The following is an 82,594-nucleotide window of genomic DNA, read 5'->3' on the forward strand; positions in this document are numbered from 1 at the left end:
CCGCCGAGCCCGCCCGGCCCGCACCCGGTCGAGGCAAAGGCGGCGGATGGTGGCGCACTCCACGCGCGCACGATCACGCTCACCACGCGCCGCGGCGACGTGACGCTGACCGCGGCCGCTCCGCGCGACGTGATCGCGCGCCCGATAGAAGGGGCGCTCGCGCCGCTACTGCTGGCGCTCGCGGGTGTCGCGGCGTTGCTCACCGGGGCGTTGCTCGTCCAGCTCCGCGTCGCGCTGCGGCCGCTGCACCGGCTGCGCGAACAGGTCGCGGCGATCCGTACCGGTGCGCGCGGCCGGGTCGATGAAGACCAGCCCGCGGAACTCGCGCCATTGGCGAGCGAACTCAACGCGCTGACGGCAGACACTGCCGCCGCGCTCGCGACCGCGCGCGCCTCGGCCGCGAACCTTGCCCATGCGCTCAAGACCCCGGTCGCCGCGCTGGCGATCGACCTCCGCGATCAGCCCCACCTCGCCGCGACCGTCGCGCGGATCGACCGCACGATCCGCCACCATCTCGCCCGCGCGCGCGCCGCCGCGGTCAACCGCCGCGTCGCCACCCCGCTTGCCCCGGCGGTCGCGGACATCGCGGTGGTGGTGGAGCGGCTCCACGACGGTCCGCCGCTCACGATCGTCCGCGAGATCGCGGACGACATCGCCGTCGCGGTCGACGCGCAGGACCTCGACGAACTGCTCGGCAACCTGCTCGACAATGCCGCGCGCCACGCTGCGTCGCGGATCGCCGTCGCCGCGCGCCGGGACGGGCGCAGCGTCGCGGTGACGATCGCCGACGACGGCCCCGGCATCCCCGCCGCCGCGCGCGCGCAGGTGCTGCAACCCGGAACGCGGCTCGACGAACGCGGCGACGGGCACGGCTTCGGCCTGCCGATCGTCGCGGAGCTGGCGAGTCTATATGGTGGGGCGGTGACGCTGGCGGAAAATGCTCCGCACGGCCTGCTGGTCACGCTGACGTTGCCGGCTGCGTAACCGTCATCCCGGACTTGATCCGGGATCCCGCTTCTTCTTGCCTCGACCGCGAGTAAGAAGCGGGGCCCCGGATCAAGTCCGGGGCGACGAAGCAGGGTAGGAACCGCTCACCAATCCGCAATCGCCTCGCCCGCGCGGATCGGCTGCCCCTCCTGCAATCCCTCGCGCAACCACGCTGCGGCCGGCAGGAACATCACGATTGTCGAGCCATGCTCGAACCACCCCATCTCCGCGCCCTTGGTCACCGCCACATCGCACGCCCGCCGCCCCGGTCCGTGCTCGCGCAGCGTCCGCTCGGTATCGAGGAAGGTCAGCCGGATGCTCGCCACCAGCACCGCCGCGACCGGCACCAGCAGCAGCTCACGCCCGCCCGCCGCGCGCGCCTCGATCACCGCCCGCTCGTTGCGGCAGAACAGGCGCTCGACCCGGCGCAGCGCGATCGGATTGACGTTCCAGCAATCGCCCGATTGATAGCTCACCGCCTCGACCGTCAGGTCGGCGGGCGCATGGAAGCGGTGATACATTCCCGCGGTCAGCCGCAACGTCACGAACCATCCATTCGCGAATCGGGCCGCCAGCGCCGTATCGGGCACCAGCTCGTCAAGCCGATAAGGAAACCCCTTCACCTGATAGAGTTGCCCGTTCTCGACCCGCCCATGAGCGCCGACGATCGCGTCGCACGGACTCGCCACCACATCGTCGCCGCCCGCGAACACCCGCGCGCCATCGCGCAACCGCCGGATGAATCCATCGCGCAGGGAGGCAAAGCGCGTCGTCTCGGCATCGCGCAGGTCGACGTCGCAAAACAACCGCCACGCCGCCAGCGCCGGCTTCGCCACCAGCGGATGCTCGATCGCGGCGATCCGCCCGACCAATTTCGTCGCCCAGCGCCGCGGCAGCCGGTTGGTCAGCAAGAAATTGAGATCCTCCTGCATCAGCACGCGCATCAGTCCGGTTCGCATTGTCACACCTGCGTCATCGCGGCGCGCGTAGTGGCGCCATGGAGAAAAAGACCCTCGCCGCCGTCGCCGGGCTCGTCGCCGGCACGTTGTTCGCCGCGACCAAGGGCCGCGAGCGGCTCGCGCTGTCGCGCGCCAAGCACCCCGGCCCCGGCGGGCACGTCCGCATGGCGAAGCGGATCGCCGGACAGATCCCTTATTACGCTCACGTCGAGGAACGCTTCTTCCGCGCCGATGCGTGCGACGCGGATGTCGCCGCCCGCCGCCGCGCCGGGTTCGAGCGGCTTACGGCGCTCTACGCCGAGCGTTTCCCGAAGACGCTCGCGCTGACCGCGGAGACGCGCCAGGGATTGTCCGACCTGCAATTCACCGGCCGCTACCGCGTGCCCTTCCCCTTCGCGGCGACGGTGCGCGCGCATCTCCCGGTCGGCGCGTTCATGGCGCGCTCGGACGGCGCGTGGCTGACCGACCTCGACGGCAACCGCTTCATCGACCTGACCGGCAGCTACGGCGTCAACGTGCTCGGCAACGATTTCTACAAGGCGACGATGCGCGAGGCGCTCGACACCGCCGAGCCGCTCGGTGGCGTGCTGGGCAGCTATCACCCGGTCGTCGCCGACAACGTCCGCCGCCTGCGCGCCTTGTCCGGGCTCGACGAGGTGTCGTTCCACATGTCCGGCACCGAGGCGGTGATGCAGGCGGTGCGGCTGGCGCGCTATCACACCGGCAAGCGCCGGCTGGTGCGGTTCGCGGGCGCGTACCACGGCTGGTGGGGCGACGTGCAGCCCGGCATCGGCAACCCCGTCCCCGCCGACCACACGCTGACGCTCGCCGACGAGTCCGAACAGACGCTGGCGGTGCTCGCCACTCGCAAGGACATCGCCTGCGTGCTGGTCAACCCGTTGCAGGCGCTTCACCCCAACGGCGGCGCGCCGGCCGACAGCCAGCTGGTCGACAGCGCACGCGCGGCGGGGGCGGACCTGCCCGCGTATATCGCGTGGCTCCGGCGCCTCGCCGAGACGTGCCGCGCGAACGGCATCGTGCTGATTTTCGACGAGGTGTTCATGGGCTTCCGCCTCGCACCGGGCAGCGTCGCGCGCGCGTGGGGGATCGCGCCGGACATGATCGTCTGGGGCAAGACGCTGGGCGGCGGGCTGCCGATCGGCGTGCTGACCGGGCGCGCGGCGTTGATGAAGCGCTGGCGCGACGATCGTCCGGTCGACATCTGCTTCGCGCGCGGGACGTTCAACGCGCACCCTTATGTGATGGCCGCGACCGACGCCTTCCTGCGCCGGCTCGACACACCCGAGGTTGCTGCGCTGTACGAGGGTATGACCGCGCGCTGGAACGCGCGAGCCGTACGGCTCAATGCGCTGATGGCGGCCGCGGGATTGCCGCTGTCGGTCGCGCATCTCGAAACGGTGTGGACGATCCTCTACACCCGCCCGTCGCGCTATAACTGGATGCTGCAATATTACCTCCGCGCCGAGGGGCTGGCGCTGTCGTGGGTCGGCACCGGGCGGTTGATCTTCAGCCTCGACATCAATGACGCGCTGTTCGGGCAGATCGCCGCGCGGATCGTCGCAGCCGGGCACGCGATGCTGGCGGACGGCTGGTGGGACGGGCCGGTGGCGAGCAACAAGCAGTTGAAGCGGCAGGCGTTGCGGGAGTCGCTAGCGGCCCGGGTCACGGGAGGGTGAAGCGTCGAAGGTGAGGAGGTCGAGGGGCGGGCAAGGAAACGCGCTCCCCCTAACCGCCGCCACCCGTCATTCCCGCGAAGGCGGGAATCCAGAAGCCATGTCGTTACGACTCTATCGAGACGATCGGAACCACCGTCTCGATCCTCACCGACCACCGCGCGTCTGGATCCCCGCCTTCGCGGGAATGACGATAAGGGCGCGAGACAGAAACTCCGCGCGCTGACCCCGCCCTCACGCCGCGGCGTGATGGTCGTCGCTACGCCCGTGCTTGATCAACCGCGCCGGTGCGGTGCGATACAGGCGGAAGTCGCTGAACGGATCGGTGACGATCTTCGTCGCCCAGACGATCCCGGTTTCCAGATCGCGTTCGATCCACAATTGCCCGACGCGGAACAGGATCGCCGCGACGCCGAAGAACAGCCACCCGAACCCGACATGCCGCAGGAAGTCCATCGCTCCCTCGGGCCGCTCCAGCACACCGAACAACGTCGGCGACAGCGCCAGCACCACCGGGATCGCCAGCCACAGCCCCATCAGCACATATTTGCGCATCAGGTTATAGCCGACCTTCACTTCTTCCTTATATTCATTGGTGACGCCATTCTCTTCGTCATAGTCTTTCGGCTCGAAGAAGAAATGCCCCGCCTGCCGGCTGGTCATCGCGACGCCCCACGCCAGCAGGCTCGCCAGAGCGGCGTCGACGAACAGCAACGCATAAGCGGTGATGAACGTGCAGGCGCTGACGAAATGCAGGCTCTGGTTGATCAAATCGTGGTGGTAATAACGATGATCGTCCCAGCGCTGCTCCTTCAGTTGCGCGCGGAACCCGGGATTGCCCTGCTCATCCTCGAAACGGAGCTTGCGAAGCGACGGCATCATGCCTTCTCCTTGGCGATACGGACCAGCGAGAAATGCCCGAACGGCGGGATCGCGCGCCGCTCGGTCAGCGACACGTCGCTGCGCGTCGCGATCCAGTCGGTATAGAGCGCGAACGGGAAGTCGGTGCGGAAGCCGAGCCGCTCGGTGATCGGCATCAGCGCGCGCTCGATCCCGCCGCGCAGCCCCTGCTCGGCGCCGACGCGGGTCGTGATGATGATCTCGCCGCCCGGCCGGCAGACGCGCGCGAATTCATCCAGCGCACGCCGCGGGTTGGCGACCGCGCTCACCACATATTGCGCGACCACGACATCGAAGGATTCGTCCGGATAATCCAGCGCCTCGGCATCACCGACGCGGATCGCGTCGATGTTCGGCAGGTTGAGCCGCCGGGTGCGGGCGCGCGCCTTGTCGAGCATGTCCTCCGAGATATCGATGCCGGTCACGCGGCTGGTGGTGGCATATTGCGGCAGCGAGATGCCGGTGCCGACCCCGACCTCCAGGATACGCCCGCCGATCCGGTCGGCGGCACGGATCGCCGCCGCGCGGCCCTGTCGAAACACCGGGCCGAACACCAGATCATACACCGGTGCCCACCGATCATAGGCCAGCGCCACGCCGGCCGTCGTCATCGTCGCTGTCATTCCCGCCGCTTACCTTCGCTGAGCAGCCCCGCCGGGGCCTTGGGACCGGGACCCTTGTGCGACGGCGAGGTGTCAGCGTGACGACGATTGAGTGACGGTCGGCGTCATCGAAGCGAAATGATAATGACACATCCGCCAGTTGAACCTTTATCTCTTAACTTGATCTGCATCACGGACCCAAGTGCAGCGGCCCGTCGTTCGCCGCCCGGGACTTTTCTCCCACAAAGGAAATCGCCGATGGCCGTGAAATTCGCCGGAACGATGAACGCGATCAATCGCGGACTCGACGAGACCAAGCCCGCCAAGGGCGTCGACATGATCGAGGACTGGGAGGCCGCGCTCGCCGACGTCGATACGCCCGGCGCGAAAGGCATCCTGCGCGACCTCGGCTCGCTGCGCAAGCAACTGGAGAAGGACGCGCCCGACGCCGACCGCGTGCACGCGCTGCTCCACCGGCTCGGCGCGGCGACCACCAGGATCGCCGACAAGGCCGAGAAGTCGCAGGACAAGCTGAAGTCGCTCGGCGAGGCACTGACCGAGGCGGGCGAAGAGGAACATGACGAGGAGGAGGACGCTGCAGCGGCCGCCGCCCCGAAGCGCGCACGCAAGACGAAGTGATCGGTTCGAGGGCAGCCGACACCCTGCCCTCCACCGTCGCCCCGGACTTGATCCGGGGCCGCGCTTCTTCTGCCAACGCCGGTGAGAAGCGCGGTCCGGATCAAGTCCGGGACGACGAAATTACTTACCCCGCGACGCCGAGCGCCTCGGCCACCACCTTGTTGACAATCTTGCCGCCACGCACGTTGACGCCCGCCATTAACCCGGCATCCGCCTCGGCCGCGGCATAGCCACGATCGGCCAGCGCCAGCCCGTACGGCAGCGTCGCATTGTTGAGCGCGTGGCTGCTGGTCAGCGGCACCGCACCCGGCATGTTCGCGACGCAATAATGGATCACGCCATCGACCTCATAGGTCGGCTCGGCATGGGTGGTGGCATGGCTGGTCTCGAAACACCCGCCCTGATCGATCGCGACATCGACCAGCACCGCACGCGGCTTCATCAGCTTTAGCATCGGGCGCATCACCAGCTTCGGCGCCGAAGCCCCGGGGATCAGCACCGCGCCGATCACCGCATCGGCCTCCGAAATCTCGTGCTCGATCGACTCCAGCGTCGACACGCGCGTCCGCACGCGGCCCTGGAACAGCTCGTCCAGCTCGCGCAGCCGCGGGATCGAGCGATCGATGATCGTCACCTCCGCGCCGAGCCCGACCGCCATTCGCGCCGCATGCGTGCCGACCACGCCGCCGCCCAGCACGACGATCCGCGCCGGCTGCACGCCGGGGACGCCGCCGATCAGCACGCCGCGGCCGCCGTTGACCGCCTTCAGCGCGGTGCCCGCCGCCTCGATCGACAGTCGCCCGGCGACCTCGCTCATCGGCGCAAGCAGCGGCAGGTGCCCGCGCGCATCGGCCACCGTCTCATACGCCACTGCGGTGACACCCGACGCCTGCAAGCCCTTGGCCTGCTCGGGATCGGGCGCGAGGTGGAGGTAGGTGAACAGGATCTGGTCCTCGCGCAGCTGCACCCACTCGCCCGGCTGCGGCTCCTTGACCTTCACCACCATCTGCGCGGTCGCGAACACTTCCTCGGCGGTGTCGACGATCCTGGCACGGGCGGCGCGATAGGCATCGTCATCGGCGGCGATCCCGGCACCCGCGCCGGTCTGCACGATCACCTCATGGCCATGTGCGACATACTCGCGCACCGCGCCCGGGGTGAGGCCGACACGATATTCGTGGTTCTTGATTTCCTTGGGCACGCCGATGCGCATGGGTCCATCTCCTCGTTTGGCGACAGCATAGCGCGATTGCGACGCCGAAACCGGGCGAACTGCGCACGGGCGGCGTGACAAGTCGGCGAAATCCTGCATGAACCCCTGGCATGACGCAGGAAAGCTACGTTCCCGACCGAATCGACCGCCGGTTGATTGCGCTGCTGCTCGACAATGCGCGCGCCACCGCTTTCACGCTCGCCGAGGCGATCGGTCGCTCCGCCACCGCGGTCGCGCGGCGGCAGCGGGCGCTGGAGGAGGCGGGGATCATCACCGGCTATACCGCGCGGCTCGATCTCGCCCGGCTGGGCCGCCAGATGACCGTTCACATCAAGGTGACGCTGGAGAGCCAGCGGATCGACGTCCTCGACGCATTCGAAACCGCGATCGCCGCCAGCCCCTCGGTGGCACGATGCGAGCTGATGTCGGGCAGCTACGACTATCTCGTCACGGTTCAGGCGCGCGACCTCACCGATTTTGCACATATTCATCGCGACGAACTGTCGCGGCTGCCGGGGGTCACCCAGATGGAGAGCGGGTTCGTGCTGCGCGAGGTGGTGGCGCCGCGCCTGCCACTTTCCTTGCTGGATTAAGCACATAGCCGCTCAGAACAATCCTGATTGAAATCGGACCATGCTTGCGCGCCTTTTTTGCCGACCTGAACGGAAATAGTTTGTCGCTATTTCGAGGGCCGGCAATCGCACTCATCTTAACCCGGCATTTAACAAGTCGGGCCAAATACCAGCATCACTGATCTCGGTTGGTCGAATTGCTTGGGACAAGGTGCGGAAGGAATAGAAATGCTCAAGTGGTTTCAACAACATGCGCCGATTCGCGTCAAATTTGCGATTCTCGCCCTGCTCTACGGCAGCCTCTCGACGCTTTCGCTGGCGGCGACGATCGGCGCGGCGCAGGAGCTGCTGTCCGGCACCGTCGCGATGACTGTCGCCACGCTCGCATGGGCGGCGGTGGTCGCCACCGCGGTCGTGTCACGCACGCTGATCTGCGACCCGTATGTCGCCACCGTCGTCCGCATGGAAGCGCTCGCCGCCGACGACCTCGACACCGCGATCGCCTTCACCGACCATCGCGACTGCGTCGGGCGGATGACCAAGGCGATGGAGGTGTTTCGTCGCAACGGCAAGGCGGTGCTGACGGCGGCGCAGACCCAGCGCGCGGTGGTCGAGGCGCTCGGCGCCGGGCTCGGCCATCTCGCCGACAACGACCTGACCTTCCAGATCGAGCGTCCCTTTCCGGCCGATTACGACACGCTCCGCATCAACTTCAACCGCGCGATGACGGCGGTATCGAACACGATCGAGGCGGTGGCGACCGCGAGCAACGGCATCAACAGCGGCGCGGCCGACATCCGCCAGGCGTCGGACGACCTGTCGCAGCGCACCGAGCAGCAGGCCGCCTCGCTCGAAGAGACCGCGGCCGCGATGGACGAGATCACCACCACCGTGCGCGAGACCGCTGCGGGCGCGCGCCGCGCCAATGACGCCGTCGTCGAGGCGCGCAGCGAGGCGGAAAGCTCGGGCGACGTCGTGCGGCGCGCGGTCGACGCGATGGGCGGGATCGAGCGCTCCTCGGCCGAGATCAGCGAGATCATCAGCGTCATCGACGGGATCGCATTTCAGACCAACCTTCTGGCGCTCAACGCCGGGGTCGAGGCGGCGCGGGCCGGCGATGCAGGCAAGGGCTTCGCGGTCGTCGCCAGCGAGGTGCGCGCGCTGGCGCAGCGCTCGGCAGACGCCGCCAAGGACGTCAAGACCAAGATCAACGCCTCGTCCGAGCAGGTCGAGGCCGGGGTGACGCTGGTCAGCGACACCGGCAAGGCGCTCGAACGCATCATCGCCCGGATCGGCGAGATCAGCACGCTCGTCTCCGCGATCGCGCAATCGGCCGAACAGCAGGCGACCGGCCTGCAGCAGGTCAACACCGCCGTTACCGAAATGGACGGCGTGACCCAGCAGAATGCCGCGATGGTCGAGGAAGCGACCGCGGCCGCACGCAGCCTCGCCGAAGAGGCCGATCGCCTGACGAGTGAGGTCGCGCGCTTCCGCACGGGGACGACCGTGACACGACCGGTGGTCGCGGTCGCCAGTCCACCCGCCTCGCCGGTTCACGACCTTCAGGCGCGCGCCGCGCAGGCCGGACGCGACCTTGCCCGCTCCGCCCGGCGCCCGGTTACCGGCACGCGCGGGACCGCGCTGGCGGTGGCGGACGAGGAATGGGCAGACTTCTAAGCCGTTAGGTAGCTCAGCCCCGTCGAGTCGCCGTCGTCCCGCGCCGGACCCGCGGCTCCGCCTCGTCGCAGCGCGCGGCAGTGACGCTGTACCCGGCATCAAGGCAACGGCCGCGATGTCGGGACGGGATGACCGTTAGTGCGTATCCTGCCCCGCCGCATAGATCGCGTCGAGCACCCGCGCGGTCGCGACATGGTCTTCCGCCGCCGCGTCGAACCGTGCGCCAGCCGCCAGCCGTTCCGCCCAGTCGACTGCGGCGCGCCCGCCCCAGTCGTCGGGCGGCACCGCCAGCGTCTCGCGCGCGGTGCCGCGGAAATGCTCGGCGGTGAAATCGTAGAACGAGCCCGCGACGTTGCGCAGCGCCGCGCCGCCCTCGGTGCCATAGAACGCCGCCTCGATCACCGCATCCTGCCCGGCGTGGAGCCGCCACGAACAGGCCAGTCGTACGACGACGCCGTTATCCAGCCGCACCGTCGCCGCCGCATAATCCTCGACCGCGTCCGCCGCGACCGGCGCCCCGCCAGCGTAGAGCGCAGCACCGACCCGCTCGGCCGTCGCCCCCGGATTGAGCCACAAGGCGAGGTCGGCAAGGTGGATGCCAAGATCCATGACGCACCCGCCGCCGGACTGCGCGCGGTCGTAGAACCACGGCTTGTCCGGGCCATAGGCATTGTGGAACGTCAGATCGATCGCGAACAGCTTTCCCAGCGCACCGCTCCGCACCAGCGGCGCGATCGCGCGCATTCCCGCGGTGTGGCGATAGGACAGATCGACCCCGAGCAACCGGTCGGCGCGCCGTGCCGCCGCAACCACCGCCGCATTCTCGGCGGCATCGCGCCCGAGCGGCTTCTGGCAGAACACCGCCACCCCGGCGTCCAGCGCCACGATCGACTGCGCGGCATGGAGCGCGCTCGGGCTGGCGATCACCACCCCGTCGAGCCCGAGCGCCAGCATCTCCTCCAGTGACGCGCAGACCTGCGCGCCGGGTGCGTCCTGCACCGCCGCCGCCGCCATCTCCACCGACGGATCGCTGATCGCGACCGCCTCGACCGCGCCGCTGCCGACCATTGCGCCCATTCGGTGCCGCCCGATCCAGCCGGTGCCGAGGAAGCCGATACGGGGTTTGGCGTGACTCATGAAAAGATCGTCCTTCATCTACTTTCCGTCATTCCCGCGCAGGCGGGAATCCAGACACGCCAACGTCGCGGGTCTTTCAATGCCGCAGAGGTTCCGGAGTCCCGCCTTCGCGAGGCCTCTGCGAAAGTGCGGGATCATGCCCTTTGTCGGCCGTTCCCCGGCAGAGGCCGGGGTCAAGTCGGGAAGGTATTTCCGTTAGTTACAAACATGCCCCAACTGGGCCCCGGCCTTCGCCGGGGTACAAGAAGGAGCCATTTGCAGCGGTCTCGCCTGCGCGGGAACGACGGTGGTCACCCGAACGTCACCACCGCCTTCACGAACCCGGCAGGCTTGTCGCGCGTCGCGGCAACCGCCTCGTTCAGTTCCGCCAACGTAAAGCGATGCGTCAGCAGCGCCGCCAGATCGACGCGCCCCCCGGCCACCGCTGCCACCGCCTCGTTGAGCCCGCGCAAATTCACCCGCGGATCGCGTTCATGCGCGTTGATCACGTCGATGCCCTTCCAGTTCCAGTCCTGCATGTTCACCTGCCGCGGCCCGTCCTGATGATAGCCCGCCACCATCAGCCGCCCGCCGAACCCGACGATCGCCGAGGCGAGGTCGAGCGGCCATTGCTTGCCGACCGCCTCGATCACGCGTTCGCACAACGCCTCACCGGTCAGCTGCTTGACCCGCTCGATGATCGCCCAGTGATCGTCCATCGCGATCGTCTCGGCCGCACCGTTCGCGCGCGCCAGCGCCAGCGACTCCTCACGCCGTGAGATCGCGATCACCCGCGCCCCGGCGTCGCTCGCCAGCTTCGTCAGTACGGCGCCGAGAAAGCCGATCCCGACGATCGCCACCGTCTGCCCAGGCAGCACGTCGGCGCGGCGGAAGATGTTCATCGCGCACGCCAGCGGCTCGCCCGGAAACGCCTGCCCGTCGAGCGCGGCTGGCAGCCGCACCAGTTGATCGACCGAAGCCACGTCATACGGCGCGAAGCTATGCCCCGACAGCATCGTCACCCGCTCGCCGATCGCAACGTCGTCGACGCCCGCGCCCAGCGCATCGACGACGCCCCAGCCCTCATGCCCCATCCCGCCGGTCTCACTGGGATAGGTCGACCACGGTTGTCCCTCCCACGGCTCGACGTTCGACGCGCAGACGCCGCAGCCCTCCAGCCGCACGCGCACCTCGCCCGCGCCCGGTTGCGGCACCGGCGCGTCGCGCACCTCGAACCGCCCGGGCGCCACCAGCACCGCCGCCGGCATCATGCTTCCATTATCGTGCGACAATCGTTGGACTTCCCATGAATGAACCGCGTGATCTGAACGGCGCGCTCGCCGACAACATCCACCGCCTTGCCGAGCGCCAGCGCCGCGTCGAGGCCGATGCTCCCTGGTCGGACCGGCTGGCCGCCCGGATCACCGGCTTCACCGGGTCGATGACCTTCGTCGCGCTCCACCTGACGTACTTTGGCGGCTGGATCGTATGGAACCTGTATTTGTCGCCCAAGTTCGACCCGACCTTCGTCGTGCTGGCGATGATCGCGTCGGTGGAGGCGATCTTCCTTTCCACCTTCGTCCTCATCAGCCAGAACCGCATGGCCGCGCAGGCACAGGCGCGCGCCGACCTCGACCTCCACATCAACCTGCTCGCCGAGCACGAACTGTCGCGGCTCACCGCGGTCGTCCGCCAGATCGCCGAGCGGGTCGGGGTCGAACCGCCCGACGACATCGCCGAGATCGAACGCGACGTCCGCGCCGAAGACGTGCTCGACACGCTCGACCGCGTTATGCCGTCGCCGTCCGGCTCGTGACCGCCGCAGGCGCGTAGCGGTCGATCATCCACGCGCAAAAATCCGCGAAGGCCTGCGGATCGCGCGCCGCGCTGGTGTGATGCGGCTGGATGCCGAGATGCTCGGGGGTGAAGCAGAACGTCACCGTCGTATCGAACTCGGCGAGCGCTTCCATCTGCCGGTCGAACCAGTCGGTCGCATTGGGACGGAAGCTGTCGGCCCAGCTCAACCCGGTGCGCAGCTTCTTCGTCCCCAGCCGCTTCATCCACGTGACCGCGTCGTCGAGCCGCGGGTCCTCGAAGTGGAACCATTGCATCAGCCCCATCTCCGACGCGACCCTGGCATAGCTGTCGAGCGACGGCTTGGGCGTGCCGTCCTCGCGGATCAGCCCCATGTAGAAGTGGCGGTAATAGCTCGATCCCTCCGCCTCGCGATGGCGGGTGGTCGCGCCCCATTCCTGCGGCAGGTCGAACAGCGAATACCAATAGACGCGCGGCACGCGCCCGATCAGCAGCTCGGCGGTCTTCTCGACCCCGAACACCTGCACCTCCTCCGCGCCGAACGAGCCGACGCCGACCTCGGTGACCCACACCGGCTTGTCGGTGACCGCCTCGATCTCGGCGATCTTCGCGGGCCAGTCGTGGATCGACCACAGGTTCCAGTCGAGCGGAAAGCCGTGCACCGCCAGCACGTCGACCGCGTCGAGGCAGCCGTGTGCCTCCAGCCGCTTCACCCACAACGGGTCGATTGGCGACATGCCCCCCAGCACGCGCGTCACCGCCGGATTGACCGCCGCGATCGAAGTCCCGGCGCGCTTGACGGTATCGGCGAACAGCGACCAGTCGGGGTCGACCTCCGGGTCCCAATGCGACTTGTTGTTCGGCTCGTTCCAGATCATCGCGGCTTCGATCACGCGCGCACTCCCCCCGTGGATGGATAGACCGCCGCCGGCCCGTGCTCGGCAAAGGGCACGTCGCTGATGCGGCAGAGATAGACATCGTCCTGCGGATGCGCCGTCACGGTAAAGCCCGCCGCGCGCAGCATCGCTTCCGAGCAGGCGCGGTTCGGCGCCCACCAATTGGTCCAGTCGCCCGCGAACTTGCGCTCGATGAAGTGCAGCTTCGGATAGTCGCGATCGTCGAAATATTCGGGCGGGGTCCAGGTGCCGGGCACGTAGAAGGGGTGATCCTCCGGTACCTGCGCGTCGTCCTTCGACCCCTGCTGCATCGTCTGGAACAGCATCAGGTCGCCGGCGACATGCTCGCGGATCAGGTCGAGCGCGAGCAGCGGATGCCGAAGGTGATACAGCACCCCCATGAAGATCACGAGATCGAACCGTTCGCCGAGCTGCGCGACGTCATAGACCGACAGGTTACGGAACTCGACGCTGCCGGCGAACCCCAAAGCCTCGCTCGCCAGCCGCGCCTGCGCCAGATAGCGGTCATCGGAATCGATCCCCACCACCCGCGCCGCGCCGCGACGCTTCATCTCGACCGAATAGAAGCCGGCGTTGCACCCGACATCCAGCACCGTCTTGCCGGTCAGATCCTCGGGCAGGCAGACGCCGAATTCGGCGAACTTGTTGCCGGGATAATCGAGCAGAAAATGATCGGGCGCGGTCTGCACACCGCCGGGCAGATGAATGTTGTGGAACCACGGGGCCAGCTCGGCGACCCGCGCACGCAAATCTTCGGTCATCAATCCCCCGTCACCCATCGACAGCATCAACTATCCTTGCGAGGCCCCGTTCCGCCTACTGATCTCGCTCAATATTATAATGCGGAACCGCCGCCGGGGTGCGCCGCGTTTGCGGCGGCATGAGCGATCACGGCTGGACCCGGGCGATGCGCGAGGAGCGCTACGAGGACGCCTGGGCGATCGAGCGCGCGGTGCTCGCCGCGCGCGATCCGGCGACATGCGACGATCCGACGCTCCCCTATCACCAGCGCTGGGTCTGGGACGGAAGCGCGGTCGACGATCGCGACGTGCTGGTGCGCTGCTATCACGGGCTCGGCGACACGCTGCAATTCGCGCGGTTTCTCCCAGTGCTGGCACGACGCGCGCGGTCGGTGGCGGTCGAGGCACCCGCGCGACTTCACCCGTTGCTGCGCTTCCCCGGCATCGCGCTGGCTGCGTTCGACGATGCACACCCGCTGCCGCCGTCCGGCTGCGACATCGAGATCACCGAACTGGCATTCGCGCTACGCTGTGCCCCTCGCGACGTACCCGTTCCCTATCTCCACACCACCCCCGCCCCGCTCCCCCACGACACGGTCGGGCTCTGCTGGCAGGCCGGCGACTGGGATGCCGACCGCTGGGTGCCCCCCGCGCTGCTCGAACCGATCGCGGCGCGGCACCGCTGCCTGTCGCTGGTGAGCGCGCCGACCACGCTACCGGTCATCAACCCCGAAGGCTGCCCGTTCGACCTCGCCGCGACCGCCGCGCTGGTCGCGGGCTGCGCGCTGGTCATCACCGTCGACACGATGATCGCGCATCTCGCTGGCGCGCTCGGGCGCCCGACGTGGCTGCTGCTCAAGGCCGCGCCCGACTGGCGCTGGGACCCCGCGCGCCGCGACAGCGCCTGGTACCCGCACACCCGCCTCTACGCACAGCCGACCGCGGGCGACTGGCAGACGCCGCTCGCCACGATCGCGCGCGATCTCGACATGATCCAAGGAGAAGACCATGGCCAGCCTCCCCAGCCCGTCCGTGCCCGTGTCCTGGGGTGAGTTGCTCGACAAGATCACGATCCTCGAAATCAAGCAGCACCGCATCGACCGTGCCGACGCCCGCGCCAATGTCGCGCGCGAACATTCGCTGTTGTCGCGGATCGGCGCAGGGGTGCTCGGGCAGGACGAAGTCGCGCCGCTCTACGCGCGACTGAAGTCCGTCAACGAGGATCTGTGGGAGATCGAGGACGCGATCCGCCGCGAGGAAGCCGCACGCAGCTTCGGCGGCGAGTTCATCCGGCTGGCGCGCGCAGTGTACGTCAAGAACGACGAACGCGCGGCACTGAAGCGCGCCATCAACGTCGCGCTGGAATCGGACCTGATCGAAGAGAAGAGTTATGCGGCGGTGAATTGAGTTTTTTTGACACAGCCGCGGCGTGTTCGGGGCGACAACACCGCTAGATTAGATAGACATGGGCCCCTGCCTGCGCAGGGGCGACAAGAAGAACCGTCGCCCCTGCGCAGGCAGGGGCCTATGTCTGTGAAGTCCATCCCGACGACGCGCCGGTCACAACGACAATGTGTCACATACAACGCTCATTCACCGCCACCACCATCGCCCCCTCGCCCTCCAGCGAAAGCGTCGTCACCGACCCCGGATCGCACCCCAGCGAGAAGATCCGCTCCAGCGGCAATCCGAGATAATGCGCCACCACCCCGCGGATCACATCGCAATGCGACACACATAACGTCACACCCTCCCCGCACGCGGCGACGAACGTGACCGCGCGCGCCACCGCCTCCGCCATCGTCTCACCGCCCGGACAACGCGCGGTCCCGCGCTCGGCATTCCAGCGCTGCCAGTCGGGATCGCCGTCGAGCGCCGCGAACGACCGTCCGGTAAAATCACCGAAGTCGATTTCATCCAGCGCCGCGTCCGCCATCACCGGCAGTTGCAACGCCGCCGCGACCACCGCTGCCGTTTCGCGGGTCCGTGCACGCGGGCTCGTTACGATCCGCCTCACCCCGCGCGCCGCCACCAGTCGTGCAAGCGCGGCAGCCTCCGCCTGTCCCTGCTGGTTCAGGGAGATATTGGAACGACCGCTCAGAACGCGGCCGACTTCTTGGTGATGCCCGTGCCGGGCAAGCAAAATACTTCTCGCCATTCCGGATTGATCTGCGTCAGTTCAGAAGCGCTGTCCATGAAAATTACGCTGGCGCAATAATTTCAGGAACCAAGCTAAGTAGAAGATGTTCTTACTGACGCAATCAACCAGCAATGAACGTGCGTGTCATTGATGGAGATCAAGTGCGGGGCGGAGGAACATTCGTGGAAACCATTCTCATCACCGGCGGGGCCGGCTTCATCGGTCGTTTCGTAGCCGATGAACTGCTGGCACGCGGCCATGAGGTGCGGGTACTGGACAGCCTGATCGAGCAAGTCCACGGCGATTGCGAGCGCCCGCCGCTCCTCAACGACGCGGTCGAGCTGATCCGCGGCGACATCCGCAACGGCGATGTCGTCAGCAAGGCGCTCGACGGCGTCGACAGCGTCATCCACCTCGCTGCCGAGGTCGGCGTCGGCCAGTCGATGTACGAGGTCGAACGCTACACCTCCACCAACGACGTCGGCACCGCCGTGCTCTTCGAGAAGCTGATCGACAAGCCGGTCCGCCGCGTCGTCACCGCCTCCTCGATGTCGATCTATGGCGAGGGGCTGTACCGCGATGCCGACGGCAATCTGGTGCAGGACGCCGAGCGCAAGGGGCTGCGCGACGGGCTGACCAACTGGGAGCCGGTCGATGCACAGGGTCGTCCGCTGACGCCCGTCGCGACGCCGGAGTGGAAGCAGCCCAACCTCGCCTCGATCTACGCGCTCAACAAATATGTGCAGGAGCGCACCACGCACATCATGGCCGCGCCCTATGGGATCGAAGGCGTGTGCCTGCGGCTGTTCAATGTCTACGGCCCGGGCCAGGCGCTCTCCAACCCCTATACCGGCGTGCTCGCAATCTTCGCGTCGCGTCTCCTCAACGGCCAGAAGCCGATGATCTTCGAGGACGGCGAGCAGCGCCGCGACTTCGTCCATGTCAGCGACGTGGCGCGTGGCTTCGCCGATGCCTTGTTCCTTCCGCAGGCGGTCGGCGGCACGTTCAACATCGGCTCGGGTCACGACCGTTCGGTCACCGAAGTCGCGACCGAACTCGCCAAGGCGATGGGCAAGAACGACCTGACGCCGGAGATCGTCGGCAAGGCGCGGATCGGCGACATCCGCCACTGCTTCTGCGACACCACGCTCGCGCAGGAACGGCTCGACTTCCGCGCGACGCAGGACTTCACCGCCGGCCTTGCCGAACTCGCCGAATGGGTCGCGGAACAGACCGCCGAGGACAAGGTCGCGACGATGCGCGCCGAGCTCGAGCGCCGCGGGCTGGTCGCATGAGCGGGCCGGTGCTGGTTACCGGCGGCGCCGGGTTCATCGGCTCCAACCTCGTCGACCGGCTTGCGAGTGAGGGGCATGACGTGGTGATCTACGACGCGCTCGCCCGCGCCGGGGTGGAGCGCAATCTCGCATGGCTGCGCCAGCGCCACGGCACGCGCATCCGCTTCGTCCACGCCGACATCCGCGACGCCGCGCGGCTCGCCGACGAGGTCGCGGGCGCATCGGCGGTGTTTCACTTCGCCGCACAGGTGGCGGTGACCACCAGCCTCGACGACCCCGCCGACGATTTCACCACCAACATCACCGCCACCTTCCAGTTGCTGGAGGCAATCCGCACCCGCGCACCCGAAGTGCCGCTGATCTTTGCCTCGACGAACAAAGTGTACGGCGATCTCGCAGACCTCGACTTCGTGCTGGAAAACGAGGCCTATCACCCCGTCGACCCGCACGTCCGCGCGCACGGCATCGGCGAGGCGCGCCCGCTCGACTTCCACACGCCTTACGGCGTGTCGAAGGGTGCCGCCGACCAGTACGTCCTCGATTACGCACGCAGCTTCGGGCTCAAGACCTGCGTCTTTCGAATGAGCTGCATCTACGGCCAGCGCCAGATGGGCACCGAGGATCAGGGCTGGGTCGCACATTTCCTGATCCGCGCGCTGAATGGCGAGCCGATCACCTTGTATGGCGACGGGCATCAGGTCCGCGACGTGCTCGACGTCCGCGATGCGGTGAACGCCTATCTCGCCGCGTGGCGGCGGATCGACGATGTCGCCGGGCGCGCCTTCAATCTCGGCGGCGGCCCCGACAATGCCGTCAGCCTGCGCCAGTTGCTCGCGCATATCGCGACGCTCACCGGCCGCCCGGTCGATGTCCGCTATTCCGGCTGGCGCGCCGGCGATCAGCGCTATTTCGTCGCCGATGCGCGCGCTGCCGCAGCGACGCTCGCGTTGCCCGAACGCCGCGACTGGCGCGAGGGCGTCGGCGCGCTCGCCGACTGGTTGCAGCGCGAACATGCCGCCGCCCTCACGACCGCTGACGCAACCCCGATCGAGGTCGCTGCGTGACAGGACGGCTGTTGATGACCGCCGATGCCGTCGGCGGGGTATGGCAATATGCGCTTCAACTCGCCGGCGATCTGGTCCGCACCGGCTGGTCGGTCGACCTTGCCACGCTCGGCCCCGCCCCCTCGCCCGCGCACCACGCGCAGGCCGGGGCGGCAGGCGTCACGCTGATCGACACGCGTCTCCCGCTCGACTGGCTCGCCAGGGATGCGCAGGCAGTCGCCGTCGCCGCCGATGCGATCGCCGCACTCGCCGCCGCGCGCGCGGTCGATGTCGTCCAGCTCAACCAGCCCGCGCTCGCCATCGCCGATTTCGCCATGCCCGTCGTCGCGGTCGTCCATAGCTGTGTCGCAAGCTGGTGGGAGGCGGTCGAGCAAGGCCCGCTCCCCGCCGATCTCGCCTGGCAGACCGAACTGGTCGCGCGCGGCCTCGCCCGGGCCGACGCGATCGTCTGCCCGACCCGCGCCTTCGCCGCGACGATCCAGCGGCTCTATGCGCTCCCGGTCGCGCCGCGCGCGATCCACAACGGTCGCACGCTCCCGGCCGCCACCGGCGCGCTCGACGCGCGCGCCTTCACCGCCGGGCGGCTGTGGGATCGCGGCAAGAACATCGCGACGCTCGACCGCGCCGCCGCCACGCTGCCGCTGACGTTCCGCGCCGCCGGCCCCGCACGCGGTCCGCACGGCGAACACCACAAGCTCCACCACCTCGAACCGCTCGGCCGGATCAGCGACGCCGCGATCGCCGCCGCGCTGTCGACCCGCCCGATCTTCGCCTCCGCCGCCTGGTACGAGCCGTTCGGGCTCGCGGTGCTGGAAGCGGCGCTGACCGGCTGCGCGCTGGTACTGTCCGACATCCCGACCTTTCGCGAATTGTGGGACGGCGTCGCGACCTTCGTCGCCGCCGACGACGCCGAGGGCTTCGCGCGCGCGATCGCCAACCTCGCCGCCGACACCGAGTTGCGGCTGGCACGCGGCGCGCTCGCCCGCACCCGCGCGCTCGATTACGCGCCCGAACGGACCGCGCGCGCGATGGCCGCGCTTTTCGATCGCGTCACCACCACCGGCGAGCGGGTCGCGGCATGAAGCTGGTTTATTTCACCCACAGCCTCGCCTCGTGCTGGAACCACGGCAACGCACACTTCCTGCGCGGCGTCCTCTCCGAACTGATCGCGCGCGGGCACGACGTGCGCGTCTACGAACCGGCCGGCGCATGGAGCCTCGAAAACCTGCTCGCCGACAACGGCGACGCCGGGCTTGACGCCTATCGCACCGCCTACCCTGAACTGTCCTCCCACACCTTCACCCCCGACGCCGATCTCACCGAACTGGTCGACGGTGCGGACGTGGTGATCGTCCACGAATGGAACGCGCACGATCTCGTCGCCGCGCTCGGCAAGCTGCGCCGCGACGGGGCAGGCTTCACGCTGCTGTTCCACGACACGCATCACCGCGCGGTCAGCGCGCCCGAGGAGATGCGCGCCTACGATCTCGACGGGTACGACGGCGTGCTCGCGTTCGGCGAGGCGCTGTCGCGCGTCTATCGCGACTGGGGCTGGGGCGACCGTGTCTGGACGTGGCACGAAGCTGCCGATACGCGCCGCTTCTTCCCGGTCGACAGCGCGGAGCGCGACGGCCTCGTCTGGATCGGCAATTGGGGCGATGGCGAGCGCACTGCCGAGATCGAGAACTATCTGCTCGCCCCCGCGCGCGACGCCGGGCTGCCGCTCGACATCTACGGCGTCCGCTACCCCGACGCGGGCAAGGCGATGCTCGCGGCGTATGGCGCGCGCTATCACGGCTGGGCACCCAACGCCGCCGCGCCCGCGCTTTTCGCGCGCGCACTGGCGACCGTCCATGTGCCCCGCCGCTATTACACGACGATTCTGCCCGGCATCCCGACGATCCGCATGTTCGAGGCGCTCGCCTGCGGCCTGCCGCTCGCCAGTGCGCCATGGGACGATGCCGAGCATCTGTTCCGCCCCGGCACCGACTTCCTGTTCGCGCAGACGCCCGACGACATGACGCGCATCCTCGGCGACCTGCGCCACGACGCCGGTCTGCGCGCGTCGCTGGCCAGTGCCGGGCTCGAAACCATCCACGCGCGCCACACCTGCGCGCACCGCGTCGACGAACTGCTGGCAATCCTCGCCGGCCTCGACGCCCCTTCCCATTTACGGAGCATCCCAGCGTGAAGATCGCCTTCTACGGGTCCAGTCTGCTGTCCTCCTACTGGAACGGCGCCGCGACCTATTATCGCGGCATCCTGCGCGCGCTCGGTGAGCGCGGCTACGACATCACCTTCTACGAACCCGATGCGTTCGAGCGGCAACAGCATCGCGACATCGACCCGCCCGCCTATGCCAAGGTCGTCGTCTATCCCGCGACGCACGATGCGCTGCGCGATGTATTGGCCGAGGCGGCAGACGCCGACATCGTCGTCAAGGCGAACGGCGTCGGCGTCTTCGATCGCGAACTGCTCGAAGGCATCATCGCGCACGCCCGTCCCGATGCGCTCAAGATCTTCTGGGACGTCGACGCCGCCGCGACGCTCGATGAGATGCGCGCCGACCCCGATCATCCGGTCACCGCCGCGCTGCCGCACCTCGACATGGTGCTCACCTACGGTGGCGGCGATCCGGTCGTGAACGCCTATCGCGCGTTCGGCGCGGTGAAGTGCGTGCCCGTTTACAACGCCTTGGACCCGCAGACCCACCACCCGGTCCCTGCCGACGACCGCTTCGCCTGCGACCTCGCCTTCCTCGGCAACCGCCTCCCCGACCGCGAGGCGCGCGTCGAAGAGTTCTTCCTCCGCCCCGCCGCCCTGCTCCCGCAGCAGAGCTTCCTGATCGGCGGCAACGGCTGGGATTCCAAACACATGCCCTGCAACGTCCGCCACCGCGGCCATGTCTTCACCGCCGAGCACAACGCCTTCAACTGCACGCCGCGCGCAGTCCTCAACGTCGCGCGTGACTCGATGGCGCATATCGGCTTCTCGCCCGCCACGCGCGTCTTCGAGGCCGCCGGCGCCGCCGCCTGCCTCATCACCGACGCTTGGGAAGGGATCGAGCTGTTCCTGATCCCCGATCAGGAAGTGCTGGTCGCGCGCGACGGACAGGACGTCGCCGACCATCTCGCCGCGCTCACCACCGAACGCGCGCAGCAGATCGGACAAGCCGCACTCAAGCGCGTCCTCGCCGAACACACCTATGATCTGCGCGGCGCGCAGGTCGACACTTTGTTCAAGGCGCACGCCGCCCGCCAGCGCGAGGCTGCGTGATGAAGCTCGTCGTCCTCGGCCTCTCGCTCAGCTCCAGCTGGGGCAACGGCCACGCCACCACCTTCCGCGCGCTGCTCCGCGCCTTTGCCGCGCGCGGGCACGACGTGCTGTTCCTCGAACGCGACATGCCCTGGTACGCCGCGCACCGCGACGAACCCGCGCCCGATTACTGCCGGCTCGAACTCTACGACAGCCTCGCGGCGCTGGCCGATTGGCGCACCGAGATCGAACAGGCCGATGCGGTGATGGTCGGCTCCTACGTCCCCGACGGAATCGACATCGGCAGACTGGTCCAGCAATGGCCGCGCGGCGTGACGACCTTCTACGACATCGACACGCCGGTCACGCTCGCAAAACTCGCGCGCGGCGCGTGCGACTATGTCTCGCCCGAGGTCATCCCCGGCTACGACGTCTATTGCTCGTTCACGGGCGGCCCGACGCTGCGGCTGATCGAGGCGCGCTACAAGAGTCCCGCCGCGCGCGCGCTCTATTGCTCGGTCGATGCTGACCGCTACCGCCCGACCGGCGTCGACAAGCGCTGGGACCTGTCGTATCTCGGCACTTATAGCGACGATCGCCAGCCGACGCTCGACCGCCTGCTGATCGAGCCCGCGCGACGTCACCCGGAAAAGCGCTTCGTCGTCGCCGGCCCGCAATACCCCGACACCATAGACTGGCCCGCCAACGTCGAGCGGATCGAGCATCTCGCCCCCGCCGACCACGCCGATTTCTATTCGGCGAGCCGCGCCACGCTCAACGTCACCCGCGCCGACATGATCGCCGCCGGCTGGTCGCCGTCGGTGCGGCTGTTCGAGGCGACCGCCTGCGGCACGCCGATCGTCTCGGATCGCTGGCCGGGAATCGACGAATTGCTGACGCCGGATGCCGAGATCCTGCTCGCCGATACCAGCGACGACGTCGAGGCGGCGCTCGCCCGCCCCGATCTCGATGCGATCGGCACCGCCGGCCGCGCCCGCGTGCTCGCCGAGCACACCGCGCACCACCGCGCCGCCGAACTGGAAGCGCACCTCCACGAAGCGGCGGCGGCGAAACTGGCCACCCCGTCGTCAGTGCCAGCGTAGCAAAGCAATCCAGCACATCCTGAGCCGACACTCGCTTCCTTCGCCTCGCGCGCAATGACGGGTCGGCGGAACGAACCGGGCCTGATCCCGGTTATGCCCCCCGAACCCGCGACGGACACTCCGGCGCGGTGGATCGCAACCAAGGAGATGTTCGATGAACAGCGATACGCTGACCGGCACGACCACCGATCTGGGCGGCAAGCTGAAGGAAGGCCTCGGCAAGGCGTTCGGCGACGACAAGCTGCGCGCCGAGGGTTCGGCCGATCGTGCCGAGGGCACCGTGCAGAAGACCTATGGTGAAGCCAAGGACAATGTCCGCCCGCTGATCGATCAGGCGCGTCGCTTCGTCAACGAGCGGCCGTTCGCTGCCGCCGCCGTTGGCGGCGTGATCGGTCTCGCGCTGCTCAACACGCTGCGCGGTAAGTAAATAGGAACGGGGGGAGCATTTAGCTCCCCCCTTTTCGTTGCCCCGGCCTGACCCCGGAGCAACGCTGCTCTCGTCTGCAGCCACTTAGACGACCGGCGAAAATCAGGCCGCCCGCCGCGCCGCGCAGCCTCGCAGCGCCTCCGCCAGCGCATCCGGCGCACTCGGCTTCGGACACACCGTCGCACTGGGATAGCGCAACCGCAGCGCCGCATCGTCGGCATGTCCCGAATGGAACAGCAGCGGGACCCCCGCCGCATGCAGCCGGTCCGCCGCCGGGAACACGGTCCCGTCCGCCAGCCGCACGTCCAGCACTGCCGCAGCGAAGCGTGCGGCATGCGTCTCGATCGCGGCCTCCGCCTCGACGACGGTCGCGCACGGCCCCACCACGTGGAAGCCGGCACCCTCGATCGTTTCCTGAAGATCGAGCGCGATGAACAACTCGTCCTCCACCAGCAGGACGTCGATGTCGGCAGGATCAGTCACGGGCAAGCACACTCGCAGGCAGTTTCATTCGCAGCCGAAACGATCGGCCAGCAACCTCGCTCCGTACCTCGCCAAGTAATTGTCGGACACTTGTCTGGACCAGCAGCGATCCGAAGCCCCGCGGCGCGCCGTCCGCATCGGCTCCGGCGTCAGCGCGACCGGTCTCGTCCCACTCCAGCGCCAGTCCGTCGTCGTTCACCTCCCAACGCACGGTCAATCCGGTGCCGCCATCGGCCTCACCGTCGCGGTTTTCGCCGCACAAGGCGCCGTATTTGACCGAGTTGGTCGCCCACTCATGAAGGACCAGCGCCAGCGACGACAGGCACTGCCGCTTGAGCGCCACCGTCGGCCCCTCGATCGTGATATGCGAATGATCGCGATACGGCGCGAGCGTCGCCGCCACCAGTTCGTCGAGCGCGATCGCCTGCGGCTGACCCGCCGGTGCCGCCAGCGAATGCGCCGATCCCAGCGCCGCGATCCGCTGCCGCAGGTCGGTCGCGAACGGCCGCACCTCGTCATGGTTGCGCGCCGCGACGGTGATCATCCCCGCGATTACCGCGAACAGGTTCTTCACGCGGTGGTTCATCTCGCGCAGCATCAGCTCGCGCGTTTCGGCCAGCGTATATTCGGGCGTCACGTCGATCGACACGCCGACCAGCCGCGGCGGGTTGCTCCCCGCGATGACCCGGCCAAAGCCCTTGACCCAGCGCGGCTCGCCGTCGATCGGGCGCAACCGGAACGTCGCCTCGTAATCGCCGTTGCGCTCCACGGCGCGGCGGAGCGCGGTTTCCACCGTACCGCGATCCTCGGGCTCGATCCGGCCGAGCAGCGGGTCGATCCGCGTCGCTTCCTCACCCGCGATATCGAACAGGCGCTGCTCGACACCGTCGAGCACCGTCTCGCCGGTCTCCGGACAATATTCCCACACGCCGATCCCGGCGGCCTTGATCGCCAGATCGAGCCGCTCGCGCTCGGCGGCGAGCTGCCGCTCCAGCGACAGCGCCTCGGTGATGTCGGTCAGCACCAGCGTCGTGCCGTCGACCGCGCCGCTCTGCGTACGATACGGCAGCACGCGCAGCGACAGCACGCGTTCGCCGTCGCTGGTCGTCACGCGGCGCTGCGTCGCCGGCGCCCCGGCCGCCACCGCCCGGGCGTCGTCGAGGAACTCGTTACCGCGCAACCGGCTGGCGACATCGCTCAGCGGCCGGCCGCGATCGGCGGGCTGCAACGGGAAGATCGAGACCGCCGCCTCGGTGTAGCTGCGCACCTTCAGATCGGCATCGAGCACCACCACCGCCAGTTCGGTCGACTGATGGAAGTTGCGCAGATCGGAATTGGCGACCGTCAGCTGCTCGACCTTGCCCTTCAGCTCGTCGTTGACGGTCGACAATTCCTCGTTCGTCGATTGAAGCTCCTCGTTCATCGACATCATTTCTTCGTTGGAGCTTTTCAGCTCCTCGTTCGCGGTCTCCAGTTCCTCGATCGCGGTACGCAAGCGGTGGCGCGTCAGCCGTAGCTCGTCCTCGATCGCCTCCAGATGGTCGTCGGTGGCGGCCAGGTCCTCCAGCTCGCCCTGGTCCGACGGCCGGAACGCGCCGCTGTCACGGAACACGAACAGCAAGGTGCCGTCGCCCAGCGGGTCGCAAATCACCTCGACCGGCTGGATGCCGTAATCGGTTTCGACCTCCACGTCGCGCGCCACCACACGGCGACGCTCGTCGCGCGCCTGCCGCAGCAGCGGACCGATCACCGTGCGCAACCCGGGCCGGGCGAGGTTCACCGCGCTGCTGCCGCCCGTCCGCGTCACCGGGAAGTCGAAATAGCGGCTCAGCTTGCCATAGGCTGCGATAATCCCGCCGTCCTGATCGACGATCAGGCTGGCCGGCGCATAGCGGTCGACGATCCGCCGGATCGCGGCGCTCTCGTTGGTCAACGCCGGGCTGTCGCCGCGGCCGTCGCGCTCGCGGCGTGCCCCGGTCGGGCGCGCGTTGCCCGGCAGGTCGATCGGGTAGATCGGCGCGCCCGGCGCGCGCTCGAACAGCCGCGCATGCTGGTCGACCACGGAGAACAGATGCTCGAACCGCCCGATGCTCTCCGACGGCCCCAGAAACAGGAAACCGCCGGGACGCAGCGCATAATGGAACAACGGCAAGACCGCCTGCTGCAGCCGATCGTCGAAATAGATCAGGAGGTTACGGCACGAGACCAGATCGACGCGCGAAAACGGCGGATCCTTGACCAGGCTGTGGCTCGAAAAGCGGATCATGTCCCGGATCTGCCCCGCGATCGTGAACCGCTCGGCGTGCGGCACGGTGTAGCGCTCGCGCAAATGGGGCGGCAGATCGACCAGCGCCGCCGCCGGATAGCTCCCCTCGCGCGCGATCGTCAGCATCTGCTCGTCGATGTCGGTGGCGAAGATCTGCACTGCCAGCGGCTGGCCCGAGGTGCGCGCCGCCTCGGCGAACAGCATCGCAATCGTATAGGCTTCCTCCCCGCTCGAACAGCCGGGCACCCAGACGCGCAGGTCGTCGTCAGTGGCGCGCTCGCGCAGCAACGGCTCGATGACCTGGGTGCGCAGCGTCTCGAATGCCTCGGCGTCACGGAAAAAGCGCGTGACGTTGATGAGCAGATCGCGGAACAGCGCCTCGCATTCATCGGCATCGCTGCGCACCCGCGCCAGATAGTCGCGACCGGTGCCGATCCCCAGCACATGCATCCGCCGCTCGACCCGCCGGATAAGCGTCGAGCGCTTGTAGCCCGAGAAATCATGTCCGATCGCGTTGCGCAACACGCGGCAAAGATCGTCGACATGATCGGCGACGACGCTCGCCTCCTGCTCACCCGGCTCGGTGCTGCGACGCCGGAAGAAGCCGCGGAGACATTCGAGGATCTCGCCGGGCGGCCTAACGAAGTCGATCAGCCCGGTGCCGACCGCCGAGGTCGGCATCCCGTCGTAGCGCGCGCTCTCCGGTTCCTGCACGACCGCGACGCCGCCATTCTCCTTGATCGCGCGCAGCCCGGTGGTGCCGTCCGCCCCGGTGCCCGACAGGATCACGCAGGCGGCATTCGCCTGCTGGTCGCCGGCCAGCGACTGGAAGAAGTCGTCGATCGGGCGGCGCAGCCCGCGCGGCTGCGCGAAGTCGGTCAGCTCCAGCACGCCGTCGCGGATCGCCAGCCCGCGGCCGGGCGGAATGATATAGACCGTGTCGGCCTCAATCCGCTCGCCACCGGCGCTTTGCAGCACGTCCAGCGCCGTCGCGCGATCGAGCAGTTCGGCCAGCATGCTCTCGTGATTGGGATCGAGATGCTGGACGACCACGAACGCCAGCCCGGTCGGCCGCTGCGCCGGCGCCAGCATCTCGCGCAATGCCTCGAGCCCGCCCGCCGACGCGCCGATCCCGACCACCGGCACCGCTGGCCGGTCCGCGGAGGAGGCGGTGGGCGACCCGCTGCCGTTATGCACTGTGGTCGTACTCGAGGCTGGCGAGCATCATCTTGGCCTGTGCGACGGTTGCAGCGCTGTTCGCGATCGTCAGCAGCGTGCCCTCCACCACGATCCCCGCATCCCCTGCGATCGGCGTAAGCCGCCCCAGCGTCCGCCCGAGTTCGTCGTCATAGTCGCTGAGCAGGTCCGGCTGCGAGCGGCTGACGTCGAATTGCGAGGCGAAGATGTAGCGGGCGGTGCCGTCGAGCGCCCGCAGCCGCGACATATAAAGCAGGTTGACGAACGGCGTCCCATCCTTGCGAAAGTTGACGATCGAGGTGCGGACATTCTCCTGCCGCGGGTTGCCCAGGAACTCGCGCAATCGCGAACGCGGCTCCTCGTTGGCGGCCGACCGCTGCAACATCCGGCAGTTGCGCCCAACGACATCCTCCGGCGCATAACCGGTCAGCGCGCTGAAACGGTCGCTGACCGCGAGCAGGTGGTTGTCGTCATCGGCGGTCGCGATCGCCAGCGCCACCCGCGACAGCCGCAGATACTCGCGCAACGCAGGAGGAAGTTCGGGGGTCACGCATACTCCGATCCGGACGATCTAAATCTGGATTACGCCCGAAGGCGTCCCCTCTACAACCGTCTTCGCTCGCCCGAGTGCCCCGCAACCGGGCGATGCCTGTTGCCGGGCTATCAACACTCCACCACGTTCACCGCCAACCCGCCAAGGCTGGTCTCCTTATACTGCGTCCGCATGTCCTCGCCGGTCTGGCGCATCGTCTCGATCACCGCGTCGAGGCTGACGACATGGCTGCCGTCGCCGCGCAGCGCCAGATAGGCAGCGTTGATCGCCTTGACCGCGCCCATCGTGTTGCGCTCGATACACGGGATCTGCACCAGCCCGCCGATCGGATCGCAGGTGAGCCCGAGATTGTGCTCCATGCCGATCTCGGCGGCATTCTCGATCTGCCGATTGCTGCCCCCGAGCGCCGCCGCCAGCGCCCCCGCCGCCATCGAGCAGGCGACCCCGACCTCGCCCTGGCACCCCATTTCCGCCGCCGAGATCGAGGCGCGCTTCTTGTAGAGCATCCCGATCGCCGCCGCGGTGTAGAGGAAGCACCGCACGCCCTGCTGCCGCACCGGCGCGGGCTTGGTCTGCGCGACCAGCGTCTCGTAGAAGCGCAGCACCGCCGGCAGCACCCCCGCCGCGCCATTGGTCGGCGCAGTGACGACGCGCCCGCCGGCGGCATTTTCCTCATTGACCGCCAGCGCCCACAGGCTGACCCATTCGAACACCTCCGCCGGGTTGCGGCCCGGCGTGTTGCCGGTCAGCGCCTGCTCCAGCGCGCGCGCGCGCCGGCGCACCTTCAGCCCGCCGGGCAGCAGCCCGTCCTGCGCGATACCGCGATCGATGCAGGCGTTCATTGCCGCGTGCACGGCGTCGAGGAACGCATCTGCCTCCGCGCCGCTGCGCCACGCTTCCTCGTTGGCGCGGACCAGTTGCGCGATCGTCAGCCCGGTCGCATCGCCCAGCGCCAGCAGTTCGGCGCTCGACGAGAAGGAATGCCGCACCGCGATATTCTCCGCCGCGACCGGCGCGCCCTTGCGCAGGATCGCACCGCCGCCAATCGAGAAATAGGTCTCGGCATAGCCGGTCCCGTCCGCCAGCCGCGCGGTGAAGCTGATGCCATTGGGATGTTCGGGCAGGAAGTCGCGCGGATGGAAGACGATGTCCGCCGCCTCGGCGAACGGGATCGTACGCGCGCCCGCCAGCCGCAGTCGCGAGGTCTCGCGGATCGTCGCCAGTATCGCGGGCGCTCCATCCGGGTCGATGCGCTCCGGCTCCCACCCCGCCAACCCGAGGATCGCCGCGGTATCGGTGGCATGGCCGCGCCCGGTCAGCGCCAGCGAGCCGTACAGGTCGCAGCGCACCGCGACCACGTCCTGCGCCAGCCCGACCGCCCGCTGCGCGAAGTCGAACGCCGCACGCATCGGCCCGACGGTGTGCGAGCTGGACGGCCCGACACCAATCGTGAACAATTCGGCCACGCTGATCGGGCGGGTCGCGCAGCGATCGAGCGGCTTGTGGGTCGTGTCGGCGTGCATGTGCTCTCCCCGGACGCCGCGCGCGGCGCCATCATGCCCCATCTGTCCCTTGCGCCTGAGATCGCTATCCCGTCGGCGGACGCCAGGAGGACTGCCCCTCGCGCCTCTCTCCAGATGTCCGTCGTCGATCTGGTCCTTCTGCCTGAGAGTTTCCGGGGCGGTTGCTCCTTCGGCGCCGGGCGTCACCCGGTCTCTCCCAAATCGACCGGGACGGTATCGGGGAGCGCAGGGGGCCGGTCAAGCGCCCCTCGACGGCGCGGGTCGGCATCATTATATACCGGCCGTTATGGAATCGATCACCACCGCCGACGCCCCTGCCCCCACCCGGGGGCGTCCGCGCGAATTCTGCCCCGACGCCGCGCTCACCGCGGCGCTCGGCGTGTTCTGGGCCAAGGGCTATGACGGCGCGTCGATGGCGGATCTGACCGCCGCGATGGGCATCACCAAGCCCAGCCTCTACGCTGCGTTCGGCAACAAGGAACAGCTCTTCCATCAGGCGCTCGACCGCTACGAGGCGGAGAAGCTGGCCTATACCCGCGAGGCGCTGAAGCAGCCGACCGCACGCGCGGTGGCGGAGCATTTCATGCGCGGCGCGGTCGCGGCGCAGACCAGCACGTGCGATCCCAAGGGCTGCATGGGCGTGGTGAGCGCCAGCGCGTGTGGCGCGGAGGGCGATTCGATCAAGGCGCACATCATGCAGCGCCGGCAATCCTCGAACGCCGCGCTGGTCGCGCGCTTCGAGCAGGCGCGGCAGGATGGCGACCTGCCGCAGCACCTCGATCCGCAGGGGCTCGCTTTTTACCTCTATGCGATCCTGCAGGGGATGGCGGTGCTCGCCACCTCCGGCGCGACCCGCGACGATCTCGACGGCGTGGTGACGATTGCGCTGTCGATGTGGCCGACAAGCTGACGGTAAAATAAATTACCGATCGGTACACAAAGCCGTTGACGGGCGTTCGGACGCTTTATATACCACGCGGTATGGAATGAGGAGCCAGCGCGGTTCCTCCTCATCGCAGGAGCCGCTCATGGATCCTCGTTGCTTCGTTCGTACCGGCGCGTCGTGAGAGGCGCGCGACCCGCCCGTTCTTTGTTTGCCACCTGCCAGCGCTCCCACCCGTCGTCCGCGACGCCGGGAACGGCTGCGCCCGTCCGTTTCCAAGGGAGTTCGCCCATGGCCTATCTGATGCTCGACGACGATCGCTCGGTTGTCACCACCGCCCCCCTCCCCGCCGCCATCACGCCGTGCGCCGATCCGCTGCCGACTGACGCGCCCGCGCGGCTCAGCGCGCTCGAATGGTCGGTGGTGGCGCTGGCGCGCAAGGACCGGCTGTGGTCGCTCGACAAGCCCGGCCGGATCGCCAGGGCGATGTCGGTGCTCTTCAAGCCGCCGCACAACCACATGCTCGCCGACGATCGGCTCGAGGCGCTGCGCCGCATCGCGGTGCTCGGCTGGCACTATGGCTATACGATCCCGACCGACGAGCTGAAGCGCTTCCTCCGCGCCGGCTTCTCGCCCGCGCAATACGAGTTGATGATGGACAGCATCGGCGTCGCCAGACTGCGTAGCGCGCAACGGTGACCGGCCCGTCATTGCGAGCGTAGCGCGGCAATCCAGGGCGTCCTGATCCGGCCCTGGATTGCTTCGCTACGCTCGCAATGACGGTTTACCCGATCAACAACCTCACCCCCAGCGCCGCGACCAGCGCGGGGATCATCGTCGCCGCACCGACCCTCAGGAACCGCCAGAACCCGACATCCTCGCCCTCGCGCCGGATCGCCTGCAACCACAGGATCGTCGCGAGGCTCCCGGTGATCGACAGGTTCGGCCCCAGATCGACCCCGATCAGCAGCGCATCGACGATCACCCGCGGCGGCTGCGCCTGCGCCACCGCGGTGCTCGCGATCAGCCCGGCGGGCAGGTTGTTCATCAGGTTCGACCCGAAGGCGAGGATCGTCCCGCTCCACGCCGCGCCGCGCACCGGGTCCGCCGCCAGCCCACGCAGCCCGTCCGCCACCCACGCGATCACGCCGGTGCGATCGAGCGCCTCGACCAGCACGAACAGCCCCGCGACCAGCGGCAGCACGCTCCACGACACCGCCCGCACCGTCGCGAGCGGCGAGCGCCGCACCAGCGCCGCCACCCCCAGCATCGTCGCCACGCCGGCGATACAGGTCGGCAATCCCAGCGGCCGGTCGAGCGCCGAGACGACCAGCAACAGCAACGCCGTCGCCGCAATCCCCGCCAGCGCCGCCTTGCCCGCCACACTCAGCGGCTCGCGCATCACCGCCGCCTCGCACGTCCCCCGCAGCCGCGCGCGCTCGACGTAGCGCAAGGCAAGGAACGTCACGACGATCGCCGCCACCGACGGCAGTGCGAACGACGCGAACCACGCCCCCAGCGGCGGCATCCTGCCCCCGTACAACACCAGGTTCGCGGGGTTCGAGATCGGCAGCACGAAGCTCGCCGCATTGGCGATCAGCGCGCAGACGAACAGCAACGGCAGCGGCTCGGCCTTCGCCTTGCGCGCGGCGGCATAAACCGCCGGGGTCAGCACCACCGCGGTCGCGTCGTTCGACAGGAAGGTCGTCGTCACCACACCCGTCGCATAGACCAGCAGGAACAGCCGCGTCGGCGAGCCCCCGGCATGGCCGACCGCGGTCGCCGCCACCCAGTCGAACAGCCCCTGCTCACGCGCGGTCTCGCTCAACAGCATCATGCCGATCAGGAACAGATAGACGTCGCCGCCCTTCGCCACCGCCCCCAGCGCGTCGCCGGGGCTGACCAGCCCGAACAGCAGCAACGCCCCCGCTCCCGCCACCGCCCAGATCGCCTCCGGCCAGCGGAACGGTCGCGCGATCACCCCCGCGGTTGCGGCGGCACAAATCCCCCAGGTCGCACCCGTGGCAAGGATCATCGCGAACGGCCGGACAGCATCATCATACCGCCCCCCTGCCCCAGCGCACGCCGCTTCACCAGCACCCGCATCACGCCTGCGCCGTCGCGCACGCCTCGCGCACCACGCCCGCGAACACGACCCACAACGCCACGCTGATCAATGCGAAGCTGCCCAGCACATAGAAAGCAATGTGATAGCCGAGTTCCTGCGCCAGCCACCCGCCGATCGCCGGGCTCAGCGACGCGCCGACGCCCTGCACCGTCATCACCGCGCCCTGCCCGACATTGACCCGCCCGGTGCCGTTCAACAGGCACGCGACCAGCCCCGGCACCGCGACGCTCTGCAACCCCGCGCCGATCCCGTCGAGCGCCTGCACCGGCCACACGCCCCAATGTTCGATAAACGTCCCCGCCAGCGCGCCGCGCAGCGGCAGCGCCGCGAACGAGATCAGCAGCACCAGCCAGTATCCGCGCCCCGCCGACATCCGCGTCGCGATCAGCGAAGCGACGATCATCACCGCTTGCGCCACCACCACGGTCTCGGCGGTGAAGATCGCAGCATTGCCCTTCCCCGCGCCGACCACCGCCAGCCCGTACAGCGGCAGCATCGCACCGTTGCCGAGATGGAAACACGCCAGCGCGGCGGCGAGTACCAGCATCGGCTTGTTGCGGAGCAGCGCACGAAAACCTTCGGCCTGCCCGCCCTCCGCGTCCTCGTCATCGCCTTTTTCCAGCCCGCGCGCCGCACGATGGTCGATCGCTTTCTCCGGGATCATCAGCACGCTGGTGATCGCCAGCACCCCGAACACCGCGGCGAGATAGAAGATCGCCGGCATCCCGAACCGCCAGCCGAGATAGCCGGACAGCCCCGCGCCGATCATGTTGCCGGCATGGTTCCACGCCTGATTGCGCCCGTTCTGCGCGTTGAAGCCTCGCTGGCGGACGATCCCCAGCGTCATGCCCGTCACCGCCGGGCCGATCGCCGCACCGGCGATCGCGGTTGCGACCTGGCTGACCGTCACCACCCAGCCGGCCTGCGAGAACAGGATCAGGAACGACGCCAGCACCGTGCAGATGCCGGTGACGATCACCACCAGCCGCTTCTTCTCGGTATGGTCGATGAACGCGCCGGCCGGAACGGTCATCAACATGCCCGCAACCCCGCCGGCGGTCATCACCGACCCGATCGGCCCCGCGGTCCAGCCGCGCTGCTGAAGGAACACGCCCAGAAACGGGCCGATCCCTGCCTGCATGTCCGCCATGAAGAAGTTGAGCGCCTCCAGCGGGCGCGTCGCGCGCTCCCGCTCGTCGTCACGCGACGGTGAAGCTCCACTAGGCGTGTCCGCCACCGTCGCCATGGTCCGCGCTCCTCCATCGTTCGCGCGCCCAACCCGGCAACAGTTCGAAATATCCCGGTGAAACCTGATTTATATTGCTGACCGGCATTCAGAAGCCGGCTCGTCACCCCGGCGAGGGCGGGGTCTAGTGGAGGACGCTGATGAAGCGTGCTCCGCGCTTCGTACCAATCGCCCGTCACCCCGGACCCTTCGGCAGGCTCAGGACAGGCTTGATCGAGGCCGGCTTCTTACCGCCGCCGCAGGAAGATACGACACCCTTCCGCCGTCATTGCGAGCGCAGCGAAGCAATCCAGTGCCGGACCACGACGCCCTGGATTGCTTCGCTACGCTCGCAATGACAAAAAAAGCCGGACCCGGATCAAGCCTGTCCTGAGCCTGCCCCGAAGGGTCCGGGATGACCACATCGGCCAAGCGGCGGGGTACGTTATCCCGCTCTACAGGTTCGCCTGCTCCTCCTCCGGCAGCTCGGCGTCGGGCGGATAGTAGAGCGACGCACATTCCTCGCGCAGGCACCCGCCCTCGATCACGATGTCATCGCGATAGGCGTCCGCGATGAACGACAGCGTATCGATGTGCCTGTCCTCGAAATACATCTCGTGAACGTCATCGCGCCCGGCGCCATAGACGACGCGCCCGACCTTCGACCAGATCGACGCCATCGTGCACATCCCGCACGGTTGCAGCGTCGAATAGAGCGTCGCGTCGCGCAGCTCCAGTTCGCCCTCCGCCTCGCAGCCGCGCCGGATCGCCATCATCTCGGCATGTGCGGTGGCATCGGGCAGTTCGTGGGTCTGGTTGCGCTCGGCGGCGATCACCCGCCCGCCGCGCACGATCACCGCTCCCAGCGGCGAGGTGGAAGGGTCGCTTCCCTTGGACCGCGCGACCTTGATCGCCTCGCGCATCCAGCGTTCGTCATCCTGTGTCATCGCCGCTGAACGCCGCATCATGCGATCGGGTGCCGTCGTCCGCACCCTTTCGCGGCGCGCAACGGTTGAAGGCACGGGCACCAATCGCACGGGATATTCTATGGCCACCGCTCCCACCTGTGACATCGCGCTGGTGCTGAGCGGCGGCAACGCGCTGGGCGCGTATCAGGCCGGCGCATATCAGGCGCTCGACGACGCCGGGATCGTCCCCGACCGGATCGTTGGCACCTCGATTGGCGCGATCAACGGTGCACTGATCGCCGGCAACGCACCCGCCGACCGCCTGCCGCGGCTCGCCGATTTCTGGCGACCCGCGCCCGCTGCCGCCGCCGACTGGCTGGCGATCCCGGATGACTGGCGACGAACGGGCGAGGTGCTCGGCACAATGCTCCGCGGCCGCGCGGGCATGTTCTCGCCGCCCGGCGCGACGCTGCCCGGCGGGCGCCCTGCGCTTTACGATACCGCGCCGCTGATGCGCACGCTCGCGCAGTCGATCGATTTCGACCGGCTCAACACCGGCGCGATCCGCTACACGGCCACCGCGGTCGATCTCGACACCGGCTGCGACGCGACCTTCGACACCGCCGCGCTGCGCGTCACCCCCGCGCATATCTGCGCCAGCGGCTCGCTCCCGCCCGGCTTCCCGCCGGTCACCATCGATGGCGTCCGCTATGTCGACGGCGGCCTGTCGGCGAACCTGCCGCTCGACCCGTTGCTCTCGGACCCCGGCGACCGCCCCCTATGGTGCATCGCCATCGACCTGCTCCCGCTCGCCGCGCACAACCCCGCGACACTTGGGGCGATGGCCGAACGCGCCCAGGACCTCACCTTCGCGATCCAGTCCCGCCGCAGCATCACGCGGTGGCGGGAACGCTACGCCACCGATCCCGCGTTCGCGGAGCGCGCGGTGACGCTCAGCCCGCTAACCTACGCCGACCAGCAGCCGGAAGTGGCGGGCAAGGCGATGGACTTCTCCCCCGCCTCGGTGCGCCGCCGCTGGGACGCCGGCCATCGCGACGCCAGCGCGCTCGTCGCCCGCTGGGGGCAAGGCGCGCTCCCGATCGGCGAACGCGGCCTGCATCTCGGCTAACGACGATCGACGCCACTGACCCAAGTTCCCCCAGCAGCAGTCTCGTCATTGCGAGCGTAGCGAAGCAATCCAGAGCCGGACCAGGACGCGCTGGATTGCTTCGCTACGCTCGCAATGACGAAGCGGCGGATCAACGAACCACCTACAACAACTTGTCCAACGTAATCGGCAGCTCCCGCACCCTTTTGCCCGTCGCATGCCACACCGCATTGGCGACCGCCGCCGCGACGCCGGTGATCCCGATCTCGCCGATCCCGTGCGCGCCCATCGGCGTGTGCGGATCGGGGATGTCGGTCCACAGCACGTCGATCTCCGGCACGTCCATATGCACGGGCAGATGATATTCGGCGAGGCTCGGGTTCATGATCCGCCCGTTGCGCTCGTCGAACTGCGTCTCCTCCATCAACGCCATCCCCAGCCCCATGATCATCCCGCCACGGAACTGGCTGGCGGCGGTGCGCGGATTGAGGATGCGACCGCAATCAAACGACCCCAGCAAGCGGCTGACACGCAGCTCGCCGGTCACCGCATTGACGCGCACCTCGCAGAAGATCGCGCTGTGCGAATGCATCGACCAGTGCATCAGCTCCAGCGGCATCGATCCCGCCTTGGTCACCGATACCGCGCCGCGCTGCGCGCGCGACAGGATCGACGCATAGCTCTCGCGCCGCGCCGGATCGGTGCGGCTCGCCAGCCCGCCGTCGACGCTGCCGACCTCGTCCGCCGACAGCCCCGCCAGCGGCGAGTCGTTGCCCGCCAGCTTCAGCAAGTCGGCGACCAGCGCATTATGCGCCGCGATCACCGCCGCGCCGATCGCCGCGGTCTGTTGCGACCCGCCCGCCATGATCGCGCCCGGGATCGAGGAGTCGCCGTACCCGACCTCGACCTGCTCGATCGGCAGCGCCAGCCGCTCCGCCGCGACGATCGCGGTGGTGGTGGAGGTGCCCATCCCCATCTCCGCCGCCGCGACCTCGACGTGCGCGCGTACCGCATCGCCGTCGCGCGTCAGCGTGATCCGCGCCTCCGCGCCCGGCATCCGGTAATAGGGATAGGTGCCCGTCGCGCAGCCGGTGCCGATCAGCCACTCGCCCTCGCGCCGCACGCCGGCACGCGGATCGCGCCCGGCCCAGCCGAACCGCTCCGCCCCCTGCCGCCATGCGGTAACGATATGCCGCGAAGAAAACGGCAACCCGCTCAGCGGGTCCTTCTCCGGCTCGTTGATGATCCGCAACTCGACCGGATCGATCCCCAGCTCGGCGGCCAGTTCGTCGACCGCCACCTCCAGCGCGAAGGTGCCGACCGCCTCGCCCGGCGCGCGCATGAAGGTGTTGGCGAGCATGTTCATCCGCGCCACCTCGACCTTCAGCGCGAAGCTGCGCGCGGCATAGGTGCAGCGCGTGCCCAGGATGAACGGCTCGGGCATGTTGTTGTGCGGGGTCATCACCGACATGCCGGTGTGGACGATCGCGTCGAACGTCCCGTCCGCTTGCGCGCCGATCGCGACGCGCTGCTCGGTCAGCGTCCGCCCGCCGACCGTGCGGTACACGCCCTCGCGCGACAGCGTGATCCGCACCGGGCGTCCTGCGAGCTTGGCGGCGGCGGCACCGATCACCTGATGGTCCCACAGCCCCTTGCTGCCGAACCCGCCGCCGACATAGGGCGAGGTCAGCCGCACCTTGTCCGCCGCCAGCCCGAACACCGCGCCGATCGACTCGGCCTGTTGCGACACCATCTGGCTGGCGTCGTGGATCACCAGCCCGCCGTCGACCCACGCGATCGTCGCGGCGTGCGGCTCGATCGGATTGTGGTTGTGGCGCGGCGTGCGATAGACCCGATCGACCTTGACCGGCGCCTTCGCCAGCAGCGCGTCGGCATCGCCGACATCGTTGCGCAGCGGCTGGCCGAAGAACATCGCCTGCTCGGTCCCGTTCACCACCGCTTCCGCGACCGTGGTGGTCGACGCCTCGGCCTCATAGCGGACGTCCAGCAGCGCGGCGGCGTGATCGGCCTGCTCCTGCGTCTCGCCAAGCACGCACGCGACCGGCTGCCCGTTCCAGTGGATGCGATCGTCCTGCAAGACCGGCAGGTTGTGCGGCCCGACCGCGTTCGGTGCCGAGCCGAACACCGGCATGTCCTTCATCCGCGGCGCATTCAGGTGCGTCATCACCAGCACCACGCCCGGCGCATTCTCCGCCGCCGCGCTGTCGATCGCCGCAATCCGCCCGCGCGCGATCGGCGCATAGACCAAAGCGGCATAGGTCATGTGCTCGAAGCGATATTCCGCCGCGAACGCCGCCGCGCCCGTCACCTTCAGCGCCCCGTCCCGCCGCGACACCGGCGTCCCGATCAGTCCGTGCTTGCGCGCGATCAGCGGGTCCGGCACCCCGCCCGGTATCCAGCTGTCGGGCGCGAGCGGCACCAGCTTCTGCATCGCGCTCATCATCAGTCCCTGTGCGGCCTGCTTGGCGTCGTTGACGATGCTCATGCCGTTTCTCCCGTCTTCAGCGCGTTCAGCACCGCGACCAGCGTTCGCGTCGCCAGCGCCGGCTTGAACGCATTGTCGCGCAACACCTGCGCCGCCGCGAACTCCCGCGCCGCCGCCGCACCGATCGCCTCGTCGGTCAGCGCCGCACCGCGCAGCGCGTCCTCGATCCGCGTCGCGCGCCACGGCTTGTGCGCCACCCCGCCGAACGCGACGCGGATATCCGCGACCCGGTCTCCCTCGATCTCCAGCGCCGCGGCCACCGAGATCAGCGCAAAGGCGTAGCTCGCGCGATCCCGCACCTTGCGATACGTCGACCGCCCCGCGACCGGCAGCGCCGGCAGCTCGACCGCGGTAATCAGCTCGCCCGGCTCCAGCACGGTATCGAGATCGGGCCGCTCGCCCGGCAAGCGGTGGAACTCCCCGAACGCCACTGTCCGCGCCGTGCCCTCCCGCTCGACATGCACCACCGCATCCAGCGCCGCGAGCGCCACGCACATATCGGACGGATGCGTCGCAACGCACGCCTCGCTCGCGCCCAGCACCGCATGGATGCGTGTAAAGCCGCCGCGCGCATCACACCCGCTGCCCGGTTCGCGCTTGTTACAGCGCGACCCGTCGGTGTCATAGAAATAGGTGCACCGCGTCCGCTGCATCAGATTGCCGCCGACCGTCGCCATGTTGCGGATCTGCGCCGACGCCCCCGCAAGGATCGCGCGCGACAACACCGGATAGCGCTCGCGCACCACCGGATGCGCCGCCAGCGTGGTGTTGCGCACCCCCGCCCCGATCAGCAGCCCGCCCTCGCCAGTCTCGGTGATCGCATCCGACAGCGCCGAGACATCGACCAGCCGCTCCGGCCGCGCCACCGTCTCGCGGAGCAGGTCGACCAGATTGGTCCCGCCGCCCAGATAAGCAGCGCCCGGCGCCGCCCCCATCCGCACCGCCTCGGCGACATCGCCCGCGCGGTCATAGCTGAACGGCGTCATGCGCCCGCCTCCATCATGGCCGTCTCCAGAATCGCGTCGATGATCCCGTTATGCGCGCCGCAGCGGCACAGATTGCCGCTCATCCGCTCCTGCACTTCCTCGCGCGTCAGCGTCACCGCGCCGCCAAGGTCCGCGCTGACATGGCTCGGCACCCCGCGCTTCGCCTCCTCGGCCATCCCGATCGCCGAGCAGATCTGCCCCGGCGTGCAATAACCGCACTGGAACCCGTCATGTTCGATGAACGCGGCCTGCAACGGATGCAGCGCGTCGCCCTCCGCCAGCCCCTCGATCGTCGTCACGTCGCGCCCGTCATATTGCACCGCCAGCGCGAGGCACGACAGGATGCGCTCGCCGTCGACCAGCACCGTGCACGCGCCGCACGCGCCCTGGTTGCAGCCCTTCTTGGTACCGGTCAGGTGCAACGTCTCGCGGAGGTGATCCAGCAGCGACACGCGCGGATCGCCGGGCGGTGCCACCGCCAGGCCATTGACGACGATCGACATCCCACTCTCCATCTTCAGACAGAAACACAGGATAACAATCATTTCGCGTGGCGGAAGCCCCGCGCGCGAAGATCGTCGTCAGATACCGATGAACACCGCCGACGGGATCCGCACCACCTGCGTCGGGCGCGCCACCACGCCGTCGCGCCCGACCGGCAGCCGCGCGACATCGCCCGAGCGCTGGTTGGCGACCAGCAACTCGCCCGATTCCTCCAGCAACCGGAAATAGCGCGGCCAATGCCCGCCGCTGGCGACATGCCCGATCAGCCGCAGGTCGCCCCGACCATCGATCGCGAAGGTCGCGATACTGTCGTGCCCGCGGTTCGAGACGTACAGCCGCGTCCCCGCCGCGTTCATCGCGATATGCCCGGCATAGGTCTCGCCACGGTAGCCGGCCGGCGCCGTCGGAACCACCTTGCGCGCCACGAAGCGCCCATCCGGCAGCGCGCGCAGCACCGTGACCGTGTTCGCCAGCTCGGCGACCAGATAGGCGACCGGCAGGCGCGGATGCCGCGCCAGATGCCGCGGCCCCGATCCCGGCACCGCGCGATAGGCGATGTCAGTACTCGTGACGCCCGACGGCCCGAGCCGGTGCGCGAAGATCGCATCCGCGCCCAGATCGACCGAATGCAGCGTCCGCCCGTCGCGCGTGAAGCCGACCCAATGCGCGTGCGGCCCGGCCTGCCGTTCCTTGTTGGGACCGCTGCCCTTGTGCTGGAGCGCGAGCACCGGCCCCTTCGGCAGCCCGGTCGCACGGTCGAGCGTCCACAAGGCGACGCTCCCGCTCGAATAATTGGCCGCCGCCAGCATCCCGCCATCCGGCGACAGCGCGGCATGGCACGGGTCCGCGCCCAACGTCGGCGATACCGCCACCCGGCGGAAACCACGATCGTAGACGCCGAGCCCGCCCTTCCACTGCTCATCGAGCACGTAGCGCAGCCCGCGCGCGCCGCCGACCGCAAACGAGGCGTTGCGAATGCCCGGCACCGCCGCGCCGCTCCCCCACGCATCACCAACCTTGCGCAGCGGCATCACGCCCGCCCCGCCCTCGGCGACATAGGTGCCGACCCATAACGCCGGCGCCGCGACCGCCGCCCGCACCGGCAACGCGCCCAGCGCCAGCAGACCACCGACGCAGGCGCGCCGCGTCATCATCAGGGTTCGATCATCGTTCATGACCGCAGCCAACGCTTTTTGTCCCGCGTCGTCAATCACCCGGCCGGCACCGTCGCAGCGGGCACGTTCCACCCGCCCAGCGTCACGCGCGGCGTCGCCGCCACCGCCACCGGATAGCGGATCGCGATCACCCGCCGCTCGCCGGGCAGCAACGACACGTAATTGTCGTCGTAGAACGCCGGCAGGATGCGCTTGCCCTGCGCATCGACCAGCGTCAGCTTGGCGTTGAGCGCCGGGGTCGCGGTATCGTTCGCCAGCGTCACCCGCACGACCCGGTCCGCCCCCTCGACCACCGCCGCCGCCGCGCGCGCCGTCAGCGCCGCCGGGGCCAGCGTATTGAGCGCCCGGTACGCGCTCTCGTCACGCCCGCGCCAATAGAAGTTCTCCGACACCGCCGCGCCGGCCGCACCGACCAGCGACAGCTTGACCAGCACCATCGGGTTCGTCGCAAACAAGCGCTCGAGCGGCACCGCCGCCAGCGCGGTCGCGCGATTGGCGAGCGCATCCAGCTTCGTGTCGCGGGCGAACAATTCACGATTATCGAGGCCCACCACCTTCACCCGCGCAATCAGCCCCTTCGCATCGGCCTGCGTGGTGTTGAGCACGATCAGTTCGTTGCCGGGCAGGTTGAGCTGGACGTGCAGCGGCTCGACCGCCTTCTTCGCCCCGTAATAGGACGCCGGCGTGTCATAGTCCCACGAATAGATCTGCCACGCGTTCGACGGCCACGCCGGGTGCGTCATCCACAGCAAGCGCCCCGAGTTCTTGGTCCACAGATGCCCCAGGAACCCCTCGTACATCGCCTTGTGCGTTTCGAGGTTCATCATCTGCGCCTTGCGCTCGAAATCGGCAAAGCTGGTGCCCGCGCCATACATGCGGTCGAGCGCGGCCATGAACGTCCTGGTGTCGCCGTTCCCGCCGAAATGCCAGTCGTGATACGCCAGCACGTCGCCCAGCGGCCAGCGGTCGCCCGCCGGGACATAGCTGGCGATCGACTCCGCGGTCGAGAAGGACGGCGTCCCGGTCTCGACCGAGAAACCGGTGGCGAGATCGGTAAAATAGCCGACCGGCGCGCGGTAATTATACGGCCCCGACCCTTGCAAATTCACGACGTTCGAGCTGCCGGTGAACCAGCGCGTCCCGTCCAGCTCGAACACCGCCTTCGCCAGCCCCTCGTTGAGCACCGGATACGGCACGCCCTCGTTGCGCCCGAACCACAGGATGATCGACGGATGGTTGCGATAGCGCGCGATCGTGTCCCGCGCATTGTCGAGGAACAGCGACGCATCTTCCGGCTCGATCTGGAAATTTTGCGTCGACTGCCAGAAGTCGTTGAGGACCATCATGCCGTTCTCGTCGGCGAGGTCGAAGAATTCCTCTTCGTTGTTATTGCCCATCCAGTTGCGGATGATGTTCATATGTGCCTCGCGCTGGAGGCGGAAATAGGGCGCGAGCCGCTCATAGCTGACGCGCTTCATCGCATCGTCCATGCCCCAATTGCCGCCACGCGCCGCGATCCGCACGCCGTTGACGCGGATCGTCAGATGCGGCTCCGGCAAGGTTTCGGTGATCGGCGTCACCCCGCGCGACCGCTCGCCCGCCGGTGTCAGCGACTCTGCCCAGCCGGTCGGCGATTGCTTGATCGCGGCATGGCGAATGTCGATCAGCGGCGTCCCCGCCAGCCCGCCGTCGGTGGTCTGGACGTTGACGCGCCGCAGCGCCCCCGCGGCGTCGAACAGCGACAGGTCGTAACTGACCTCCCGAATCCCGAACCGCGCCTTGCGCTGGTCGGACACGCCCCGCGCATCCGCAACCTGATAGGTCACGTCATACAGATGCGGCTCGCCATAGCCGTTCGGCCACCAGAGCTTCGGACTGGCGACGCTCAACTGCCGGAACTCGGCGGGCGTGAACCTCACCTCGCTCTTGCCCGTAGGCGCATTCACCTGCTTCTCGACCGTCACACCCTCGAACGCGACGCGTACCGTCACCGGCGTTGCGGGACCGGCATTGTCGAGCGGCACCGTGACATAGACGTCGGCACGATCGGTGCGCGGCAGCGGCAGGTCAGTGACCACATGCGGATCACCGATCCGCACCGCGCCGGTCGCGATCAATTCAACCGGTCGCCACAGCCCGGTGTTGCGGTCGCGGATGCCGGGGATCCAGTCCCAGCCCTCGGTCGCGACGAAGGTCGGGCCATCGATCGCGAGCTGCCCGCCATTCTCGCCGACCCCGGCGCTCACCGACTGTTCGTGCGGGATGCCGGGATGGGGCGGCGGCGAGACGCGCACCGCGATGACATTCTCGCCCGCGACCGGCACGTAATCGAACTGCCCACGCACGAACGCGCCATGCGTCTCGCCGACGCGCTGCCCATTCGCCCAGATTTCCGATGCGTAATTGATCCCGCCGAACACCAACGTCAGCCGCTTGCCCGCGGCAGCAGCCGGGACGGTGAAGCGCGTCCGATACCAGTAATCCTGCCGCGCGAGGCTTTCGGGGATCTTGAGGTTGTTCAGCCCGTAATAGGGATCGGGATAGACGCCGCGATCGACCAGCGTTTGCAACACCGTCCCCGGCACCGTCGCCGCGCGCCACGTCCCCGACGGCGAACCGGGCCGTGACAATGTCGCGCCGTCCCCCTTCACCTCGGGCGCGGCGGCGAGCGTCCAGCCGTTCACCTGCCAGCGGTTGTCGGCGATCGGCTGCATCACCGCGACATTCGAGACCGGCCTGGCGACCGGCGCGCTATAGGCGCCATCGCGCGACTGTGGCAGCGTCCACGCGTCCTGCTGCGTCGTCAGCCCGATATTGGCCTGCTTCTGGAACGGCCAGCCGACCCCGACCTCGGTCATCTGCACCAGCGCCGCATCGGGCTTGGCGCGTGCCACCGCCGCGACCTGCCGGGCGTCGAGCACCGCGCCGGTGATGCGCGCGTCGATCAACTCGCCGCCGAAATGCGGCTGGCCGTGCTCCGCCGGCGCAATCGCGATCTGCGGCGCGACCGCACTCGCCCGCGCCGCACCGCCGCCCACGCGACGACCGTCGAGATACAGCGTCACCCGCGCGCCGTCCGAAACCGCGGCGAGATGATGCCAACCTTTCGGCACAACCGCACCACGCAGCACCGACGCGCCATCACGCAGCACCATACGCCCGTTTTCGAGCGACAAGGCGCGTCCGGTGGCTGGTATTCCGAGGCGGATCAGCGTCCCCGACGCGTCATTGCGCGCACCCGCGTCGACCCAAGTCGCGATCGTGTACGGCGCGCCCGCCGCCACCAGCGCGTCGGCCCGCTCCAGCGGCCGCTCGATCCCGATCCCGCCTTGCAAAAAGCGCGCATTATACGGCCCCGCGTTGCCGATTTCCTGCGCCCGCACGCTCCCGGCCAGCACGGTTCCGGCCAGTAACAGCCCGGCGATCATCCTCGTTGCGCGCATCATCTATCGCCTTTTGTCCGGTGAAATCATCGCTGTAGGCTGCCGCCCCGGCGTATCGGCAGGCAGCATCAGATGCCCGAACGCCAGTAGCGCCGCGCCGATCGCAGGCGAGTCCTCCGCCAGCGCGGCGGTACGGATCGGTGCTAGAACAGGCGCATAGCCGCCATCACGCTGCATCAATTCACTGGTCGCCTGCCCAAGCCGCTCGACCAGAGGGACCGGCAACCGCCCGCCGACCAGCACCGCCCCGGGATTGAGCAGGCAACTGACCGCCACCAGCGGCGGCGCCAGCGCCGCTGCAGCGCGCGCCACCCAGTCGTCGGTCACCGCCGCCACCGCCGGATCGTCCAGATCCAGAGCGTGAATCGCTTGCCCGCCCAGCCCCTTAGCCTCCAGCGAGCGCGCCAGCCCACCGATCGACAGCACCTCCTGCAACGGCACTCGCCGCGCATCGCCGTCCGCGACCATCAGGAAGCCGATCTCGCCGCTCCGCCCGTTCGCACCCCTGTCGTAGAGCGAGTTGACCACCACCCCACCGCCGAGCCCGACCGTAATCAACAGATAGAAAAAGCTCGCATATTGCTGCCCGAGCCCGAACTGCATCTCCCCGATCGCCGCGGCCGCGGCGTCATTCTCGACCGTCACCGGCAGATCGAGCGGCGTGGAGAACAGCGAGGCGACATCGTGCGTCGACCAGCAATCATAGTCGCGCGGTCGTCCCGGCAGGTCGATCGCGCCGAGATCGTCCGGCCGCGCCACCCCGATCCCGCTCAGCACCTCCGCGGCGATCCCGCCCTGTTCCAGCAGCTTATGGACATGTTCGCGATAGAAGCTCTGGACGTCCTCGGGGCTCGAATAGGCGACCTCGCGACTGATCCGCGCGCGTGAGCGTCCCTCGAAATCGACCACCACCATGGTCAGGTGATCGCGATCGATATTCACCCCGATCGCGAACGCGCCATCGGGGTTGACGCACAGCCGCGTCGCCGGCTGCCCGCGCCCGCCGCGCCGCTGCCCGGCGCGGCCGAGCAGGCCCTCTTCGAGCAAGCGATTGGTAATATTGGTGACGGTCGCGGTCGTCAGCCCGGTGACCGCCGCCACCTCGGCGCGCGTCGCGGAGCCTGCGACGCGGATCGCGTGCAGCACGACGCGCTGGTTGTGGAGTCCGGCATGTTCAATATTGGCGCCGGTGAGGCGCAACAGCGTCGAGACGTTCATGCCCGGCCTGCATGGACGCGGGTGAGGAAATCGGCATGCGGCTCGGCATGGCGCAGCGTGCCTTCGATCGCCTCGCGCATCCGCATCAGGCTGTCGCGCAGGTCTGCCCCGGGTATCTGGTCCGTCAGTGGCGCGTAACGTGCGGGCAGATCATCGAATCCCGCATACATGCTCAGCCAGCTCGCATCCTGGAACGTATCCCACTCACGCCGCACGAATTCGCCCGCCGCGCGCCACGCATCGAGCTTGCCCTGCAACCCCTCGGTCGGCTCGATCGCGCGGACATGATCCCAGAAGGGCTCACCGAAACGGCGGTTGCCGCTGTAATGCAGCATCAGGAAGTCACGGATCCGCTCGAACTCCAGCACCGATTGGCGATTGTAGGTCGCGGCCAGCCGCGGATCGAAGTCGCGGGTAGGGAACAGCGGGATCAGCCGCTCCAGCCCCGACTGGATCAGTGTGATGCTTGTCGATTCAAGCGGTTCGAGGAACCCGGACGACAGCCCGAGCCCGACGACATTCTTCTCCCAAAAGCGCGCGCGATGTCCGGGGGTGAAGCGGATGCGGTTCGGCGCGGCGATCGGCTCGCCCTCCAGCGCCCCCAGTAGCTCATCCTCCGCCGCCGCGTCGTCGATGAACTCGGAGCAATAGACGTGCCCGTTGCCGACGCGGTGGCGCAGCGGGATATGCCAGCGCCATCCCGCGCTCGTGGCGGTCGCGGTCGTGAACGGACGATGCACCTGCGCGGCCTTGCACGGAATCGCCACCGCACGGTCGCACGGCAGCCAGCGCCGCCAGTCGACGAACGGCACCTCCAGCGCCTCGCCCAGCAACAGGCTGCGGAACCCCGAACAGTCGATCCACAGATCGCCCGCGATGTCCTGTCCGCTGTCGAGCGTCACCGCGGTGACGCGCCCGTCCTCGCCGTCGCGCATGACATCGGTGATCCGCGCGTCGACATGCTGCACGCCATTCGCGAGCGCGAGCCGCCGCAGCAGCGCCGCGAACTTCGACGCGTCGAAATGTACCGCAAAGTTGAACACGCCCAGATCGTTGGCCGGCCGGTCCACCGACGGCAGGAACAGTCCGCGCTCCGCCAGTTGCGTCGCCAGGCAATAAGCGCCGAGCGGCGTCGCGTCGCCGCCCGCGCGCAGCTTCAGCCAGTAATGATGGAACGCCACGCCATGCGCCCCGACCCCGTAAAGGCCGAACGGATGGAAGAAGTCGTGCCCGCGTTCTTTCCATCCCGCGAAGCGGATGCCGTATTTGATCGTCGCTTCGGTCTCGCGAAGCACGTCCGCCTCGCCGAGTTCGATCGCGGCGAAAAAGTCGCGAATCGCGGGCACGGTGGCCTCGCCGACCCCGATCGTCCCGATCGCGGAGCTTTCGACGACGGTGATCGCCAGCCGCAGATGCGCCAGCCGCCGTGCAAGGAACGTCGCGGCCATCCAGCCTGCCGTTCCCCCGCCGACGATCACGATCGATCGTATCGGATCACGCATGTCGCTTATCGTCCCCGCCCTTGCCCGTCAGTGCGAGCGGCGCGAAACCATCCAGAGCATCACACGCCGCGCCCTGGACCGGTTCGCTCCGTTCGCAATGACGCAGCAAATAGGCGGGTCGTCAATCTGTGACGACCCGCCCCCCTGCGATCAGAAACGCACGCGCGCGCCGGCGATGAAGCGCCGCTCGTAGATGTTCTCGTTGAACACCTGATCGGTCCAGGTCAGGTAATAACGCTCGGTCTCGCCGGTCAGGTTCGACGCCTGCCCGTAGAGCGTGATGAACGGCGTCACGTCATAGGAGATCGACGCATCGAGATAGTTGGTCGGCGCCTGATATTGCGCCAGCCCGACGATCCCGCCGTAGTTCGACGACACCAGTCGCTTCGAGCGGTAATTGTAGGCAACGCGCGCCTGCAACCCGTACTTCTCGAACCACAAAGCCGCATTGACCTGGTGCTTGGAATTGTCCTGGAACGGCTGGTTGTTGCCGGCCAGATCGACCAGCCCGGCATCACCCAGCGACAGGGTGTAGTTCGCATCCACGCCAAAGCCGCCGAAGAAGCCGTTGACGCCGTAATCGGCCAGCGACTGCCGCGCGGACGCCTCGATCCCCTTCAGCACGCCGCCCTCGCCCTGCGCCAGCGTGTTGGTGACGACCGGACGACGGATCACGCCGTCATTGTCGGGGATGTCGTTGCGGATCTCGGTGCTGTTGGCGATGAAGCTGTCGACCGCGATGTAGAAGGCGCCGATCGCAAGCAGGCTGGAGCGGCCGGTGTAATATTCGAGGCTGCCTTCAACGTTGGTCGCGCGCCATGGATTGAGGTTCGGGTTGCCGACCGAAGTCGCGGTCTGCGCCTCGAAGCGCGCCGGGTTGATCGTGGTGTTGATCGCATAGCCGACGTTCAGACCACCACCCCATTGCTGGAAGTCGAGCAGCGTCATCGTCTTCGAGAAAGCGGCGCGCGCGCGCAGCTTGCTGGTCACGTCAAAGGCGATGTTGATCGACGGCAGGAAGTCGGTGAACTCGCGCTTGGTCACGAAGTCACCCGCATCCACTCCCGATACGCCATAGGGCTGCGGGTTGCCGACGATATTCTGACGAACGTTGAGCTTCGTATTGACGACCTGCAGACCACCGTTCGCGCGGAACGGCATCCCGAGCAGCTCGCCCTCACCCGACACCTGCGCATAGCCGGAGATCTGGCGCGTGTGGACGTCGAACGACAACGCCGGGTTCACGAGGTTCTGGCTGCCCGGGTAGAATTTGTTCTGCCACGCCTCGCTGTCGTCCATCGCCTTGGGATCGAGCGCATAGAGGTTCGGCGCGCCGTTGGCGGGCAGCGCATATTGCTTGATCAGCCCGGCGAAGATCGGGTCGGTCGCCTGCCGCGTCAGACCGGCGGTATAAGCGTTGCCCTGCGCGTCGAGCACCGGGCATGACTTGTCGTTGAGGTTGACGTCGAACGCCTTCCACTTGACGAGGCAGCCCGCCGCCGGGTTCGCCGCATTGTCGCGGTTGCCGGCATAGAAGGGCGAAACGCGGTCGAAGGTGAACTGGTTGACGCTGCGCTCGCCATAACGGCCACCGAATGCGACCTTCAACTGATCGTTGGCCTGCCATTCGGCATCGGCGCGCAACGCCCAGATGTCGCCCTTCTGGTAGACGTTTCCTTCCGACGAGATCGTCTTCAGGCCGTAACGCGACGGATCGGACGCCTGCGCAAGGAAGCCCGGCGAGAAGCCGAAGGCAGGCGCGCCGCTCGAATAGTCGACGGTCGCGGTGTCGCTGTAGATCTGATAGCCGGTCGGATTGAAGGTGACGTCGCCGCCGGGGTAATTGCCGACGCCGTTATACGCCCACTGCTTGCCGTTGGTCAGGCTGAACTGGGTATAGGACTGATCGCGATTCTTGTACGCCTTGCCGTAGATACCGCGCACGGTCGCCTTGAAAGTCTCGGACGGCTTCCAGTCGAGCTGCAGGTTATAGTTCTGCGACTCGCTCTTGGTGCGGAAGGTCTCCGAATAGCTGTCGAAGTTGGGCAGGCCGTAGGTGTATTGCTGAACGGTGTTGACGTTGTAGCCACCCGACGTCGCGCCGGTGTCGCGCGACTTGGTCGGCAGGAACGGCGACGACAACCAGTCAACGTTCTGGAACTGGAAGCCCGCGGTGCGATCGTACTGCGTCTGGCGCGTGTAGAAGCCATCGGCCGTCAGCTGCAACGCGTCGTTGATCTCGAACTGCAGCGACGCGTTCGCGCCGAAGCGCTGGCGATCGGTGATGCGGTTCCACGCGGTATGCGACTGCGGGGTGATGAACGCGTCATTGGAATCACCGTCACCATTGACGTCATAGCCGGCGATCGCGCCATTGCCGTTACGCACCGGCGTGCCACGGCTGACGCCGTTGTTGCCGGTGGCGAAGTCGCCGGCGTTGGTGGCGCTCCCGCTCTCGTTCTTCAGCGCGACACCATAGTCCTGGATCCCGCGGAAGCTGTTGGCCAGGGTCAGGTCGCTGTACGCGGCCGACACCAGCAGGCCAATGCGCTCGCCATGGAAAGCGATCAGGCCGTTGGCAGACGGGTTCCACTTCTTGGTCTTGTCGCCATATTGCCCTTCAGCGGCAGCCGAGAAGGTCACTCCGCGCTTCAGGTCGAACGGACGCCGCGTCAGCAGATCGACGGTGCCCGAGAGGCCCGCCTGCTGCAGCGAGGCGGTTGGCGACTTGAAGACGGTCGCGCCCGAGAAGAGCTGCGACGGAATGTCGGTGAAGTTCGGCTGGACGCTCGTCACCGAATTGGCGCCGAGGAACTGCTCGCCGTTGAGCAGCGTCGTCACCTGCGGCAGGCCGCGGATGTTGATCGCCGCGCCCTCGCCCGCGTCACGGCGGATCTGCACGCCCGCGATACGCTGGAGCGAGTCCGAGATGGTGACGTCGGGCAGCTTGCCGATGTCCTGCGCGCTGATCGCCTCGACGACGCTGTCAGCGTTGCGCTTCACCTCGATCGCACGCGCCTGCGACGCGCGGATGCCGGTGACGACGATGTCGCCCGCACTGTCATCGGCCTGCGTCGGCGCAGCGACCTGATCGGCCGAAGTGGCCACGGCGTCGGGCGTGGTGGTCTGCGCCGAGGCGCTTCCGGCCATCGCCATGGTGAGCACGACCGGCGAGGCGGCGGCCAGCATGGCGCCGCGCATGGTGATCTTACGCATTGATCCTCCCCTTCATCCCTGAAAACACGTTTTATTTAATAAGGCTTTTTTATTTAATGAGCAGCGCCGCAATTTTGTCAAGCGCCACCCGCAGCGAACAGCTTGATCTGTCACGCTTCTGGACACTTTCTTCAATGGTATACGGAGTACGACGGTGCCGTGACTTGATCCGGTCAGGAGTCGCTCGCCCATAACCACGACAAGTCTTGGAAACCAAAAGCTTACCAATTTCAAGCGGGTTCTTGTATTGGCATGGTCAATCCGAGACGCAGGACGTAACCATTATCAACCTTCAGATGGGGCACCGCCGCGCCATGTCGCGTGCTGAAGGACAGATACCGCTTACCGCGGCTCGCCGTCAGCCCTAAGCAGGACGGTTGCGTGCGCCGGCACGGTAAAGGTCGTGGCGGACAGCGGCACCTCCGCATCGCGCCACAGGTCGCGCACCGCAGCGAAGCGGGTAAGGGCCGCATCCGCCGGCGTCACCGTCATTTGCACCGGCCCGTCCCCGCGATTGAAGAGCGCAAGCGCCACCCCGCCATCGGAGAGCCGCTTCGCCCAGACCTCCTGCTTGCCGGCGACGCGCACCGCCTTGCCCTGCACGCCCGCCGCATCCTGATCGATCGCGATCACCGCGCGATGCGACAGCAGCGCCAGCGCCGCCGGGCCGGTCGTGCGCACGTCATGCCCCATCATCAGCGGCGCCGCTGACATCGCCCACAACGTCATGTGCGTACGATATTCGTCCTCGCTCATCCCGCCGTTGCCGATCTCGAGCATGTCGGGATCGTTCCATCCGCCCGGCCCGGCATGGCCGAAGCGCGGATTACGCTCGAAGCCGATCTCGCTCATCTTGGCATAATCATCGGTGATGTCGCCGGTGGTGCGCCACAGATGCCCGCCGACCGACCGCCCCCACGCTGCCACATCGAAACGTCCGTACTCGCAAAGCGAATAGACGATCGCGCGCCCGGTCGCCTTCAGCGCCGTGCCCATCTCGTAATAGGCGCGCCGCACGGTGTCGGCGCTGTCATACTGCCACTCGCCCGAGCACAGGTCGTATTTCAGATAGTCGACGCCCCAGCGCGCGAACGTCCGGGCATCCTGCGCGACATGGCCGTAGCTGCCGGTATAGCCTGCGCAGGTCTTGAGCCCCGGCGAGCTGTAGAGCCCCAGCTTCAGCCCGCGCGCATGGACGTAATCGGCCAGCGCCTTCATGTCGGGAAACTTCGCGTTCGGCCGCAATTCACCGTCGGCGCCGCGCTTGCCCTGCCAGCCATCGTCGATGTTGACGTAGCGATAGCCGGCGTCGCGCAGCCCGGTCGACACCATCGCGTCGGCGATCGCGCGGATCGTGCGATCGTCGATCCGTTCGGCGAACCTGTTCCAGCTGCTCCAGCCCATCGGCGGCGTCGCTGCCAGCCCATCGGGTGCGATCGTGCCGAGCGGCGGGAGCGCCACCGCATGATGCGCCAGCGTCGCGGCGCGCGCCGCCCCGACCACACGTCCGGTCTGCCGCACCTCCGAAAACCAGATCCCGCCGGTCAGCGCGACCTTGGTCGGCGTCAGCGTCGCCGTCCAGCGCCGCACGGGCACGCCGGGCGTGTTGATGTTGCGCACGTCGAAGCTGATGGCGTTGCCGCGGCGGACGACGTTCCGCATCGGCATCACGCCATACCAGTCGGAGGTGAGCTGCCCCTGCCATCCGGCGCGCGTCCGCGTCAGCTCGAGCAGTCGCACGCCCGGGCGCGGCGCACGCTGGTCGAAGGCGACATGCAAGGTCGCGCCCGTCCTGACCGGCACCGCAGGCGCCGCCTCGCGCGCCAACGCGGGCGCCACGGGGACACCGGCGACCATCACTGAAAACACCATCCAGAATTTACGCATTATGCCCTCCACCCCACCCAACCGTCACACTTGCTTCGCGACAGATATCGTATACGTTTTATGGCCAAGTAGAGCTGAGCGATCAATAGGAGTACATGGATGTCGGCCCTTACCCGCCGCACACTGATGACGGGGGCGGCTGTCCTGACGGCCGCGACGGCGCTGCCGCGCGCCCTTCAGGCCGCGGGCCGCGCGCGCCTCCCGGCGCAGGCCACACCGCTGCCGCTTTCCGGCATCCGGCTCGCCCCCTCCGATTTCGCGACCGCGGTCGAGGCGGATCGCGCCTACCTGCTCGGGCTCAGCGCTGACCGGCTGCTCCACAATTTCCGGAAATATGCCGGCCTTGAGCCGAAAGGCGAGATCTACGGCGGGTGGGAGAGTGACTCGCTCGCCGGCCACACGCTCGGTCATTATCTGACCGCGCTGGTGCTGATGCATCAGCAGACCGGCGACGCCGAGTGCCGCCGCCGCGCCGATTACATCGTCGCCGAACTCGCCGAGGCGCAGGCGAAGCGTGGCACCGGCTATGTCGGCGCGCTGGGCCGCAAGCGGAAGGGCGAGACCGCGATCGTCGACGGCGAGGAAATCTTCCCCGAGCTGATGCGCGGAGAAATCCGCTCGGGCGGGTTCGACCTCAACGGTTCGTGGTCGCCGCTCTATACCGTGCACAAGCTCTTCGCGGGGCTGCTCGACGTCCATGCCGCCTGGGGCAATGCGCAGGCGCTCAAGGTGGTGCTCGGGCTCGCCACCTATTTCGAGCGCGTGTTCGCCGCGCTCGACGACGAGCAGATGCAGAAGGTGCTGGGCTGCGAATATGGCGGGCTGAACGAAAGCTATGCCGAACTCTATGCGCGCACCAGGGACCCGCGCTGGCTCGCCGTCGCAAAGCGTATCTACGATCGCCGTGTCCTCGATCCGCTCGCCAATCAGGACGACAAGCTCGCCGGCTTCCACGCCAATACGCAGGTGCCCAAGCTGGTCGGGCTGGCGCGCCTTTACGAGCTGACCGGCGAACAACGCTATCGCACTGCGTCGCAATTCTTCTGGGATCGCGTGACGAAGCATCACAGCTACGTCATCGGCGGCAATGCCGATCGCGAATATTTCTTCGGTCCGGATCGCATCGCGCGCAACCTCAGCGAAGCGACCTGCGAGCATTGCAACACCTACAATATGCTCAAACTGTCGCGGCAATTGTTCGCGCAGACACCGAACGGCGCGTACTTCGACTATTACGAGCGCGCGCACCTCAACCACACGCTGTCGCAGATCAACCCGCGCACGCGCGGCTTCACCTATTTCACCCCGATGCTGTCGGGCGCGGCGCGCGACCACGCACCGGCCGGTCAGGAAGGCTTCGTCTGCTGCGGCGGCAGCGGAATGGAGGCGCACGCCAAGCACGGCGACTCGATCTTCTGGGAAGGCGAGGGCATGTTGCTGGTCAACCTCTACATTCCCGCGCAGGCGCAATGGCCCGCCCGCAACGCGACGCTGACGCTGGCGACCGGCTATCCCTATGAGCCCGAGGCGCGACTGACCTTCGCGACGCTCGGCAAGCGCGGGCGCTTCCCGGTCGCGCTGCGCGTGCCCGCATGGGCAGCGGGCGCCGAGCGCGTCACCGTCAACGGCGAGCCGGTCGCGACCGAACATGCCGGCGGCTATGCGATCGTCGAGCGCCGCTGGAAGGCGGGTGACACGCTCGCGATCACGCTGCCGCTGGAGTTGCGCACCGAGACCGCGCAGGGCGGCGGCCCGGTCGCGGTCCTGCGCGGCCCGCTGGTGCTCGCCGCCGACATGGGCCCGGCGACGGCGCCGTGGCAGGGCGCCGAGCCGGCGCTGGTCGGCGACAATGTCCTCGCCGCCTTCACCCCCGTCGCGGGCGCGGCGGGCACCTTCGCCACGAAGGGCGTGGGTCGCCCCGGCGACCTGACCTTCGTCCCCTTCTACCGCCAGTACGAACGCCGCAGCGCAGTGTACTTCCGCGAGTTCACCGAGGGCGAGTGGCGCAACGAGGAGGCCGCCTTCCGCGCCGAACAGGCGCGTCAGCAGGATGTGGCGGCACGCTCGATCGACGTCATGCACTTCGGCGAGATGCAGCCCGAGCGCGACCACAATCTCGAAAGCGAGAAGTCGTGGCCGGTCAGCTATCGCGGCCGCAACGGGCGCGACGTGCGCTCCGGCGGCTACATGGCGTTCACGCTCAAGGCGCGACCCGGCCCGCTGGTGCTGCAGGCGACCTATTGGGGCGACGACAGCAATCGCGGTTTCGACATCCTGGTCGACGACGTGAAGGTCGCCAGCGAGTTGCTCAAGGGCGGCGCACCCGGCCGCTTCGTCGACATCGACTATCCGCTGCCGCAGGCGCTGACCCGCGGCAAGACGGCGCTGCGCGTCCGCGTGGTGCCGCATGACGGACAGACCGCCGGCCCGCTCTTCGGGGCGCGGCTGCTCGCCGAAAAGGGAGCCGTAAAGTGAACCGCTACATCATCGCCGCCGCGCTCGCCGCGGCCCCCGCCGCGCTACTCGCGCAGGACGGCGTTCCGGTCGTCGCGCCGGGCAATCCGATCCTCGCCGACGGCCGCTATTACTCGACCGATCCCGCGCCGTTCGTCGATGGCGACACCTTGTGGATCCTCGCCGGTCGCGACGAGGCCCCGCCGAACGTCAACGACTTCATCATGAACGAATGGCAGTTGCTGTCGACCAAAGACCCGGCCTCGGGTCGCTGGCGGCACTATCCGTCGATCGCGCGGCCGGAGGCGGTGTTCGCCTGGGCGGAGCCGGGCCGCGCCTATGCGGGGCAGATCGTCAAGGGCTTCGACGGCCGCTATTACATGTACGCACCGGTGATGCAGCGGAACAGCGACGCGCGCGACCGGTTCGCGATCGGCGTCGCGGTCGCCGACCGCATCACCGGGCCGTGGCGCGATGCGCATCCGTCCGGCCCGATCATCTCGCAGCGCGTCGGCGTCCCCAACGACATCCAGAACATCGACCCTACCGTGCTGATCGACGACGACAAGCGCGTCTACTTCTATTGGGGGACGTTCGGCCAGTTGCGCGGCATCGAACTGGCGCAGGACATGGTGACGCCGAAGGGTCAGGCGATCAGCGTCAACTCGCTGACCGGCTTCTTCGAGGCGCCGTGGCTAATGAAGCGCAAGGGCACCTATTACATGCTCTATGCGGCCAATCATGCGGGGCCGAAATCGCCCTGCACCCCGGCCGTCTATCACGCCTGCATCGCCTATGGCAGCGCGCCCTCCCCGCTGGGCCCATGGACCTATCGCGGCGTCGTGCTGCCGCCGGTCAGCTCCACCACCGACCATTCCGGCGCGGTCGAGTTCAAGGGGCAATGGTACCTCACTTACCATACCGCCGATGCGGTCGGCGGCGGGCATTTCCGCCGCAGCGTCGCGATCGACCGGATGGATTGGGACGACAGCGTCACCCCCGCCGCGATCCGCCCGGTCACCCCGACCCGCCGCCCGCAGCCGCCCGCGGCCCCGACGCGCAACATCGCCGCGACCGCCTACGCTGCTGCCTCGAACGAGCCGATCCCGCTGCAATATTGGATCAAGTCGCTTAACGACGGCGTAGTGAAGGACGCGCCGCTGCCGCCCGATCTGTGGGGAAGCTGGTCGCCGCACAACCCGCCGCAGCAATGGATCGAATATCGCTGGGCGAAGCCGGTGACGCTGGACGGCAGCCGCATCCGCTTCTGGGGCGACCACCCCGCCGGCGCTGACGAAGGCGTCGCGCCACCGCGCGCCTGGCATCTCGACTATTGGGACAACGAGTGGAAGCCGGTCCCAGGCGCCAGCGGCTATGGCGCCGTCGTCGATGGCTGGCAGGCAGTGCGCTTCCGACCGATCACCACCCGCTGCCTGCGGGCGGTCTTCGACGCCTCCGGGCAAGCGGGCAAATATGCCGGAGTCGCTGTGCAGGAATGGGAAGCCCTTGCCCCCCGTGCTTCGTTACCCGCGAAGAAGGGGTCGGGGTTTATCGGGGGCTGCGACGCAGCGAAGGGCTGAGCACGACGCCATCAAGCTGGGGGATCACAACCCCCGTCACTTATGACCCGTCCGGGGCTCGCTTCTCGGCCGCCGCCGCCGAGACAAAAGCAGGCCTCCGGTTCACGTCCGGGGTGATGAGGGGCGCGGCAGGCGCGAGACGCCGACCATCTGTTCAGGAGGTCGGCCTTCCTTGTTCGACAGGTCCGGGAAGCGGGGCATTCCCCCGCTCTCAACAGACCTCTGCGGTCGGCGGCGGAGGAGCGCCCGGCACTGCGCCGGGCGGCACCCGCGCGGGATGCATGTAGAAGACATCTCCGGACAGCCGGTGGTTGTCGCCGTACACCTCCGACAACACGTTGTAGAGCGCCGGGTCATACGCCAGCAGATCGGCGTCGTTGAGAATGATGCGCCCGTCGATTACCACACGCTTGTTCGAGTTGAACCAGAATTGCGTGCCCTCGGCCCAATATTCGTCGATCGTGGTCATCCCGTACTCGCCCTTCCACAGGCCGCTCGCCTGCGCCGCGGCATAGGCGTGCTCGACGCGGGCGTAGAGCGCCGGATCGGCCTTGCGGGCGGCATGAAGGATGCCGTGCGAGAACTCGTGGACGAAGATGTTTTCGCCGTAATAACGCGTTCCCGGCAGCCCCAGCAGATTTTCGGTCGCGGCGCTGGTCAGGTTGCCACCCATCCCGCGCGCGCGCGAATTCCAATATTGCGCGTCGGTCAGCCGGCCGATCCGCTCGTCATAGTGTTTGCGCTCGCACACGGTCAGCCGCGGATCATCGCGCGCCGGTTTCTCCCAGCCGTGCTGTTCGGGCACGTCCGTCGTGCCCTCGGTTTCGGCCATGATGACGACCCGGAATCCACGCGCGATCATCGCGCGGCGCAGATCGGGGCGCTCGATCAGCATTTCGGTGACGATATCGCGCGCACGGAGCAGCGCAAGATCGGGCACTGCCGCTGACGAGGTGATCGGCAGCCCGACGGCATCGATATGACGCTTGTAGAACGGGTCCAGCTTCAGCTGCGCAGGCGGCGCTCCGATCACGCTTGCGGCATAATCACCGGTCGGCGCCTGCGCTGCCGCCGCGCCGGCCATGCTTCCCGCCGCCAGCAGCAGCGCGGCGCGTACCATCTTCATCGCCTTCATCTCAGGCCTGCACCCTCTTCGCCTGTTCGATCCACACCAGCGATTGCGGCCCCGTCGCCGCGCGCCGCTCGTCCGCCACCGCTTGCTGCCCTCCGCCCGCGCTCACGCTGCCGGGCGCATATTCGACGCCCGACCGACCGGGAAACTCATGGATCGGCCCGCCGACGCGGTTCATCCGCGCATAATTCGGGATCGCGGTCAGCGGTGAGCCATCCGCCCAGCGCCCGCGGATCGCGACCACGCCGCCCAGCAGGTCACCGCGCCATTCCGGCACCAGCGCGTCGTTGCCGATCGGCAGGTCGATCCGCCGCTGGTCGGCCTTCTCGACGTTGTAAACCAGCGGCCCATACCGCAGCGCCACCTTGCCGCGCGTCGCCTCGATCCGCTGGTCGGCGGTGACGCGCTGCACCGCCATCGGCAGTTCCAGCTCGACCTTGTCGCCCTTGCGCCACTCGCGCGTGATGACCGCATAACCTTTCTCGATATGCGGCGTCACCGCCTCGCCGTTCACCGCCAGCCGCACCAGCCCGCCGACCGCCGGCTCGGCATGGTAGAGCACGCTCGTCTTGCGCTGCGGCACGCGAATGCGCAGCGCGAAGCGGCGCGTCTCCTGCGGGTTGACGGTGATCGCCACCGCCCCCTTCCACGGATAGTCGGTTTCCTGCACCATCTCGACCGGCGTCCCCGCCACCTCGCCCACCTGGATGCGGCTGCCGACGAACAGATTGACATACAGCCCGTCGTCGCCCTTCACATAGGTCCAGGTCGGCATCATCAACAGCGTGCGCGGAATGTTGCCGACGCAGCACGGACAGGTGTGCCAGCGCGCGCGCTCGGTATCGACCAGCGGATTGGTGTAGCAGAAGCTGGTACCGGCCAGATCGGTCGCGCCGAGCAGCGCGTTGTACATCGTCTCCTCGTAAAGATCGGCGTATTTGGCGTCGTGATACGCCAGGTTCAGCTTGTACTGGAAGAAAATCAGCCCGCAGCTCGAACAGGATTCGCAATAGGCATTGTTGCGCAGCGCATAATTGCCGCCAAACCCTTCCGACGTATCCCCGCTGCCGACCCCGCCGGTGACGTAATACTTACGATTGACCATATTGTCCCAGAGCGACATCACCGCGCTCTGGTAATCGCGATCGCCGGTCTCGGCGGCGATGTCCGCCATCCCCGAATAGAAATAGACCGCGCGCACCGCATGGCCGACCGCTTCATATTGCTGCTCGGGCGGCAAATGGCTTTGGTCGTACTCCGACCCACCCTCGCGGGAATCGAGCAGGAAGCGCGCCAGCTTGATGTACGCATCGCCACGCCCGTGGCCTTCGACATCGTTGACGAACCGCCCGAAGCGCACCAGCGCCTGTTCCATCTCCTGATGGCCGTCGAACCACGGCTTCTTGCCCGGCCCGAGATGCGCGACCCAGCAATCCGCGAGCTTCTTGGCGGCGTTGTACAGCCGCAGGTCGCGCCCGCCGGTCAGCGTGTGATGGTTGATCGCCGATTCGATGAAATAGCCCGCGACATAGCCCTCGTGGTCGGCGCGATGCTCGGGCGACCAGCGCTCCGGCCAGTTGCGGCGATCGGCGAGCGTATAGGCGGTGTGCAGATAGCCGTCGCGCTCCTGCGCGGCGAGGATGATCGGGATCCAGCGCTCCAGCGTCGCGTGCATCTTCGCCTGCGCCTGCGCGATCTCGGCATCGCCCTGCGGATCGACCATAAGCGCGATGCACATCGATTCCACCGTCTGGTGCACCCAGGCGTTGGAGAAGACGTAGCCCTTGTGCCGCGCATGCGGTTCGCCGCGCAGCGCCTTGCCCGCTTCGATGAAATTGTCGATCCCGCCCTGCCCGTCGGTCAGGTCGGTGCGCTCGCAATAGGCGATGCAATGCGGGATCCAGTTGACGATCAACGCCTTGGCGCGCGCATTCCACAGCGGGCTGTGGATCGCATAGGGCGTGGTGTAGACGACATCCAGCCGCTTGGCGGGCGGCGGCGTCTCGGCACGCAAGGCGAGCGTCGACTCCGAGGTCTTGCGCTGCGCGCTCGCCGCAAGCCGCAACACATAGTCACCCGGCTGCGTCACCATCGCGCGCGTCGCCGTCGCGCCGGCATCGGCGAACACCACCTTGCCCGGCCCGCTCACCTGCGACCAGCGGACGGTATCGCCCGAACTGCGTTGCAGCCATTCGGCCTTGCCCGCCAGCCAGGTCTGACCGCCGACCACCATGGCGCGGTCGACCCCCGCACCGACCACCGGCGCAAAGGCGGGCACTGGTCCGGCGTTATAGACCTTCCATTGCAGCACGCCGACCGACTTCTGCCCGTCACCGACGAACGACAGCTTCAGTTTAGGCGTGGTGACTCGATCGAAGGTGGTGCGATTGAAGCGATCTCCCGCCACCCCGCCGCCCCGCGCGTTGCGCACGGGGACGAACGCCTTCCCGTCCCACCAGGAGAGCTGCGCCGAGGTCGGCAGCGCAATGCCCTGTCCGTCCTGCCACCAATAGACGTCGATGCTGTCGGTCGAAACCGGCTGATCCCATTCATAGATCACCCATTGCGGCCCGGTCTGCGGCCATGTCCCGTACGCGCCGCGCGCCGCATCGGCGGAGGCCTGCGGCTCGGCACCGTTGTTCAGCGCCGCAACGCTCGTATCCCCGGACACGAACTTGGCGGTCGCCCGCGCCACCTTGGCCAGATTGATCCGTTCCGACACCGGCGCCGCTTCGGCGATCCCGCCCGACGCCAGCGGCAAACCGAGCCCGGTCGCCAGCCCCGCCAATACCTTACGCCGCCCGACCTTGGTAGCGGGTCCCGGCGCACCGCCGTCGTTTACCTGATCGTGCCCCACCGACTACTCTCCACTCTCCAACGGTCACCCGTCACTCCGGCTGCCTCCGTCCACGATCGTCCGGGCGGAGAGCCAGCGACCAAGCGCCCTGAAAACGTAGATACCGTATACCGAACTGAAGGTTGGGCAAGTGCCCGGGGAACAATCTGGGTCAAGTAGAACGGCAACCGGCGTCACCTTCTGCATCACCAAGCCGGATTTTGCGCGCCAGGCTCAGCTCCCGCGCGCCACCTGAAACCCCGCGAACGACTGCGTGACCGGCATCAGTTCGACGCGATTGATGTTCAGGTGCGCGGGCAGCGTCGCGATCCACAGCACGGTGGCGGCGATGTCGTCGGCGGTCATCGGTGCCGCGCTATCATAGAGCGTGTCAGACGCCTGCTGATTGCCCCCGGTCCGCACCAACGTGAACTCCGTCTCGACCATCCCGGGATCGATGGTGCTGACGCGCACGCCCGTCCCGTGCAGATCCGATCGCAGGTTCAGCGCGAATTGCTGCACGAACGCCTTGGTCCCGCCGTAGACGTTGCCGCCCGTGTACGGATAACTCCCCGCCACCGACGCGATGTTCACGATCGCGCCCTTGCGCGCGATCAATCCGGGCAACAGCTGGTGCGTGATCGCGACCAGCGCCGTGACGTTGGTGTCGATCATCGTCCGCCATTGCGCGAGGTCGGCCTGCTGCGCGGGCGCCGTGCCGAGCGCGAGGCCGGCGTTGTTGACGAGAAGGTCGATGCCGCGGAACCGCTCCGGCAGGGTGTCGAGGGCGGCATCGCGGCCGGCATCGTCGCGGATGTCGAACGCCGCGGTATGAACACGCTCGCCATGCTGGTCGGCAAGCGCCGCCAGCCGGTCCGCGCGGCGCCCCGTCGCAATCACCTGCCAGCCCGCCTCGACCAGCGCTTTCGTGGTCGCACGCCCGATCCCCGATGTCGCGCCGGTGACGATCGCAGTCTTCATGGTCATTCCATCCTCGTTCTCAACGGTCCTGCGGACACGATGCAGCTACGTCGATCCGCTCACATATGCGCAGACGCCGTTCGTTGCGCCGGACGCATGACGACGCCCTTCGATCCGGCTGCCGGCCGGCTCAGCGTGGGCCGGCCAACGCTTACCCGCGACATCCCGGTTGCGCCTGCGACCGGTGCATAGCGTCCTGCCGCCTGCGCGCGAAGAGCCGCGCGACCGACGATACTCAAGCTGCGCTAGGCGCGGCCAAAGCCGAATTGCTGACCCTTGTACCCGGTCACCGGCTAGCTAGCGCGGACAGCTTCAGGAACCGCATGACCGATCTCGTCCTCCTCTACGAACATCCGATGTGGTTCCGGCCGCTCTTCGCCGCACTGGACGAGGCGGGGATCGGCTATCGTGCGATCCATGCCGATGGCTTCGCCCTCGATCCGGCCGCGCCGACCCCTCCCGCACCGGTCGTCTTCAACCGGATCGCGATGTCGAGCTTCCTCCGCAGCCCGGAACATCCGATCTTCCACGCTGCGGCGGCACTGGCCCATTGGGAAGCCCGCGGCGCGCGCGTGCTGAACGGTGCGGCGGCGCTGGCGATCGACGCGTCCAAGGCGCGGCAATTATCGCTGATCGCCGGTCTGGGGCTCGCGATCCCGGCGACGCGGGTCGTGCACCGCGCGGTCGACCTGCCCGCTGCGGCGGCCGGACTACGCTTCCCGGTGGTGGTCAAGGCGAATATCGGCGGCTCGGGCGCGGGGATCGTGCGCTACGACAGCGCCGACGCGCTGGCCGCGGCGGTGGCGGACGGCAGCACGCCGGACAGCATCGACCGCGTGCTGCTGGTGCAGGAATATATCCCGGCGCGCGGCGGCACGATCACCCGGATCGAGACGCTCGGCGGGCGGTTCCTCTATGCCATTGCGGTGGACGGCGGCGGAAGTTTCGATCTGTGCCCGGCGGATGCCTGCGCGCTGCCCGGCCGGCCGACGATCACGATGACGCGCGTCGATCCCGACCCGGCGCTGATCGCGGCGGCCGAGGCGATCGTCGGCGCAGCGGGGATCGATGTCGGCGGCGTAGAGGTGCTGATCGACGACCGCGACGGCGTGGCGCGCTTCTACGACATCAATGCCCTGTCGAACTTCGTCGCCAGCCCGCTCGACGTCCTTGGCTGGGATCCGCACGCCCGGCTGGTCGATTGGCTGGCCGCAACGATCGCGGAGACGGTGACGTGAGATACGGGTTCTGGATGCCGGTCTTCGGCGGCTGGCTGCGCAACGTCCCCGACGAGGGCATGGCGGCAACATGGGATTATGCCAGGCGACTGACCCAGGCGGCGGAGCGATGGGGCTATGACCTGACGCTGATCGCCGAGCTGAACCTCAACGACATCAAGGGCGTGGAGCAGCCGGCGCTCGACGCATGGTCGACTGCCGCCGCGCTGGCCGCGGTGACCGAGCGAATCGAGCTGATGGTCGCGGTCCGTCCCAACTTCCACCACCCCGCCCTGTTCGCCAAGGCAGCGGCGAACATCGACCGGATCGCGGGCGGCCGGCTGTCGCTCAACGTCGTCTCCAGCTGGTGGGCGGACGAGGCGCGGCAATACGGCCTGCAATTCGATCGGCACGACGATCGCTACGCGCGCACCGCCGAGTGGCTGACGGTGGTCGATGGCCTGTGGACCGAGGACAGGTTCAGCTTCGACGGACGCTTCTACCGCACCGAACAGGCGATCTGCGCCCCCAAGCCGGTCGCGAGGCCGATCGTCTATGCGGGCGGCGAAAGCGAGGCGGCGAAGACGATGATCGCCACGCAATGCGACGCCTATGTGATGCACGGCGACCCGGTGTCGGCGATCGCGCCGAAGCTCGCCGACATGCGCGCGCGGCGGGCGGCGGCGGGCGGCGGGCCGATGCGCTTCGGCATGGCCGCCTACGCGATCGTCCGCGACAGTGCGGCCGAGGCGCAGCGTGAGCTGGAGCGGATCACCACCGTCACCGAACTTCCCGCCGGCTACGCCAATTTCGACCAGTGGCTGTCGGGAACCCAGCTCGAACGCGAGCTGAAGCTACAGGAATATTCGGTCTCCAACCGTGGATTGCGCCCCAATCTGGTCGGCACGCCCGAACAGCTGAAGGAGCGGATCGCGGAATATGAGGCCGCCGGGCTCGACCTGCTGTTGCTCCAGATGAGCCCGCAGGCCGAGGAGATGGAGCGGTTTGCGACGCAAGTGATGGGGACGGCATGATCACGCTGCGCGGCGTCTGCAAACATTTCCCGGACGGCACACGCGCGCTGGATGACGTGTCGCTCGATGTGCCGCGCGGGGCGATCTTCGGCGTGATCGGCCGATCGGGGGCGGGCAAGTCGACGCTGCTTCGGCTGCTCAACGGACTTGAGCAGCCCAGCGCGGGGACGGTGCAGGTCGACGGCGTCGACCTCGGCGCGCTCGATCGGCCCGGCCTGCGCGCGCTGCGCCGCCGCACCGGCATGATCTTCCAGTCGTTCGGCCTGCTCGCCAACCGCAGCGTTGCCGCCAACGTGGCGCTGCCGCTCGAACTGGCCGGCGTGGCGCGCGGCGAGCGCGACGCGCGGGTGTCGGCGCTGCTCGACCGGGTCGGGCTCGCGGACAAGGCGGCGAGCTATCCCGCGCAACTGTCGGGCGGTCAGCGGCAACGCGTCGGGATCGCCCGCGCCCTGGCGACCCGCCCCGACGTCCTGCTCTGCGACGAGCCGACGAGCGCGCTCGATCCCGAAACGACGCGCTCGGTGCTGACGTTGCTCGGCGAGCTGAACCGCGAACTCGGGCTGACGATCGTGCTCATCACCCATGAGATGTCGGTGGTCCGCGCGGTGTGCAGCCATGTCGCGGTGCTCGATCGCGGTCGCGTGATCGACAGCGGGCCGCTGGACGTCGTGCTGGACGGCGATCATGCCGCGACCCGTGCGCTGCTCGGGGAAGCGGCATGACCGGCTGGTTCGCCAACGTCATCTGGAGCGACATCGCCGTCGCGACCCGCGACACGCTGGTGATGCTCGCCGCATCGCTCGCGCTGACGATTCTCGCCGGCGTCCCGCTTGGCGTGTTGCTGTTCGTCAGCGCGCGCGGACAGATCGCCGAGGCGCGCTGGCTCAACCGTCTGCTGGGCATCGTCGTCAACGTGCTGCGCTCCGTCCCGTTCGTCATCCTGCTGATCGTGCTGATCCCGGTGACGCTGGCGGTGGTCGGCACATCTTTGGGGGTAGCGGGCGCGATCCTGCCGCTCGTCGTCGGCGCCGCCGCCTTCTACGCGCGGCTCGTCGAACAGGCGCTGCGCGACGTGCCGCGCGCGACCATCGAGGCGGCGCAGGCGATGGGGGCGAGCCGCCGCCAGATCGTCACCCGCGCGCTGCTGCCGGAGGCGTTGCCGGGCCTCGTGTCGGGCGCCACCGTCACCGCGGTGGCGCTCGTTTCGTTCACCGCCATGGCCGGCGTCGTCGGCGCGGGCGGGCTGGGCGATCTGGCCATCCGCTACGGCTATCAACGCTTCCAGACCGACGTCATGCTGGTCACGGTCGTGCTGCTGGTCGTGCTCGTCCAACTCCTCCAGCTCGGCGGCGACTGGCTCGCGCGCCGGCTGGATCATCGTTGAGGATACCGATGCTTTCCCGCCGCACGTTGCTCGCCGCCGCTCTGTTGCTCGCTGCCTGCGGCAGCAAAGGCGATCCGAACCGGCTGACCGTCGCCGCCACCGCGGTGCCGCACGCCGAGATCCTCGCGCAGGTCAAGCCGCTGCTGGCCAGGGAAGGCGTCGATCTCGAGGTGCGCGTCTTCAACGACTACGTCCAGCCGAACCTGCAGGTCGATCAGGGCCAGATCGACGTCAACTACTTCCAGACCAAGCCGTATCTCGATCAGTTCAACAGGGAGCGCGGCACGAAGCTGGTGCCGGTCGCGGGCGTCCACGTCGAACCGCTGGGTGCCTATTCGCGCCGCTGGAAGGCGATCAGGGACATCCCGGCCGGCGCCAGCGTCGCGATCCCCAACGAACCGAGCAACGGCGGCCGCGCGCTGCTGGTGTTGCAGAAGGCCGGGCTGATCCGCCTCAAGGATCCCGCCAATCCGCTCGCGACGATCGGCGACATCGCGGCGAACCCGCGCAACCTGCGTTTCCGCGAGCTGGAGGCGGCGACGCTGCCGCGCGTGCTCGGCGAGGTCGATCTCGCGCTCATCAACACCAATTATGCGCTGGACGCGAAGCTGGATCCGACCCGCGACGCGCTCGCGATCGAGGACAAGAACTCGCCCTACGTCAATTTCGTCGTGGGCCGCCCCGGTGCCGCGGAGGACCCGCGCGTCCGCAAGCTGGTCGCGGCACTGCGCAGCCCGACGACCCGTGCGTTCATCGACCGGACTTACAAGGGTGCGGTGCTGCCGGCCTTCTAGCGTCGACGGTCCCGATCGTCCGCGTCGCTCGCCGCTTGCCGCACCGGCAAGACGCGGGGCGCAGACGTCCGCAGCGGCGTCGACAGCGCAAGCAAAATCCCGCCGCAGTCGCGCGGACACCCGCACAGATAGGTAAGTGGCGGAGAGGGTGGGATTCGAACCCACGGTACCCGTGAGGGCACGCCGCATTTCGAGTGCGGTGCATTCGACCACTCTGCCACCTCTCCGCGAGGGTCACCGGCGGCTTGTAAAAAGCACCCGGCGGTGGGTCGAGGCGCGGCCCCTAGCGGCTTGCGATACGCGACGCAAGCGCATCTCGTGTTGTGCTGCACGAATTCTGCACTAGATACGCCTTCATGACCCGCGATGCGCTGGCTGATACCCGCCTCCCTGCCGATCCGATCGCCCCGCCGATCGCCCACGCCCGTTTCTCGATCGGCGACGTGGTGCGCCACCGGATGCTCGATTTCCGCGGCGTGATCTTTGACGTCGATCCCGTCTTCGCCAATAGCGAGGAATGGTATCAGTCGATCCCCGAAACGCTGCGCCCCGCCAAGGACCAGCCCTTCTACCATCTGCTCGCCGAGAATCTCGAATCGAGCTACGTCGCCTATGTCAGCCAGCAGAACCTGGAGCATGACGACAGCGACGAACCCGTCGATCATCCCGCGATCGCCGGGCTGTTCGACCGGTTCGACGACGGGCGCTATGGATTGAAGCGGTTGCACCGGCATTAACCCTGCCGCCCGGGGCGGGGAATCGGTTGACATCCCGAAAGGGCTAACCTAACCGCCACGCTTCAACCGTGCGGCTGTGTCCGTTGCGGTCCATGACATTTGGGAAGCAATTCCCGTTGAAGGAAACATCGTAGCCATGTTCGCAGTCGTGCGCACGGGCGGCAAGCAGTACCGCGTCGCCGCCGGAGACAAGATCGTCGTCGAGAAGATCGAAGGCGAGGCCGGCGCGTCGGTGACGCTGGGTGACGTGCTGCTCGCTGGCGAGGGCGCGGAACTGAAGGACGTCGCGGGCCTGACGGTCGCCGCCGAAATCATCGCCCAGGCGAAGGGTGAGAAGGTGATCGTTTTCAAGAAGCGTCGCCGTCACAACTATCGTCGCCGCAATGGCCATCGCCAGAACCACACGATCCTGAAGATCGTCTCGGTCGGCTGAGCCCCAAAGCGCGAAAGGAACAGACACAATGGCACATAAGAAAGCAGGCGGTTCGTCGCGTAACGGCCGTGATTCGGCCGGCCGTCGTCTCGGCGTGAAGAAGTTCGGCGGTCAGGAAGCGATCGCGGGCAACATCCTCGTGCGTCAGCGCGGGACCAAGTTCTATCCGGGCCGCAACGTCGGCATCGGCAAGGACCATACCCTGTTCGCGCTCGTCGACGGTCGCGTGGTGTTCCACGACGGCAAGCTCGGCCGCAAATTCTGTTCGGTCGATATGATTGCGGCCGCGGCCGAATAACACCGGGTGACCATACGGGTTGCCCACCAGGGCGACCCGGGGTTCCACGACGGAACCCAGCCAGACAAGGGAGACGGGTCCGCCCCGGCTCCCTTTTTTCTTGCTGCTCCCTCCGCTTACCGTTCCCGTGTCGCGCGCGCGTCATCGTCGCGTGCCACGGGCCCGTCGCAGGAGATGGAGCACATGTTCGCGTTGACGCCCCGTTTGACGTTACGGCCCGGCTGGTTCGAGGACGCGCCCGCGCTTGCGCAGGCGATCGGCCACGAAACGGTCGTGAACCGCCTCGCCCGCGCCCCTTGGCCCTACACGCCGGAGGATGCGGAGACGTTCCTGTCGCTGCCGCGCGGCGCGACCGAGCCGCGCTTCGTCATCGTCGAGCGTAGCGGCGATCACCGGCTGATCGGCGGCATCGGCCTGCACCGCGCCGACAATGGCGACCACGAACTCGGCTATTGGCTGACGCCCGACGCCTGGGGCCGCGGCTATGCGACCGAGGCCGGACGCGCGGTGATCGACATCGCGCGCCACGCGCTCCCGCTGACCCGCCTCACCGCTTACCACCACGCCGATAACGCGGCCTCGGGAGCGGTGCTGCGCAAGCTCGGCTTCGTCGAGACCTGCCGCTCGCAGCGCTGGTCGCTGGCGCGTGGCGGGATGGTCGAGTCGGTCGATTTCGCGCTCGACCTCGATGCGGAAGCGGCCCGTACCGATGCCGCGATGCCGATCGCGGCGTAAACCTTGCTCGGTCATGCCGCGCGAAGCTCGGGCCGCACGCTGTCGTCGGTCGCGGCCGGGATCACCACGCGCATTTCAAAGCGGTTCGACGTCGTGTCGGGACGAAACGAAGGAAGTCGATCGATGAGCGAAACGGTCATTGCCTGCGAACCCGGCCTGCGTTTCCGGGCGACGCATGCCGATTCCGGTACGGTCCTCGTCATGGATGGCCCCAAGGAGCTTGGCGGTTCGGGTGAGAGCTTCTCGCCGAGCGACTTGCTGTCGCTATCGCTGGGCGGCTGCATCCTCGGCACCATGGCGGTCGCCGCACGGTCGATGGACATCGACATCGAACGGCCCACCGCCGCGGTATGCAAGGAGATGGGCGGTACCCCGCGCCGGATCACGCACCTGTCGGTGGTCATCCGCGTTCCCGGCAAATTCGACGAGCGCCAACGGCGCAAGCTCGAGGCCGCGGCTCACGCCTGCCCGGTGCACAGCGCCCTCGGCATCGACGCGCCGATCGGTTTCGACTGGGTCGGATAGCTCATGACGACGCAGGGTCGAATAAACCGGTCGTCATTGCGAGCGTAGCAAAGCAATCCAGGGCGCCCTGATCCGGCTCTGGATTGGTTCGCTACGCTCGCAATGACGGATCAACGTTACGTCATCACCTTCTGGGCGCGTCGCCGGCAACATACGAGCGGTATCGGCAGAGCTTCAAACGTCACGGCGAGCATCCATACGCCAACATCGACGAGGCTTGTCGGCGCGTAATGGACGCCCTTCCCGCCGCCTGCTCCACCTTCGCTGATGGCGCGTATCGGCAACAGTCCAGGCGCCGCCTGCTGACCCACGGCGCGCGACGCCGCTCCGCAAGAAGCTGACAGCCGAGATTACAATCACTTACCGGGCACCGCTATCCTACACGACGGCCGCAGCCTTATACGGTCAGCATGGCCTCGCCCGAACCCGCCGCGTCCCCGCCGCCGCTGTCTTTGACACATTCTCCGACGATGAGCGCAAACATCGTCAACTTCCACCCGGCTGGCTCAGGCGGCGACCTTCGGCAGCACCGCCGCCTCATAGTCGCTCTCCGCCAGCGCGATCAGCTTGCGGTCGTCATGCTTCCACGGATGGAAGCCGGGCAGGAAATACGCCAGCCACACCCCCGCGACCTTCCGCGCCATCCCCGGATAGCCGAACGCATACCACGCCATCCGCGCCCACACCTTTGGCCCGGTCAACCCGTCCTGCCGAAGCAGCTCGGCCATCCCGCGCGCGCGGCCGTGAACGAACCGCCACGTCGTGATCAGCATCACCAACGCCTTGATCCGCCAGCGCGTGAAGCGCGGCCAGTCGCGCGTCGCGTGCAGCCAGGTGTCGTACGCGACGCCCTTGTGCTCGATCTCCTCGGCGGCATGCCACAGCCACAAGGCGCGCGCCTGTTCGTCCCCGCCCGCCAGATGCCGCGGGTTGGCGATCAATTCGTGCGCCAGCATCGCGGTGAAATGTTCGAGCGCGGTGGTTGCCGCAAGGCTGCCGATCGGTGGCCGCCCCTTGGTCAGCGCCAGCGCGGCATCGACGTCGCGATCGAGCAAGGTCGTGTCATAGCCCTGATCGGCGACGTGACGATTGAACGCGACATGCTCGCGGGTATGCAGCACCTCCTGCTTGATGAAGGCGTTGATCTCGCGCTCCAGCCGTGGTGGCGTGCCGTCGCGAAACTTGCGCACGCTGTCGACGAAGAACCCCTCGCCCTTCGGAAACGTGACCGACAGCGCGTTGTAGAAGGCGGTCGCACAGGGGTCATCGTTCAGCCACCAGCGGCGAATCGTCGCGCCACGCCCGAATCGGCGGTCGCGCGGGGTGATGGTCAGGTCGGCGGGGGTGGTTGCTTTCGCCACGGAAATCTCCACTAAAGAACGGAAATGCTCCGCCTTACTTACACTGGTGTCAGTTAGTTGTCCCTTGCTCCGATTGCAACCCCACGCCGGCGGCTGAGCCCCGAGGCGTCGCGTGACGCGGCGCTGGAGGCGGCACGCGTGCTACTGGTCGAGCAGGGACCGCAGGCGGTGACGCTGAAGGCAGTGGCGGGGCGGATCGGGCGGACGCACGCTAATCTGCTCCATCATTTCGGCTCGGCCGACGGGCTGCAATCGGCGCTGATCCAGCGCATGACCGGGTTGGTGGTGGCCCCGATCCGCGATGCCGCCCGCCGCTCGCGCGAACGCAAGGACCCGGCCGAGCTGGTCGACGTCGTCTTCGACGCTTTCGGTGCGAATGGTGCAGGCGCACTGGCGACGTGGATGATTCTCAACGGCAATCAGGATGCGCTCGACCCGATCCTCACCGCGGTCCACGATCTGGTCGAAGACCTGTCACACGAGGAGCAACGCCCCGACGCGCCGATCAAGGACGAGACGTTGCAACTGGTGCTCGCGGCCTTGGGCGACGCGTTGCTCGGCGGTCCGATGGCGCGCGCGCTGGGACTGCCGAGGGACCGGGCGCGCGCGATCGCGCGGCAGATGCTGCTGCGCGACCGGGGCGTAGTGGAGGCGTAGCGGTCTTCGTGGCTTCATCATCCCCGCGCAGGGGAAATCCAGACGCGCAGGTCATCACAGGGGCAGCAACGTCGGAGGTTCTGGATTCCCCCTGCGCGGGAATGACGATAGTTCGACAGAAAACCTGCCGCCGCAAAGCCGCCTCGGCGGTCGCGGGATGAGCCCGCGCCGGCCGGGCGCGCTCCGATATCGCTTTAACCGCGCTAAAGCGGTACGGGGCTCGCCATGCACTTTCTCGATCAAGCGAAAATCTTCGTCCGCTCCGGCTCGGGCGGTCCCGGCGCCGTCAGCTTCCGGCGCGAAAAATACATCGAATATGGCGGCCCTGACGGCGGCAATGGCGGCAAGGGCGGCGACATCGTCTTCGAGGCGGTCGCGGGGCTGAACACCCTCATCGACTTCCGCTATACCCAGCATTTCCGCGCTCCGCGTGGGATGGGCGGCTCGGGCAGCAATCGCACCGGCGCGGGCGGCGACGATCTTGTCGTCAGGGTGCCGGTCGGCACGCAGATCCTCGCCGACGACGAGGAGCGCACGTTGCTTGCCGACATGACGCGGGTGGGCGAGCGAGTCACCTTCCTGCGCGGGGGCGACGGCGGGCGCGGCAACGCCAGCTACAAGACGTCCACCAACCGCGCGCCGCGTCAGCACGGCACCGGCTGGCCGCATGAGGAGGCGTGGGTGTGGCTGCGGCTCAAGCTGCTCGCCGACGCCGGGCTCGTCGGCCTCCCCAATGCCGGCAAGTCGACCTTCATCAACCAGGTCACCAACGCGCAGGCCAAGGTCGGCGCCTATGCGTTCACCACCACCCGCCCGCAGCTCGGCGTCGTGCGCCACAAGCAGCGCGAGTTCGTCGTCGCGGACATCCCCGGCCTCATCAAGGGCGCGGCGGACGGCGCGGGCGTCGGCGACCGCTTCCTCGGCCATATCGAGCGGTGCCGCGTGCTGCTCCACCTGATCGACGCCAACGACAAGGACGTGGCTGAAAGCTACCGCATCGTTCGCGACGAGCTGAGCGCCTACGGCGGCGGGCTCGACGGAAAGCCGGTGGTGGTCGCGCTCAACAAGATCGACACGCTCGACGACGAACTGATCGCGGCGCTCTCGGCCGAGCTGGAGGAAGCGAGCGGCGCGGAAGTGATCCCGATCTCGGGCGCGAGCGGCGTCGGCGTCGACTGGGCGCTCGATCGGTTGCTCGAGGCGATCCCGACCCCCGACCGCCCCGTCGACGACGACGGCGAGGAGCAGGAAGTTGAATGGTCGCCGGTGTGAAACCGGAGCCAACATCATCGCGGACGACTATGTTGGCGCCATGGTCACGCAGATCGCCCCGGACTATCCGACGCTGACCGCCGCCGAGTTTCTCGAATTCGATTTCGGCGACCTGAAGGCGGAACTGGATAACGGAATCATCCGCGTGATGGCGGGTGGATCGGCACGGCACGCCGAGGTGGCCGGTAACATCCAGGCGCTCCTGCGGACGGCGCTGCGGGGCAGCGGGTGCAAGCCCTACATGTCGGACATGGCGACCCGCACGCACGACCTGTCGGTCCGCTACCCCGACGTGTCGGTGTTCTGCGGCAAGAACGACCCGCTGCACGATGCCGCCAAGTCGTTCGACGATCCGCGCGTCCTGTTCGAGGTGCTGTCCGCCACCACCGCCCGCACCGACCTGCGCACCAAGCTGGAAGAGTACAAGGCGCTCGACAGCGTCGATACGATCGTCTTTGTCGACATCGCCAGCGAGCGGCTGCGCGTGATCCAGCGCACCGGCCCGCACGGCTGGAGCGATGTCGCGCATGACGAACCGTTCGACGTGCCGCTGCCGGCGCTTTCGCTCACCCTGCCCCATGACGAGATGTTCGCGCGAGATTGAGCGCCGCGGCGTCCCGCGCTAACGCCGCGTCATGTCGCTCTTCCCTCCCGCCGCCTGCCCGCGCCTGATCGTCAAGATCGGGTCGGCGCTGCTCGTCGATACCGACGGCGGCGTGCGGCGTACGTGGCTGGAGGGGATCGCGCGCGACATCGCCGAACGCACCGCCGCCGGGCAGCAGGTCGCGGTCGTTTCGTCGGGCGCGATCGCGCTCGGTGCCCGGCGGCTCGGGCTCGCCAGGGGTGGACGGGCCAGCCTTGAGGATGCGCAGGCCGCCGCTGCCACCGGGCAGATCGCGCTCGCCGGCGTATGGGCCGACGTGCTCGCCGCGCAGGGGCTGACCGCCGCGCAGATACTGGTCACGCTCGGCGATCTCGAGGAGCGCCGCCGCTACCTCAACGCCGCTGCGACGCTCGGGCGGCTGCTCCAGCTCGGCACGGTCCCGGTCATCAACGAGAACGACTCGGTCGCCACCGAGGAGATCCGCTTCGGCGACAACGACCGGCTCGCGGCACGGATCGCGCAGGCGGCCGGCGCACAGGGGGTGGTGCTGCTCTCGGACATCGACGGACTTTACGACCGCAACCCCGCGCAACCCGGCGCGCAGCACATCCCGCGTGTCGAGCGGATCGACGCCAGCATCGAGGCGATGGCCGATCGCGGCTCCGCCTCGGGCATGGGATCGGGGGGCATGGTCTCGAAGATTGCCGCCGCGCGGATCGCCAATGCCGCCGGCGCCGCGCTCGCGATCGCTTCGGGCCACGCCCTGCATCCGCTGTCGACTGCCGCGCGCCACACCTTGTTCGTCGCCGAGCGGACCGCCCCGGCGCGCAAGGCGTGGCTCGCGGGTGGGCTGACGGCGGCGGGGACGATCCATGTCGATGCCGGCGCGGCACGCGCGCTGACCGAGGGCGGCAGCCTGCTCGCCGCCGGGGCCACGCGCGTCGAAGGCACGTTCGCACGTGGCGATCTGGTCGCGATCGCCGGCCCTGCTGGCCCGATCGCGCGCGGCCTGTCCGAATATGATGCCGCCGAGGCCGCACGGTTGCTCGGGCGACGCAGCGACGAACATGCCGCACTGCTCGGCTATGCGCCGCGCGCCGCGCTCGTCCACCGCAATCATATGGCCTTGCTGTGATCCTCGCGCTGACCGGCGGCACCGGCTTCGTCGGCGGCGCGTTGATCGAACGGGCGCTGGCCGCCGCGCATCAGGTACGCGCCCTCGCCCGCCGCCCGCAGCCGCCGCGCAAGGGCGTGACGTGGATCGCCGGCGCGCTCGACGATCCGCAGGCGATCTCGACGCTCGTCTCCACCGCCGACGCCGTCATCCACGTCGCGGGGGCGGTCAACGCGCCGGATCGCGCCGCCTTCGCCACCGCCAACATCGACGGCACCCGCAACGTGGTCGACGCCGCGCTGACGTGGGACGTGCACCGCTTCGTCCATGTCTCCTCGCTCGCAGCGCGCGAGCCGGCGCTGTCGAACTACGGCTGGTCCAAGTCCGGGGCGGAAGCGGTGGTGACCACCAGCGCACTCGACTGGACGATCGTCCGCCCGCCCGGCGTCTACGGTCCCGGCGACATGGAGCAGCGCGATCTGTTCCGTGCCGCGCGCCGCACCGGCGTGGTGCCGATCCCACCGCGCGGGCGGCTGTCGATCATCCACGTCGCCGATCTCGCCCGCCTGCTGCTCGCGCTCGCCGAAGCGCCCGGCGATCACGCCACCTACGAGCCGAGCGACGGCACCCCGCTGAGCTATGCCGGTTTCGCGCGCGCGATCGGTGCGGCGGTCGGACGGCGCGTCGTCCCGCTCGCCCTGCCCGCCGGACTGCTCCGCACCGCCGCCCGCGCCGACCGCATGTTGCGCGGCATGAAGGCCAAGCTGACCGCCGACCGCGTCGCCTACATGGTCCATCCCGACTGGACCGCCGACCCCGCCAAGGCTCCGCCGCCCGCGCTGTGGCGTCCCCAAATTGCGATTGCTGACGGGCTATCCGCCACGGCACGATGGTATCGCGCCCACGGCTTGCTATAGCGCCGTCAGACAACCGCCGCATTTCAGGGCCAGAGCATTCGCATGACCGACCGCACCGCCATCCTCGACACGCTGCGCACGCAGATCGAACCCTTCAACAAGAAGGGCGTCGCGATCACCGAAGCGACCAGCTTCCAGGGCGACCTGGAGTGGGATTCGCTGACCGTGATGGACTTCGTCGCCGCGATCGAGGACGAATTCGAGATCATCATCACGATGAACATGCAGGCCGAGATCGAGAACGTCGGCCAGCTCGCCGACGCGGTCGAGAAGCTGAAGGGCTGAGGCGCATGACCGAAACCGGACTCCAGAGCGAGAAGCGGCCCGCCGAGCCCGTCGCCGTGCCGCCCGCGCGCGACCTGTTCGCGAAGTTCGATCCGCTGCTCGCCGAACGCGACGCCCTGATGAGTTCGGGCGTGCGCGATCCGTTCGGGATCGTCATGGAGCAGGTCACCTCGCCGACCACCGCGGTGATCCGCGGACAGGAGACGATCCTGCTCGGGACCTACAATTACATGGGCATGACGTTCGACCCGGACGTGATCGCCGCCGGCACCCGCGCGCTCGAACAGTTCGGCAGCGGCACCAACGGCAGCCGGATGCTCAACGGCACGTTCCGCGACCACGTCGAGGCGGAAGACGCGCTCAAGGAATTCTACGGCGCGAGCGGCGCGATCGTCTTCTCGACCGGCTATCAGGCCAATCTCGGCACGATCTCGACGATGGCGGGCCGCGGCGAATATGTCATCCTCGACGCCGACAGCCACGCGTCGATCTACGACGGCTGCAAGATGGGCGACGCCGAAATCGTCCGCTTCCGCCACAATTCGGTCGAGGACCTCGACAAGCGGCTGGGTCGGCTGCCGAAAGAACCGGGCAAGCTGGTGGTGCTGGAGGGCGTCTATTCGATGCTCGGCGACATCGCACCGCTGCGCGAGATGGTGCAGGTCGCAAAGAAGCACGGCTGCATGGTACTGGTCGACGAGGCGCATTCGATGGGCTTCTTCGGCGACCATGGCCGCGGCGTCTACGAGGCGCAAGGCTTGGTGCTCGGCGAGGACGTCGATCTGGTGATCGGCACCTTCTCCAAGTCGGTCGGCACGGTCGGCGGCTTCTGCATCTCGAATCATCCGAAGTTCGAGGGGCTGCGCTTCTCGTGCCGCCCGTACATCTTCACCGCCTCGCTCCCCCCGTCGGTGGTCGCGACCGCCGCCACCTCGGTGCGCAAGCTCATGACCGCGCACGACAAGCGCGCCCGGCTGTGGAACAACGCACGTCAGCTGCACGCGGGGCTGAAGGGGCTGGGCTTCGCGCTCGGCACCGAGTCGTGCGATTCGGCGATCGTCGCGGTGATCCTGCAGGATCAGGCGCAGGCGGTGGTGATGTGGCAGGCGCTGCTCGAGGCCGGGCTGTACGTCAATGTCGCCCGCCCGCCGGCCACCCCCTCGGGCACCTTCCTGCTGCGCTGCTCGATCTGTGCCGAACATACGTCCGAGCAGATCGACCGGGTCATCACGATGTTCGCGGCGGCAGGACGCCTCGCGGGTGCGACCAAATGACGGCGCATTTGCCTTCTCTTAACGCCTGTTAACCTAGCGTCGCGGCCGTGACTGATCGCGACGACATCACCGGACCACTGACCTGGGCATGGCGCACCGTCGCGCTTGGCGTGCTGGCAGTCGCCGGTGCGGTGGTGCTGGCGCTGCTCGTCGTCACGCTGGCGGAGGTGAACGGGCAGCGCGACCGCGCGCTCGCGTCGCAGCGCCATAGCTACGACGTGATGATTCTCGCGCGCACCGTGCAGGGCACGGTCGCGCACGCCGAGGCGTCGCTCGGCCGGTACGTGATCTCCGGCGACCAGCAACTCGGGCAAATCTACTACGACGACTGGCGACGCGCCAAACAGGCGATCCAGCGGCTCGCCAAGCTGACGCACGACAACGACGTGCAACTGACGCATGTCGCCGTCTTGCAGGAGGCGTTCCGGACCCGCGGCGACGAACTGGCGCTGACCGCGCTCAGCACCAATTACGGCAAGAACAGCCAGGCGCTCTCGCGCTTCTATCAGGCGCGGCAAAGCGACGCGCTCACCCGCATCAACGATTCGCTCGACGGGATTATCACCGACGAGCGATTGCTGCTCGAGATGCGCACCGCGCAGGCGCGCGCCTCCGTCCGCCGTTCGACCACCATCGCCAAGGTGCTGGCGGTGTTCGGCCTGCTGCTGGTCGGCGGCGGGATCACGATGGGCTGGATCATGGTCGAGGCGCTCGCGGACCGTGCGGTCGCACGCGACGAGGCGGAGAGCGAGCGGCTGCGCGCCGACGAACTGGCCGAGGCCGTGGCGCGCGCGACGGAGGAATTGCGCGCGCAGGAGGCGCGGCTGCGACAGGTGCAGAAAATGGAGGCAGTCGGGCAATTGACCGGCGGTATCGCACACGACTTCAACAACATGCTGGCGGTGGTGCTCAGCGGTGTCGAACTCGCCGGCCGCCACTTGCCGCGTGGTGCCGACGAGGCCGCGCGGCATCTGGAGGGCGCGCGCGAGGGAGCGGAGCGCGCCGCGGCCCTGACCGCACGATTGCTCGCCTTCGCGCGCGAGACCGCGATCAACCCGGAGCCAATCGCGGCAGCGGCGTTGTTCGAGGGGCTCGGCGACATGCTCACCCGCTCGCTCGGCGATGGAATGACGCTGGTACTGGAAGACGAAAGCGATGGGTGGTGCGTACGCGTCGATCGCGTCCAGCTCGAAAACACCCTCGTCAACCTTGCCGTCAACGCACGTGATGCGATGGATGGTCGCGGCACGCTGACGATCCGCGCCGGCCATACCTCGCTGCCTGGCGACGGCACGTCGGGGCCAGGCGGCGACTTCATGACGCTTGCGGTCGCCGACACCGGCTGCGGCATCGCGCCGGACGTACTCGACCGCGTGTTCGAGCCGTTCTTCACGACCAAGCCGCTCGGCAAGGGCACCGGGCTCGGGCTCAGCCAGACCTTCTCCTTTGCGCGTCAGATCGGCGGCGAGGTGACGATTGCCTCGCGTCTTCACGAGGGCACGACCGTCACGCTGCTGCTGCCGCGCGACCGGCGTGGGGAAAAGGCGCAACCTGCCCCCGTCCCCGCGTCGCCGGCACTTCCGGCGGCTGCGGCACCGGCCACCGACGGTCGCGCGATCCTCGTCGTCGAGGACGATCCGCGCGTTTTGTCAGCGACGATGGAGGCGCTCGCCGACCTCGGCCACCATCCCGTGGCGTGCGACGATGCGACCCGGGTCGGCGCCGTGCTGGAGACGATGGAGCACGTCGATCTGATCCTGTCCGACGTCCTGATGCCGGCGCTGACCGGACCGGAGATGATCGCGACGCTGCCGCTCGCCTTCGCGCAGGTGCCGGTGTTGTTCGTTACCGGCTTTGCCGGAGAGGCCAATGGCGGCATTGCGCTGGGCGACCATCCGGTGCTCCGCAAGCCGTTCACGCTCGCCGCGCTCGATCGCGCGGTCACGGCCGCTGCGGCGCGCGGCGACGATCCGGCACCGCTTGCCGCCGAATGACCCAAATCGGCTGCTGACGCGCCCGCCGACCCATCCTATAGCCGGTCGTCCCGTCTTCCACGCAAAGGCAGCGCTGCCCCGCCCATGACCTCGATCGACCGTTACATGGCCCGGCTGATCGCGCTGCCATTGTTCTCGACGTTGCTGATCTCGGCGATGCTGCTGATCCTCGACCGGATCCGGCGCCTGTTCGACTTCGTCGCGACGCAGGGCGGGCCGGTCAGCGTCGTCTGGAAGATGCTCGCCAACCTGCTCCCGGAGTATCTCGGCCTGGGGATACCGATCGGGCTGATGCTGGGCGTGCTGCTCGCCTTCCGCCGCATCGCGACGTCGAGCGAGCTGGACGTGATGCGCGCGGTCGGCATGAGCTACGGCCGGCTGCTGCGCGTGCCGTATTATTACGCGATCGTGCTCGCCGCGCTCAACATTGCGATCGTCGGCTACATCCAGCCGCAGGCACGCTACGCCTATGAGCAGCTCCGCTTCGAGCTGCGCACCGGCGCGCTCGGCGCGTCGATCAAGGTCGGCGAGTTCACGCACCTCGGCGATCGCATGACGCTCCGGATCGAGCGAAGCCAGGATCGCGGTCGCAAATTGTCGGGGATCTTCGTTCACGCCGAATCGCCGAAGGGGGACTGGGTCGGCGTCACCGCTGCGACCGGGCAATTTCTGGCGACCGACGACCCGAACGTCATCATCTTCCGCCTGACCAACGGCACGCTGATCCACAACCGCCCGGATTTCACGACTCCGCGCACGCTGACCTTCACCGCGCACGATCTGCCGATCAACCTGCCGCGCTTCGAGAGCTTCCGCACCCGCGGCGGCAAGAACCTCGAATATACGCTGCCCGAACTGGCGAAGCTCGGGCACGCCCCCGCCCGCAGCGCCGAACAGCGCGACGGCAGCCGTGCCGAATTCCACTTCCGGCTGGTCGAGGTCGCATCGATGTTCCTGCTGCCCTTGCTGGCCGTGGCGCTGGGCGTCCCGCCCAAACGCTCGACCTCCGCGCTCGGCGTGTTCCTGTCGATCGTGATGGTCGTGACGTATCACAAGATCAATCAATATGCCGCCTCGCTGGGCGAGCGCGGCTCGGTCGATCCGGCGATCGCCCTGTGGGTTCCGTTTGTGATCTTCGCCGTGCTGATCCTGTGGATGTACCATACGATCGCCAATGTCCCCGGCGGGCAGCCGATCGGCACGCTGGAGCGATTCTTCGGCAAGGCGTGGGCGATGGTGACACGCTACCTGCCCGGTCGCCGCCGCAAGGAGGCCCGCGCATGAGCGCGCTGTTCCCGTCGCGCACCGTCGCGATCTACATGGCGCGGCTGTTCCTGACGCGCACCTTCGGCATCCTGTTCGGGCTGGTGCTGGTGCTGCAGACGCTCGACCTGCTCAGCGAGAGCGGTCGCATCCTCGCCACCGCCGGCAATGGCGATGCGGAGGTTTGGCGCTACGTCTCGCTGCGCGCGCCGCAGCTGATCTCGACCTTCCTGCCCTTCTCGGTGCTGCTCGGCACGATCCTGACGCTCATCACCATGAACGCCAACAGCGAGGTCGTGGCGCTCAAGGCCGCCGGACTGTCCGCGCATCAGGTCCTCGCGCCGCTGGTGATCGCCAGCGTCGGAATCGCGATCGTCACCTTTGCCTTCAACGACCGCATCGTCAGCCGCGCGACCGCCGAGCTCGGCGCGTGGCAGAAGGTCAATTACGGCACGATGCCGATCGACCGCGGCAACCGCAGCAACGTCTGGGTGCGCGCCGGGGACGACCTGATCCAGGCCGATGCAATCGGCGGACGCGGTGCGGGCGCACAGCTGGGTGGCGTGACCGTCTATGAGCGCAACCCCGACGGCGGACTGCGCGGGCTCATAAACGCGCCGCGCGGCAAGCGCGACGGCGATGGCTGGCGGATCTGGCCTGCGCGGCGCTTCGACGTGGCGTCGGGCGCGGTCACGCGACTGGGTGCGACGGTCGTCGGCCACGGCGTGACCCCGGACCAGTTCACGCTCGCCAACGTCGACGGCGACGCCTTGTCGTTCGCAGGCCTGCGCGAGGCGATCGGCGACCTCGAGGAAGCCGGTCGTCCGACCAAGGCGCTGGAGGGCGTGCTGTGGCACAAATTGTCCGGTCCGCTGTCCTCGGTGCTGATGCCGCTGCTTGGCGCGGTCGCGGCGTTCGGGATCGCGCGGTCGGGCGCTTTGTTCATCCGCGCGGTCATCGGCATGGCGCTCGGCTTCGCCTATTTCGTCGCCGACAGTTTCGCGCTCGCGATGGGCAATCTCGGCGCCTATCCACCGTTTCTCGCCGCCTGGGCGCCGTTCCTGCTGTTCCTGCTGATCGGCGAGGCCGTCCTGCTGCGAACCGAGGAATAGGGGTCCGTACCCCTTCGCCGCGGGTCCGCAAGGCTTGCGAAATCACGGTCGGGCGCCTAACTAATGTCCGACTAATTCCCCATCACGAGGACGATCATGATCGACGGAGCGATGCTCATCGGCGCCGAGGCGCGTCAGGCTGACAAGCGATTCACCTCGGTCGATCCGTCGACCGGCGCGACGCTGACGCCGGACTTCTCGTCCGCCGGCCCCGACGCGGTCGACGCCGCCGCCGCGCTCGCCGCCGCGGCGTTCCCGACCTATGCCGCGACCGATCCCGAGACCCGCGCCGCCTTCCTTGAGGGCATCACTGACGAGATTCTCGCGCTCGGCGACGAGCTGATCGTCCGCGCGATGCAGGAAAGCGGTCTGCCGCGCGCCCGCCTCGAGGGCGAGCGTGGCCGCACCGTCGGCCAGCTCAAGCTGTTCGCGCAGGTCGTCCGTCAGGGCGACTGGCTCGACGCGACGATTGATCCCGCGATGCCCGATCGCCAACCGCTGCCGCGCCCCGACCTGCGCCGCATGAACGTCGCGCTCGGCCCGGTCGCGGTGTTCGGCGCGTCGAATTTCCCGCTCGCCTTCTCGGTCGCGGGCGGTGACACCGCTTCGGCGCTGGCAGCGGGCTGCCCGGTCGTCGTCAAGGGTCACCCGGCGCATCCGGGCACCGGCGAGCTGGTCGCGCGCGCGATCGCCAGGGCGGTCGAAAAGGCCGGGTTGCCGGCGGGCGTCTTCTCGTACCTGCCCGGCGAGACCAACGAGCTGGGCGGCGCGATCGTCCGCGATCCGCGCATCAAGGCGGTCGGCTTCACCGGCTCGCGCGGCGGCGGCATGGCGCTGATGAAGATCGCCGCCGAGCGTGACGAGCCGATCCCGGTCTATGCCGAGATGTCGGCGATCAACCCGGTCGTCATCCTGCCGCACGCGCTCGAAGCGCGCGGCGCGGCGCTCGCCCCGGCCTATGTCCAGTCGTTGACGATGGGCGCCGGCCAGTTCTGCACCAACCCCGGCCTGGTGCTCGCGATCGCCGGTCCGGCGCTCGACGCGTTCGTCGAGGCCGCCGGTCAGGCGCTGACCGAAAGCGCGCCGACGACGATGCTCACCCCCGGCATCCACGCCAGCTTCGAAAAGGGTGTCGAGGCGCTCGCCTCGCACGCGGCGGTCACCACCGTCGCGCGCGGCAAGGTCGGCGAAGGCGTCAACCAGGCAGTCGGCGCGCTGTTCCGCACCGACGCAGCGGCCTTCCTCGCCGATCGCGCGCTCGGGCACGAGGTGTTCGGCTCGTCGTCGATCGTCGTCGCGTGCCGCGATTTCGACGAACTGAAGCAGGTCATCGCCAGCCTCGAAGGCCAGCTGACCGCGACGCTCCAGATCGACGCCGAGGACGAGGCGGACGCCAAGGGGCTGATCCCGGTGCTCGCCGACCGCGTCGGCCGCATCCTCGTCAACGGCTGGCCGACCGGTGTCGAGGTCGCCCCGGCGATGGTTCATGGTGGTCCGTTCCCGGCGACCAGCGACGGCCGCACCACCTCGGTGGGCACCGGCGCGATTTACCGCTTCCTGCGCCCGGTCAGCCTCCAGAACCTGCCCGCCAGCCTGCTGCCGGACGCAGTATCGGACACCAACCCGTGGGGCATCGCCCGCCGCCTCGACGGCAAGCGCGAAGCCTCGCCGCGGTAAGTGTTACGGTTCGTTTGGATGCGGAAAGGGCGGCCTCGCGGGGCCGCCCTTTTTTTGTTCGCGCGGAGACGCGGAGACGCGGAGCTGTTTCGCCCGGCGCCGCAGGCATGTTCAAAACGAAGCCGCATCCGTCATTGCGAGCGTAGCGAAGCAATCCAGAGCCGGATCAGGACGCCCTGGATTGCTTCGCTTCGCTCGCAATGACGAACATGGTTTCTGGCCCCGGGCGGCAAACGCCCCCTCTCTGCGCCTCCGCGTCTCTGCGCGAACTCAATCGACGCGATGCCGCGAACACGAAGCTGTTGGCGGCGCGACACCGTGCCACTTGCCCCTCTTCTCCACCGGTTCATGTGCGGCAGTTTCATGCGCGCAGAGGCGCAGAGAGGTCGGGAGCGACGCATCGTTCCGGTCATCACAGCGATGCGAAAGGCTGCTGGCGCAGCCGGGAGGGACGCCACGAGCAACCCTCCGCGCCTCCGCGCCTCCGCGCCTCCGCGTGAGAAATCCTGAGTTCGCGCAGAGCGCCCAGAGGACGCGGCGAAGCGGTCGACGGGGCCACGGTCCGCGGCAGCGACCACCGTCACCCGGTGGTGGACGGGAACCGTGCCCGCGGCGCAACCGCTCTGCGCCCTCTGCGTGCTCTGCGCGAACAAAAAGGCGCGGAGAGAAGACCCTCCGCGCCTCCGCATGAACCACCTCGTCAGTGGTTGTCGCGCGGCAGCCCCATCGTCTGCGCGATGCGCTGGTACTTCTCGGCCCCTTCGAGGATCGCCCCGGTGCTCATCTGCCCGACGGTCGCGCGCTGGATCTCCTGCCACGGCGTCTGCGAGGCCGGATACGCAAATCCCCCCGCCGCCTCCAGCGCCGCACGCCGCTCGGACAGTTCCGCCTCCGGGATCAGCACGTTGGCCGTGCCCTTCGACAGATCGACCCGCACCCGGTCGCCGGTCTTCAGCAGCGCCAGCCCGCCCATCGCCGCCGCCTCGGGGCTCGCATTGAGGATCGACGGCGAGCCGCTCGTCCCCGATTGCCGCCCGTCGCCGATGCACGGCAACGCGTGGACGCCTTCGGTGATGAGGTACGCCGGCGGCCGCATGT

General features: G+C 68.2%; 71 protein-coding genes, 1 tRNA gene, 1 pseudogene and 1 riboswitch. Of the genes and pseudogenes, 41 read left to right on the top strand and 32 right to left on the bottom strand.

Going from position 1 to position 82,594, the window contains the following annotated elements; genetic code table 11:
* Positions 1 to 984 (top strand): ATP-binding protein (locus BACI71_RS09290; protein WP_159757977.1); only part of this gene is annotated, 984 nt, incomplete at its 5' end.
* A 107-nt stretch (positions 985 to 1,091) separates the two neighbouring features.
* Here the strand turns inward: BACI71_RS09290 and asd are convergent.
* A complete protein-coding gene (gene asd / locus BACI71_RS09295; protein ID WP_236552918.1) occupies positions 1,092 to 1,946 on the bottom strand; it encodes an archaetidylserine decarboxylase in 855 nt (284 codons plus the stop codon).
* Between the two features lie 38 nt (positions 1,947 to 1,984).
* Between asd and BACI71_RS09300 the strand changes: the two genes are divergently transcribed.
* Positions 1,985 to 3,643, top strand: a complete 1,659-nt coding sequence (locus BACI71_RS09300; RefSeq protein ID WP_159757983.1) for an aminotransferase class III-fold pyridoxal phosphate-dependent enzyme — start codon at positions 1,985 to 1,987, stop codon at positions 3,641 to 3,643.
* 231 nt (positions 3,644 to 3,874) lie between these two features.
* Here BACI71_RS09300 and BACI71_RS09305 read toward each other — a convergent pair whose 3' ends face one another.
* Together BACI71_RS09305 and BACI71_RS09310 are read right to left on the bottom strand one after the other, a co-directional pair.
* Positions 3,875 to 4,522 (bottom strand): hypothetical protein, encoded by a 648-nt coding sequence (locus BACI71_RS09305; protein WP_236552919.1) that lies wholly within the window; start codon positions 4,520 to 4,522, stop codon positions 3,875 to 3,877.
* Complete coding sequence (locus BACI71_RS09310) at positions 4,519 to 5,151, bottom strand: class I SAM-dependent methyltransferase (protein ID WP_236552920.1); 633 nt, start codon at positions 5,149 to 5,151, stop codon at positions 4,519 to 4,521. Before BACI71_RS09310 ends, BACI71_RS09305 begins: the two co-directional genes overlap by 4 nt.
* Positions 5,152 to 5,400: 249 nt before the next feature.
* Here BACI71_RS09310 and BACI71_RS09315 point away from each other — a divergent pair, with 249 nt between their 5' ends.
* Positions 5,401 to 5,781 carry a hypothetical protein gene (locus BACI71_RS09315; RefSeq protein WP_201297340.1) on the top strand — a complete coding sequence of 127 codons (381 nt, stop codon included), beginning with the start codon at positions 5,401 to 5,403 and terminating at the stop codon, positions 5,779 to 5,781.
* Between the two features lie 124 nt (positions 5,782 to 5,905).
* Here BACI71_RS09315 and ald read toward each other — a convergent pair whose 3' ends face one another.
* On the bottom strand, positions 5,906 to 6,994 hold the full coding sequence (gene ald, locus BACI71_RS09320) for an alanine dehydrogenase (protein WP_159757989.1): 1,089 nt from the start codon (positions 6,992 to 6,994) through the stop codon (positions 5,906 to 5,908).
* A gap of 110 nt (positions 6,995 to 7,104) precedes the next feature.
* Here ald and BACI71_RS09325 point away from each other — a divergent pair, with 110 nt between their 5' ends.
* Both BACI71_RS09325 and BACI71_RS09330 read left to right on the top strand, forming a co-directional pair.
* Positions 7,105 to 7,587 carry an Lrp/AsnC family transcriptional regulator gene (locus BACI71_RS09325; RefSeq protein ID WP_159757992.1) on the top strand — a complete coding sequence of 161 codons (483 nt, stop codon included), beginning with the start codon at positions 7,105 to 7,107 and terminating at the stop codon, positions 7,585 to 7,587.
* A gap of 207 nt (positions 7,588 to 7,794) precedes the next feature.
* Positions 7,795 to 9,243, top strand: a complete 1,449-nt coding sequence (locus BACI71_RS09330; RefSeq protein ID WP_159757995.1) for a methyl-accepting chemotaxis protein — start codon at positions 7,795 to 7,797, stop codon at positions 9,241 to 9,243.
* A gap of 135 nt (positions 9,244 to 9,378) precedes the next feature.
* Here the strand turns inward: BACI71_RS09330 and BACI71_RS09335 are convergent, their stop codons facing one another.
* Positions 9,379 to 10,398 carry a Gfo/Idh/MocA family protein gene (locus BACI71_RS09335; RefSeq protein WP_159757998.1) on the bottom strand — a complete coding sequence of 340 codons (1,020 nt, stop codon included), beginning with the start codon at positions 10,396 to 10,398 and terminating at the stop codon, positions 9,379 to 9,381.
* Positions 10,399 to 10,670: 272 nt separating this feature from the next.
* Entirely contained in the window at positions 10,671 to 11,627 is a 957-nt protein-coding gene (locus BACI71_RS09340) for an MDR/zinc-dependent alcohol dehydrogenase-like family protein (RefSeq protein WP_159758001.1), read from the bottom strand.
* A 38-nt stretch (positions 11,628 to 11,665) separates the two neighbouring features.
* Here BACI71_RS09340 and BACI71_RS09345 point away from each other — a divergent pair, with 38 nt between their 5' ends.
* The gene (locus tag BACI71_RS09345) at positions 11,666 to 12,175 is read left to right on the top strand and encodes a DUF1003 domain-containing protein (RefSeq protein ID WP_159758004.1); all 510 of its coding nucleotides are present in this window, start codon (positions 11,666 to 11,668) and stop codon (positions 12,173 to 12,175) included.
* Here BACI71_RS09345 and BACI71_RS09350 read toward each other — a convergent pair.
* Together BACI71_RS09350 and BACI71_RS09355 are read right to left on the bottom strand one after the other, a co-directional pair.
* Positions 12,150 to 13,067, bottom strand: a complete 918-nt coding sequence (locus BACI71_RS09350) for a glycosyl hydrolase (RefSeq protein WP_159758007.1) — start codon at positions 13,065 to 13,067, stop codon at positions 12,150 to 12,152. The genes BACI71_RS09345 and BACI71_RS09350 overlap by 26 nt on opposite strands.
* Positions 13,064 to 13,852 carry a TIGR04290 family methyltransferase gene (locus BACI71_RS09355; RefSeq protein WP_159758010.1) on the bottom strand — a complete coding sequence of 263 codons (789 nt, stop codon included), beginning with the start codon at positions 13,850 to 13,852 and terminating at the stop codon, positions 13,064 to 13,066. Before BACI71_RS09355 ends, BACI71_RS09350 begins: the two co-directional genes overlap by 4 nt.
* Before the next feature lie 119 nt (positions 13,853 to 13,971).
* Between BACI71_RS09355 and BACI71_RS09360 the strand changes: the two genes are divergently transcribed.
* Positions 13,972 to 14,883: a glycosyltransferase family 9 protein gene (locus tag BACI71_RS09360; RefSeq protein WP_159758013.1), complete on the top strand. Its 912-nt coding sequence runs from the start codon at positions 13,972 to 13,974 to the stop codon at positions 14,881 to 14,883.
* The gene (locus tag BACI71_RS09365; RefSeq protein WP_028965154.1) at positions 14,840 to 15,238 is read left to right on the top strand and encodes a DUF6165 family protein; all 399 of its coding nucleotides are present in this window, start codon (positions 14,840 to 14,842) and stop codon (positions 15,236 to 15,238) included. The genes BACI71_RS09360 and BACI71_RS09365 overlap by 44 nt, the downstream gene beginning before the upstream one ends.
* 169 nt (positions 15,239 to 15,407) lie before the next feature.
* On the opposite strand, the gene BACI71_RS09370 is transcribed toward BACI71_RS09365, so the two are convergent.
* The gene (locus BACI71_RS09370; protein ID WP_159758016.1) at positions 15,408 to 15,989 is read right to left on the bottom strand and encodes a histidine phosphatase family protein; all 582 of its coding nucleotides are present in this window, start codon (positions 15,987 to 15,989) and stop codon (positions 15,408 to 15,410) included.
* Between the two features lie 164 nt (positions 15,990 to 16,153).
* Between BACI71_RS09370 and BACI71_RS09375 the strand changes: the two genes are divergently transcribed.
* The 7 genes from BACI71_RS09375 (at position 16,154) to BACI71_RS09405 (ending at position 23,115) form a co-directional block, all read left to right on the top strand.
* Positions 16,154 to 17,266 carry an NAD-dependent epimerase/dehydratase family protein gene (locus BACI71_RS09375; RefSeq protein ID WP_159758019.1) on the top strand — a complete coding sequence of 371 codons (1,113 nt, stop codon included), beginning with the start codon at positions 16,154 to 16,156 and terminating at the stop codon, positions 17,264 to 17,266.
* Positions 17,263 to 18,330 (top strand): SDR family NAD(P)-dependent oxidoreductase, encoded by a 1,068-nt coding sequence (locus BACI71_RS09380; RefSeq protein ID WP_159758022.1) that lies wholly within the window; start codon positions 17,263 to 17,265, stop codon positions 18,328 to 18,330. The genes BACI71_RS09375 and BACI71_RS09380 overlap by 4 nt, the downstream gene beginning before the upstream one ends.
* A gap of 14 nt (positions 18,331 to 18,344) precedes the next feature.
* A complete protein-coding gene (locus tag BACI71_RS09385) occupies positions 18,345 to 19,412 on the top strand; it encodes a glycosyltransferase family 4 protein (RefSeq protein WP_159758025.1) in 1,068 nt (355 codons plus the stop codon).
* Entirely contained in the window at positions 19,409 to 20,521 is a 1,113-nt protein-coding gene (locus BACI71_RS09390; RefSeq protein WP_159758028.1) for a CgeB family protein, read from the top strand. Before BACI71_RS09385 ends, BACI71_RS09390 begins: the two co-directional genes overlap by 4 nt.
* Complete coding sequence (locus BACI71_RS09395; RefSeq protein ID WP_159758031.1) at positions 20,518 to 21,606, top strand: CgeB family protein; 1,089 nt, start codon at positions 20,518 to 20,520, stop codon at positions 21,604 to 21,606. The genes BACI71_RS09390 and BACI71_RS09395 overlap by 4 nt, the downstream gene beginning before the upstream one ends.
* The gene (locus BACI71_RS09400; protein ID WP_159758034.1) at positions 21,606 to 22,688 is read left to right on the top strand and encodes a CgeB family protein; all 1,083 of its coding nucleotides are present in this window, start codon (positions 21,606 to 21,608) and stop codon (positions 22,686 to 22,688) included. Before BACI71_RS09395 ends, BACI71_RS09400 begins: the two co-directional genes overlap by 1 nt.
* 154 nt (positions 22,689 to 22,842) lie before the next feature.
* Complete coding sequence (locus BACI71_RS09405; RefSeq protein ID WP_159758037.1) at positions 22,843 to 23,115, top strand: CsbD family protein; 273 nt, start codon at positions 22,843 to 22,845, stop codon at positions 23,113 to 23,115.
* Positions 23,116 to 23,217: 102 nt separating this feature from the next.
* Here the strand turns inward: BACI71_RS09405 and BACI71_RS09410 are convergent, their stop codons facing one another.
* The 4 genes from BACI71_RS09410 to BACI71_RS09425 all read right to left on the bottom strand — a co-directional run bounded on the left by BACI71_RS09410 (position 23,218) and on the right by BACI71_RS09425 (position 29,137).
* The gene (locus BACI71_RS09410; RefSeq protein ID WP_236552921.1) at positions 23,218 to 23,598 is read right to left on the bottom strand and encodes a response regulator; all 381 of its coding nucleotides are present in this window, start codon (positions 23,596 to 23,598) and stop codon (positions 23,218 to 23,220) included.
* Entirely contained in the window at positions 23,591 to 27,061 is a 3,471-nt protein-coding gene (locus BACI71_RS09415) for a CheR family methyltransferase (protein ID WP_268894063.1), read from the bottom strand. The genes BACI71_RS09410 and BACI71_RS09415 overlap by 8 nt, the downstream gene beginning before the upstream one ends.
* Entirely contained in the window at positions 27,054 to 27,611 is a 558-nt protein-coding gene (locus tag BACI71_RS09420; RefSeq protein WP_159758040.1) for a PAS domain-containing protein, read from the bottom strand. Before BACI71_RS09420 ends, BACI71_RS09415 begins: the two co-directional genes overlap by 8 nt.
* 113 nt (positions 27,612 to 27,724) lie before the next feature.
* Complete coding sequence (locus tag BACI71_RS09425) at positions 27,725 to 29,137, bottom strand: L-serine ammonia-lyase (protein WP_159758043.1); 1,413 nt, start codon at positions 29,135 to 29,137, stop codon at positions 27,725 to 27,727.
* Positions 29,138 to 29,257: 120 nt separating this feature from the next.
* Positions 29,258 to 29,346: riboswitch (glycine riboswitch) on the bottom strand.
* A 77-nt stretch (positions 29,347 to 29,423) separates the two neighbouring features.
* Between BACI71_RS09425 and BACI71_RS09430 the strand changes: the two genes are divergently transcribed.
* Both BACI71_RS09430 and BACI71_RS09435 read left to right on the top strand, forming a co-directional pair.
* Entirely contained in the window at positions 29,424 to 30,047 is a 624-nt protein-coding gene (locus BACI71_RS09430) for a TetR/AcrR family transcriptional regulator (protein ID WP_159758046.1), read from the top strand.
* A gap of 264 nt (positions 30,048 to 30,311) precedes the next feature.
* On the top strand, positions 30,312 to 30,719 hold the full coding sequence (locus tag BACI71_RS09435) for a hypothetical protein (protein ID WP_236552922.1): 408 nt from the start codon (positions 30,312 to 30,314) through the stop codon (positions 30,717 to 30,719).
* An 85-nt stretch (positions 30,720 to 30,804) separates the two neighbouring features.
* On the opposite strand, the gene BACI71_RS09440 is transcribed toward BACI71_RS09435, so the two are convergent.
* The 3 genes from BACI71_RS09440 to BACI71_RS09450 all read right to left on the bottom strand — a co-directional run bounded on the left by BACI71_RS09440 (position 30,805) and on the right by BACI71_RS09450 (position 34,320).
* Entirely contained in the window at positions 30,805 to 32,055 is a 1,251-nt protein-coding gene (locus tag BACI71_RS09440; RefSeq protein WP_159758049.1) for an arsenic transporter, read from the bottom strand.
* A 70-nt stretch (positions 32,056 to 32,125) separates the two neighbouring features.
* The gene (locus tag BACI71_RS09445) at positions 32,126 to 33,394 is read right to left on the bottom strand and encodes an MFS transporter (protein ID WP_159758052.1); all 1,269 of its coding nucleotides are present in this window, start codon (positions 33,392 to 33,394) and stop codon (positions 32,126 to 32,128) included.
* A gap of 434 nt (positions 33,395 to 33,828) precedes the next feature.
* Entirely contained in the window at positions 33,829 to 34,320 is a 492-nt protein-coding gene (locus tag BACI71_RS09450) for a nucleoside deaminase (protein ID WP_159761060.1), read from the bottom strand.
* A gap of 100 nt (positions 34,321 to 34,420) precedes the next feature.
* On the opposite strand from BACI71_RS09450, the gene BACI71_RS09455 reads away from it, so the two are divergent.
* Positions 34,421 to 35,410 (top strand): patatin-like phospholipase family protein, encoded by a 990-nt coding sequence (locus BACI71_RS09455; RefSeq protein WP_159758055.1) that lies wholly within the window; start codon positions 34,421 to 34,423, stop codon positions 35,408 to 35,410.
* Between the two features lie 142 nt (positions 35,411 to 35,552).
* On the opposite strand, the gene BACI71_RS09460 is transcribed toward BACI71_RS09455, so the two are convergent.
* The 9 genes from BACI71_RS09460 to BACI71_RS09500 form a co-directional block, all read right to left on the bottom strand.
* Positions 35,553 to 37,895 (bottom strand): xanthine dehydrogenase family protein molybdopterin-binding subunit, encoded by a 2,343-nt coding sequence (locus tag BACI71_RS09460; protein ID WP_159758058.1) that lies wholly within the window; start codon positions 37,893 to 37,895, stop codon positions 35,553 to 35,555.
* Positions 37,892 to 38,881: an FAD binding domain-containing protein gene (locus tag BACI71_RS09465; protein WP_159758060.1), complete on the bottom strand. Its 990-nt coding sequence runs from the start codon at positions 38,879 to 38,881 to the stop codon at positions 37,892 to 37,894. Before BACI71_RS09465 ends, BACI71_RS09460 begins: the two co-directional genes overlap by 4 nt.
* Positions 38,878 to 39,384: a 2Fe-2S iron-sulfur cluster-binding protein gene (locus BACI71_RS09470; RefSeq protein WP_159758062.1), complete on the bottom strand. Its 507-nt coding sequence runs from the start codon at positions 39,382 to 39,384 to the stop codon at positions 38,878 to 38,880. The genes BACI71_RS09465 and BACI71_RS09470 overlap by 4 nt, the downstream gene beginning before the upstream one ends.
* Positions 39,385 to 39,462: 78 nt before the next feature.
* Entirely contained in the window at positions 39,463 to 40,560 is a 1,098-nt protein-coding gene (locus tag BACI71_RS09475; protein ID WP_159758064.1) for a lactonase family protein, read from the bottom strand.
* A gap of 35 nt (positions 40,561 to 40,595) precedes the next feature.
* The gene (locus tag BACI71_RS09480; protein ID WP_236552923.1) at positions 40,596 to 44,003 is read right to left on the bottom strand and encodes a glycosyl hydrolase 2 galactose-binding domain-containing protein; all 3,408 of its coding nucleotides are present in this window, start codon (positions 44,001 to 44,003) and stop codon (positions 40,596 to 40,598) included.
* Between the two features lie 3 nt (positions 44,004 to 44,006).
* Complete coding sequence (locus BACI71_RS09485; protein WP_159758069.1) at positions 44,007 to 45,221, bottom strand: ROK family transcriptional regulator; 1,215 nt, start codon at positions 45,219 to 45,221, stop codon at positions 44,007 to 44,009.
* Positions 45,218 to 46,723 carry a tryptophan halogenase family protein gene (locus BACI71_RS09490; RefSeq protein ID WP_159758071.1) on the bottom strand — a complete coding sequence of 502 codons (1,506 nt, stop codon included), beginning with the start codon at positions 46,721 to 46,723 and terminating at the stop codon, positions 45,218 to 45,220. The genes BACI71_RS09485 and BACI71_RS09490 overlap by 4 nt, the downstream gene beginning before the upstream one ends.
* A 150-nt stretch (positions 46,724 to 46,873) precedes the next feature.
* Positions 46,874 to 49,939 (bottom strand): TonB-dependent receptor, encoded by a 3,066-nt coding sequence (locus tag BACI71_RS09495; protein WP_159758073.1) that lies wholly within the window; start codon positions 49,937 to 49,939, stop codon positions 46,874 to 46,876.
* A gap of 342 nt (positions 49,940 to 50,281) precedes the next feature.
* Positions 50,282 to 51,826: a glycoside hydrolase family 27 protein gene (locus BACI71_RS09500; RefSeq protein WP_159758075.1), complete on the bottom strand. Its 1,545-nt coding sequence runs from the start codon at positions 51,824 to 51,826 to the stop codon at positions 50,282 to 50,284.
* A 99-nt stretch (positions 51,827 to 51,925) separates the two neighbouring features.
* On the opposite strand from BACI71_RS09500, the gene BACI71_RS09505 reads away from it, so the two are divergent.
* Both BACI71_RS09505 and BACI71_RS09510 read left to right on the top strand, forming a co-directional pair.
* Positions 51,926 to 54,301, top strand: coding sequence for a glycoside hydrolase family 127 protein (locus BACI71_RS09505; RefSeq protein WP_236552924.1), 2,376 nt, complete (start codon positions 51,926 to 51,928; stop codon positions 54,299 to 54,301).
* Complete coding sequence (locus tag BACI71_RS09510) at positions 54,298 to 55,860, top strand: family 43 glycosylhydrolase (protein ID WP_159758077.1); 1,563 nt, start codon at positions 54,298 to 54,300, stop codon at positions 55,858 to 55,860. The genes BACI71_RS09505 and BACI71_RS09510 overlap by 4 nt, the downstream gene beginning before the upstream one ends.
* A 211-nt stretch (positions 55,861 to 56,071) precedes the next feature.
* On the opposite strand, the gene BACI71_RS09515 is transcribed toward BACI71_RS09510, so the two are convergent.
* The 3 genes from BACI71_RS09515 to BACI71_RS09525 all read right to left on the bottom strand — a co-directional run bounded on the left by BACI71_RS09515 (position 56,072) and on the right by BACI71_RS09525 (position 60,809).
* Complete coding sequence (locus tag BACI71_RS09515) at positions 56,072 to 56,986, bottom strand: glycoside hydrolase (protein WP_236552925.1); 915 nt, start codon at positions 56,984 to 56,986, stop codon at positions 56,072 to 56,074.
* A gap of 10 nt (positions 56,987 to 56,996) precedes the next feature.
* Positions 56,997 to 59,849, bottom strand: coding sequence for a glycoside hydrolase family 127 protein (locus tag BACI71_RS09520; RefSeq protein WP_159758079.1), 2,853 nt, complete (start codon positions 59,847 to 59,849; stop codon positions 56,997 to 56,999).
* A 213-nt stretch (positions 59,850 to 60,062) separates the two neighbouring features.
* A complete protein-coding gene (locus BACI71_RS09525; protein ID WP_443018503.1) occupies positions 60,063 to 60,809 on the bottom strand; it encodes an SDR family NAD(P)-dependent oxidoreductase in 747 nt (248 codons plus the stop codon).
* A gap of 323 nt (positions 60,810 to 61,132) precedes the next feature.
* Between BACI71_RS09525 and BACI71_RS09530 the strand changes: the two genes are divergently transcribed.
* The 5 genes from BACI71_RS09530 to BACI71_RS09550 are packed head-to-tail and all read left to right on the top strand — an operon-like array spanning position 61,133 to position 65,238.
* Entirely contained in the window at positions 61,133 to 62,047 is a 915-nt protein-coding gene (locus tag BACI71_RS09530) for an ATP-grasp domain-containing protein (RefSeq protein WP_159758083.1), read from the top strand.
* Positions 62,044 to 63,060, top strand: coding sequence for an LLM class flavin-dependent oxidoreductase (locus BACI71_RS09535; protein WP_159758085.1), 1,017 nt, complete (start codon positions 62,044 to 62,046; stop codon positions 63,058 to 63,060). Before BACI71_RS09530 ends, BACI71_RS09535 begins: the two co-directional genes overlap by 4 nt.
* Positions 63,057 to 63,782: a methionine ABC transporter ATP-binding protein gene (locus tag BACI71_RS09540; protein ID WP_159758087.1), complete on the top strand. Its 726-nt coding sequence runs from the start codon at positions 63,057 to 63,059 to the stop codon at positions 63,780 to 63,782. Before BACI71_RS09535 ends, BACI71_RS09540 begins: the two co-directional genes overlap by 4 nt.
* Positions 63,779 to 64,444 (top strand): methionine ABC transporter permease, encoded by a 666-nt coding sequence (locus tag BACI71_RS09545; protein WP_159758089.1) that lies wholly within the window; start codon positions 63,779 to 63,781, stop codon positions 64,442 to 64,444. Before BACI71_RS09540 ends, BACI71_RS09545 begins: the two co-directional genes overlap by 4 nt.
* An 8-nt stretch (positions 64,445 to 64,452) precedes the next feature.
* Entirely contained in the window at positions 64,453 to 65,238 is a 786-nt protein-coding gene (locus BACI71_RS09550) for a MetQ/NlpA family ABC transporter substrate-binding protein (protein ID WP_159758091.1), read from the top strand.
* A gap of 137 nt (positions 65,239 to 65,375) precedes the next feature.
* Here the strand turns inward: BACI71_RS09550 and BACI71_RS09555 are convergent.
* Positions 65,376 to 65,465, bottom strand: a tRNA-Ser gene (locus BACI71_RS09555).
* A 129-nt stretch (positions 65,466 to 65,594) separates the two neighbouring features.
* Between BACI71_RS09555 and hspQ the strand changes: the two genes are divergently transcribed.
* The 4 genes from hspQ (at position 65,595) to BACI71_RS09575 (ending at position 67,441) form a co-directional block, all read left to right on the top strand.
* Positions 65,595 to 65,975 carry a heat shock protein HspQ gene (hspQ, locus tag BACI71_RS09560; RefSeq protein ID WP_051272777.1) on the top strand — a complete coding sequence of 127 codons (381 nt, stop codon included), beginning with the start codon at positions 65,595 to 65,597 and terminating at the stop codon, positions 65,973 to 65,975.
* A gap of 136 nt (positions 65,976 to 66,111) precedes the next feature.
* Complete coding sequence (gene rplU / locus BACI71_RS09565; protein WP_022687449.1) at positions 66,112 to 66,408, top strand: 50S ribosomal protein L21; 297 nt, start codon at positions 66,112 to 66,114, stop codon at positions 66,406 to 66,408.
* A 28-nt stretch (positions 66,409 to 66,436) separates the two neighbouring features.
* Positions 66,437 to 66,706, top strand: a complete 270-nt coding sequence (gene rpmA / locus BACI71_RS09570) for a 50S ribosomal protein L27 (RefSeq protein WP_022687450.1) — start codon at positions 66,437 to 66,439, stop codon at positions 66,704 to 66,706.
* A gap of 183 nt (positions 66,707 to 66,889) precedes the next feature.
* Positions 66,890 to 67,441 carry a GNAT family N-acetyltransferase gene (locus tag BACI71_RS09575; RefSeq protein ID WP_159758093.1) on the top strand — a complete coding sequence of 184 codons (552 nt, stop codon included), beginning with the start codon at positions 66,890 to 66,892 and terminating at the stop codon, positions 67,439 to 67,441.
* Positions 67,442 to 67,452: 11 nt separating this feature from the next.
* On the opposite strand, the gene BACI71_RS18065 is transcribed toward BACI71_RS09575, so the two are convergent.
* The gene (locus BACI71_RS18065; RefSeq protein WP_268894064.1) at positions 67,453 to 67,581 is read right to left on the bottom strand and encodes a hypothetical protein; all 129 of its coding nucleotides are present in this window, start codon (positions 67,579 to 67,581) and stop codon (positions 67,453 to 67,455) included.
* On the opposite strand from BACI71_RS18065, the gene BACI71_RS09580 reads away from it, so the two are divergent.
* Positions 67,565 to 67,966, top strand: coding sequence for an OsmC family protein (locus BACI71_RS09580; RefSeq protein ID WP_159758095.1), 402 nt, complete (start codon positions 67,565 to 67,567; stop codon positions 67,964 to 67,966). The two genes, BACI71_RS18065 and BACI71_RS09580, sit on opposite strands and share 17 nt — an antisense overlap.
* A gap of 506 nt (positions 67,967 to 68,472) precedes the next feature.
* Here BACI71_RS09580 and BACI71_RS09585 read toward each other — a convergent pair.
* Positions 68,473 to 69,327 carry a metal-dependent hydrolase gene (locus BACI71_RS09585; protein WP_159758097.1) on the bottom strand — a complete coding sequence of 285 codons (855 nt, stop codon included), beginning with the start codon at positions 69,325 to 69,327 and terminating at the stop codon, positions 68,473 to 68,475.
* A 57-nt stretch (positions 69,328 to 69,384) separates the two neighbouring features.
* Here BACI71_RS09585 and BACI71_RS09590 point away from each other — a divergent pair, with 57 nt between their 5' ends.
* The 11 genes from BACI71_RS09590 (at position 69,385) to BACI71_RS09640 (ending at position 81,496) form a co-directional block, all read left to right on the top strand.
* Positions 69,385 to 69,984: a TetR/AcrR family transcriptional regulator gene (locus BACI71_RS09590; RefSeq protein ID WP_236552926.1), complete on the top strand. Its 600-nt coding sequence runs from the start codon at positions 69,385 to 69,387 to the stop codon at positions 69,982 to 69,984.
* A 225-nt stretch (positions 69,985 to 70,209) separates the two neighbouring features.
* Positions 70,210 to 71,256 (top strand): GTPase ObgE, encoded by a 1,047-nt coding sequence (obgE, locus tag BACI71_RS09595; protein WP_159758099.1) that lies wholly within the window; start codon positions 70,210 to 70,212, stop codon positions 71,254 to 71,256.
* Between the two features lie 40 nt (positions 71,257 to 71,296).
* Entirely contained in the window at positions 71,297 to 71,860 is a 564-nt protein-coding gene (locus BACI71_RS09600) for a Uma2 family endonuclease (RefSeq protein ID WP_159758101.1), read from the top strand.
* 31 nt (positions 71,861 to 71,891) lie between these two features.
* Positions 71,892 to 72,995: a glutamate 5-kinase gene (gene proB, locus BACI71_RS09605; protein WP_159758103.1), complete on the top strand. Its 1,104-nt coding sequence runs from the start codon at positions 71,892 to 71,894 to the stop codon at positions 72,993 to 72,995.
* Complete coding sequence (locus BACI71_RS09610) at positions 72,992 to 73,891, top strand: NAD-dependent epimerase/dehydratase family protein (protein ID WP_159758105.1); 900 nt, start codon at positions 72,992 to 72,994, stop codon at positions 73,889 to 73,891. The genes proB and BACI71_RS09610 overlap by 4 nt, the downstream gene beginning before the upstream one ends.
* A 42-nt stretch (positions 73,892 to 73,933) precedes the next feature.
* Positions 73,934 to 74,176 carry an acyl carrier protein gene (locus tag BACI71_RS09615; RefSeq protein ID WP_028965121.1) on the top strand — a complete coding sequence of 81 codons (243 nt, stop codon included), beginning with the start codon at positions 73,934 to 73,936 and terminating at the stop codon, positions 74,174 to 74,176.
* A gap of 5 nt (positions 74,177 to 74,181) precedes the next feature.
* Positions 74,182 to 75,450 (top strand): serine palmitoyltransferase, encoded by a 1,269-nt coding sequence (gene spt / locus BACI71_RS09620; RefSeq protein WP_159758107.1) that lies wholly within the window; start codon positions 74,182 to 74,184, stop codon positions 75,448 to 75,450.
* A 47-nt stretch (positions 75,451 to 75,497) separates the two neighbouring features.
* Positions 75,498 to 77,444: an ATP-binding protein gene (locus tag BACI71_RS09625; RefSeq protein WP_159758109.1), complete on the top strand. Its 1,947-nt coding sequence runs from the start codon at positions 75,498 to 75,500 to the stop codon at positions 77,442 to 77,444.
* Between the two features lie 84 nt (positions 77,445 to 77,528).
* Positions 77,529 to 78,728 carry an LPS export ABC transporter permease LptF gene (gene lptF / locus BACI71_RS09630; RefSeq protein WP_201297343.1) on the top strand — a complete coding sequence of 400 codons (1,200 nt, stop codon included), beginning with the start codon at positions 77,529 to 77,531 and terminating at the stop codon, positions 78,726 to 78,728.
* A complete protein-coding gene (gene lptG, locus BACI71_RS09635) occupies positions 78,725 to 79,819 on the top strand; it encodes an LPS export ABC transporter permease LptG (protein ID WP_159758111.1) in 1,095 nt (364 codons plus the stop codon). The genes lptF and lptG overlap by 4 nt, the downstream gene beginning before the upstream one ends.
* Before the next feature lie 96 nt (positions 79,820 to 79,915).
* Positions 79,916 to 81,496, top strand: coding sequence for an aldehyde dehydrogenase (NADP(+)) (locus BACI71_RS09640; protein ID WP_159758113.1), 1,581 nt, complete (start codon positions 79,916 to 79,918; stop codon positions 81,494 to 81,496).
* Positions 81,497 to 82,196: 700 nt separating this feature from the next.
* On the opposite strand, the pseudogene BACI71_RS09645 reads toward BACI71_RS09640, so the two are convergent.
* Positions 82,197 to 82,594, bottom strand: a pseudogene (locus tag BACI71_RS09645) (dihydroxy-acid dehydratase domain-containing protein); the annotation flags it as partial.

The sequence above is a fragment of the Sphingomonas sp. 8AM genome (genome assembly GCF_902506455.1).
In the GTDB taxonomy this organism is placed as follows: Bacteria; Pseudomonadota; Alphaproteobacteria; order Sphingomonadales; family Sphingomonadaceae; genus Sphingomonas.

Excerpts from the sequence above, each read along its gene's own strand:
- asd (WP_236552918.1), bottom strand. The coding sequence starts at position 1,946 with ATGCGAACCGGACTGATGCGCGTGCTGATGCAGGAGGATCTCAATTTC.
- BACI71_RS09300 (WP_159757983.1), top strand. The coding sequence starts at position 1,985 with ATGGAGAAAAAGACCCTCGCCGCCGTCGCCGGGCTCGTCGCCGGCACG.
- BACI71_RS09305 (WP_236552919.1), bottom strand. The coding sequence starts at position 4,522 with ATGATGCCGTCGCTTCGCAAGCTCCGTTTCGAGGATGAGCAGGGCAAT.
- BACI71_RS09310 (WP_236552920.1), bottom strand. The coding sequence starts at position 5,151 with ATGACGACGGCCGGCGTGGCGCTGGCCTATGATCGGTGGGCACCGGTG.
- BACI71_RS09315 (WP_201297340.1), top strand. The coding sequence starts at position 5,401 with ATGGCCGTGAAATTCGCCGGAACGATGAACGCGATCAATCGCGGACTC.
- ald (WP_159757989.1), bottom strand. The coding sequence starts at position 6,994 with ATGCGCATCGGCGTGCCCAAGGAAATCAAGAACCACGAATATCGTGTC.
- BACI71_RS09325 (WP_159757992.1), top strand. The coding sequence starts at position 7,105 with ATGACGCAGGAAAGCTACGTTCCCGACCGAATCGACCGCCGGTTGATT.
- BACI71_RS09330 (WP_159757995.1), top strand. The coding sequence starts at position 7,795 with ATGCTCAAGTGGTTTCAACAACATGCGCCGATTCGCGTCAAATTTGCG.
- BACI71_RS09335 (WP_159757998.1), bottom strand. The coding sequence starts at position 10,398 with ATGAAGGACGATCTTTTCATGAGTCACGCCAAACCCCGTATCGGCTTC.
- BACI71_RS09340 (WP_159758001.1), bottom strand. The coding sequence starts at position 11,627 with ATGCCGGCGGCGGTGCTGGTGGCGCCCGGGCGGTTCGAGGTGCGCGAC.
- BACI71_RS09345 (WP_159758004.1), top strand. The coding sequence starts at position 11,666 with ATGAATGAACCGCGTGATCTGAACGGCGCGCTCGCCGACAACATCCAC.
- BACI71_RS09355 (WP_159758010.1), bottom strand. The coding sequence starts at position 13,852 with ATGACCGAAGATTTGCGTGCGCGGGTCGCCGAGCTGGCCCCGTGGTTC.
- BACI71_RS09360 (WP_159758013.1), top strand. The coding sequence starts at position 13,972 with ATGAGCGATCACGGCTGGACCCGGGCGATGCGCGAGGAGCGCTACGAG.
- BACI71_RS09365 (WP_028965154.1), top strand. The coding sequence starts at position 14,840 with ATGGCCAGCCTCCCCAGCCCGTCCGTGCCCGTGTCCTGGGGTGAGTTG.
- BACI71_RS09370 (WP_159758016.1), bottom strand. The coding sequence starts at position 15,989 with ATGGCGAGAAGTATTTTGCTTGCCCGGCACGGGCATCACCAAGAAGTC.
- BACI71_RS09380 (WP_159758022.1), top strand. The coding sequence starts at position 17,263 with ATGAGCGGGCCGGTGCTGGTTACCGGCGGCGCCGGGTTCATCGGCTCC.
- BACI71_RS09385 (WP_159758025.1), top strand. The coding sequence starts at position 18,345 with ATGACCGCCGATGCCGTCGGCGGGGTATGGCAATATGCGCTTCAACTC.
- BACI71_RS09390 (WP_159758028.1), top strand. The coding sequence starts at position 19,409 with ATGAAGCTGGTTTATTTCACCCACAGCCTCGCCTCGTGCTGGAACCAC.
- BACI71_RS09400 (WP_159758034.1), top strand. The coding sequence starts at position 21,606 with ATGAAGCTCGTCGTCCTCGGCCTCTCGCTCAGCTCCAGCTGGGGCAAC.
- BACI71_RS09405 (WP_159758037.1), top strand. The coding sequence starts at position 22,843 with ATGAACAGCGATACGCTGACCGGCACGACCACCGATCTGGGCGGCAAG.
- BACI71_RS09425 (WP_159758043.1), bottom strand. The coding sequence starts at position 29,137 with ATGCACGCCGACACGACCCACAAGCCGCTCGATCGCTGCGCGACCCGC.
- BACI71_RS09430 (WP_159758046.1), top strand. The coding sequence starts at position 29,424 with ATGGAATCGATCACCACCGCCGACGCCCCTGCCCCCACCCGGGGGCGT.
- BACI71_RS09435 (WP_236552922.1), top strand. The coding sequence starts at position 30,312 with ATGGCCTATCTGATGCTCGACGACGATCGCTCGGTTGTCACCACCGCC.
- BACI71_RS09440 (WP_159758049.1), bottom strand. The coding sequence starts at position 32,055 with ATGATCCTTGCCACGGGTGCGACCTGGGGGATTTGTGCCGCCGCAACC.
- BACI71_RS09445 (WP_159758052.1), bottom strand. The coding sequence starts at position 33,394 with ATGGCGACGGTGGCGGACACGCCTAGTGGAGCTTCACCGTCGCGTGAC.
- BACI71_RS09450 (WP_159761060.1), bottom strand. The coding sequence starts at position 34,320 with ATGACACAGGATGACGAACGCTGGATGCGCGAGGCGATCAAGGTCGCG.
- BACI71_RS09455 (WP_159758055.1), top strand. The coding sequence starts at position 34,421 with ATGGCCACCGCTCCCACCTGTGACATCGCGCTGGTGCTGAGCGGCGGC.
- BACI71_RS09460 (WP_159758058.1), bottom strand. The coding sequence starts at position 37,895 with ATGAGCATCGTCAACGACGCCAAGCAGGCCGCACAGGGACTGATGATG.
- BACI71_RS09465 (WP_159758060.1), bottom strand. The coding sequence starts at position 38,881 with ATGACGCCGTTCAGCTATGACCGCGCGGGCGATGTCGCCGAGGCGGTG.
- BACI71_RS09470 (WP_159758062.1), bottom strand. The coding sequence starts at position 39,384 with ATGTCGATCGTCGTCAATGGCCTGGCGGTGGCACCGCCCGGCGATCCG.
- BACI71_RS09475 (WP_159758064.1), bottom strand. The coding sequence starts at position 40,560 with ATGAACGATGATCGAACCCTGATGATGACGCGGCGCGCCTGCGTCGGT.
- BACI71_RS09480 (WP_236552923.1), bottom strand. The coding sequence starts at position 44,003 with ATGCGCGCAACGAGGATGATCGCCGGGCTGTTACTGGCCGGAACCGTG.
- BACI71_RS09485 (WP_159758069.1), bottom strand. The coding sequence starts at position 45,221 with ATGAACGTCTCGACGCTGTTGCGCCTCACCGGCGCCAATATTGAACAT.
- BACI71_RS09490 (WP_159758071.1), bottom strand. The coding sequence starts at position 46,723 with ATGCGTGATCCGATACGATCGATCGTGATCGTCGGCGGGGGAACGGCA.
- BACI71_RS09495 (WP_159758073.1), bottom strand. The coding sequence starts at position 49,939 with ATGCGTAAGATCACCATGCGCGGCGCCATGCTGGCCGCCGCCTCGCCG.
- BACI71_RS09500 (WP_159758075.1), bottom strand. The coding sequence starts at position 51,826 with ATGCGTAAATTCTGGATGGTGTTTTCAGTGATGGTCGCCGGTGTCCCC.
- BACI71_RS09505 (WP_236552924.1), top strand. The coding sequence starts at position 51,926 with ATGTCGGCCCTTACCCGCCGCACACTGATGACGGGGGCGGCTGTCCTG.
- BACI71_RS09515 (WP_236552925.1), bottom strand. The coding sequence starts at position 56,986 with ATGAAGATGGTACGCGCCGCGCTGCTGCTGGCGGCGGGAAGCATGGCC.
- BACI71_RS09525 (WP_443018503.1), bottom strand. The coding sequence starts at position 60,809 with ATGAAGACTGCGATCGTCACCGGCGCGACATCGGGGATCGGGCGTGCG.
- BACI71_RS09530 (WP_159758083.1), top strand. The coding sequence starts at position 61,133 with ATGACCGATCTCGTCCTCCTCTACGAACATCCGATGTGGTTCCGGCCG.
- BACI71_RS09540 (WP_159758087.1), top strand. The coding sequence starts at position 63,057 with ATGATCACGCTGCGCGGCGTCTGCAAACATTTCCCGGACGGCACACGC.
- BACI71_RS09545 (WP_159758089.1), top strand. The coding sequence starts at position 63,779 with ATGACCGGCTGGTTCGCCAACGTCATCTGGAGCGACATCGCCGTCGCG.
- BACI71_RS09550 (WP_159758091.1), top strand. The coding sequence starts at position 64,453 with ATGCTTTCCCGCCGCACGTTGCTCGCCGCCGCTCTGTTGCTCGCTGCC.
- hspQ (WP_051272777.1), top strand. The coding sequence starts at position 65,595 with ATGACCCGCGATGCGCTGGCTGATACCCGCCTCCCTGCCGATCCGATC.
- rplU (WP_022687449.1), top strand. The coding sequence starts at position 66,112 with ATGTTCGCAGTCGTGCGCACGGGCGGCAAGCAGTACCGCGTCGCCGCC.
- rpmA (WP_022687450.1), top strand. The coding sequence starts at position 66,437 with ATGGCACATAAGAAAGCAGGCGGTTCGTCGCGTAACGGCCGTGATTCG.
- BACI71_RS09575 (WP_159758093.1), top strand. The coding sequence starts at position 66,890 with ATGTTCGCGTTGACGCCCCGTTTGACGTTACGGCCCGGCTGGTTCGAG.
- BACI71_RS09580 (WP_159758095.1), top strand. The coding sequence starts at position 67,565 with ATGAGCGAAACGGTCATTGCCTGCGAACCCGGCCTGCGTTTCCGGGCG.
- BACI71_RS18065 (WP_268894064.1), bottom strand. The coding sequence starts at position 67,581 with ATGACCGTTTCGCTCATCGATCGACTTCCTTCGTTTCGTCCCGACACG.
- obgE (WP_159758099.1), top strand. The coding sequence starts at position 70,210 with ATGCACTTTCTCGATCAAGCGAAAATCTTCGTCCGCTCCGGCTCGGGC.
- BACI71_RS09600 (WP_159758101.1), top strand. The coding sequence starts at position 71,297 with ATGGTCACGCAGATCGCCCCGGACTATCCGACGCTGACCGCCGCCGAG.
- proB (WP_159758103.1), top strand. The coding sequence starts at position 71,892 with ATGTCGCTCTTCCCTCCCGCCGCCTGCCCGCGCCTGATCGTCAAGATC.
- BACI71_RS09615 (WP_028965121.1), top strand. The coding sequence starts at position 73,934 with ATGACCGACCGCACCGCCATCCTCGACACGCTGCGCACGCAGATCGAA.
- spt (WP_159758107.1), top strand. The coding sequence starts at position 74,182 with ATGACCGAAACCGGACTCCAGAGCGAGAAGCGGCCCGCCGAGCCCGTC.
- lptF (WP_201297343.1), top strand. The coding sequence starts at position 77,529 with ATGACCTCGATCGACCGTTACATGGCCCGGCTGATCGCGCTGCCATTG.
- lptG (WP_159758111.1), top strand. The coding sequence starts at position 78,725 with ATGAGCGCGCTGTTCCCGTCGCGCACCGTCGCGATCTACATGGCGCGG.
- BACI71_RS09640 (WP_159758113.1), top strand. The coding sequence starts at position 79,916 with ATGATCGACGGAGCGATGCTCATCGGCGCCGAGGCGCGTCAGGCTGAC.